This is a genomic window from Undibacterium sp. SXout20W (assembly GCF_049340285.1).
GTDB lineage: Bacteria > Pseudomonadota > Gammaproteobacteria > Burkholderiales > Burkholderiaceae_D > Undibacterium.
Window position 1 is genome coordinate 1 of sequence record NZ_JBMPPH010000005.1, and the last position, 115,343, is coordinate 115,343.

Sequence of the window (115,343 nt, forward strand, 5' to 3'; positions counted from 1 at the left end):
GCGATTTGAAGCCATCAGTGAAGGAGATATTTTATGGGCGATGAACAGCTTAAATCATCGTCCCAGAAAATGTCTCGGCTTCAAAACGCCGCACCAAGTATTTATGAAGCAGTTACAATCGCATCAACATGTGGTTGCACTTCGAAATTGAATCCGCCATTGCTAAAAAATGCACAATAATGTATTTTGCAAACATCTTTTGCAATAAACGCAAAGCTAAATTAAAACCGAAGAACAGATTACTTCGATCGGTCCTCGGGAAACACCACCTAATTGAGAATAGTCTATGTTGGAAGATTTGCGGATTTTTTTAGAAGTCGCCCAAGCGGGCAATCTATCCAAAGTCGCACAGGCTCGCGCCATCGCGGTTTCTTCCGTCGCTCGCAAAATAGATGCATTAGAAATCAGTTTGACGACCAAGCTATTCCACCGGACATCACGTGCAATTATTCTGACGGATGCCGGCGAACGATTTCTTCCGCATGCCAAAAGCATGATCGCAGAATTGGATGATGCTAAGGATGAACTCTCCGCGTTACGTGCAGATCCGCGTGGTTTGCTCAGCGTCACGGCTCCAGCCGCGTTTGGACGACGATATCTGACACCCGCAATCACGAGTTTTTTAAAGCAGTACCCCCTGATGGAAATCGACTTAGAATTGAGTGACCAGGTCATTGATTTGTCCGCACAACGATTAGACGTTGCTATCCGAATAGGAACCTTACCAGACAGCGATTTAATCGCCACGAGGCTGGCACCCCTCAACCGCTTAGCTTGTGCCAGTCCTGACTACCTGGAGCGCTGCGGCGTGCCACGTTCTCCTCTGGAACTCATTGAACACAATTGTTTAAAGAAATTGAGCCGGCATCTACCCTATGAATGGAACTTTCCGGGAACACACCAAAACAAAGCAATTCCAGTAAAAGGCAGTTTCCGCTCTGATGATGTTGAAGCCTTATTGCAAGCCGCAGTTGCCGGTATGGGTGTCATTCATTTGGCAAGTTTTATCGTCAGCGACATGGTCGCTGACGGCAAACTGCGTATTCTGTTTGAGTCTGAATGTGCAAACATCCAAAAAGCATCCCAAAAATCGAACGCTGGGATTCACGCAGTTCGTCTGCCTGGTCGCTCACACGCTGCCAAAGCACAAATGTTTATCAATCATCTACGGCAGGAATTTGGTAGCCCACCTATTTGGGATCGCGCGCTGGGACTTGCTTAGTTTTTTTATGCGGGTACGCATTTGCAGAGTGCTTGCTCAATGTCTTAGATTTACAAAGTCACTGAAGCAATCACAAAGACAATTTCGCTTAATTCACACCTCATACTGGCCGTGATACGCTATCCACGCTCGTTTGAATGTCATGAGGTCGAGGCACTTCAAAGATCAACAACAGCGAAAATAAAATTCCGCCCCAATTTACCGAGTGTGTTACTGCAAAATAGTCACTCGTTGGCTAACGCAACGGACCATATTTATTATTGCTTTGAGCTAGGTACAACGCCCCTGCAAACACCACTATTTAAGGGATGCCTCATCAGTTTGACACTGCGGCTTCTTTCCGTTCGCTGAGACCCTATATTGCCCTTCGTGCCTCAAATCAAAGAAGCTGGCGCGCTATAAATTTATCCAAATAGCACCGCTAAAAAATACTCCACATTAAGATCAGATTTCTGTCATCGCGCTATAAAAATTAATTACATTTAGTTACATCTGTTAGTTTAAGTTAATTTCCGCTGATTACATCGCTTTTTAACATCCAAAGTTAGATCAAATTCTTAATTGCAGGACTTTTCCCTCGCTATTCAAAGATTCGAATGTGAAATGCAAAGATACGATTATTCCATACCACTTTGCTTATACATAAAAGGGAATCCTGATGAATATGCCATACGACAAAACGATTTTGGAAGCATCGCAACGTGAAGCTTATGCGTCAGAGACGAATCATCGCGCAATCATTCGTGAGATGGCGAAATTTGTTAAAACCAATAACGCTCTTGGTGCAAGTCTATTCTTGATTGACATTACTTTGTACGGACTCGCAATTGTCGCAGTGCTCTTGGTACAGAACTTACCTCTAAAAATTTTAGCGTCAATTTTCGCAGGGATAAAACTCTCGAATCTGGCAGCATTGGCGCATGATGCAGCACACAATAGCCTGACGAATTCACGTCGTCTTAACTGGTTAATCGGCGTGCTATCTTTTACGACATGCCTGTTCAATTATCGTTTGTGGGTCTACGATCATCATTCCTTGCATCATCCACATACGAATGACAAGCATCCAGACTCATACAAACCGCTTTCAAAAGCGGAATACGATGCGCTAACCACCATCGGCAAATATTGGTATCGTTTTATTCGTTCGGCAAACCCATTCGCTTTTGGGACTTACTATATCGTCCAGCGTTGGTCGAGAGTGAAATTCATCCCAGGAGCGTTTTTACCTGCAAAGCTGCGCACATCAGCCTGGCAGCATTTCGCTTTCATGATGGTTTATTTGGTGAGTTTTATTACGCTACTCGCGATGGCACCGCAGTACAGTTCAACCAGTGTCATAACCGCGATATTACTTGGTCTGGTATTGCCATTTTTCATATTCCAATCATTGTTGGCTCTGGCGTTATATTTAAATCATACCCATCCTGCAATACCATGGTTCAACGACAAAACTGCATACTTAAACACTGCAGCGCCTGAATACATGACGGTGCACGTGCGTTTTCCTCAAATTATTTCCACTTTGGCGCATCATTTTTTTGAACATCCAGCACACCACGTTTATCCAGCCATTCCTTGCCATCAATTGCGTAATGCGCAAACGCGATTGAACCAAATGCTTGGAGAGAATGCTGTGATAGTCAATTTTTCGCTATCAAATCTCGTCGCGATTATGCGCGTATGCAAACTCTACGATTACGAGAATTTTCGTTGGTTAGATTTTGACGGCAAAGCAATAACACCTACTTGTAAGCTCGTTTCACAACTTCATCCTCAAATTAATTTCGCTAAGGAGCACGTATGGAACTGAAATATCACCCTGATTGCCGTCCATTTACCGAGGCCGGAGAATTATCGCAAGTGGAAGCATGGTACGAACAAGGGCGCCGCATATTGTGGGTAATGTTACATGGGAAACCACGCCCCTGCTTCAATCCAGAGTTACTGGCAGATATTAAACAATTGATTGCCGCGGCAAAATGCAGCAATTTGCCAATCGAATTTTGGATTACTGCATCGACAGTGCCAAATATTTTCAATGTTGGTGGTGACCTCGCTCTTTTTGCAAAACACATTCGCGCTGCTAACCATGAAGCATTGCGTCAATATGCACATTCATGCATAGAAGCCGTTCATGCGGCAGCAACTGGATTTGGTATCGATGCGATTACGATTGCAATGATCGAAGGAACAGCAATGGGTGGCGGCTACGAAGCAGCGCTGGCGCATGATTTCGTACTGGCGCAATCAGATGCCAAAATGGGATTCCCGGAAATTGCGTTTAATCTTTACCCGGGAATGGGGGCATATTCGTTGGTACAACGTAAAGCCGGACGATTGCTCGCTGAAGATCTGATTATTTCAGGCGCAAGTCACAGCGGCGCCTGGTATCACGATAAAGGCTTGGTTGATCGCACCTTCGTTCAGGGAGATGCATTCAGAGCAACCCGTGGTTTTGTTGACGAATTACGTCCTAAACTGAATGGTATCAAGGGAATGCTGAATGCTCGCCGTCGGGTTTTACCGCTAGATAAGGCTGAATTGATCGACATCACTGAGGATTGGGCACGCTCTGCACTCCATTTAAAAGACCATGATGTCGCCTATATGGAACGGCTCGTTATGTTGCAAAATCGCAGAGTTAGCAACACGACGTCAACCGCGGTGAATGTACCTAAAATGACTTTAAAAGTGCCTGAAATGGCTTAAGCATTATCACAATAGCCATCGCTGGCGTTTGTTACATCTACATCAGCCACAGTCTCGACTGTGGCTGATAAGAGTACTGCCAAAAGTGCTTAAGTGAAAGCCGATTCAGAGTCTGAAACTGATGCTAATGCTAATGCTAATGCTAATGCTGCTGGCGACGCCTCGGCACCGAGCTACAAATTTATTTACAGGCTCTAGATGTTAAAAATTCGCTTTTTCCTTTTGCGTACGCAAATACCATTTTTCAAATACGTCCGCCGACATTGGACGCCCAAACAAATAGCCCTGGCCGTAATCAACGCCTATGCTAGTCAGAAATTCGAATTGGCTCGGTGACTCGATTCCTTCCGCCACGACCTTCATGTGCAATTCCTGCGCGACGGCAACGATAGAACGTAATAAGCGCTGAGCCTTAATATCTGTATCTATGCAATGAATAAAACTTCGATCTAACTTCAATACATCGAGCGGCATTCTCGATAGTTGCGATAGTGACGAATAGCCAGTGCCAAAATCATCGAGATGCACTTCAGAACCTAAGGCTTTAAATTCAGCAATCAATTTGAGCGCAAATTCTTCATCATCAACCAAACAACTTTCGGTCAACTCAATATCAATCACGGACGGAAGAATATCCGCTTTCATCAATAATTCTTTAAAATCTCTCACTAATGTAGGCCGCTGTAATTGGCGGGCCGACACATTGATAGCGATCCTCAATGTAATACCCTTGCGCTTCCATTCAACAGCTTGCGCCACTGCCGCTTCCATTACCCAAAATCCTATTTCTTTAATCAGGCCGCAATCTTCCGCGTAGGGAATGAATTGATCAGGTCCAATAGCCCCACGCTCGGGAGAATTCCAGCGTACAAGTGCCTCGACGCTTTTCACCTCGCCAGAAGTGAGGCTTTGCTTTGGTTGATAGTGAAGCTCCAACTGATTTTCACTTAATGCCTTACGTAAATTGGTATCCAGCCATACATACTCACCAACCTTCCTATCCATATCCGAAGAAAAAAAACGATAGGTATTGCGGCCACCATCTTTCGCTGCATACATCGCTACGTCAGCACTACGAACCAACTGTTCAATATCTTTGCCATGTTCCGGGAACATCGAAATTCCAATAGAACAACTAGAATAAATTTCTGCGCGATCAAAGCTAAAGGGCAAATATAGTTTTTCGAGTATTCGTTGTGCTAACGATTCCGCGCCGCGCCGCGCTGGATCGGCACTATAGATGAGGAACTCGTCGCCGCCCAGGCGCGCCATCATATTACCTTCGCCAAGGCACGACTCAATGGTCTGCGCTGCTGCCTGAATCAGCTTGTCACCGACAATATGACCATAATGATCGTTCACTTTTTTGAAATTATCCAAATCCAGAAACAAAACACCAAATCCTTCCGTACTGCCGGATTCAATCGCCTCATTAATGAACTCTTGAATCGCATATCGGTTCAATAAGCCGGTCAAAACATCGCGCGTAGCAAGATCAACCAGCTTTTCTTTTGCGGTACGCTCTTCCGTAACATCTGTCCCTGAACACACCAAAAACCGTTCAGGCTCACCACTGCCGCTTTCAATTAATTTATTGCGCCACAATATACGACGTTGACCGTGTCGACTATTTACGGGCCTTTCAACTTGATAAGCATTTCCATTCTTAAAAAAGTCATTAATGTTTGAACGGGCGGCATTGTGTTCACCTTCAGGAATAAACAAGTCATGGGCATTTTTCCCCAATAGATCTTCTTCTTTGAGTCCCGTTAACTCTTCGCACAAATTATTAAAGCGCTTTATTTTTCCCTGGCTATCAATAATCACTACCAAAGAATTCACTTCTGAAACGACTTGCTCAGCAAAAATCAAGCCGTTTTCAAGATCGCGCGCGACCGTTTCTGTGTCTCCGTAGTCCGCTGCGGTACCGCTCCAAGTCGACTCGTCAATTTTACGTCCAACGAGATGAAACTTAATGACATCATCAAATAGACGCAAACTTAAGACTAAATGACCCGTCACGCCTTTCAGGCGCCTTATGGCCGCTATTTGTGTTTGATCCAAAACGACTACGCGAGTCGTTATCTCACCATCACCGGAAAGCTGCAAGGTATTGCTGTCGTCGCGAAAAAACCAGACTGGACTGCGGGTACCAAAATGCAAAAATAATGCATTCGTCGATCCCACATTATTCATTGCTTCGCTCACTTTTGTTTTTCCTAATCAGCATAGATTTACACTACCTCTCACAAAGAAGACAAAACTTCAGCGAAGAGACAACGACGAATGAGATTTCCATTACTAACATTTGCGTTGGAACGCACTTATATTGTTCAAGCGTTTAGTAATCCAGCATACAAGTTTGTTCCAAATTTGTCGACAAATTGTGGGCAAAGTTTTTACATTTGCTTCGCACAAAACTTGCAGGCTGAGAATTAAATATTTCGCGCGGTTCTACTGTCATTGCAGGCTAAAACACCTTTAAACCCGCACTATTCTCACTACACTCAATTCGATTTTTTCAGTCGCATTGTGGCGCCAAAAACGTTAAACATCGTTACTTTTTCTGTTAAATAGTTAGGAAGACAATGATTAGAAAAAATTGAGATTAACCAACTTCAACCATATCAAAATGACCCATCGCGTTTAGTGCGATCAGCTTTGTAGTGATATATGCTCTTCAATCAACCAATATGAGAGCTGAAATCTCTGATCGTAACGATTCACTTGCTGCAATTGCTCACTCGGAAAATTTTTCGGGCGACTATTGCCCCTCCTTTGAGGGATGAAATTTTTTTGCCGAACAATCGATATGGAATAAGAACCAGGATCGAACCTAGAATCAATGCGTTTAGAAATTAGAATTTAGAATTTAGAATTTAAACATATCAAACGGGTAGTGAGCTGCTTTTTAGATGTCAAGACGCCCTCGCCGTCGCGATTCGACCTAAGTCACTTGAAATTGATTATCGCTGGTTGTCCGCAATTAAATAATGATGGATTGCTGCGGACGCGGCATTATGGGCATCAACCAAGTCACCCATCAAACTCAAACATTGAGCGTTGTCATCGGCGACGCCTGCAGTCTCTATCTGCTGGCACAGATCTCCCAAAGCAAGGGCACCAACACTGTTGGCTGCCGATTTTAGTGTGTGAGCCACCTCATATAATTTTTTTGTATCTCCACTTGTTGAGGCGGCCAAAATCTCGCTTACTTGCTTTTCTGCATTGAGTAAAAACTTCTCTAACATTCGACGATGCAATGGTGGTTTATCGCCCAGCAATTCGCGTAACGTATCGGCGCTCCAGATAGGCAATGTCGAAAATTTATATTCTTTAAGATGTAGATACAGTGAAATTTGCTGACTCTGATCAAGTTCTTCAATTCGATCAAAGTTAATCTCAAAGTTAGGTTGAGAGTTAGGTTGAGAGTTAGGCTCAGAGTTGGATTCAGTTAGCAGGCCAGCTTCCTTACGTTCCTCAATGAGGGGTTTATCATTTAAGGGAAGCCATTTGTCTATAATTCTGCGCAACTCATTCATGCGCAGAGGCTTGGATAAATAATCATCCATCCCACGTTCATGGCATCTCTGAGTTATCCCATTCATAGCGTTAGCGGTGACGGCTATGACAGGAAGATGCGTCCCCTTTGGTTCGGCTCGTCGAATCGCTTCTGTCAATGCAAAACCGTCCAGATTAGGCATGTGGCAGTCGGTTAATAGTAAAGCGTAGCGCGTCGGATTTTTTTTCCACATTTGAAGCGCAATTTCACCATCTGCGGCGATTTCACATGTATGGCCAAGCATGCGTAATTGCTCTTCGATGACATCACGGTTGGTTTCATTGTCATCTGCCAGAAGGATCAGACGCTTTGCCAGCACGGCTTCTTCAATTGACATAGCCACAGTTCTGACGCGGGTGCGACGTTCTATTTTAATTTCAGGAAATGCTTTATTCAAACGCCCACCTGCCTGTGCTATGGCGACCATAAAATCATCTTTAAGTAGCGGACGGGTGAACAACTTGAGGTCCGAATCAAAACACTCATTTTCTCGCAGAACCATACGCACAACGGCCACCTTATGAGGTAAATTGAGTTCCTTGGTCGGGGTTTCGATCGACAATCCAATGAGCAAAACTGTATTATCCATTTGATCTGGTGATTGCATTAATAGTGAACCCGCCGCTGCGATATCCGCAACAATTTCGACCTGCGCACCTTCAAATTGACCATAGCTGCGTAATACCTCGATATCAAATGCGTCATCAGTAACAACAATAAGAAAGATCCCACTCAAACTTGGTTTTGAAGTAAGTTTGCGTCCAGGCTCACACCGCATCAAGGGCAATTCAACGATAAATTCAGAGCCTTTACTTAAGACACTACGTACTGACATACGACCATTCATAAGCTCAACCAAACGAGACGTTATTGACAGACCGAGGCCGGTGCCGCCAAATTGACGAGCGGTGCTTTCATCCGCTTGCATAAAGGGTTGAAACAACTTAGACACGACGGTATCGCTCATGCCAATCCCATTGTCCAGCACGGTGAAACGTACCCCCGATTTACCATCTGAAAACATGCATGGGGTAACTCTTAACGTTACTTGTGGATAATGCTTTGCATCAATCACAGAAAACTTAACAGCGTTCCCAAGCAAGTTAAGAAGTACTTGACGTACGCGGGTAGGATCGCATTCAAACCAGCTTGCTAATTCAGGTGCAATAAACAGACATAGTTTTACCGAGCTTGTTTTTGAAAGCGCTAGTACCAACAACATGGTGCTTTCTACCAAGTCTGGCAAATAAGTTGGAATGTTCTCGATGTTGAGCTTACAGGCTTCGATTTTTGAAAGATCGAGAATGTCATTCAAAATTTGTAACAATGCCAAGGAGGACTGTTGTATCGTCATCAGTATGCGTTTCTGTTCTGGCAACAGCGGCGTTTCTTGCAAGATATCGATCATGCCGATGACACCGTTCATTGGTGTGCGAATCTCGTGACTCATGTTTGCTAAAAAATCAGACTTTGCCCGATTGGCTGAATTCGCGGCATCCTCATTTTTTTTGCGCTCAGTGGTATCTGTACGAATACTGATATATTGTTCAGGTAGGCCATCTTTCCCCAGAACGGGCACAATGGTGGTCACGGTCCAATATAAACTACCGTATTTATTTCGATTTAAGATTTCTCCGTGCCAGACTCTTCCTTCACAAATGGTCTGCCACAGTTCATCAAACATTTCAGCTGGATGATGTCCTGAATTGAGAATACGATGATTTTGGCCTAAGAGTTCTGCGCTGGAATACTGGCTAATGACGCAAAATAAATCATTGACGTAAGTGATCGTTCCGGCGAGGTCAGTAATACTAACGATGGCATGTTGATCCAGTGCAAACTGTCTTCTTTCTAAGTCGAGCTGTTGAGACTTCAGTTTGATGGAAACCGTATTTAAAGCGTTTGCCAGCACTTCAAGTTCCAGGTTATTTTTGTACGGCGTGATGCGCGCACCCTTTTTTTCATCCAGATGTGCTGCAAATTCAGTGACGGTATCGAAAGCGCGCATCGGCGATCGCAATAAAAACAGTAACAGCGACACAAACATCACACAGGTCAAGCCTACGACCACCAATGACCGTCCTAAATGACTGTAAGCGACTTGCAAGAATGTCGGCGACTGATAACTTATGCGCACCCAACCCAGCACACGACCGTCATCGATAGGGTACCAAAGCATATTTTCGTTCGACAAGACAACGCCTCGACCGACGGGTAAAGGAACCGGTTTAGTGTCGCCATCAGGGTTCCATCGTCCATCTTTGTTTCGTAATCCTACGATGGTCTTACCGTTTTCATCAGTTACTAGCAGTGATCGAAGCTCAACCGGGGTAGCAAATTTATAGGCTGAGCTTTCCAACCTGGCAAAATCTTTCGCGATTAAAAATATAGGGCTCGCTGCAGCCAAATTTTGTGCGACGACCGTCATTTGGGCTCGCACCTTATCGTGAATCAAAGAGGTTTGTACTTTAGCAATGTAAAGTCCATCCGCTAAAATAGCGATTACCATGCACGTCGACGTGAACACCGCTAATTGCCAGCGTAAGGTACGCGGAATTAACCTGAGCCATCTGGAACGAATTGACATATCGCGTACCCTTTTACGAGGTATTTTTCTATACGATTTTTTAAAAATTCTAGATAGTCAGCGTAAGAGTTGGCAAATTCGCTGGCCGCTCAACTCATGCAACTGTTTGTATGCGCCATCCCTGAAGGCCACCCAATGCTCATTAATTTATGTTTGCTTTATGTATAAGAAATGTTCAATCAACATAAACCAATCCACTTTTAACGCGGCGCATGCAATTTTCCAATAGCAGCCTCTAACGCTGTTTTGGTAACAGGTTTTGCAATTGTTCCAAGAAACTTCATTGATGAAAGTTGTGCGACGAGCGAAGCAGAATAAAGAATATGAGCGCCCTGCCCTGACATCAAAACTAAGCTCCCCTTAAACCCGCGATCATTGATCGCTTTCATAAACTCAAAGCCATCAATATCTGGCATTTGAATATCACAAACAAGCAGGTCGGGTTTGGATTGACTGGCATCAAATTTAGCTAACGCGCTTCTTCCGCCATCCGCGGTTATAATTTTTATCACGCCGAGATTTTCTAGCTGAGCGGAAACCAATTCCAATTGAAGGTCATCATTATCAATGATCATGACACTGATTGCTTCATAAGTACTCATTCTGCGACCCTTAGAATTTGTTTAGCACAGCATAAGCGACCATCGATTTCGATCATCTATTTAAACAATACTAAGGTCAAGCAAAAGTTTTGCTTTGCAGAAAAGTCAGCACTTATGCGGTGTGATTGACACAGTAGGAGTTACGAATCAAGCCGATGATCTCCTGCACCTTCTTCTTAAGAGAAGTAAATTCCTCCACAATACATGTAGGCATCTCTTCAATTTAGAGTTTATTTGCAAGAGTAATATCGATTCCATCTCAGACGAATACATTTATGCATGATTGTAGGTTAGCATTATGTCTATTCTCTATTTGTTTAATTCCTATCCAGCCAAAGCTAGAAATAAACAGTTTGTTCAAGCTAACCTCGATACCACCGCCCACAAAGTGAGACAACCCCTTATGCGAAAATTCTTGAAACAAAGTTTTCTCAAAATATTCAGGAAAAGTCATCTTGTCCAAAACGACATGTATTACCCCATTCCACAAAAGTCCATCGATGGCATTTTCAGTTTTCTTATGGATGGCTGCGTTTATGACCGGGACTGGGAGGCCGTAGAAGGTTTTGAAGAAAACCAACGAAAGTTTATTGATTCCCTTAGCAAAATATCGGGAAATCCTGAGAACCGAGCGATGCACATCAACTGCGGAAAACATGGGTGCATTCACGTTCTTAGTGACGGGACTACTATCAACATGACCGACCTTCGATCTTGACGCGAAAAAAGTTCTCGGTTCGATCTGCCATCTCATATGACTCAGTAGAAATACTGTGCCCAGGTATTGATCACTCATGGATATCCACTCGTCATTATGATGCAACGAGTCTGCAAATTATCCAGCAACCCCCATGACCAAAAGATCATGGAGAAGGCTGCTAAGCACAACCTCAGAGAGATTGCTGCTGAGTTGGTGCAGCGACCTCTAGTGGGGTCATTGCTGAGATGAATCGCTTAATGGATGCAGCAAACGCTAAGGTGCGGAGAAAGGATGCAATTCGCGGCGTCGAACTTATCGTGTCGCTACCAAAGCGTAGTGGCATCAACCACCGTAACTGCTTTGAAGACTTCCTTAATTGGGTTGAGACCTTCTTTGCTGGCATCCCTACCTTACACCCAATCAGGTATTCTTCAAAAATACGCTTGCACTTCAAAATTGAACTCGCGAATTAAATTAATTCAGTTATTACCAATGAAAAGAAAATCACATCAAATCCTTCGAGTACTGATGACTTTTATCAACCGCTCGCATCAATGCAGGAAATACTTATCAACAACGTTTCACTCGAGGCACCAGATCCAAAAGTAACTCGTACGTCAATATTTATCAGCGGCCATCGAAGTTTTGTCACAGATGACCGGATCGCATGCTCAAGAGATATTCGACCATCAAAATCCCCCCCCATTAACAGTCATTCGTGAGCCGTTCGTTGCACATCCACCCTGACCGTGGCGTAATCCTGATCTAATCCTGAAGAGTTGGTCGGTGCGCGATGCGGTGCGAGAGAGAACGGGCGTTCAACTGCGAGGAACAATACTGCTGTTGGAATAAGCGTAAGACCGAACATTGCTGGCAATAATGCACAAGAGAACAAAAAACCATGGTTAGCAATGGGCAGTGCGACGGCAAGCGCTAAAAAGCCGGCTTTAAGCGCAAGACCATGTAAGAGGTAATAGGAATAGCTCATATTTCCGAGCCAACGCATAGGTGTCCATGAAAATGCAGATGGTAGCCATCCTGCCGGATCACGGAAACAAGTCAAGCAAAGCATGAAAAACGCAACGAAAAGAATGCTTATCTTAAGCGTAAAACCAATTGATCCAGCCAACGGCAACAGGTTCGCCAAGACGCCGAAAACAAGAGCCGTTAAACCGAGAATGCTATGCGGGGTCGGGATAGAGCGGCTGTTGAGTGCCTCGTAAAGTAAAATGCCTGAGACAAACATAAGCAGCCTGACATGGCCACCATATAAAGCACAATAGATCGCAGTTATGGCTGCCAAAATTGAAAAAAAGGAGACACGCCAGATGATGCTGCGGTCGCGCATCCTAAATAATGTGATGAGAAGTGGAATAGTCAAGTAGTAGAACATTTCATAGCTTAACGACCAAGCTACAGTAATCAATGGTTCAATGGGGAAAAGTCCGGGCAGAAGTAGAACGTTTTGGACAAGGTAGATAATTCCATCAAAGGCATGAATGGGAATCTTATTTTCAGCCGGAAAAGCAAACGACAGAGCAATGTAAGCGACAAACACGACAAGGAAAGCGGGATAAATTCGTTTAAGGCGCTTTGAAATGAAGCTGGTGAATCGCTGTGGGCGAGATATCAACGTACCGTAAATAAGATAGCCACTGAGAACAAAAAACAGATCTACACCTGAGTTTCCAATGTTGTGCAGCGCACTGGTAAGAGTGAGAAGTGCAGAATTCTCCACTATCCAGGGTTTCAGCAGGGTGACGAAATGAACAAGAAAAACGAGAAAAACAGCAAAGCCACGCAAGCCTTCCATCGGACGCACATTATACCCACCACCCCCACGAGACAACTCAAACTTCTGCGTCAGCCATTCCAAGGGAAGCTCCTAATTTGATATATATATGGAAGAATTGGGACGTACTCGGAAGACCGTCCATAGATGCGGCAACCGTCCAACTGCCGGGAACCCTCGATTTTATTACCTGGTAACAATTAGCCGTTTAGCTTCATCTATGAATGCCACTTTTGTGGCGCTTTGCATTCAGATAGCACATACAGCCATCGTTCGCATTGGCTGCGTCAGTGGTATACGTTCTGCCGCAACACATGTCGATTCTGCTCGAATGCTATCTTTTAGTCAACTATCGATTCTGCTCGAATGCTATCTTTTAGTCAACTATCGATTCTAGATCAATTGCTTAAGATCGAATAGCATTTCCTTCATTTCCTTCGCGGATGCCTTCATCCTTAGCATCAGCGACGCGATCTCTGATGGCTTCAAGCGAATTGATTTTGGAGATGTATCGTGCTTCTGATTCTGTAAGAGCGTCGAATCCGTATGATTACTTCGTGAATGTATTGCAGCGCGTGGGACAGCATCCGGCGTCAAAGGTGCATGAATTGACGCCGGGACTATGGAAGACGCTCTTTGCGGCGAATCCCTCGAAATCAGATTTGTACGCCATTCCTTGACCTTCAAATATTTGTGGTCGAAAATCGCTTACCTTCATCCTGTCCTTTTAACTTCAAGTCACGGGCCTTAGTGAGGCTTTCAATGACACCTTTTCGTAGATAATTAATTTTTTTAGCTGCGTCTTATCAGCATCGGTTAAAGGCATCGCCTCAAGCTTTGTATAAAGCGCGGAAAATTGCTTCACATACGCTTCCACGGCGGCTGAGAAAGCAGCATTTACATAATTATTTCCGCCTAAAATCAATGCTTTAGTCCGAATGTAATTAGTCTCGGTCAGTCCCGCCATCGCGCACTAGCCTTCACTAATTCTGATGAGGTTATGTTGCTTGCGTGGCCTTCTTCGAGGAATTTCGCACTACGTACGAGCCCGATTGCAGCAATAATTACTATCGAAAGAATCACTATACCAATAAAGAACCATAGCTTCGTCGCGACGCTTATCCTTTTGAAATTCATCACTTCTCTCCTGATTGCCTACATAGGAAAAATATAACGATCTTTGAGGAAACTATAGCGCAACTTTGCTTTGGTTGACTTCACAACTGCAACAGAACGCCTGGAAAAAGAACTTTCGACTCTGCAACAGTCTTACAACCTTTCAATTACCGGCAATCTCAACTTCTCAGAAAGCTGTGCAATCAAGATGGATGGCCTGAGAGTATTTTTTTATACAGGTCTGTCTTCATAAACTTTTCCAAGCCTTGATTAAAGCGCTCTATTACATTTTTACGCTTCATCGTTTTGGCGAACGCCAGATAAAGTTCGTCGTCAACAAGCGGTACGGATAAAAACACAAATTGCATTTTATGCTTTTGTAAATCTGCATCCTGACCTATAAGCTTATCAATGTCGTTATCGGCCCCCTCAACAATAGCGACATCAATACGATTAATAAGTAGCTTTCTTAACCTGCTTATAACGCCAGGATCGGTCTGTGTATGCACCAAATTAGATGCCAGATACGAATCAATATTCTGTCCAAAAGATGCGCCGAACTTTACACCAATTTGTTTGCCATTGAGGTCAGATAAGCCATTGAAAGGAAAAACATGATCTCTAAGTACAACTAGCTGAATTCGGTCTCCATAGACCACATTCGAATAGTCAAATTTATCTTCACGTTCTGTCGATTTTGAGAAATGTGCAATCCCCCCTTTACCTTCTTCTGCAAACGCTTGTGCGCGCTTCCATGGCAACAACTGTAATTCATAAGTGTCGCCTGAAAATTTGGAAACTCCGGAGAGGATCTGAGGAAAAATCCCTTGCGGCTTACCATTTTCCAAAAAACATATTACCGGATAATCTTCAGCGCCAAAAATTGGAATCGTATTGCACCAAGCACTACCAGACACAAAATAACAAACGAGGATGACCAATAGATTTTGTGTCATATCCATCTCCAGACAACATTCGCGACGTAGACAAAATATGTGATATTTATTACATTCAATAGCGATAGCACTGCACGCAAATCAGCATTGATATCCCGATTGCGGCGTACGCCGTAAATTAAGATACGATGAAAAATCCTTGATGGATTGAGGTTGCGCAAAGAAGTATCCTTGGCCAAATTCCACGCCCATATTTTTCAATAACATCTGCTGGCTTTCGTTTTCAATTCCTTCCGCAACGATCTTTGCCATGACCGCCCGCCCAATCCTAATAATTTCCGGAATGAGGGTTGACCTTAATGACTCGTCTTCCATATCAAGTACAAAACTACGATCAATTTTAAGAAAATTTGGCGCAATCACTTTGATACTTCCTTAATTAGAATAACCAGTACCCACCGACGCACCGTTCACCCCCTACGATTCTAACAGATTGGGATATGTGCTCTAGCCGCAACTCGGTGCGCCCTCATATCAAATGAATGCAAGTCTATATCAGGTGTGGGAATCAAACAACACATCAAAAACCGCATGAATAAAGGATTTCGTTAACAAATTAATTTCTCATGGGTGCATACATGGATGCAAAATTAATTGCTAACAGTTGGCAACCATAGGCAATACCCAGTTTTTGCAACTTACCTGTAATGCTGGTAGGAGGTTAATTATTAATACATGAAGGAATTATTTCGGCATCATCATTAAAAGTAATCGTCCAAGGCTCCAACTTATGACCCCCTCTTAATTTGATGCACTCTTCAAGCCTGATCACTTTGGAGAGTAAGCATGTCAAGAATCAATCCATCCTCAGCCGTATGCTATGGTTGCAGCATGTCACTGCCTTGCAAGGCTCAGGGCTATAGCAAGCGGCGTATTGTTGTGAGCATCAATTAAATCATTCCACATTTCATAGCTGGATTTCACGTGGTCAGGTACCTACTTCGGCGTCCACCACGCTGATGGCTGAACCAGCTGTTATTCAATCCAGCCTACCAACCCCTTTAAGTTTGTCGCCCATCGTGTCACGACATGACTCTGGATAGCAGCTCTCGCTAATGCCGATATGCAGACAACCTAGGTCAATCAATTAGTATGATGGCGTAACCTAGAACGTCACTCAGACTCGAGAACGCATCATACAACTCAACATCACTATCTCCAAAGAGGATTTATTTTCAATATCCCCATTCTCTGGTAGAGTTTCATTTCTGCTTTGGCTCGATTCCATCGTGGCTATCGTTCCGGCATTTGTCGGTAGTACAGCAAACGGGTGAGCGCCGGACGCAACGGTGGGAACGGGACCCCCACCCCAGAGCAGCTTCCATTCTGATTTTCTCTCCGCAGATTCTTTTCCTAATGGGAAAGCAGAATTCATAATAGTGTAAAAATCACCGCTATCGGAAAGCTTCAGCCGAATATAGACTATCTTAATTAGTTGAATTATACTCAGGTTACTCTGTGGAGTGATTGCCTTTAGTCGTTTCGGGCGTTAGCTGATCGGGCGAATTGTCGCGCATTTCGGCATTATTGAGCGTCTTCCATAGAGTTTTTGAAACTGACCCCATGCGCTTTTGGCGAATTTCCTCTACATGCAATACGGTTTCATCAAATCGTTTCTTGTATCGAATTAATAAATTACCGTTTGCATCCCCACAACCTGTTTGTATTTAGCATGCTGCCATGGGCTGCGGTACGCAGCATCTCGCCATCAGTAAGTAAATAATAGGTCGCAGCAAGGACTGCCACGCCAAACCAGGCAACACCAATCTTGCGTAAGCAACTGTTGATTGATATCAGCATCTATAAGACTACGTTGAATTGAAAGGCGCGCGCCGATCAGTAAATTTAAAAAAAAAGCGCCTATTCGGGCGTCATTTTCGAAAGTCATGTTAAACACAGCCATATGATAGTTTTCGGAGGGTGGCAATCAAATCAATGTGCGACTTCTTTCCGTACGTTGGAATGCCTTCCAATATCGCAAGCCAGTCACATAAAAACTGGCGATCAGTTTTTAAAATATTTCTATTCCTCGCCCAACGCTTTTGAAACTGCCTAGCCTTTTCGCGTAACGCATCAATCTGAAGCTGACAGTTAGCGCAAAGTATTTTTTTGTGCCAAATGAATCGCTGATTTTCCTCATACTCAATTTTCTGATCTTCAGCAGAAAAAACGCAATGGCATTTACACTTCACGCAAAAATATCCAAAATCCTCGTAGTGAGTATCTGTTGATTGACTATAAGCATATGATCGCTTGCTTGAATTTGGCCACTTCTCTTTATTCATTTCGACAGACAAATTTTTTACTCCGAAAGATGTTTACCGCTGAGCTGATCGGAACTGCGCACAACGCGCCGAAACTGAAGAGCAAGTGATTGAAAAAATACCGAACGTTGAAACGCCAATATGCGCAGTTTCCGAGTTGAGCGCCATGTTAAATGCGGTCTGTTTCAACTTTAGACTTCTATGGTTTAACATCGCCAAATCCAACCTCAACGTTTGATTCTTGTTTTACGAATTCATTTCTCGCAACTTGAATTGTGCCTCGCTGACTTCGTAAAAAAAGACGACAGCCCAACGCACCGAATATTGGAATTAACCAGATAATAAGCAGTTGAAATACACGCTGACTTCTCTCAAATTCTTCCGCTCGCCAAATAATAATCGATACCGTAATCTGATAAATAGCGACGACCATCAACAATACGTAACTGATATATGTAAGTCCATTCGTGAGCATTTAACTTTAATTAGGCGGACAGATGCCGTCGACCTAATTCAACTGGTTGCCACCTAATTCAACCAATTAAATCCTTGGAGAGGCTTGTCACACGGTCATTTGCGCAATTTACTGCATAAAAACACAGCATTAAATAACCATGAAAAACGTCACTCCCAATGTACAGGCTTCAGACGCGGTTTTAAAACCAAAATTGCTCGATCAGCGCTACGCTGCATACAAGATAAGCGTTATAGATTAAGCACCGAAGAGGTGCACCTCTATTGGGCACGTTGGTTCATTCATTTTCTCAATTACTGGTGGCGCTGAGCAGCGGCTTTGTACCTATAGCACCCAGACGAAGACAAACAGCGATTGTCCGAATTGGCAGCATCACATGGCATACGTTTTTGTGCAACCTGGGTCGATTCTGCTCGAATGCTATTTTTTAGTCAACTATTGGTTCTAGATCATTTGCTTAAGGTCGAATAGCATCTCCTTCATTTGCTTCGCTGAGGCCTTCATCCTCAGCCTCAGCGATGCGATCTCTGAAGGCTTCAAGCGAATTGATTTTGGAGATGTACCGTGCTTCTGATTCTGTAAGAGCGTCGAATCCGTATCCGGTTGTGGATTTGAATTCAGACTCGATGGTTCCATATTTTTCACGTAAGGCCTCCAGTGTATGAATGCTCAGCGATAATTGCGCACTGTACTGTTTGCCGGACAAAACGGCACAGCCGACGACATTCGCCCCATGTGACTCGATAAAATTAATGAGAGAAACAACCGTGCCACCCTGGCTAAGCGTGTCATCGACAATAAAATAGTTGCGCCCCGCTTCGACATCGCCGTCGAACGATGGACGCGTGAAGAGTCGGTCTATTCCATTGGCGGAAGATCGCTGCGAAACGGTCGATTGAACTATCTCCAAACCTTGATCGACGCCAAGAGTGCTTGAGATTTTAACTGACAGCGCCAGCGGTATTTTATTATCGCAGCCCTCCTCCGTCCCAAGGACAGGTTGAATGATGACATCCATGCCCGCAATTACGCGCTGAATTTCATCAATGAATGACTGCTCAAGCACCTCTTGAATAAGGCAAACCGCTGCAAGATCGTCACCCGTCTTGGCTGCACGAAAATGCGAATTGTTTGCAAGCCCTCCTATCCTGCTACCGATCAGGACTAGCGGCCTTTCTTTGTGCTGAAAATAGGAATGGTTGTTCACAAAGGCTGCATTAATTTAAGGACTGTCATCGCCCCTGACCGGAGCCAATTGGAATCAATATTCCCACCAAATCATGTTCTTGAGCACTTATTTGATATTAATAATAGTAAAATTGCCAATTAGTATATATTAAAAATAAATTCTACTATGAAGCTTACGCAATGACACGATTCGCACAACCAATGGTTATCCGCTGCCCCTCATGAAACTGGCACTTACTGCAATGCCAACTATCCTCATATAGTTTTCGTGAAAGTGACCTGAGAGTATGGACAGATGGCGTGACAAATGCTGGATACGAAAACGTCAAATCACCACTACTACAATGCCCTTTATGCAACAATCCGTTTTGGAAAAAGGATGCCGAAAAGTCTTGGAATTCGCACCTGAAAAAAAAGAAAAAGTCAGTCGCTTTTCGCATGCGATGGATGTGCTTTCAGGTAGAAAGAAAAAGGAACAGAAAAAAGAAATAGAAACTAATTGGCTTGGTATTCCTAACAATGTAGAAAACGCAGTTGAATGCGATACGCCGACCATTGGAGATTGGTTGACTATATTGAACGGTTCCGTGACCTTAACAACGGGACAGGAATCGATCGTCAGACGAAAAATTTGGCGAAACGGAAACGATCACCTACGCTTACGCTCGGATGGATCTACGTGCCGTAAAACCCCTCTGTTTTCTGATGCGTTTTCAAAGCAGAACTTGCTGGCGCTATTAGATTTGCATGATCGCTGCATGATCGAAGATCCTGCTGAGAGAGCAGAAATACTGCGGCAACTAGGCAGATTCGAAGAGGCCAAGCAAGTTTTAGACGGAATCAAGGAAGAGGACTCGACCATCATTACAGCGAAAATTCGTCAACTCTCTGATGAACGAATCGACACCTTGCAATCAGTTAAATAGAGACATACCTCCGATGCGCGCAAGTGCACGAAAATGACCATCCCAGAATGTTTTGCGAGGCATCCTAAAGTCTTAGGCGAATAGAAGTTGAGCATTTTACAAATTCGAATTCTGAAGTCTCGCTTTACTTTTCTCTCAGACCAACAACAAAGCAAAAGGCCGCATATAGCGGCCTCTTCATTTGGTGCATCTTTCAGCTTGTTAGCGTCTAGAGCACATATCCCAATCTGATATGACTTGAATAATATACATGACTTATTGTAAAGTCAATATATTATAAATATTACAGGTTGATTATGAGCACTAATATGCCCTATCGCTTAGCTCTCGACATTGGATCTACTTCAATTGGATGGGCGCTGCTTCGTTTGAATGAAGCAAACGACCCCTATGTAATCATCAGAGCTGGTGTTCGTATATTCCCAGATGGACGCAACCCCAAGGATGGATCGTCTCTTGCAGTAACCAGGAGAGATGCGAGAGCAATGAGACGCCGACGCGACCGCCTACTTAAGAGAAAAGTCCGAATGATGGATGCGTTGGTGCGCCTGGGCTTCTTCCCCGCTGACAGTGAAGAGCGCAGAGCATTAACCGACCTCAATCCATATGAACTTCGTGCAAAAGGTCTTGACCACCAATTAACGGGTGAAGAGTTCGCAAGAGCCCACTTTCATATCAATCAACGGCGGGGCTTCCTTAGCAATAGAAAGACGGATAAGGCTGATACAGACAGCGGCGCATTAAAAATGGCAATAAGCGAACTACGCCAAAAGCTAATGAAAGAAGAATGTCGCACGTTGGGCGAATGGCTTGCAAAAAGACATCATCAAGGTGAGAGTGTGCGTGCACGTCTACATGGAAAGACGCAGAAAGATAAGCAGTACGACTTTTATGCTGATCGCGCAATGATCGAACATGAATTCGATACTCTCTGGGAAAAGCAAGCAAGCTTTGACTCGACATTATTTTCAGAATCGGCGAGATTGGAGCTAAAAGACATTCTGCTTCATCAACGTCCACTTAAGCCAGTTATCCCTGGACGCTGCACATTAATTCCCGACGTTCCTCGTGCGCCGCTCGCTTTGCCGAGCACCCAACGCTTCAGAATATTGCAGGAGTTAAACAACCTACGGATAGAGCTACCGGACTTACAGCAACAAACTCTTACGATTGAACAGCGTAACCTGATTGCTGATTTAATGGAGAGAAAAGCATCGATAACTTTCAATGCAATTTTAAAAGCACTCAAACTACCAGGCACTACACGCTTCAACCTCCAAGACGTTAAGCGCGACCAATTGAAGGGAAATTTAACTAGCTTGAATTTATCAAAACCTGAGCATTTCGGAGATGATTGGCACAAGTTACCATTAAATGTGCAGGATGAAATTGTCGTTAGGCTATTAGAGGATGCAAGTCTTTCGCACCTTGTTTTATGGCTACAGAATCGTTTTAACCTCGATGAATCAATAGCTGAACGTATTGCAGATACGAATCTACCCGAAGGCTATGGCAATCTTAGTTTGCAAGCCTTGCAGCGTATCGTTCCCGCATTGCAAGGTGAGGTCATTACTTACGACAAGGCAGTTTTAGTTGCGGGTTTTGATAGCCACAGTGCCTTATCACATTCTCAGCAAACTGGCGAAATAATGCCTGAACTCCCCTACTACGGCATCCCTTTACGACGCCATGTTGCGTTCGAGAAGCCCAATCCTCGCAACGACGAAGAACGCTATGGCAAGATTGCCAATCCCACTGTGCATATTGGATTAAATCAGTTGAGAGTCGTTGTTAATGACTTAATAAAGCAATATGGACATCCACGTCAAATAATCGTAGAAGTTGCCCGCGATCTCAAAATGAGTCGTGAGAAGAAATTAGAAATTCAGCGCGAACAAAAGCAAAGACAAGATTTAAACGATCAACACGTCCGTACAGCATGCGATATATTAGGCTTGAACCCCGATCATCTTGATAAATCAAAACGACGTGATTTATCTCAAAAAATGCAGTTATGGGTAGAGCTCAATCCTAAAGATGCTGCTGATCGACGCTGCCCATATACAGGAGAAAAGATCAATATAGAGCGCTTATTGAACGGAGATGTGGAAATTGAGCACATACTCCCTTTCAAGCGAACGCTTGATGACAGCATGAATAACAAGACCATTTCATTAACCCGCGCTAATCGAGCCAAAGGCAATCAGACGCCGTTTGAAGCCTTTGGACTCAATCAACAGGATGGATACGATTACGATGCAATTCTGCAACGTGCATTGCTCATGCCATCCAGTAAAAAGAAACGCTTTGCCAAAGATGGCATGGAGCAATGGCTACAAGGAGAAGCAGATTTCTTGCCCCGAGCGTTGAACGATACTGCCTATCTGTCACGGATTGCTAAAGAATACCTAAGCTGCATCTGCCCACATACGCATGTCTGGGCTATACCTGGACGGTTGACAGGCATGTTAAGAGGCAAGTTTGGGCTCAATCAACTTTTATCTGGCAATGAGACGAAGAACCGCGACGATCATCGCCACCACGCGCTTGATGCCTGTGTTATCGGAATCACTGACCGCTCTACTCTCAATGCGTTTTCAAGAGCTAGCCAGCGTGCTTGGGAGTCTGGAACCAGACGCTTACTCGATGACATTGAATCACCATGGCCAAATTTCCGTGCGCACGTCGAACGAGCACTAACCAATATCATTGTTAGTCAGAAACCAGAGCACGGATATCAAGGCGCTATGCATGAGGCCAGTGCTTGGGGACTGCGCAAAGATGGACAAGTACAGCGTCGTAAATTATCAAAGGATGGTTTAAGTAACGTCAAGGAAATATGTAAGAAGGATCTTATACAACTTAGCGCAGCCGATGCAAGACACCGCCATGGATTAAATGAGGACGGCTCAGACAAAGCATACAAAGGATACCTTGGCGGTAGTAATTACTGTATGGAAATTTGGATTGATGAAAAAGGTCGCTGGAATAGCGAAGTTGTCTCAACTTTTGATGCATATCAAATTATCAATATCTACGGAGAGGAAAATGGCTGGAAGAAATTAAGGAATAAGCAATTCACGCAAACCGGAAAACCCTTGATTATGCGGCTAATGAACAAGGACTACTTGCGCTTAGAAGTAAATGGAAATTTGCGTACGATGGTTATTGCAACGATTGGTACAAATGGACAAGTATTCATGGCGGATCAAAATGAAGCAAACGTTGATGCTCGCAATAGAGATAAGAACAATCCATTCGGTTATGTCTCAAAAATGGCGGGCTCACTACAAAAAGCAAAAGGACGCTTATGCACTGTGTCGCCATCCGGAAAAATTTATGTAATTAGCAAATAGGGTAATTAAATGATAGGCCGCATTGTAGAAATTGCAGACAATAAAAGACACCTTTTCCTACTACGCGGCTTCATGGTTGTCCAACAGCACGGCACTGAACGGCAAGAGTTAGGGAGAATTCCCATTGATGACGTCGTCGCAGTGATTGCAAACGCACATGGAATAACTTATACAAATAACCTACTGGTTGCTCTTGCCGAGCGTGGGATACCATTTGTGCTATGTGGCGCTAATCACAATACAGCTGGCATGTTAGTACCAATTGGAGGGCATCACCTTCAGGCTAAGCGCTTCGACGCTCAAATAGCTGCGTCTCAGCCAACAATTAAGAGAATCTGGGCTGAGATCGTTAAAGCGAAACTTCAGCAGCAGTCTGCTGTACTTACCACCTTAGGTAAACCCGACATACCGCTTTCAGCACTAGTCAAGAAGGTTAAATCTGGAGATCCAGATAACATTGAGGCACAGGGTGCAAGAAGATATTGGACTTTATTATTCGGAACTACATTTCGACGTAACCAAAATGATGATGGCATTAACGCGCTACTCAATTACGGTTACACAGTACTACGTGCAACAACTGCACGTTCAGTTATCGCCGCCGGACTACACCCAACCATTGGCCTACATCACTGCAATGAGGGTAATCCTATGCGACTTGTTGATGATCTAATGGAGCCGTTCCGCCCGATGATCGATTACAGAGTTTGGCAGTTAGCATCTCAAGGAAAATTTGAAATTAATGCAGAAACAAAACGGGTGCTAGTCAACACGATGTATGACGATATGCAAACAAGCAGCGGGATCAGTCCTGTGATGGTATGCACACAGAAGTTAGCAACCTCCCTCGCCAGAATATTTTTAGGCGAAGAAAAGAAACTGTTTATCCCAAATCCGAAAATCTCCACAGAAATAGGCGTACTTGTTGAAAATGAGGTGGATTAACTATGTTATCGAGATATAGAATTATGTGGATGATAGTCATGTTTGATCTTCCCGTTATTGAGAAAGCGGAACGCTTAGCGGCAACTCAATTTCGAAATGCCTTGCTCGATATGGGATTTGAAATGGCACAATTTTCTGTGTATATGCGATTTTGCTCTAGTCAGACTCAAGTCGACACGTATTGCAAATATGTCGAACGTAGTTTGCCGGGCGGAGGGAAAGTCAACATCCTTCAATTCACCGACAAACAGTACGAAAGAATCATTACCTTTCGAGGAAAAGTGAACCAAGGTCTGCCAAAACTACCAGATCAGTTCAACTTATTTTAATGATGGAATATTTTTTCACTAGAGAAAATGCAATAAATCCTATGAAATTCAAGGACTTATTGCATTTGCATTCTAACAGATTGGGATATGTGCTCTAGCCGGAACGAGTTTGCGATTGCCCTTGAGGAAATTTTATTCTAACAGATTGGGATATGTGCTCTAGCCGGAACAGCCATCGCGTAATTAATAAACTCGCTGGCATTCTAACAGATTGGGATATGTGCTCTAGCCGGAACCTGGTAGCCCATATCCTGCCGCTGGTGGTGATTCTAACAGATTGGGATATGTGCTCTAGCCGGAACTCATTCGCGGCAATCAACAAGGCAAGCGAAATTCTAACAGATTGGGATATGTGCTCTAGCCGGAACGTTATGTCTGGCATGGGCAAAGCTTCCGAAATTCTAACAGATTGGGATATGTGCTCTAGCCGGAACTCAAGCACTGATGGAACGCGCCGGGGTCCAATTCTAACAGATTGGGATATGTGCTCTAGCCGGAACTCCGTGCGTCCCAATATCAAATGAACGCAAGTCTATATCTACTTTAGCTTTCAAGCTAGAGCCTATTTTATATATCAGCCTACCAGTCAGTATTTAACGTTTTAAGTAACGTGAACTCAAGCTGCACGCGTAAAGTCTCCTATTACGACACTCCCACGTTCAATCTGCTCCAAATAATCCGCAAAATGCTGCATCATCTTTTTACGTTCATCCAAAAAATCCTCGCGGTCATAGGAGCCGCCATAGGCTTAACCAGACGCATGGGATAGCTGGCGCTCAATACGGTCGATTGGGTAGCCGAGGGTTTTCAATGTGCCCTTTGCAAGTGCCCTGAAGCCGTGCCCAGTCATTTCGCCGCCGTAACCCATACGTTTTAATGCCTGCAAGATCATTCCATTGCTGAGGGGCTTATCGTGATCCCGACGATTAGGAAAGAGGTATTTGCTACCGCCAGTATATTGATGCAACTCACGCAGAAGCTCCCAGCCTTGACGCGGCAAGAAAGGATGATGATCAACCATGCGCGGGGACAAACGTTTCTTACCCATCTTCATACGCTGCCAAGGGATGACCCATTTTGACTTTGATGTCATTGAGTGGTGTAGCGAGTTTAGGCATTTTGTTGGTATCTATTTTGTTGGTATTTAATGGTCCAACAAGATTACCAACAAAAAGTTTGGATGCCAATGGACACTAAAAAGCATTAGGAAACAAAAAACCCGCGTATTCACTGAGAAATCGCGGGTTCTTTGTACAAACTTGGACAACTTTAAACATGTTCTTGGCGGAAGGTGTGAGATTCGAACTCACGAAGGCTATAACACCTCGCCAGTTTTCAAGACTGGTGCATTCAACCGCTCTGCCAACCTTCCAAGCCTGCTATTATAGCTGGACTTGGTGGTGTGGACAAGTGTCGAGGTGCAATTCAGAGTAAAAATGGTGTATTTAACAGCTTTGGAATCGCTGTTGCATCCACAGGACGAGAAAACAAGTAGCCTTGGATTTCATCGCAACCAGCATTTTTTAGGAAGTTCAGCTGCTCGTGGGTCTCAACACCTTCTGCTACGACATTCAGATTTAATTGGCGGGCCATCATGATGATGGCGCTGGCGATCGCGCAATCATTGGCATCAACCGGGATACCCTGCACGAACGAGCGGTCAATTTTTAACGATGAAATCGGGAATCGTTTGAGATACGACAAGCTGGAAAAACCTGTTCCAAAGTCATCCAGTGCGAGGCTGACATCGAGTGCGACGATTCTATTCATAATAGAGATCACGCATTCAACATTTTGCATCAACATGCTTTCAGTGATTTCCAGCTCTAACCAATCGGGCGAAATCTGGTATTTCTTAAGTACATGTTCGATTTGCTTCGGTAGCGATTCAGTAAAATCACGTGCTGACAAATTGACCGCCACTTTAAATGTAGGCAAACCTTGTTCCTGCCATAATTTTGCTTGTTGACATGCTGCGTGCAAGACCCAACTATCGAGTTCCTGAATTAAGCCGGATTCTTCCGCGACACCAATAAATTCTGCCGGTGGGATAAAACCCCGCTCCGGATGATTCCAACGGAGCAACGCTTCGACGCTGATGAGTCGATTTGAATGGACATCAATTTTTGGTTGATAGTACAGAAAAAATTCTTCGTTTTTCAATGCTTTTCGAATTGCAGATTCAAAAAATAGTTTTTCTGCAATATGGACGTTAATGGCCTGATCGTAGAACGCATAATTACCAGACAAAGTATGGCCGGTCTTCTTCGCTTGAAACATAGCAATATCAGCGACTTGCAATAAAGCATCCGCATCGGCGCCGTCAGCCGGGAAAACACTAATACCGATACTCGCGGAGACGCGAAGTTCGTGCCCTTCGACACTAAACATCGTTTCCAGACTATCAAGAATTTTTTGCGCAACCATGCTTGCATCAGAGTGATTCGCCATTTCAGGCAGTGTCACGGCAAATTCGTCGCTACCAAGCCGGGCGATAATATCCTGGTCACGCAATACCGATGCCAGCCGTTGTGCTACCTTCGCCAATAAAGCATCGCCTACTCTATGCCCTAACATGTCATTAATCGGTTTAAAACGATTAAGATCGATAAACAATAACGCTGCGCTGGTTTGTTTTCGTTGAGCTAATTGCAAAGCTTTATCAACTAACTGGATAAACAAACTGCGATTTGGCAGATTTGTGAGTGTGTCAAAATAAGCTAATTGATTGATTTTTTTTTCGGCTTCTTTGCGGTGCGTAATATCGCTTAAATATCCAACAATCCCGACTGGTTGTGTATCCACCCCTGCGATCGTCGACAGCGTCAAACTTGCCCAAAATACCTCGCCATTTTTTTTTCGGCGACGAACTTCCATTTCATTGGCACCATTGCAAAGAAAAGCGTCGAGAATATCACTATCGTCTGCACCTGAAGCGTCCTCGTCTTCATACAAAAATAGAATATTCTTGCCCAGTACTTCTTCCGAAGTGTAGCCAAACATTTTTTCTGCACCGCGATTCCAACTCAAAATAAAACCAGCAAGATCCATGATCACCACCGACTCGTGAATCTGATCGATAATTTGAGTGTGCAGCATATGTTCACGCAAACTCATTGCATGTCGTTGATCGACATCATTGCGAAGCTTAAAGAGCCTCGCCGTCATGCTGGCCAGATAATTTAATTGCTGTAAATCAGACGCAGAATAGCGACCATTTTTACCAGAAAGCACATAAAACGTCTCGGCGGATACAGGACATAGCAATTCATCGTCACTTGGCATACCTGGCAGCTGTGAGCGCTGATAGCTAAGATTTGAATCCTTAAAAAAGTTTCTGATTATGCGATTAATTTCGACATCGAGTTCTTCCCCGTCAAAGCTTAAAATAGCCTCACTAAGCGACACACCGATATCAAAATCGCTCAATGCAGAAACAGTATGCATCATTAAGCTTCCCGGCAGACCAGGTTTACCCAAACGTAGGCCTGGAGCAGGCAATCTTCGAATATCTCAGCAGTAACTTCAGTCGCTGCCAGAGCTTTGTCGATATCGGCAGTTCGAGGCCGATCTGCAAGTTCAACCAAACGCAATGCATTACCCAGCTTGCCTGTACGCTGTAGAAGCGCGGAAAGGACATCTTCTTGCAAACTCAATGGATTGAGCACATCGTTTAAATCACTGCCAAAAAGCTTATCCAGCAATGAGAACATGCCTACCATAAAGGCAGCATCCTGCTCATCTTTGCTACCGCCATTTTTTTTGCAAATAGCTTCCATCATACTTGCGCGAAATGCAGCGCGTGCCATTAATGGATTTAATGCACCAGCAACTTCTTGAGGACGAGCATATAACAACAATTGCAGCCAGCGTTGCAGTTGCCTGCGACCTAACAAGTTAATCGCCTGGCCAAAACTCGATACCCTGACTGTTTGCGCAAAAGCGGCCGAGCTGACAAGTTTGAAAAGCATGAACGACAAGCTCGGATCTTGCTTGAATAGTTCTTCCAATTCACAAGAGTCAGCATCCCGCGAAACCAATCCCAGCAGCTTTAACAAGCGCGTACGGGCTGTGCTATCTGCAGCCTTGTTATTAATCGGAGGGTTGAATGCATATTCACCAGACAACAACTTAAATCCTGCTTGCAAAGCTTGGTCGAGCAAAGCACGTGTTGCGATATTTTTAGCCCATTGTGGCGCCGTACCTAAACGTGATGTCCACGATTTGGCAAAGAATGGTATACCTGCACTGGCATCCAATGCGAAATATTTGGTTTCACTCCACGCTAATTCTAACGACGAAGCGAATTGATCCGTAACGATACGAAAACCATTGCTTGCAAAGTGTTTGAGTTTTGTTTGATTTGCCTTGTCGGCACATACTGACTCGGGAATGCAAAGGAATATTTTATTGGAGGGTAATCGTGTATGAATATCCGCAGGAATTTCCTGTATGTCGGCAAATGAAACAAGCCAGACCACCGAGCCCAATTCGTCAAAAAATTCTTTTTCATTCCAAGACTGCAAAGCAGCAACGACGTCAATGGTTGGCGTGCTTCCAAAATCGGGATGTATTGCTGTTAATTTTTGCAATACATTCATGACGGGTATAAAAGTTGGAACCCCAAAATCTCGAATCATAAATTATTTATGTTATCTATTACAATTGACATCAAGATGACGTTTTTACATTATTGTTATACTGAGCCAGCCTGAAATTTTCGATTCAATTCCAATCAATAGTTTCCGACGAACAAAATTTCAATTAATTTAACTGTACACCTTTTAGTAAGAAAAAAGCATTTCAATTTAACATTTTTTCTTTTATTCAGAATCTTTTAAAAATAATTGTTGTAAGTCATTCAAAAATAGCTTGCCCATCGTCGTTGGAGTTATGATCTGATGATCACGTGTTAATAAGCCTTTCCACTCAGCCTCGGCCAACTCTTTTTCTATTGAGTTAATCAATAAGCCGGTACGCTCTTGAAACAAGTTCACTGGAAATCCTTGGTTCAAACGCAATGCGTTCAACATGAATTCAAATGGCAAATCCTGCGCTGAAATTTCCACCGATTCCTGAACGGCGTTTCCAGACATACTAGCCTCAATGAAGGCCTTAGGTTGCTTATAGCGAGCCTGCCGCACGATCCTGTGTGGAAACGACAGCTTAGAATGTGCGCCAGCACCAATTCCAAGATAATCGCCAAAATTCCAGTAATTTTGATTATGTTTTGATTCGCGGCCAAGTTGTGCGTACGCAGAGACTTCGTAATTACGGTAGCCTGCCATTTCCATTCGTTCATGAATCAAATCTTGCATTTCTGCGCTCAGATCATCATCAGGAATCGTCGGTGGAAATTTGGCAAAATAGGTATTGGGCTCCAAGGTCAAATGATATAAAGACAGATGAGGAGGCGAAAATGAAAGCGCAGTTTCCACATCATCGCGCACTTGTTCCAATGTTTGCGCTGGCAATGCAAACATCAGATCAAGATTGAAATTATCAAAATGCGTGCGTGCAATATCGATTGCACGGCGAGCTTCGTCTCCATTGTGTATCCGCCCCAAAGCAGCCAAATGTTGCGAATTAAAGCTCTGGATGCCGATCGATAGACGATTGATCCCGCTTTGCTTATACGATCTGAATTTCTCCATCTCGAAGGTACCGGGATTGGCTTCCATCGTGATTTCAGCAGCGCCATCGATAGGGAGCAGCGTTCTGATATCGGACAACAACCGATCTAAACCTGCTGCCGACATGAGACTCGGCGTGCCTCCACCAATAAAAACAGAGTAAATTTTTCTACCCCAAATTAGTGGCAATGAGGATTCCAAGTCAGCGCGCAAAGCGGTTAAATAGGCTTCTTCATCAAAACTTCCTTTGACTTCATGCGAATTAAAATCGCAATACGGACATTTTTTTACGCACCATGGAAAATGAATATACAAAGCCAAGGGCGGTAGCACGCTCAGATTCAATTTTCCTGGTGCCAAAAATTTGCTAGCCACATCAAGCGGAATATGGGACAAATCAGGCGCCGTTTTATTTACGGTGGCAGCGTTGCGATGGATTGAAATCGGCTTGATTGGTATCATTGCAACTTCTCAAACAAAGCGCGCAAAGCTTGCCCCCGGTGGGACAGCTGATTTTTTTGGCTTGACTCTAATTCTGCAACCGTTTTTTGCAGGTCAGGTATCCAAAAATGCGGGTCATATCCAAAACCATGTTCACCACGGGGCTCAGCGACAATCTCCCCTTTCCACATGCCATCTGCGATCACAGGCTGCGGATCATCCGCAGAACGAACCAGCACTAAAACACAATAATAATAGGCAGACTTATCGTCTTTATTAGCAAGATCTGCAATGAGCTTTTCATTATTACGCTGGTCAGATTTAGGTTCACCCGCAAATCGTGCAGAAAGAACACCCGGAGCGCCGCCCAAGGCATTTACGCAGATTCCAGAATCATCGGCCAGTGCAGGAAGGCCTGTTAATTTTGCTGCGTGGCGCGCTTTGGCAAGTGCGTTCTCTACAAAACTATGGAATGGCTCCTCTGCTTCCGGAACTTGAAACTCTGATTGTGTATGCAGACTAATATTTAACGGCGACAATATTTGTCGAAATTCTTTGAGTTTGCCTTGGTTATTCGATGCCAAAACGATTTTTTTTGTCATGGTCAATTTACTCAAACGTCCAACAAACCCAGTACTTGTTTTTGCAATGCGATCAAATCGCTGATGCCATCCTCTGCCAAATCAAGCAAACGGTTCATGGTTTGACGATCAAATGCGACACCTTCTGCGGTTCCTTGCACTTCAACAAAATTCCCATCCTCTGTCATAACGACATTCATATCTGTATCACAGGCTGAATCTTCCGGATAATCCAGATCGAGGACTGGTGCGCCCTGATAGACACCGACCGAAATCGCCGCCACAAAATGTTTTACCGGAACACGTGCAATGGCGCCTTTATTGACTAACTGTGTAAATGCATCATAAGCTGCCACCATCGCACCTGAAATAGCAGCCGTGCGCGTGCCACCATCGGCTTGAATAACATCGCAATCTAAATGCAAAGTACGTTCGCCAAACGCCTCAAGATCGAATGCAGCACGCAGGGAACGTCCTATTAAACGCTGGATTTCTTGAGTACGCCCAGATTGCTTCCCTTTTGCTGCTTCCCTATCCATCCGCGTTTGCGTAGAACGGGGCAACATGCCATATTCGGCCGTGAGCCAGCCCTGTCCCTTGCCTTTCAAAAATCCCGGGACTTTATCTTCAATGCTGGCGGTGCATATAACACGGGTATCACCAAACTCTATCAATACTGAGCCTTCAGCATGTTTAGTAAAATGGCGGCTAATAATCACCGGCCGCAGTGCATCCACTGCGCGACCGCTAGGGCGTAAAGTATTTGACATAAATTTAATTTTTGGATGTGATGCGTGACGATTTGTGAATAGCATTACGGATTTCTGCAATCGCTTTCTCTATTTCTGCATCGTTAAAAATATCTTGCTCGCCACCTTCTGCAATCATATCAGCGTCCAGAGGCGCTTGTATTGTCGTCGTGATCGAACCGATAGGGATGGTCGTCGTTGATATAACTGAAGCGTCTTCGAGATGATCATCACCCTCCCACATCATTGCCAACGCCGTGGTGTTATCACTGGTTTTACCTGCAATATTGACAGCAGAACGAATGAGTTCAGGTATCGCACGCACGATCGTGTGTTCATGTAATCGTTGCGCTAACATATGATCTGGCAACATCGACCAAAAACCATCTGAACACAATAGAAGAATATCGCCAGGCTGCAAAGCAGCACGCCGGGAAAGTTCAACGATAGGAGAATTTGGTGCACCAAGGCAGTTAAAAAGTTTATTTCTATCGGGATGGGTATGTCTTTCGGCGGGATCGACTTTACCCTGAGCAATGAGGGTTTCCAAGCGCGAGTGATCTTTGGTGCGTAAAAGAATTTGCCCCTGGCGTATCCAATAAAGACGAGAATCACCACAATGGGCCCAATAGGCGTAACCGTTTTGAATTAAGCAAGCAACAATCGTTGTTCGCGGTGTTTCAGGCAAATTATTAATCGTACGATATCGATGAATTTCTTGGTGCGCGGCCAAAAAACTGTCTTCTAGAAAACGCTCTGGCCGACCAACCAAAGGATGCGCTTGCTGTTGAAATAACGAACCTATCGTTTGCATCGCAATCGCAGCCGCCATCTCACCCATGATATGTCCGCCCATGCCGTCAGCCAACAGCAACAAAATCGCATCGCGGGTAAAGCTATACCCCATGCGATCTTGATTGACCTTCCGGCCGCCAATATGACTTTCTTGATAAACGGAAAAACGCATGAACAATTCAACTTCAATAGATTAATAAATAAACGAGCTAATTCTAGTGATTAAGGTGGTATCAGCCGGATTATGACCTAAAGTTGAAATCCCAGCCAACGTTACCTCATCACACTCATGCCACTTTTCACTTGAACGCGACCCTTCGAACTTACTCTAATGGCTGTCAGTATGCTCTTGTATTGTTGTATCATCGCCAACACCAACAACATTTTTCTTCGCAAAGAAATTAGATATTTTCAATTTGGCTTTTTCCAACACACTAAGTTCGGGCTGTACTTGTGCTTTGGTGACCAACGCTTTCTGCAGAGCAAAAACGCTTTGCGGCCTTTCTAGTGGATCTAACTTTAAACACCATCTGACGACTTCGACAAGCTCAGGGGAATACAATCCTTCAAGCTTTCTATAATGCGACTCCATTTTGTCGTTAATTTTACGCTGATCAGAAGGTTGCGGTGGAGCACCAATCATACACGCAAAAATTGACGCACCGATGCTATATATATCGGTCCAGGGGCCAAGATTTCCATTCTTTTGATATAACTCAGGTGCAGCGAAGCCAGGGGTATACATCGGATACAATTTAGGTATGTCTGTCTTTAAGGTTTGACGTGCGGCACCAAAATCGAGAAGAATCGGTGTCCCATCCAAGCGCAAGTAAATATTGGCTGGCTTCAGATCAAGATGCAGCAACTTATTAGTATGCACCTCGCGCAAACCATTCATTACCTGGTTAAACATGCGACGAACAAAGCGTTCTGAGACCAATGGTTTTTCACCTTTGTCACGCCGCCTCAAAATATGCTCTTGCAAAGATCGGCCAGATTCGTACGCCATGACCATATACACGGTCTCATTCGCCCGAAAGAAGTTCACAACACTCACGACATTGGGGTGCGATATACGTGCCAATGCACGCCCTTCTTCAAAAAAGCATTTCAAACCAATTCTGTAAATTGGCAAATTTTCACTTGAAATTGCAGGCACCAACTCACCCTGCTGCCGCAACGCCAAAGAACTGGGTAAATATTCCTTAATTGCGACAGCATTTCCATCTTCGTCAGACGCCAAATAGACGATACTAAAGCCACCAGACGCAATTTTCTTTACAATGCGATATCCGGCAATCTCCAGTCCGTCTGGCAAAGGAGCATTATTTTGTGCGGCCATTAATCTTCCAATCCTTTATACAGAAGTGATTGTGTTGATAATTGTGGTATTTGTAAAGAATATCCTGCTCTGCATCAATTTTTTAAACTTTTTTGCACCTGAGACAACAACTAGTAGCACATTAAAAGGATCTACCTTGAGTATTTACAGCATGACTGGCTACGCGACCAGCACCCTCGAAACAGAATCGGGAACGATAACAATAGAAATAAAAAGCGTTAATTCGCGGTTTCTTGATTTGCAATTTCGCATTAATGACGATTTTCGTGCAATTGAATCACTGTTTCGCGATGCCATCTCACGTCGCATCGTTCGAGGAAAAGTAGAGTGTCGTTTTAGCTTTGGAAAAAAGACGAGTGAAAACAGCAGCAAAGCGCTGAATTCCTCATTGCTGGAACAGCTGGCTGGATTTCAGGTGCAGTTGCTCCAACAGTTTCCCAATGCAAGCCCACTCAGCACCAATGACTTATTGCGTTGGCCCGGCGTCATTGAAGAAGCAGAAATCAATGCAGACAGTCTTCAAAACAGCGTCGTAACAACGATCAATAACACCCTTGAAGCTTTTATAACGAGCCGCGAACGCGAGGGCGCCGCATTAGCACAAGTACTCATCACTTGCGTCACTGCAATGGAAGCCATTGTAGAAAAAATCAAACCTTTGTTGCCGCAAGTTCTCCAGCAATTTCAACAAAAAGCAATACATCGCCTGGAAGAAGCACTTGGCTTAAGCGCGCCCAGCAATAATCCAGCCGGCCAAACGCTGACCCGCGAGGAAGCAATGGATCGCATTCGTCAGGAAGTCACCGTCTACGGCATCAGAATCGACGTCGCCGAAGAACTGGCTCGCTTATCAGCTCACTTGACAGAAACTCGCCACATCATTCAAAAAGGCGGACAAGTAGGCAAGCGCCTGGATTTTATGATGCAAGAACTGAATCGCGAAGCCAATACACTGGGCTCAAAAGCTGCCCTCAAAGAGTTAGCAGATGCGTCAATGGAGCTTAAATTACTCATCGAACAAATGAGAGAACAAGTACAAAACCTTGAATAAGGCGCGGCATTTGCTTATACTCCCGCGATATTTTTTCAAAAATGCCAATTTGCCTGACATCCATGCGTGTTAATCACATCCATTGAATTTCAAGTTGGCAAATCAGTAAATTAGTCAATTTTTGAGCTTAACATTAACAGACCAAACCATTCAGAGGGCAGCTAATGATACCCATTACGTCGACAGCAGGTAGTCTTTTCATTGTCGCTGCGCCATCGGGTGCAGGCAAATCAACCCTCGTCAATGCCTTATTAGCGCAAGAGCCCAAAATAAAGTTATCGATCTCTTACACAACGCGCCCTCCTCGTCCTGGCGAAGAAAATGGTCGCGAATATCATTTCACGACACCAGAGGACTTTTTACATCGAAAATCGCAAGGTGAATTTTTAGAATCTGCTGAAGTGCATGGAAATTACTACGGCACCTCAAGAATATTAATTGAGCAACAAATGCGGGCTGGCACCGACGTTTTGCTTGAAATTGACTGGCAAGGGGCTCAGCAAGTGAGAAAACAGTTCCCGGGCGCGGTCGGCATCTTTATTCTCCCCCCTTCGATTCCAGCACTAGAAGAACGCCTGAAAAAACGCGGACAAGACGAACCACATATTATTACACGTCGAATTTTAGCAGCGGGCGGTGAAATGGCGCACTCTCCAGAGTTCGAGTATGTTATCATTAACCAAGACTTTGCAAATGCGCTATCAGAACTCAACGCCATCGTCAAAGCGACACGCTGCCGATTTACGCAGCAGGCAACACGCAATAGCGAATTGTTCGCCCAACTTGGCATTCATGCCAACCCAAATTAAATCATCGTATTATTGTACTAAGGAAAAAACATGGCACGTATTACCATTGAAGATGCATTGAAGCAGATCCCTAACCGTTTCCAATTGACTTTGTGTGCAACTTATCGCGCGCGTCAATTGCTGCAAGGCCACACACCAAAAGTTGAGTCCAAGGACAAGCCAACAGTTACTGCTTTGCGTGAAATTGCCCAAGGTAAAATCGGTATTGAAATGCTGAAAAAAGTTCCAGTGTAGTTTGCATTGCGACCGAAGTATCACATTAATCGGCCGGGAGTAGCAGAATGAGCGCAACAGAATCTATTTCATCTCTGATTAAGACCCCGGCTGAATCATCGACTAGCCCCATCGCTGCTGCGCCAGACAAAGCCAGCAATGTCAGTCAAAAACCAGTTCAAAAAAAACACCCGCTGATTACAGGCGAGACCCCCACCGCACGTACCAAGCAAACCAATATTGGTGTTGCCTCAACTACAGGGCTCAGCGAACGTCTCGCGGAGTACATGTCTCCTAGCGACCTCAAATTAGTCAAAGAGGCCTATCGCTTCTCTGACGAAATGCATTTAGGTCAGGTTCGAAAATCAGGCGAGCCCTACATTTCGCATCCAATTGCAGTCGCCGAAATTTGCGCCGATTGGAAGCTGGACGTGCAAGCAATTATGGCCGCGCTTTTGCACGACGTGATGGAAGATCAGGACGTCAAAAAAGAAGAATTAATTGAACGCTTTGGTGCGCCGGTTGCATCGTTGGTTGATGGCCTGTCCAAATTAGAAAAGATCGAGTTCCAAAGTCAGATTGAAGCGCAGGCAGAAAATTTCCGTAAGATGTTGCTGGCCATGGCACGCGACGTCAGGGTTATTTTGGTAAAGCTGGCCGATCGCTTGCATAATATGCGCACGCTCGGTGTGATGGCTCCAGAGAAAAAGCGCCGGATTTCACGCGAAACGATGGATGTTTATGTCCCTATCGCACATCGACTTGGTCTCAATAACATTTACCGTGAATTACAAGATCTCGCCTTTTCGCATTTGTATCCAATGCGTTATCGCACCTTGTCTAAAGCGGTGAAGGCGGCGCGCGGCAATCGTCGCGAAGTCGTTAATAAAATCCTAGAATCCGTCAAAGAGTCTCTGAAGGAAGCGGGCTTACAAGCCGAAGTCTATGGCCGCGAGAAAACGCTGTATGGCATTTATCGCAAAATGCAAGACAAGCACTTAAGCTTTTCGCAGGTATTAGATGTCTATGGATTCCGTGTCGTTGTCGAGAATTTTCGCGAAAGCTACTACGCTTTAGGCACCCTGCACGCCCTCTTCAAACCGATGCCGGGCAAATTTAAAGATTACATCGCCATTCCCAAAACGAATGGCTACCAGTCCTTACACACGACACTCATTGGTCCTTACGGAACACCCGTTGAATTTCAGATTCGCACGCAAGACATGCATCATGTCGCAGAATCTGGCGTTGCCGCTCATTGGCTATACAAAAATGAAGAAGGCAGCCTGACTGACTTACAGCAACGTACCCATGCGTGGCTGCAGTCATTGCTTGACATACAAAAGCAAACAGGCGACTCCGCGGAGTTCCTTGAGCATGTTAAAGTGGATTTATTCCCTGATTCAGTTTATGTCTTTACACCTAAATCCAAAATCATCGCGCTTCCGCGAGGGGCTACGGCTTTGGATTTTGCCTATAATATTCACACAGATATCGGTGACCAGGCGATTGCGACGCGCATTAACCACGAGCCGGTACCTTTACGTTCTGAATTAAAAAATGGTGATATCGTTGAGATTGTTACGTCACCTAATTCAAGGCCAACACCAAATTGGTTGACGTATGTCCGCACTGGCAAAGCACGTTCAGCAATCCGGCACTACCTGCGAACTATTAACTTGAACGAATCAACTGAGTTAGGCAAGCAACTATTGGCGCAAGCCTTGGTTGCAGTCAATCTCAATCCAGAATTACCATCATCACTCATCGATAAGCTGCTCAATGAATCCACCGCAAAAACGATGGATGAAATCTACACCGATATTGGAATTGGCAAGAGAATGGCGGCTCTGGTTGCACGGCACATTCTTGATTTGGTTGAGGACGACTCATCGTCGATTCCTTTTCAACAGTTTGGCGATAAACATCAATACAAACCGGATCCCGTCATTATTTATGGCAGCGAAGGTCTCTCAGTACAATTAGCCCCTTGCTGCCTCCCTATTCCAGGGGATGGCATTGTTGGCCAACTTAAACGAGATCAGGGCTTGGTCGTTCATACTGATGACTGCGAGCACGCCAAGCGACTACATATCAAAGAACCCGACCGTTGGATCGATGTTACCTGGGGTGATGAAGTCAACCGTAGTTTCGATACCCGCATTGCGGTCACAGTGACCAATGAACGCGGGGCATTAGCGCGGATTGCTGCCGAAATCGGCGAGTCAGAAGCCAATATCAGCCATGTTAATATGGAAGATGGCGATGCCAATGACATGACTCATATCCATTTCACCATTCAGGTAGAAGATCGGGCACATCTTGCGAGGATTATGCGCAACATCAAGCACTTGAATGGCGTAAATCGTATTGCACGAGAACGTGGATAACACAGCTTTGACTTGCTTAAATGCATAAAAAAGGAGAGCTAAGCTCTCCTTTTTTTCTCAGTTGCAGAGAGGGAGCGACCCGCAATCCGCAACCCGTAACCCGCACAAAGCAAAAAGCAGCACGTTATTCACCAAACCGCGAATCCCTTACCCTTAAACCGCTTCACCCCATAAATCATGAGCATCCGCGGCGGTAATACGAACATCAACGAATTCACCAACTTTCAACTTGCGATGTGGCTCAAATGGCGGCTTGACATACACGACACCATCGATCTCAGGCGCATCAGCAGAACTACGTCCTACGCCACCACTTCTATCCAAGCTATCAATCAATACGCGCAATGTCTTGCCGATCTTAGCTTGTAATCGCTGCTTAGAAATACCTTCTTGCAATTCCATTACACGACGACGGCGATCTTCACGCACTTCATCTGGAAGTTGCCCTTCGATTTCATTGGCCGTTGCCCCTTCTACCGGAGAATACGCAAAGCAACCAAGGCGGTCGATTTGTGCTTCTTTCAAGAAATCAAGCATGTATTCAAACTCTTCTTCGGTCTCACCAGGGAAACCTGCGATAAATGTAGAGCGAATCGTAATTTCTGGGCACATTTCGCGCCATGCTTTGATTCGTTCAATATTTTTTTCACCACTGGCAGGTCGCTTCATACGCTTAAGCACATCGGGGTGCGCATGTTGCAGAGGCACGTCCAGATAAGGCAAAACGTGGCCATTATTCATAAAAGGGATAATTTGATCGACGTGTGGATACGGATAAACATAATGCAAACGTACCCATGCATCATATTGCTTTGCCAGCTCTCCCAATGACTCAACCAATTGAGTCATATGCGTCTTAACTGGTTTACCGTTCCAAAAACCCATACGGAATTTCACATCCACGCCATAGGCACTGGTGTCTTGAGAAATCACCAGCAACTCTTTTACGCCAGCTTTAAATAAGTTTTCTGCTTCCAGCATGACATCCGCAATGGGGCGCGAAACAAGATCGCCGCGCATTGAAGGAATAATGCAAAAGCTACAGCGATGATTGCAGCCTTCGGAAATTTTTAGGTAAGCATAATGTTTTGGCGTGAGCTTTACGCCCTGTGCAGGCACCAGATCGATGAACGGCTCATGAGGCTTCGGCAAGTGTTTGTGAACCGCTGCCATCACTTCACCAACAGCATGCGGCCCAGTCACCTCAAGCACTTTAGGGTGAATGGATTGAATCATATCCTTACCATCCGCATCTTTTTTCGCACCAAGACAGCCGGTGACGATGACTTTGCCATTTTCGGCAAGCGCCTCACCGATGGCATCTAAAGACTCTTGTACTGCAGCATCGATAAAACCGCATGTATTAACAATGACCAGATCAGCGCCATCATAGGATTTGGCGGTATCGTAGCCTTCAGCTCGTAATTGCGTCAGAATTTGTTCGGAATCAACCAAAGCTTTAGGGCAGCCGAGACTCACGAATCCGACCTTAGGTGCAGTGGCAGTATCTTGACGGCGTATTTCAGTAATAGACATAGAGGGTGCGTAAAAAACAAAAAGGGTACAAAAGCGAATCCGCTATTGTACCCTTTGCTCTGCATGCTTGCCGCTGCTTCAGTTAATTTTCCTGAAAAATCAGGAGCTTAAGCAAAAAAAACACTTAAAACAGTGGTGAAATTAATTTATTTTTTGTTCACGTCTTCTGGATTAAATGGAAATACATTGAAAATATTTTTCGCTTGGCTCTGCATTTGTTCTTGCATTTGCACAAACAGATTTTTACTTTGCTCAATGTAATTACCCATCATACCTTGCATCATTGGGCCTTGGACATTCATAAACTGCGTCCACATTTCTGGACTAAATGGCTTACCTTCGTAGATACCTTTAGAATTTTCTGCGAGTTTATTTTGAATATCGATAAACGCCTGGACGTTTTTCTCAAGATAATTACCCATCATTCCTTGCATTGCATGGCCGTAATAGCGAATAATTTGCGACAAGACGACACTTGAGAACATTGGCGAACCACCCGCCTCTTCTTCTAAGATAATTTGCAGCAAAATGCTGCGAGTCAAATCTTCGCCACTTTTTGCATCAATGACGGCAAAATCATCATTGTCGAGCACAAATTGTTTCACATCGACAAGCGTAATGTAGCTACTTGTCTGCGTGTCGTACAAACGACGATTAGGATATTTTTTGATCAAATGCTGCGTGGATTTTTTTGCGCTATTCATTGAATTCTCAATTGATAACTTCTACATCCTGTTTTTCTCATGGGGTTCCCAATGATTAAACACGGACTCACTCAAGCAAACCGGGTCTTAAAATGACTTTAAAACGCCTGGATTTGGTTGTCCCCTTTTTGCATTGCGTTTCTTTTTTTTTCACCGCAATTTAATTGTCCATCGAAATATTTTTCATTCCGATGGACTCATTTTACTGCATTGCGGCAAAAAATCACTATAACAATGTGCTTAAAATTACTTAAAAGCAATATATTGCTGCAAAATTTTGCTTCAGGAGAACTAGTCAACAACAGCTCATCGCCGTGTTAACATTAACCCATATGCAAACCACCGTTAATAGAAAAATCTGAACCAGTTGCGTAACCACCTTCGTCGGAAGCAATCCAGGCAACGATCGAGGCAATTTCTTCAGGCTCGGCAAGACGCTTCACAGGAATGCCGCTTACAATTTTTTCCAAGACGTCCGGGCGAATAGCTTTGACCATATCAGTACCAACATAGCCTGGCGAAACCGTGTTAACCGTAACGCCTTTCGTTGCCACTTCTTGTGCCAATGCCATAGAGAAACCATGGATACCAGCTTTTGCTGTGGAATAGTTTGTCTGGCCAAACTGACCTTTCTGACCGTTAACCGAAGAGATATTAATGATACGACCCCAGCCGCGATCAACCATTCCTTCGATAACTTGCTTTGTCACGTTGAACAAGGAGTTCAAATTGGTATCCATCACCGCATCCCAATCGGCTTTACTCATCTTACGGAATTGACCGTCACGAGTAATGCCAGCGTTATTCACCAAAACGTCAATCTCGCCAATTTCAGCCTTTACTTTATCAAAAGCGGCTTTGGTTGATTCCCAGTCAGATACATTTCCTTCGGAAGCATGAATATCCAAACCTTCCGCACGCATGTCTGCCAGCCATTTATCTTTACGAGAAGAATTCGGACCGCAACCTGCCACCACTGTGTATCCATCTCTGCACAAACGTCTGCAAATTGGAGTCCCGATTCCACCCATACCGCCAGTTACATACGCAACACGCTTTGCCATACTGATTCTCCTGTTTTAATATAAATTCCAACACAACAAAAATTAATCTGCCCTTACTTTTACGTAACTTCCTGGTGCAACTTCTAATGCCGTGTACTCTTTATTTCCAGCACTTGCAGGCGCCTTCACCATTTTCCCACCATGCTTGGCCAAAAATTCTGACCATACAGGCCACCAGCTGCCCGGATTTTCGGTTGCACCAGCCAACCAACTATCGGCATCGTTAGTAACACCGTTTTGGTTGATCCAATAACTTCTTTTTTTCTTTGCCGGCGGATTAACCACGCCAGCGATATGGCCGGATGCGCCCATCACAAAAGTATTTTTATCTTTATGCTTGGGATTCAATATCTGCGTCGATGCGAATGCAGCTTGCCATGGGACGATATGGTCTTCGCGCGAACCGTAGATAAATACCGGTGCATCGATTTTTCCTAAATCAACCTTATTACCCGCCACCGTCAAAACACCAGGTTGCTTCAGTTTATTTTCAAGATACGTGTTTCTCAAATACCAGCAAAACATCGGTCCAGGTAAGTTGGTGCTATCGGCATTCCAATACAGAAGGTCAAACGGCGGTGGCGCTTCGCCTTTTAAATAATTGGATTGAACGTAATTCCAGACCAAATCATTCGCACGCAAGCTTGAGAAGGTACTCGCCAGATCTCGACCTGGCAACAAGCCACCGCTACCAATGGTCTGTTCGCGCATTGCGACCTGCATCTCGTCAACAAAGACATCCAAGACGCCTGTATTTGAAAAATCGAGTAATGCCGTCAGGAGTGTCAGACTACTCACTGGGTTTTCACCACGGTCAGCTAATACAGCAAGTGCGGTAGAGATAATGGTGCCGCCAACACAGAAACCAAAGGCATTTACTTTGTCTTGCTTACTGATCGCACAAGCAACTTCAAGCGCTTTGATTGCACCTTGTTCGACATAATCGTCCCAAGTCACATCGCCCATACTAGCGTCTGGATTTGCCCATGACACCAGAAACACCGTATGTCCTTGCTCAACGGCAAAACGCACAACTGAATTTTCAGGCTGCAGATCAAGAATATAGAATTTGTTGATGCAAGGTGGCACCATCAACAACGGTCTTTGGTGCACTGTTTTGGTCAGCGGTGTGTATTGAATTAACTGAAATAGGCGATTTTCGAAAACCACAACACCTTCCGTTGTCGCCACATTTTTGCCAACTTCAAAAGCGGACTCATCCGTCTGACTGATACGCCCTTTTTGCATATCAGCAAGCATCTGGGTAATGCCTTTAGCCAGACTTTCACCCTTAGTTTCGATGAGTTTCGATTGCGCCTCGGGATTGGTCACCAAAAAATTGGCTGGCGACATGGCATCGATCATTTGCTGCACTGCAAAACCAATTTTTTGTTTTATTTTCGCAGGGGCTTCAACAGACTCCGCCAATGCCATTAAAAATCGTGCGTTTAACAAATAACTCGCAGCACTATACGCATGCATTGCATGGTTATGCCAATCTGTTGAAGAAAAGCGCCGGTCATTTAATTCGGGTAATTTTGACACTGCGAAATTTTGCCAAAGCTGGCCAAATTCTCGCATATAGTCGGCTTGCATCTTCGCAAGTACTGGTGGGCTTATCTTTGCACCAGCCTCTTTAAGCATATCGAGGACAGGCAAATCTGCCACGGATGCGGCAGGCTTCATCCATTCCTGCCAAGGGGTTTGATTCACTAGCTGTGACATCCATTCGGAGTACATAGCTTGAGGATCGAAAGTCTTCATGCGTGCCTCCTGATTTTCGCGTATCGTTGCGGATTAATTTTTAGTTTCTATGTTTTCAGTTGATTGAAATTGAACTCAATGACTGCTAACTATCACTACCAAAGTCTCCTATGTACATTGTCGCTATTGCCTGGGTTTACGTCGTTTTATTAATGGCCATCACTGAGCCATCGGTCATAGCCGGAATTATGACGTTCGTCTTCTACTGCCTTTTTCCTTTGACGATACTTTTATACCTGATGCGTACACCACAACGCAAGCGTGAACGTGCGGAAAATTCAGCTGCACTGCAACAAACTCAAAATAGCAGCAATTCCGAGGAGCAACAATCAAAGGATTAATAGCTTATTTAGCCGGATCGATCCAGATCAAACTCGCCATTCGTCCAGTAACACCATCACGACGATACGAATAGAATTTGTCCGCTTCCGAGACTGTACAAAAATCCCCCCCATAAACACGCGAAACACCAACTCTGTCCAATGCCAGTCGTGCTAATTGGTAGATATCTGCAAGATATTTCTGCCCCTTAGAATCCGAATTTTCAGATGCTATTTTAACAAAAAATTTTGCTGCTATTTCACTTTGTCGGGTGAATACGTCATATACATCTTGACCTACCTCAAACTTATTCGCACCGATTGCCGGCCCCATCCAAGCGACGATTTCTCCGGCCCCTTTTTGTCGCATTTCTTTCACAGTATTTTCTAATATGCCACCCGCCAAGCCACGCCAACCAGCATGTGCAGCTGCAACTATTGTCCCCAGTTCATCCGTAAACAGAACTGGCAAACAGTCTGCCGTCAGGACAGCACAAACCAATCCAGGGGTAACAGAAACCACCGCATCCGCATTCGTACCTCTTTGGAGCGTTTCAGCTTCAGTGACAATATTGCCATGGACTTGTGATAAGAATATGACATCAGATGGCAAAGTTGCATTTAACAGACGTCGGTTGGTTTGCACTAATTCCAGATCATCAGAGACGTGGTCGCCAAGATTGAGTCCTTTTTGACCCTGTGCGTTCCCATATACCCCTGCGCTCACGCCACCAGAACGCAAGGTTGAGAACGCACGGACATGTTTCGGCAGCTCGGTCCAATTGGGCGTCAACACCTTGAAAGCGAAGTCCTGTCCAGCGCCGATCATGGCAATGAAATTCCTGCCGCTTTAATCAAGGCCTGAAAATCCTCAGCGACCGGAACTTCCCATTCGACGTGCTCACCAGTTTCAGGGTGAATTAAGCCCAATTTGCGTGCTTGCAAGGCTTGGCGTGGAAAAAAGCGAGCCAGATGTTGCTTTCCGTATAAAGGATCACCGACCAAAGGGAAACCCAGAGAGAGCATATGGACACGAATTTGGTGAGTACGACCGGTTTCCAGTTGACATGCAACCAGGCTGTTTGGAAATTTTTCCAGCATCCCCGTCGCAACACGTTGAAAATGTGTAACCGCTGGTTTAGCCAAAACGCTTCTCGAAACCGCCATTTTGATTCGATCTCGTGGATGTCTCGCCATAGGTGCATCAATTGTTCCAGAAACATTCGGCGTACCCCAGACCAATGCGTAATATTCACGTTTCACGCTACGATCCTGTAGCTGGCGCACCAAATCAGTATGAGCAATGAGTGTTTTCGCAACGACCATCAAACCAGACGTATCTTTATCAAGTCGATGCACGATCCCTGCCCTCGGGACACCTAATAATCCAGGCCAGCGAAACAACAAGGCATTCAGCAATGTACCCGACCAGTTGCCCGCAGCAGGATGCACGACCATACCCGCCGCTTTATTGATCACAATTAAGGAGTCATCTTCATAAACGACGTCCAGCGGAATATCCTCAGGCTCGTACGCACCTTCGTCTGGAGCGGCTTGCGGGACAATCACTATCGTCTCGTCGCCAAGGACTGTCATTTTGCCTCGTCCACGCACACCATCGACGGTCACAAATCCGTCTTCTATCCATTGTTGGATACGACTTCTTGAATATTGGGGAACAAGTTTCGAGATTGTCTTGTCCAAGCGTTCGCCACAGACAGAAGAATTCAACTTTAACTCGATATTTTCAACATCAGAAACAAATTCTTCATCTGCTTCAAAAACTTCATTCACTACTTCTGTCTCTGTGTCAAGGTCAGAATCTGACAAAATCACTGTTGTAGTTGGTTTCACATTTTTTGTCATCGGCTATAATCCGTAAATTGTTTTCATGCTTACGCACAAATTTATGCACATTAAATCTTTGAAATTGCTGGTCTTGGCTTTAACCGCGTCGCTTACTTTAAGCGGATGCGGATTTTTTGGTGACAAATCTGATGAGACCAAGACCTGGTCAGCATCAAAATTATACGCTGAAGCAAAAGACGAGTTATCTAACGGCGGATATGAAAAAGCAATTCATTACTATGAAAAATTAGAATCGCGCTTTCCATTTGGTACTTATGCACAACAAGCGCAAATGGATACTGCTTATGCCTACTATAAACAAGGTGATCAGGCACAAGCTCTGGCAGCAGTTGAGCGATTTATAAAACTGCACCCAAATCACCCCAACGTAGACTACATGTACTACTTGCGTGGATTAATTAATTTTAATGATCAGCTTGGCATCCTTAATTTTATTGCCCGCCAAGACATTACTGAGCGGGATCCGAAGGCTTCTCGAGATTCCTTTGATGCGTTTAAACAGCTCGCCACACAGTTTCCAGATAGCAAATACACGCCCGACGCCATTTCTCGCATGAAATACCTGGTTAATGCGCTTGCTCAGTACGACGTGCATGTTGCTCGCTATTATATGCGCCGCGGTGCGTATCTGGCAGCAGCAAATCGTGCGCAGTCGTCAATTAAAGAATATCCTGATGCACCGGCCAATGAAGAAGCCTTATTTATTTTGGTGAAAGCATACAATGCGATGGGCATGAATGATTTACGCGACGATGCAAACCGGGTGTTTGTAAAAAATTTCCCGCAAAGCAGCTTTATTACTGGCATCGATAAAAATAAATCCTCTTGGTGGAAATTTTGGTAATTTTTATCAAAATAGAAATTTTAGTTTCATGAGTGAGAACAAATTAAATTAATGATTGAATCAATGATTTATATGAACTTCTACTCACTTATTAACTCAGCGAACAAAAAACCGATCCGATGATCGGTTTTTTTATTTTCGTCTGTATTTCCGACCGGCAGTAATCACTTAAATCAACCAGGCTTCAATATCCAAAGGCATTAAAAGAATTTCAATCCACATCGATACGGCGCCGAAAAACCCATGTCGCTTCAGCAGACTCTTCTTCGCAATAGACATACTGATCTACATTGAAGTTTTTTACATCCTCAATATCCACGATATTACGCTCGGCACAATATCGCGCCATCAAACCTCGGGCCCTTTTTGCATAAAAAGAGATGATTTTGAATTTACCATTCTTCCAATCCTGGAAAACAGGCGTGATAATTGTGCCATTAAACAACACTGGCTTCACCACTTTGAAATATTCTTCTGACGCCAGATTCAGTAAAGTCGAAGACTTATTTTGAAGAAGTAACTGGTTTAATGACGCCGTAACCCGCCCACCCCAGAAAGCATATAAATTTTTTCCGTATTGATTAGGCAATGAAGTTCCCATTTCCAGCCGATACGGTTGCAACAAATCGAGAGGTCGTAAAACGCCATACAGACCAGATAAAATTCTTAAATTTGATTGCAAATAATCCAATTGTTTTGCATTCAGACTTTTTACTTGCAAACCCTCATAAACGTCGCCATTAAAAGCAAAAATTGCTTGCTTCAGAGGGCCACCCTTTGGCTTTTTCTTCCACGCTTTGAACCGATTCACATTCAATCGCGCTAAATCCGGAGAGATATTCATGAGCAAACTCAACTGCTCAGCGGATAACTGTTTTGCTATCTTGATCAACTGCTCAGCTTCGTTAAGGAAATCTGCCTGGGTAAAAATAGTTGAACTAACTGGACTTTCATAATCCAGACTTTTGGCTGGAGATAATACAATAAGCATAATTAAAGACATTTTTTAACACAATGAACTCCATCATACCCAAGCGCATCGTAATTGACACCAATGTTTGCCTCGATTTATTTGTTTTCCATGACCCACGCTGGACGGCAATTCTCGATGCACTTCTAAATGGCAGGCTAAAAGCCTATACCAGACCCGAATGTCGCGACGAATGGCTGGCAGTCCTTAAATACCCTCACTTACCGGTGAACGCTGAAAATATAGAAGAAATCAAAACACGGTACGATCAGCTGATTGAATCCGTCACGCCGGAGGCTCTCGCGCACCTTCGACTTCCTGTTTGCAGCGATAAAGACGATCAAAAATTCCTGGAGATAGCGCGGGATACCGACGCACAGTTTTTAATCACAAAAGATAAAGCGCTACTAAAACTCGCCAAAAGAATCCGCAAACTTGGCTTATTCTCCGTCCTCACGCCAGAGAATTTTCTCGCTAGCGACGAAGAAGTTTCTATGAAAACTGTATTTAATCTAACAAAAGAATGACAATATTTAAAACCATAGGTTACTCTTTGGCAAACTCCTGCTAGTATAGAGCGAGATCAAAATTGCGCATTCTTCGAAAGAGAATGGCCTAGGTTGATAAGAATAAGATTTCAAAAATTCAGTTACTAAAAAAGATTAATGAGAATTTATTTCTCATTTTTTGCCAAGAAGTAACGACAGACCATGATATTTGTGGAAAAATTGCACAAAAGTCACAGCGATTATGGAGAATGAAGAACTATGACCGATTCAGCAGATGATCTGGATGCATTGTTTGAAGAAATGGCAAATCAACGCCAGGAAACAAATCCAGCCCCCGCCCCGATTGAAGAGCCTGCTCCTGAAGCAGTCATCGATACTTCAGCAACTGTTGGCGAACAAGTTGCAAAACTGAACCCCCATAACACTGACGAAGATGCCAATAAGCCTATGTTTGATCGGCTCGGCAATGTCGTCCGCATGTTGCATGACTCGATGCGCCAGCTTGGATATGACCGCTCACTGTCAGATGTTGCGATTCAAGTAGCCGATGCCAAAGATCGTCTTGAATATGTAGCTACACTTACCGAACAGGCCGCAAACAAAGTTTTGAACGCGACCGATTTAGGTATGCCAGAACAAGACGAGTTAGCTAAAAAAGCCAAGAAAATGGACGCCCGCTGGGATGATTTATTTGCAGGCAAACTCAGTATTGACGAATTTAAAGAACTGGCTAGTGATTCCAAAACGTTTGCTAATGCAGTACTAACCGCCACCGACGCCGAAAAAGCGCGCCTGCTTGACATCATGATGGCGCAGGATTTCCAGGATTTGACTGGTCAGTTAATCAAAAAAGTAGTTGCCATCAACAAAACTGTTGAACGCGAATTAGCGCAAATTCTGCTTGATAATGCACCTTCAGACTTAAAAGAAAAGGCAGTTGAATTGATGGAGGGTCCATCCGTCCCGAATGCCGCACTGGAACAGGATGACGTAGATAATCTTCTTGATAGCTTGGGTTTCTAATGGATGACATGCTCAAAGAATTTGTCGTCGAAGCGCTCGATCTGGCGACAAATGTAGAAGAACATCTGCTTTCACTTGAGCGCAACCCCGGCGACATGAACACACTTAATGCCGTGTTCAGGTCATTTCATACTATTAAAGGCGGTGCGGGTTTTATGAACCTGACCGCAATGGTTTCTGCCTGCCATCTGACTGAAAATTTGTTTGATGCGCTGAGGACTGGACAAGTTGCAGTTACACCTGAAGCCATCGAAGCAGCATTAGAAGCCAGTGGGTTTGTTGCCGATCAGTTAACAGCGCTAAACAATGGTGTTGCGCCGGAACAGCTTTCGACCATGCCGAAGTCACTCGAAGCAATGTTGACGGACGCAATTGAAAGCAAAGGCGTTAGCAAAAAGGCCGCAGCTCCATCTGCTGCCACGCAGAAAGCAGCCGCCCCCATCGTTAGTCCTGTCGCAACCACGAGTGCACCGTCAACACAAGCACAAGATGGCAATATAGACTGGGAAGCGTATTATCGCGCGGTCACGCCTGCGGGCACTTTGCCTGAAACGGTCACGGAGACCTACGAAGCGCCGCAGCCAGCGAACATCAGAGAAGAAAATGAAGCAGTTAAGACTTCCCTCTCTAGCGCCGATATCAAACAAAACGCTCCCGCTAAAGAAGAAAGCATCCGAATTGATGCCGTAAAACTTAACGTGCTTTTAGAAGTTGCTGGCGAATCGGTCCAGGCTGCCAATCAAGCCGCGGTTTTGCTAGAAAAATTGGGGCAATACAAGTTTGATGGCCAGGCGGCCCCACTGATGGCCGCACTGACAGAAACATTGACACGTGCTTCAAGATACTCGACTGAGTTACAACGGGCGACCTTAGCAACCCGGATGCAGCCTGTTGGGCGCTTATTCCAAAAGTTTCCGCGATTAGTTCGCGAATTAGCACGCGACTTAGGTAAAGATGTTGATTTAAACATTTCGGGTGCCGAAACTGAAGTGGATCGTGTGGTTGTTGACAGCTTATATGACCCATTGGTGCATATGCTGCGCAATGCGCTTGATCACGGGATTGAAACATCTGAGGACCGTCTGGTAACCAATAAATCTCCGCGTGCAACGATATCGTTGAAGGCATGGCAAGAAGCCAGCAGCGTCATGATCGAAGTTTCTGACGATGGCAAAGGGATGGATGCACAGCGTCTGAGAGATAAAGCGATTTCCAAAGGACTCATCAATTCACACGATGCACGTACCGACGACGAAGCATTTCAGTTGGTATTTTTACCAGGCTTTTCAACAAAAGAAGTGGCGTCGAGCGTCTCGGGGCGCGGCGTTGGCATGGACGTTGTAAAAACGGCGGTAGAACGCCATCGTGGCGCCATTCGAATTGCTTCCGAACTTGGCAAGGGAACTACCTTCCTGATCCGCTTGCCTATTGAACTTTCGATTGTCCCTACAATGGTAGTGCGCACCGATGGCGCGTCACTGGCGTTACCAATGGCAACCGTCCAGCGAGTCGTCGAATTACCTGAAACATTTGAAAGTGTCGGCGGCCAACCTGTACTGCGTGATTTAGGTCGACCTTTGCCCGTGAAATCTCTTGGCAAAACTTTAGGCTACTCGCCTTCGTCTGAACGCGTTGGTATCGTTATTGCAGCACCAAATCCATATATTTTGTCTGTAGACTCTGTTGATGGTACCGCCGACCTGGTCATTAAGCCCCTGACTTGCATCAGCACCCCCGGCATCACCGGTACAGCGCGATCAGCAGAAGGTGAATTGGTATTGGTGATCAGCTTGTCATTCCTCATTGATGGCTGCAAGGTCCGCGAAATGATGACAACCTAAGCCAAAATATAAAAGCAATCCTAAATAAGGGTTTATTTTAAGGGTTTATTTTAAGGGTTTATTTTAAGGGTTTATTTTAAGGGTTTATTTTAAGGGTTTATTTCTCAGGAAATAAACCCTTATTTTTTGCAGCAGTCGTGCAGGCACAGATTTACAATCAAATAAAATTTAAAAAAATAATAATATCCTCCAGAGTCCCTTCTTGTGGCGCAAAAAAACATGAAGCTTCATACTCTGGCAGAATGAACGTCATTCTTAATAAGCCATTATTTCCATGTCAGCTCCCAGCGATTCACTATCAAACCAGATCTCACATATCGACCGCTTCTTAACGACGAGCCGATTTGCAAATCTTCCGCCAACTTTTTTTACTCATCTGCGTCCAACTCCTCTGACCAACCCTTATCTGGTTGCGGTGAGCCAATCCCAAGCCCAAGCGCTAACTATCCCACCAAGCCAATATGATCAGCGCGATGTGGTCGAATTCTTTACTGGCAATCGGTTACCCAATGAGACCGCGCCATTAGCCAGCGTTTATTCTGGTCATCAATTTGGCGTATGGGCTGGACAGCTCGGTGATGGCCGTGCCATCTTATTAGGTGACACGCTCACCAAGGATCAACAGCATCTGGAGGTCCAACTTAAAGGAGCGGGGCCAACACCCTACTCCAGGTCTGGTGACGGCCGCGCCGTTCTCAGGTCATCAATCCGCGAATTTTTGTGTTCAGAAGCTATGCATGCGCTCGGAATTCCTTCCTCAAGAGCCCTCTGTATCACAGGATCAGATCAATACGTGTTCCGTGAGGAACCAGAAACCACCGCAGTGGTAACGCGTCTGGCTCCGAGTTTTATTCGCTTTGGGTCGTTTGAACACTGGTATTACAACCGGCGCCATGATGAATTGAGAGTACTAGCTGATTTTGTGATCGATCACTACTATCCAGAATGCAGGGAGCACCCAAATCCTTACCGGAGCTTTCTGACAACTGTCACCCACAAGACCGCAGAATTAATGGCATTATGGCAATCAGTTGGGTTCATGCATGGCGTAATGAACACAGACAATATGTCGATACTTGGCCTAACTCTGGACTATGGACCATTTGGATTCATGGAAGCATTCGACGAGGGTCATATTTGCAACCACACGGATCAGCAAGGTCGTTATTCCTACAAAATGCAGCCAAGTATAGGTAACTGGAACATGCACGCGCTGGGACAGGCATTACTTCCCCTGATCGGCTCCGTCGAGGACACGCAAGCAGCGCTGTCGGTCTACGCTGGTAGTTTCACGGACAAATGGTCAACCCTGATGCGGGCAAAACTTGGATTCACCACTCGTCAAGAAACAGATAAGCAGCTATCGGACGATTTTTTTACCTTGTTACAAGAAAATCATGCCGACTTTACGTTAAGCTTCCGCAAACTCAGCGCTCTGGATAACGCGATCAGCGCAAAAGATGCGGACTTACTAGATCTTTTTATTGACAGAGAAGGCCTAAAAGCCTGGCTAGAACGCTACAGAACACGGCTGCAGCTTGAATCTAGCGACGAAGTTCAACGCCAGACATCAATGCTTGCGACAAATCCAAAGTATATTTTGCGGAACTATTTAGCTCAAAATGCGATCGAAAAGGCAAAAAATAAGGATTTTTCTGAAATAACTAAATTATTATCACTTTTAGAAAGACCTTTTGACGAACAACCAGAAAACGAGGTCTATGCAGCACTTCCACCGGATTGGGCTAAAGGTCTTGAGGTGAGTTGCTCCTCATAAGACATTGAAAGAGCATGCAGAAATTCATCAAATGACTTGCCCTGCAATATTGTGTACCATCTGCGACGCTCGACAATGCAAACCAATGTGCCACTTAGCACACGAAACAAGAGAACCAGGCCACGACAGTACTCAGAATGCCTGGTATTTAACACTATGACTATGTCTGCATTTAATGAAATTCCTTTTTGATCTATTTCCCGTTATTTTGTTTTTCGTCACCTTTAAATGGGGCGAGAGCCACGTGCCGGCAGCACAATCACTGGTTGAAAATTATCTTTCACGTTTTGTCGCTGGTGGCATCAGCGACCCCGAAATTGCACCCATTCTGCTCGCAACGGCCGTAACATTAGTCGCATCTATCGCACAAATCAGCTCGATGTTAGTGCGGAGAATAAAAGTCGATCCAATGCTTTGGATTTCATTCATCATCATTATGGTCTTTGGTGGCGCCACAATTTACTTTCATAGCGCTACCTTTATCAAGTGGAAGCCTACCGTTTTATATTGGTGCTACTGTGGCGCATTTTTGCTTGCGCAATTTGTTTTCAGAAAAAATCTGATCCGTACGGTCATGGAAGCGCAAGTCAAATTACCAGAACAAGTGTGGTCATACTTAAGTTTGGCATGGGCAGCCTACTTCTTCGTAATGGGTTTGCTTAATATTTGGGTGGCGTTCAATTTTTCCACGGATACATGGGCAAATTTCAAATTGATTTCCATGGTAGCAATCACCCCGGCATTCATTGTTGTACAAAGCTTATTTTTATCAAAATATATGGAGGAAACAGAGTAATGTCACGTTTTGATCAACTGCAATCCCGCCTGACCTCCGCTCTCAAACCCGTTGTTTGCGAGCTTGAGGACGACTCTGCAGCACACGCCGGGCATGCAGGCGCTGCTTCAGGTGGCAGTCATTACAATTTGAAAATAATTTCTCATCATTTTGAAGGGCTAAATCGCATTTCTCGCCATCGTCTGGTGTATGATGCCATTGGCGATATGATGCATACGGAGGTTCACGCGCTAGCTATAGTAGCGATGGCACCGTCAGAGATACCGACCTAAGCAGTTTATTTATAATCCGTTTTTTTTATTTTGTTATTTAGGAACAGACAATGACTTTTAAACCTGCTCTTTTGCTGGTAGCACTTCTTGCAACTGCTTTGCCAGTAATGGCTCAAAATCTCGCTGTCGTGAATGGCAAAGCCATTCCATCCTCGCGCGTTGATGCTTTAGTAAAACAATTGACGTCCCAAGGCCAGCAAGACACTCCTGATTTACGCGCAAAAGTAAAACAAGAACTCATCAATCGCGAAGTATTGATGCAAGAAGCTGAAAAATCAGGCCTGGCGTCAAATCCAGACGTTAAAAATCAATTAGAAATCGCCCGTCAATCCCTGTTGATTCGCGCCTTGATGATTGAGTATATTAAAAAGAATCCGGTCACTGACGCCGATATCCAAGCTGAATACGACAAAGCAAAAGCGCAAGCTGGCGACAAGGAATACCACGCTTATCATATCCTCGTCGACAAAGAAGATGATGCAAAAGCGATCATTTCAAAATTGAAAGCTGGCGCTAAATTCGAAGAATTAGCTAAACAATCTAAAGATACGGGTTCTGCCTCCAAAGGTGGCGATCTGGATTGGGCATCGCCAGCAACGTTCGTACCAGAGTTCTCTAGTGCGATGGTTGCATTGCAAAAAGGTCAATTTACAGAAATACCTGTAAAATCCCAATTTGGCTTCCACGTCATCAAACTGGAAGACGTTCGCAGCTTAAAATTCCCAAGCCTGGAAGAAGTAAAACCTCAAATTATCGATGGTTTGCAACAGCAAAAAATTCAAGCTTACCAACAAGCATTACTTAAAAAAGCAACAATTAAGTAAAAGCAATCTAAGCTAGAAATACAAAAGGCGCCGTTTTATACGGCGCCTTTTTTTGTCCCTAATTCGCAGAATCTGCATGATCGCAGCGATGACTAATCGCTTGTTGGTGTTGGTGTTGGTGTTGGTGTTGGTGCCAATAATTGGTTACGGTCGTCAATTACCTCAGAACAAGGGTGCACAAATAAGTACCTTACAAATGCCCACCTGTTCAAACATAGAGTGAGTACGCAAATCTAATTTTGTGCATATAAATCCCTTCTAGCAAACCAACTTAGTGGGAGTATATTAAAAATAGCTTAATATATCATTGCAAATACAATGATTATTTTTAATACTCCCACCCAGTATATCATTTGATTACCATCCTGATTTTACAAGCCCAATTGCGGCCAAAGCTCGTCTACTCGCCCCTTTATGTCCGCGCTCATTACGATCGTGCTACCCCACTCCCGATCGGTCTCGCCTAGCCATTTATTGGTCGCATCAATGCCCATTTTGCTACCTAAGCCACTCACAGGCGACGCAAAATCCAAGTAATCAATCGGCGTATTATCGACCAAGGTCGTATCTCTACTAGGGTCTACACGTGTCGTTATCGCCCAGATGACTTCTTTCCAATCTCGAATATTGACATCCTCGTCGACAACAATAATAAACTTGGTATACATAAATTGGCGCAAAAAGCTCCAAACACCAAACATCACGCGTTTGGCGTGACCAGCATATGATTTTTTCATTTGAACTACAGCCATTCGATAGCTACAACCTTCTGGAGGCAAATAAAAATCAGTAATTTCACTAAACTGTTTTTGAAGCAAAGGAATAAATACTTCATTCAATGCCACACCCAAGACAGCTGGTTCATCTGGGGGTTTTCCGGTGTAGGTTGAATGATAAATTGGGTCGCGACGCATGGTGATGCGATCAATCGTAAAAACCGGAAACCAATCCTGTTCATTGTAATATCCAGTGTGGTCACCGTAGGGGCCTTCTAACGCGTGCTCATATCCCGAGGCGTGTGAATCATCAGGATAAATATGACCTTCAAGTACGATCTCTGCAGACGCTGGAACTCTTAATTCACTACCTATCGCCTTTACCAATTCCGTCCGACTACCACGTAATAAGCCTGCAAACTGGTATTCAGACAAACTGTCGGGAACAGGTGTCACCGCCCCAAGAATTGTTGCCGGATCAGCCCCCAAAGCAACGGCTATTGGATACGGCTTTCCTTTATTGACAATGCTGTGCTCACGAAAATCTAATGCACCTCCACGGTGTGCCAACCAACGCATAATGACCTTGTTTGGGCCCAAAACCTGCTGGCGATAAATACCTAAATTTTGCCGTTTTTTATTGGGTCCCTTGGTAATGACCAATCCCCACGTAATCAAGGGCGCAACGTCGCCTGGCCAGCAATGTTGTATCGGCAAACGAGACAAATCGACGTCATTTCCCTCCCATACGATTTCTTGACACTTCGCCCCACGCAATTCCTTCGGAGCCATATCCCATACGGCTTTCACCAGACTCCCCATGCCTAAAATGTCTTTAAAGCCCTTGGGTGGTTCTGGTTCTTTTAAGGCGGAAAGCAGATGTCCAATCTGCCGCAATTCGCTGACATTATCAGCCCCCATCCCCAAGGCAACGCGACGCGGGGTTCCGAACAAATTTGCCAATACCGGAATCGTATGTCCCGTTGGATGATTGAATAAAAGTGCGGGACCTTCTGCACGCAACGTACGATCACAAATCTCCGTCATCTCCAAATGCGGAGAAATTTGGATGTCGACTTGTTTTAATTCATTCATTTCTTGCAATTGAGAAATAAAATCTCTCAAATCGGAATATTTAATCATTTTTCGCTTATTTGGATGTCTGAACTAGTTAGTCAAGTTTAATTGCCTAAGTGATTGATTTTATTGGTTTTTGCTGCAACGCAGCGAAATTCATTATATTTAAAAGTAATTGAAATTCATTTTGATAGTATTGACTTGATATAAAACCACCCCTACAATTCGCCCAACTTGATGAAGAGATGAACAGTTCTGCCGCTGTAATGCGAAGACGGTCTCACCAAAAACGGTAACATCATTCACGGGGGTCGGGTCCCACATGACATTGTAAGGATTGTTTTCAAAAGGCGTCTGCCTTAACCCGAAAAAAAGTTATTTATCGCTGGATGCTCCAGTACCAAGTGTGACGAACTTAAACAGATAAATAACTCCGGCGCCTTTGGATCGCATTATGCGACGAAGGCGATGTTTCTGATTCGTGAAGTAGTTTTATGCACCTTGCTCGATATTGAGCTTTTGCAACGCGATGATTCAGGAGGTTACATGATTCAACGTTTTATTTTAGCTGTACAACAAAGCGCTCTTTCAGCCGCACAAAAACGCACGGCGCCAAATTCGATGGCGCAAGCAAACACAATTGGCCTCATTACCATTGCTCGCCACTTGGTTACGATTTCAGGCATTACCGCCATCGTCCTATTAGCTACGATGTTCATCAAACCTGAACTGGCTGATAAATTTAAAAACTTATCGCCATTTGCAGAACCAGAACAACAAGCGGAAGTAGAAGTACCGCCACCTAGTCTGGCAATGTTAATGCAAGCACCGGGACAAACCGACGCATCAAGTGCAGTTCATAACGCCAGGTACAATGAAGAAGATGCTAAATTATTAGGCAATCAACGTCAGCAGCAATGGGTGACAAATTGGTTATCGAAACGCTATCGTGTAGCAACGGACGCGACAAATATGCTTGTATCTGCTGCATATTTAACTGCCAAAGACATTAAATTAGATCCGTTGTTGATTTTGTCGGTGATGGCAATTGAATCAGGACTTAATCCCTTCGCGGAAAGCCCTGTAGGCGCCCAAGGATTAATGCAAGTCATGTCCAAGGTTCATCAGGAAAAGTTTGAGGACATGGGTGGCGTGAAGGCCGCTTTAAATCCTGTTGCAAATATCAAAGTTGGCGCGTTGATTTTAAAAGACTACGTGTCCCGTGCAGGTTCAATTGAAGCTGGCTTAAAATTATATGTTGGTGCAGGTGCATTCGATAATGACTCTGGCTATGGCTCCAGAGTAATGACCGAATACAAGCGATTAAAGGATGTCTCGGCAGGCAAAAATGTCCCTACCGTATTCGCAAATCCAGTACAACCGGCGCCGGTAGCGCGTCAAGCGGCGCCAGCACCGGTCATCAAAAATGATACCAATGAAGCTAAGCTCAAATCTGACGCTAAAGATCAGGTAGCGGCACTTTAATTAACGCGACTCCAAAGAACTGTCAGAAGGAGCTGTCATTACGTAAAGTAGTGACAGCTCTTTTTACTTTACGGACGTGCCGGTAAGAAAGTTTTTAACCGCGCCACCGCTTCTTGTAAGTTCTCCATAGAATTAGCGTACGATAAACGTACATAAGACGTCGCAGTGAATGGACCAAAATCCTGACCAGGAACGATAACGACCCCTGCCTCGCGCAATACTTGTTTAGCGAACGCATCGGCATCATCTGTAAAGCTCGAACAATCAGCGTAGACATAAAAAGCGCCATCTGGCATCACGGGAATACCAAAACCTAATTCTCTCAATGCAGGCACAATAAAATCGCGGCGACGCTTAAATTCAAGCTTTCTAGCCTCATAAATTGTTAACGCTTCGTTTGAAAAGCATGCCAATGCCGCGTGTTGAGCAACGGATGAAGCGCATATAAATAAATTCTGCGCCAGTTTTTCCAGCGAAGGGACCAGACGTTCAGGCACGACTATCCAGCCCAAGCGCCACCCCGTCATATTGAAATACTTACTAAAGCTATTAATAATAACCACATCATCGTCCAGTGACAGTGCAGAAAATGGTGTCGCATCATAGGACAAGCCCTGATATATCTCATCAACGATAGTAAATCCGCCACGCGCTTTCACATTAGCGATAATCTTCGCTAATTCGCCAGCCTCTATCGAGGTTCCAGTTGGATTTGATGGCGAAGCAAGCAGTACGCCTGACGTCTTGTGTGTCCAATGTTCGTTGACCATTTGATCGGTAAGCTGAAACCGATGTTCTGGGCCACTTGCCACCAAACTCGCCCTACCTTCGAACGCCGCGACAAAATGCCGATTACACGGATAACACGGATCCGGCATTAATACTTCTTTTCCCGGTTCAACCAATGCGGCACAAGCCAGCAAAAGTGCCGCCGATGCTCCCGCAGTCACCACAATCCGAGATGCGGGCACATACACACCAAATTTTTCGGCGTAATGCGCAGAAATCGCCTCACGGAGTGCTGGCAAACCTAATGCCGACGTATATTGCAATCGACCATCCGCCATTGCCTTCGCTGCAGCATCAATCACTATTTGCGGCGCAGTAAAATCTGGCTCGCCGATTCCCATGTGTATTAAATGCCGCCCTTCATGCTCTAATTCGGCGGCCATTTTCATTAATTCCATAACATGAAATGGCGCGATATTTTCTAAGCGTGAAGCAAGTTTGTTTTCCATCATGAATACCCGAGAGCAAGACCAAATAAAAATTTTGACATAAAAAAACCGTCTGATTTCTTATACAGAAAAAAGACGGCATGATTGCGTTGAGTAGCAGCGATTATTTTGCAGCAACCTCGTTGGGGCGCAATTTCACCGCTAATTTGTCCAATACGCCATTCACATATTTATGACCATCGATACCACCAAATGATTTAGTCAGTTCAACTGCTTCATTAATCACCACACGATAAGGAATTTCGATATGATTTTTCAACTCGAAAGTGCCAATCAACAATGCTGCGTGTTCGATTGGGGACAATTCTTTGATCCCACGATCAATTAAAAGAGCGAACTCTTCGCGCAATGCGATCGAATGATTAATCGCACCATGCAATAAGGCATCGAAATGTTCGCGATCAGCCTTGTCAAAACCATGCGCTTGACGGATATGCGCATCAATCACGCCGGAATCTTCATTGTTGAGTAGCCATTGATAAAGGCCTTGCAACGCAAACTCACGTGCGCGGTGGCGTGGTGAACGGCTTTTACTCGGATTGGCGTGTTGTGTTTTATTATTCATATTCTTCTCTTACTAAATATTGCTAGCTGAACAATCTTGCACAGCCTTCTTATATATATACTCAATTGTGATAGCGCGGAGGCGTTCACTCTTATTCCAGATAACGCGATACGCACTTACTGCCCGGAATCAACGAACATCATGATTCCAACAGAGAATCACGCATCGTAATCGATATCATCCGTTGCTTCAGCCAACTCTTCCAATGCAAGTGTCAAATTGGCCATTTCAACCGCAACACGAGCTGCATCCGCACCTTTTTCTTGCATACGGACTTCAGCTTGCTCATCATTTTCTGTCGTCAAAATTGCATTCGCGATTGGAATTCCTGCATCCAAACCAACGCGGGTGATACCAGCGCCAGATTCATTAGAAACCAGTTCAAAGTGATAGGTTTCTCCACGAATCACCGCACCGAGCGCAATTAAAGCATCAAATTGGTTGGTTTCCGCCATTTTTTGCAACGCCAAAGGCACTTCCAATGCGCCAGGAACAGTAACGTGCAAGATGTCTTCATTCAACACCCCTAGACGAGTAAGTTCAGCGAGGCAAGATGATAACAAGCCATTGCCGACTTTTTCGTTGAAGCGGGCTTGCACAATGCCAACGCGTACGCCTGCGCCATCGAGATTTGATTCATAGTGTCCAACTGTCATAACGTTCTTTCCTGCGCCAAAGCGCTTAATCATATTTATTCAAATTGAGGGGGGATTTTCAGCGACATCTCGCAACCGCCTCCAACGTAACCAGCAAATTAACTGTTTTAGTTCGCGCCAGGCTTATCAAGATAGCCCACTACTTCCAAGTTAAAACCGACCATTGACGGCATTTTGCGAGGATTCGCCAGCAATTTCATTTTTCCAACGCCCACGTCTTTTAAAATCTGAGCACCTATGCCGTAATTACGCAAATCCATGCTGGCTGCACGACCTACCGGCTTCGTCTCTGGTGCGTTTAACGCTTTAAACTGATCAAACATCTGTTCGGCAGTTTCTTCGCAATTTAACAACACGATAACACCCGACTCCGCAGCTTGCACTGCTTGCATAGCGGCAGCAATATTCCAAGAGTGCGTTGTCGCTTTGCTTTCTAACAAATCGAGAATCGAGACCGGTTGATGCACACGCACCAACGCTTCCTTTTCGGCGCTGATCGTTCCATGTACTAAGGCTAAGTGCGCCGACCCGCTCGGTTTATCGCGGTACACCACCGCTTTAAAACTACCATGCACCGTATGCATTTCACGTTCGGCGACACGATCAACAATACTCTCGGTTTGGCTGCGGTAGTGAATTAAATCAGCAATTGTGCCAATTTTTAGATTGTGTTCTTTTGCGAACTCAATCAAATCAGGCAGACGCGCCATGGTGCCATCGTCCTTCATGATTTCACAAATCACCGAAGCTGGGGTCAAACCGGCGAGCTCCGCGAGATCGCAACCTGCTTCAGTGTGACCAGCACGCATCAGCACACCACCTTTTTGCGCTTTTAACGGAAATACGTGACCTGGCTGAACAATATCAATAGCGGTTGATTTTTTATCTACGGCTACTTGTACTGTTCGCGCGCGATCCGCTGCGGAGATTCCTGTTGTCACCCCTTCAGCCGCCTCAATTGAGACCGTAAAATTGGTGCCGAACGAGGTTCCGTTTCGTGTGGTCATCATCGCCAAATTAAGCTCGTCGCAACGTTCTTCAGTCAGCGTCAGGCAAATGAGCCCGCGTCCAAATTTTGCCATAAAGTTAATTGCTTCCGGCGTAACGAACTCAGCGGCCATAATCAGGTCGCCTTCGTTTTCTCGGTCTTCTTCGTCAACCAGAATGACCATGCGGCCAGCTCGCAACTCGGCGACGATTTCTAGGGTATTAGACATGCTCATAGGGGATATCCTGAAGGGCTAGATCTGACGCCAGGCGCAAGATCAACCAACTGCATTTGAATGAAGCCGTTATTTTAAAGGATTTCGCCCTACTCTTCCCGTGCTTTCTGAGCATTTAAAGCGTTTTTCCTAGATTTGGATCACACCTCGACCAATTTCTTGCACTTTACCGCCGACTTGTATACTTTCATCATTCATTATATGCAGATAAAGCTGGCTTGGTCTGAGCATTTGCGTACCTTGCGAAACCGTGAACGCCATAGGAATTTTGCGCAAGCTGTGCAACCACCAACCACCTAAATTAGCGCACGCGGATCCAGTTGCAGGATCTTCGCCAACGCCACCGCCACGCCGGGCAAAAAAATAACGGGCGGTCACAGAAATATTATTTTGGTGATCAGTATCATCAGTATCATTATTGTCAAAAGCAAAAACGTAGGCGGTTTGGCGTCCTATACTGCTTTTCGGCCATCTCGCCAACATTGCGCCATTCAGTTGTGCGCGACGAACTGCAGCCTCATTGACCAAAGGAACAAGTATCTGATCAGAACCCGTATTGACCCAAACCGGATCACCAAGTAAATCATGGTCTTGCAAGCCCAGCATGCGGGCGATTTCTTCTCGTGCAACGTCGCAGGGGGTGATTTTTGGCGTTTGTGGCGCGGTGAACGTCCAAATTTCATCGTCGAGTTGCAAAGGCACCAGGCCGGCCTTACATTCTAAATTCAAAATAGAGCCCGACTGACGCAATTCCTTCACTACGTGGGCAGTACCAATACTGGGATGGCCTGCAAACCCCATCTCGGCATCGGGTGTAAAAATTCGCATTTTCGCTGTCGCCTTGTCAGATGGCAATATGAAGCACGTTTCCGATAAATTAAATTGCAAAGCCAGCGCCTGCATTTCCGCATCCGACATCCCTTCCGCATGTTCGAACACGCATAAAGGATTGCCGCCAAATGTAGATTCGGCGAAGACATTGAGAATGCGAAACGGATAAGATCTTTTTGATAGCATTGAAGTTCACTTGTAGTAATTGCATTGATAATTCAAATTGCCAAGCCATTGGCATATTGCTCGATATCATTCTTGCTGTTCGCAAGTTTCACGTAATAATCCTCAGTGATAATCCTCAGTGATAATCCTCACAGAAAATCCTTACTAATAAAACAAATCTTTCAAATCATTTAAAACAGATTTACAAGTCAGATCTTTTCGCGGATATCTACGTGCACAAATTAAATTATCTTTCAAGATACAACATCCGGCTACACAAACTGGTAAGCTAAGGCTAACAAAATTGAACAATACCACTTTAAGGAACGGTAGCCTCATGTCCGATCAGACTCTTACCCCGCGTCATATTTTTACTGCGCTAGCTGTGGTTATCTTGTGGGGAATGAACTTTGTTGTTATTAAAATCGGGCTTAAAGGTATTCCGCCCTTCTTAATGGGCACATTGCGATTCACCGTGGTTGCGTTTCCGGCGATTTTTTTCATTCCCCGTCCTAAGGTGCCATTCAAGTTATTGGCTGCCTATGCGCTAACCATTAGTTTCGGACAATTTGCCTTTCTATTTTCAGCGATGGCGCTCGGTATGCCCGCTGGACTTGCATCGTTGGTTCTGCAGGCACAGGCTTTTTTTACGGTTGGCTTATCAGCCATTGTCTTTGGAGACAAACTCAAATTAAGCAATCTTCTCGGCATGTTGGTCGCCAGCATGGGCCTGATTTTATTAGGCAGCACGAGCATCAGCCAAACCGGAAGCAAGGTGACGTTCATCGGATTTGTCTTAACGATTTGCGCTGCGCTTTCTTGGGCAACTGGCAATGTGATGAATAAGAAAATCGGTCCAACGGCAGTCTTAAGCCTGGTTTCATGGAGTGCATTGGTCCCTATTATCCCTTTTTTCTTATTGTCACTTTATTTTGAAGGTGCTGACACTATTGGACATAGTTTAAGCAATATGAGCCTCCCCTCGGCATTCTCGATCGCTTATCTTGCCTTTGCTGCGACATTAATTGGCTACACCTTATGGGGGAAATTGCTATCAACATTACCAACCCATACCGTTGCACCTTTAACATTATTAGTACCCGTTATCGGCCTGAGTACAGCTTGGCTGATTCTTGGCGAAGCATTGACACCACTACAAATTCTTGGTGCATTGATTGTAATGGGTGGATTATTGATCAATGTTTTTGGACAGAAAATAGTGCACTCAATTCGCGCAAAATTCGCCTGAACAAGAAAAATACGTTAGTAAGATCTTTACATTGATACAGCGCAGACCACGCATTATACGAAATGTCAAAATAAAAAATTATTATTCCAACAATTGCAAAGGAGACTTGCATGACAAGCAGAGGTTTGAGTCACGACACAGGTAGCACAGATCAATCACTCATCGAACAAACAATCGGTCATTTTTTTGATGACATCGTCGAACGTTTCCCAAATCGACCTGCGCTGGTGTCATGTCATGAAAATGTTCGCTGGAGTTATCGGGAGCTGCAGGAAGCATCGAACCGCGTTGCCAGTGGCCTATTGGAGTTAGGTTTGCAAGCTGGCGATCGACTGGGGATCTGGTCGAACAATAATTCGCAATGGTTACTCACGCAGCTGGCCACCGCCAAAATTGGCGTCATTTTGGTCAATATCAATCCTGCGTATCGTGTTTCCGAGCTTGAATATGCACTCAACAAAGTCGGTTGCAAGGCAATCATCAGTATGTGCGAGTTTAAAGGCAGTGACTATCTCGCAATGATTACTGAACTCGCGCCAGAACTAAATCACTGTTCACCAGGACAACTAAAGGCCACCAGATTACCAGCGTTGCAAATAGCGATCCATTTAGGCGAGCATGACGTTCCTGGAATGTTGCGTTTCTCAGAATTGATGGCTCGTGGAAAATCAAAGGATGAGCGCATCGCAAACATCGCAAAAACGCTCAACAACACCGATGCCATTAACATTCAATTCACTAGCGGCACAACGGGCTTCCCAAAAGGGGCGACACTCACACATCGGAATATATTGAATAACGGCTATTTTGTTGGTGAGGCGATGCATCTTACCGAGGATGACCGCTTATGCGTCCCTGTACCTTTGTATCATTGCTTCGGCATGGTGATGGGTAATCTTGCATGTATTACGCATGGCGCATGCGTTGTCTACCCCAACGCATCATTTGATCCATTGACTGTGCTTGAAGCCGTGCAAAATGAGAAATGTACCGGCGTACATGGCGTTCCAACGATGTTCATTGCAGAACTTGATCATCCGCGCTTTCCAGAATTCGACTTATCGAGTTTGCGCACTGGCATTATGGCTGGTTCGCCTTGCCCGATTGAGGTCATGAAGCGTGTGGTGCGAGACATGCACATCAGTGAAATCACGATCGCCTATGGCATGACCGAAACCAGCCCCGTCAGCTGCCAAAGTAACGTCGAAACCTCGTTAGAAAAGCGGGTATCCACTGTGGGTCAAGTGCAACCACATCTACAAGTAAAAATCGTAGATTCGAACTCAGGTGAAACGGTTGCGCGCGGCGAAACAGGTGAATTTTGCACCTTAGGTTATTCGGTGATGAAAGGCTACTGGGGCGATCTGGAAAAAACCGCCGAAGCCATTGACGAACAAGGATGGATGCACACTGGCGATCTGGCAACCATGGATGATGAAGGTTATGTGAATATTGTTGGCCGCATTAAGGACATGGTAATACGCGGCGGCGAAAATGTGTACCCGCGTGAAATCGAAGAATTCTTATACCGCCATCCAAAAATTCAAGATGTCCAGGTCATCGGCGTTCCCGATCAAAAATACGGTGAAGAATTATGCGCACTCATTATTCTTCGTCCCGGCGAGCAAGTCACGGAACAAGAATTACGAGATTTTTGTAAAGGACAGATCGCACATTATAAAATTCCTCGTTATTTGCGCTTTGTGAATGAATTTCCGATGACGATTACCGGTAAGATTCAAAAATTCAAAATGCGGGAAATGATGCGCGAATTATTTGATCTGCAAGAGAATAAAACAGCGTAGCATTGTAACACGCCAGCATGTCAGGGCGACCCAAGCTGGGATTGACTCTCAGCTAACTTGCTTCAGCTAACTTGCTTCAGCTAACTTGCCTCAGCTAACTTGCGGGTCATAGCGCCCGATGTACTTATGGTCAATCAACGCCATCATCCCTGCCCTTCTCCCAGTTGCGGGAGAAGGGTTCAAACGTAGTGCAATATCGATCGTCAGATAGTTCGCGTAGGACAGTAAAAACCCGCAGTGCGATTACTGCTTATTGCTTAGCCATTAGAGTTCGCGAGATTTAGCGAGAGAAATAAGGACACCGAGCACCTTCTTTACTGTTCAATGGAACAAGGAACCAAATTCCCCCAAGGCATTGAGAGTGCACCAGGATGTATCGATGCACAAACGTGCTCACCAATGTGCGTCTTGCCGTACATTTCGGCGGAAACTTTAAAGGTACTCTCGCCTCGATAATCCGCCCGTGGACTGCTCACTTCCAGATAATTGACAACAGAGCGACCGGTGGTGAGATGCTTTCCAACAACGGTGAGGCGGTAGGTCATCGAAGCCCGAGCATCAAATTCCGTATTGATTAAAATCAAGGCACCACCGACATACACAACGAATGGCGGCACTATCGCAAATAGTCCTGTCCATGTTAGCTTTGCTCCTCTTGATAGCCTCAGTACCAATAAAGTCATCAAAAAGCTACCCATGAGAGCCATCAATAAGGGTTTCTGCCAATCTATTGGGAATACCAAAATTCCCGGACGAATGCCGATCAACAAAACACAAAAACTCGCAGCCGAAAACATCAATAATGGCTGTAAATTGAGTTTTTTTAACAAACTCGCTTTATCAAGCTCTATCAACGTAAAGTGTTTCGAATAGGCCAATAAGCCGATACAAATCCAAGGCCCTGATAATAGGTAAGCGACAACGATACTACGCTGGATAGGCGTAAAAAAGATGCCGATGGACATTGCCAGATAAACATATATCGCGATTGTTAACCGTCTGCGCCAGCGCTTAATTCTCGCACTTCGCTCTGATGGCGTTGCGCCCAAACTCGGATCGTTTTCAATTTCTTGCGCTACCACCAATTCGTCAATCTGATCCAAATTAGGAATACTCTGGAGCCAATTAACGAATTGCGCATCTTCCGCGAATTGTCTTGTTACCGTAATTTTCTTTTGCTCTGGACGTAACGGCAATAGATCAATCATCGTCGCATTCTTCACTACCCGACGTCGATAGCCTTGCAGTTCATGCAGCGATAGTTCGCGACTGGTAAATAAATTTGATTGTTTAATTTTATCTTCAAACAAAACCAGCTTGGACGTTAGTACGATTATCGGCAACAATACGCCGATAACTAAAAATAAGAGACCAAACGGAAGTAACTCGACCGCACCATTATTTGCAAGCGATATCAACACCGCACTTCCAAAGCAGGCGACGATGCCAATACTTACCACCAGCAACTGCAGCAAGAGTGGTGCGCGATATAACTTAGGATAAGAGAAAAGATTCATAGGCACTGGGGTTTAAAAAGGTGATTCATTTTGCGTCAGACAGCAATAACGAAATACTGGAATACCGGAATACCGGAATACCGGAATAAATAAAAAGGCGACCGTAGTCGCCATTTTTGTATACCAGGAGCGCAAATCTTTGTCTTCAATCACGGTATAAACCCCAATTATCAGGACTTAGTCTCACTTTGAAAACGGCGCGGGTGACGGCTACGCTACCAATTCTCCTGAACAAATAGGATCAATCAGATAAAGTTCATAGCCCCGTTTTTGCGGCTATAAAAGATTTCATTTTCACGATATCCGTTGTCATCACTTCAAACCGTTGTGGCAATGATTCGATGTTTTCAAACCCAGCTGGACGTTCTGCATCTCGTCCCAATGCTTCTTTAATTGTCTCGTTAAATTTTGCTGGCAACGCGGTTTCAAGAACGATCATCGGAATACCGGGCTCAATCTGCTCGAATGCGACTTTTATGCCGTCTGCAGTGTGTGTATCAACGGTAATACCGTAATTTTTTTCAACAGCGCGAATTGTTTGCAAACGATCTGCATGTACTGATTTTCCTGAAACAAACCCAAATTGCGCGATTTTTTGGAATTCATTCCCGTCGCTACCGGGCTTGCCCGATAAATCAAAACCGCCTTCCGTTTCGACCTTATGGAATAAGGCTTTTACGCGTGCGGCATTGCCGTCCAATAAATCAAATATAAAACGCTCAAAATTGGAGGCTTTAGAAATATCCATCGATGGGCTGGTGGTATGCCAAGTTTCTGCCGATTTGCGAACCCGATAAATACCGGTTCGGAAGAACTCGTCGAGTACGTCATTTTCATTGGTTGCGACGACCAACTTGGCAATTGGCAGCCCCATCATACGGGCAATATGGCCAGCGCAGATGTTGCCAAAATTTCCCGACGGCACCGTAAACGATACGCGCTGTTGGTTGGATATGGTGGCGCTCAGATAACCACGGAAGTAGTACACCACTTGTGCCACTACGCGTGCCCAATTAATCGAATTCACGGTACCAATTTTTTGCCGTTGTTTGTATTCGAGATCATTCGACACGGCTTTAACCATATCCTGACAATCGTCAAATACACCATCAACCGCAATGTTGAAAATATTAGGATCTTGCAAACTAAACATTTGCGCGGTCTGAAACGCGCTCATTTTTTTGTGCGGTGAAAGCATGAAAACACGGATACCCTGCTTGCCGCGCATTGCATACTCAGCAGCACTTCCTGTATCTCCGGAAGTTGCGCCGAAAATATTTAACTCCGCTTTGTTCTTCGCTAAAGTATACTCAAATAGATTTCCCAGCAATTGCATCGCCATATCTTTAAATGCCAACGTTGGGCCATTGGACAAGGCTTGCAGCAATAACGTCCGTTGATGCCCTGACTCCAGCGTTCTTAACGGGGTAATTTTTGCTGCATCGTCACCCGCACGAGCGTTACGGTAAACTTCCGCCGTGTAGGTCTTATCGGTAATGGCTTTTAAATCGGCAGCCGGAATATCCGTTGCAAATTTACTTAAGACTGAAAATGCAAGGTCAGCATAGGATAAATGACGCCAGGCGTTGAGCTCTTCGTCAGTGACTTGAGGATATTCTTCAGGCAAATATAAGCCACCATCTGGTGCCAAGCCGCCTAACAATATTTCAGAAAAATTTTGAGCTGCGGTGTGTCCGCGGGTAGAAGCGTATTGCATAGATGAAAGAAAAGTATTGAGATAGGAGTCGAATATTCTTTCCATTATATCGCTCTTAGCACCTCAAAACCAACGCAAATTCGGTGTAAACCCAGCGAATTCAGAGTTTCATTCGGCAATCAAACGTTCTGGGTGGGTGTAAATGACAAAACCTGACTTGCGGACAAAGCCAATCAAACAAATACCGGCACGTCGGGCAATATCAATAGCGAGACTGGTTGGGGCGGAGATGGTCGCGAGAATCTGAATTTGGGCACGGGCAGATTTCTGCACCAATTCATAACTCGCCCGACTGCTCATGATGGCAAAGCCAGACCGCTTTTCAAATTTTGTATCTTTGGACAATCTGCCAATTAATTTATCCAAAGCGTTATGCCGGCCAACATCTTCGCGCAACAACTCTATTTCACCGTCGAGGTTGACCCATGCCGCTGCGTGCATCGAACCCGTCAGCGCATTTAAGGTTTGTTGCTCGGACAAAGAAGCAAACGCTTTTTGTAATACAGACTGTTTGACAGAGATAACATCATTGACCGGAGGTGAATAGTCCGCTGCCAAGTCCAAAGCTTGCAAACTTTCCAATCCACACAAACCACAACCAGTTGCACCGGATAAGTTACGGCGTTTTTGCTTTAAGCGTGCAAAACAGGCTTGGGCGATATGCATATGTACTTCAATGCCAAGTTGATCAATTCCCGAATGCGCATTAACGACTTCAAGGTCATAGATTTGTGATGCCTGGTCAACTATTTTTTCCGATAAGGCAAAGCCAACAGCAAAATCTTCAAGATCAAGCGGTGTCGCCATCATCACGGCATGGGAAATACCGTTAAACACCAAGGCAACCGGAACTTCTTCGGCCACGAGATCTGGTTGGGCAACAGTCGTTGGGGAAGTGAACGAATGCCGTACTACGTCGACCGATAAAACGCCAAACTTTTTCTCTTCCACCGATGACATTATTCAAATTCCCTTTACCTGTTCAGGCCACACGGCGCTCGCCAATGAATCAGAGAATTCACATCCTCCATCACGTTGCAAGTCGCCCTAATTTGGTGCGCTTCAGTTTAGTAACAGCCATCACAAAACAACCATCGCAAAACAAGCACCACAAAACAAACCACGACATAGTCATCATTCTAATATGAAGTGGATAAAATCACCTGACATGACAAAATTTAGCGGTGAATCACCACCAGCAATGCCTTTGCTTCCGTTTTACCTACATTGCGGATTGCATGATTTTTATCGGCATCATAGCGTGCGGTTGCTCCCACTTTCACTTTTTTACGACTGGCTTCAACCTCGACTTCAACACTACCATGCACAACAGTTAAGTGTTCAGTAGCCCCAGGATCATGTGAATTTGACACTAAGGCCCCACCCGGCGCGAGGGTTAACTCATACCATTCATATTTTCCGGCTAATTCCATCGGCCCGAGAATCCGCAACGTATAGCCAGCATGCTCGCCCGGCAAGGTTGGCGTTTCATGCGCCTCTAATAGGCGTATGTCATCGACTTTGGGGCCTTCAGACGATAACAATTCTGCAATTGAAACGCCCAAGGCATTCGCTAAACGCCAGGTGACTGCGATCGTTGGATTCGCTTTTTCTCTTTCTATTTGCGACAACATCGACTTAGATACACCGGCTGTTCTGGACAAATCCTCGAGAGTAAGACCCCGTTCCAGCCGCATTTTTTGCAAAGTAGCACCGACTTCCGGAGGCGTATTTGACAAAACTTTTTTCATAAAGACTATTGCACCATTAAAAAAGTACGATTAATATTCGATATATCGAACTTAAGTTCTAAATATCGAATATTTTAGATGTTTTGAAATATTTTGACATTAGTGTAACAGCAGATAGTGCAGATACCTATATCCCGGAGATAAACATGAGCGCAACAACATCCAGACAAAACTTCATCAGCAACTTGGCTGGCAAACTTGACAACCTGCGTGAACAGGGCTTGTTTAAGAATGAACGCATTATTGCTTCACGCCAAGGAGCAGAAGTGACCTGTGATGATGGACGTAAGCTAATCAACTTATGTGCCAACAATTATCTGGGATTATCCGGTGATGAATCGATGGTTCAAGCCTCTATCGATGCCACTGAGAAATTTGGATACGGACTGTCCTCTGTTCGCTTTATATGCGGCACCCAAACTGTGCACAAGCAATTGGAACAAGCCATTGCGCGCTTTTTAGGTACCGAAGACTGCATCTTGTATGCGGCTGCTTTTGATGCCAATGGCGGCGTTTTTGAACCACTTTTTGATGAGAATGATGCGATTATCTCAGATGCATTAAATCACGCCTCTATCATTGATGGTATCCGTTTGTGTAAAGCAGCGCGTTATCGATATGCCCATAACGATATGGCTGACCTGGAAGTGCAATTACAAGCCGCAGCAGATAAGCGCCATCGCATCATCGTCACAGATGGCGTTTTTTCGATGGATGGCACCATTGCGCAGCTTGATAAGATATGCGAACTGGCTGATAAATACGATGCATTGGTCATGATTGACGAGTGCCATGCATCCGGCTTCATGGGTGCGACTGGTCGCGGCACCCATGAGCATCACAACGTTGTTGGCCGCATTGACATTATTACCGGCACGCTCGGTAAAGCCTTGGGCGGCGCTATGGGCGGCTTTACTGCTGGTCGCAAAGAAGTCATTGACACTTTGCGTCAAAAATCACGCCCGTACCTCTTCTCTAATACCTTAGCACCATCGATTGCTGGCGCATCTTTATCGGTGTTCCAACGCTTATCTAGTTCTACCGAACTGCGTGATCGCCTGCATGCGAACACTGAGCACTTCCGCCGTGAAATTGTCGTGCTTGGATTTACGATCAAACCGGGCACGCATCCAGTCGTTCCTGTGATGCTATTTGATGCACCGATTGCACAAAAATTTGCGGCACGCCTTTATGAACTCGGTGTATTCGTGACTGGCTTCTTTTATCCGGTAGTGCCGATGGGTCAAGCTCGCGTGCGTGTTCAAATGTCCGCAGCCCACAGCATAGAACAACTCAACACAGCCCTGGCCGCCTTTGCACAAGCCGGGCGTGAGCTTGGCTTAATTAAGTAAATAAAACTAAATAAATAAATCAGTAATTAAAGATAATCAGGAATGAACATGGAAAAGATATTAGTCATCGGTGCCAACGGTCAAATTGGTAGTGAGCTGGTTGAGGCCTTGGTGAATCAACATGGTGTCAATAACGTCATTGCGGCTGACATTACGCCGCATAGCTTGTATGGTGCAGCCATCTACGAAGTCATTGACGTTCTTAACGCTGAACGTATTACAGAAATCGTCGAGAAATACGCTATTACCCAAGTCTATCAACTGGCAGCATTGTTATCCGCAACAGGCGAAAAAGCACCATTAAAAGCCTGGGAACTGAACATGGATGGCCTGCTCAATATCCTTGAACTGGCACGTATCCGCGGCGAAGCGGGCAAACCTTTAAAAATATTCTGGCCTTCGTCAATTGCTGCTTTTGGCCCCAATACGCCCGCCGTGAACACGCCGCAATATACTGTCATGGATCCAAGTACGATCTACGGTATTAGCAAATTAGCCGGCGAACGTTTGTGTGAATACTATTTTGAAAAATATGGCGTTGATGTACGAAGCATCCGCTACCCTGGTATCATCAGTTTCAAATCGCCTCCTGGCGGTGGCACCACGGACTATGCGATTGCAATTTTCCATTCTGCATTACGTGGTGAAGCTTACAGCTGCTTCCTGGAATCAGAAACAACATTGCCGATGATTTACATGCCGGACGCAATACGTGCAACGATTTCTTTAATGGATGCGCCAGCAACCAAACTTTCTATACGTTCTTCTTACAATGTCGCAGGATTAAGTTTTAATCCACGTGAATTAGCTGCTGCAATCAAACAAAATTTGCCCGATTTTGAAATACACTACGCTCCGGACAGTCGCCAGGCCATTGCAGCTTCATGGCCACAGAGTCTGGATGATAGCCAAGCCCGCCATGATTGGGACTGGCAAGCACAAGTAGGGTTAAAGCACTTAGTTGACGACATGTTGAAAAACGTGCGCATCGAAACTAAGGAGTTAAACAAGGCGGCCTGAATCACACAAACAGCTGCTGCATAATAATTTTTAAATTTGAGACGACAAGGAACAAACGATGGACATGCGTGTATTCGATTTATTTAAAATAGGCGTGGGCCCATCGAGCTCCCATACGGTCGGCCCTATGCTCGCAGCGAGGCGCTTTTTATTGGAATCGAAGCATCTTTTTCAGGCTAAAAAAGTCCAGGTTGCCTTGTATGGCTCATTAGCGTTGACTGGCACCGGGCACGCAACCGATAAAGCAGTGATCTTAGGATTAATGGGAGAGACGCCACAAGAAGTTGCTCCTGAGAGTGTTGAAGAAAAACTAGCCCAGCTTCATAGCACACATAAAATGCGCTTACTCGGCGAGTATCCGGTCAATTTTGATCCGAATACCGACATCCTCTGGCACAAAAAAGAGGTTTTGCCCGGCCATCCTAATGGGATGAAATTCATCCTGACCCACAACGATGGCAGTACCGAGGAAAAAGCATATTACTCCACTGGTGGCGGTTTCATTTATTCGGCGGATGAATTAGAGCATCCGGAAACGAATCAAGAAAACGATAACAAACCCGTGCCATTTCCATTTTCAACGATGGCAGATCTGTTGGCGCATGGTCAGCGCACGGGGCTCTCCATCACAACGATGTTACGTGCGAACGAAATTACCCATTGCACTGATGATGAATTAAATGCTGGCCTGGATAAAATTTGGGCCGTCATGAAAAACTGCATTACTCGTGGATTGCAATTAACCGGCGAATTACCGGGCGGTTTGCATGTGCAACGCCGTGCTGCCAAACTCTGGCGAACTGCGAATGAAACGGCGGACGTCTTACCGCACGATGGCATGCATCGCGTCAGTCTGTATGCGATGGCGGTAAATGAAGAAAATGCCGCTGGCGGCCGAGTCGTTACCGCACCAACCAACGGCGCCGCCGGGATCATACCCGCTGTATTGCGCTACTACGCAGAGGACTGCAAACCAAGCAATCCTGAACAAGGAATCCGGAATTTCCTTTTAGCCGCATCTGCCATCGGCATGCTATGCAAAAAGAACGCCTCAATATCTGGCGCAGAAATTGGTTGTCAAGGTGAAGTCGGCGTGGCTTGCGCCATGGCGGCTGCTGGATTAACGGCCGCTTTAGGTGGCACCAACGAGCAAATCGAATCAGCCGCTGAAATTGGCATAGAACATCATTTGGGAATGACGTGCGACCCTATTGGGGGTCTCGTACAAATTCCATGCATAGAACGCAACGGCATGGGCGCAGTGAAAGCAATTACCGCAGCGTCCTTATCATTACGCAGCGACGGTACACACAAAGTGACTTTGGATGATGCAATCGAAACAATGCGTCAGACAGGTTATGACATGCAGGCAAAGTACAAAGAAACCTCGTTGGGTGGCCTCGCTATTCATGTTGTGACTGTCAACTATGCGGCTTGCTGATCATATTTCACGTTAAAAAATGCGCAGAATAATCTGCGCATTTTTTTCACATTATCATCAGCATAGTTTATGTTGACTTAAATTTAATGCAACATCATTTAAATTAATTCAATGCTTTCATTGGCGTTTGAATAGAAAATTTCTTCTCACCAATCTGCCATAAAAAAAATGCCCATCGTTCTGCTGTCTGAGCTGCATTATCGATTTCTGCAGCAGACTGCGTTGTTGTTTGCAACAACACTGGTTTATTTTTATTCGTACTTAAAATTTGCAACCCCGCCGCCAATTTTGCGGACATCCACATTGGCGTGAGTGGTCGATTGGCATCCGCTACAAGAAACACTGCCGGATAAGCGACGCCTGCCCGAAGATTATCGTATGGGAAATTTTTTGTACTCTTTCTTTCTTTTAATTGTGGCAAAGTCGCTGAATCACTCTCACTGGCTATGTTACGCACTGATACCGCGGCAAATAGCTCTGGCTGCTGTAACACGGCACTGATTAACGTCGTATTTGCGGTCGCCAATTCCTCTGCTGCCAAGGTTTTAGGGGATGCATACCTTTCTTTCATCAAATAGCGCACCACAGCAACAATGTCCCCTGCCCCATCAGATCGTTTATCCGGTTTACTTGTCGCTGAATTGTGTAAATTCATATCAACAACCATGCCATTTTGCTCAATCCAGGCTGGCAAGATAGAAACATCCGGACTGACACCGGGCTCAGCCACCCGTAGCAACACAGGATGTTGCGCATCTTGTTCAAAGCTTTTTGAATAACTCACATTGACGGATATCGTTTCGCCATGAATAACCGGAATCAGTAAGGTCTTTTTTAAGATTAAGTTTGCCACGTCATTTTGCTTAGTTTCCTGGTTGTCCGTCGATAGGCGATTGCGTTCTTTTTCTGATTCTTCCGTCTTTAACGGCAAGCTTGCGAGCAATACGTCGACTTTTCCACGCGGCGTGAGCGAATAGACGCCAGGTGTCGCATTCGGCGGAATAATGGTAAAACTGATGAATTCAGCATTCGTATCTGCACGCAACTGAGTTAATTTTCCAACGACAGGCAACGTCAGTTCTTCACGCACATTGGTGAGCAAATCGAGCTTAAATAATTTACTGCTGCCATCCATATCAGCAGACCAGTACAAGTTATTCTTGATTGTTGCGATTTCTTTGATCAGCATTTTCCCGCTCTTAACGAATTCTTTACACTGATTTAATTGCAGCTGCGCGGTCGATGCACTGAGATCACATTTTAAAATTTCGCCAGCAGGTGCTTTTTTTGTGGAAAGCAAAAAGAGCTGACCACCCTCCTGTGATAACGATAGAATTTTATCTGAAGAGCTTACGAAATTTTTCCAAGGCGTATCTGCCCCTTTGACATCAGTTTGACTTACATAGAAATAACTCTTTGCCTCACCAGATTGAGAGGCAATCGTAAGCAAGACCAATGGCGTACCGTTCAGTTTCATCAACACCGGGCGATCGTTAGATATCAATTTGAGTCGCTTACTAGTCGCATTTTTACTGTCTGCAGAAATGACCACATCGTCAAACTTGTCCGGACGGTCAATATGATGCTGCCATATTTCAAGTTTTTTAAGACTATTTGTTTGAACGCCTCTGCTGTAAAGTAGTGAATTATTATTGGCAGTCCAAAGCAAAGAAAAATCGACTGGGTCAATGTCAGGTATTTTATTGATCGCGTCTTTAAAGACCTCACCGTCAGGAACGCTAATTATTTGAATTTTTGTCCCTGCTTCGGCCGCCGCCAGGACAATAGCAATTTTTTTCACATCAGGCGCGGGCAATATTTGACGGATTTCTTCACCGACACCACTCAGATACAACACACGTTCATTGCCGACGCCGGTCTGCCGCATAATCAACCTGGCACGTTGATCAGAACCAACGATGGCATAAAACAAATAATCATTGGTGGCGAATTCAATGCGTTGAGCTTTTGCCTTCGCTAAGAGCCGTGGCGATGATAACGGTGACCCTGACGCTAACGACGCCGAAGAATTTTCCGATACATTCCCAAGGTCGTTCTTGATGAGATTTTGCTTTATTGACTGTTTCAGTTCAGCATTTTTCAAATCGCGTATGCGCAACAACAATTCATCTTTGCCAGAAATGCGTTCCAGAAGTTGGGAACTTAAGACATTTTGCTTCTTCAGCCACAACCGTACCTGAGGATCATCCAAGCGTTGCAAGCCACGCAAAGGATCAATTTGACTTACTTCATGGCGATCAGAAGTAGGCACATCTGACTCAAAACGCGGTATGGCCGGATAGCTTCCCCATATTTGTACTTGCGCAGTGGCAGGCAGGCATAAGGCAAAAATGGGCGCGCACAAAAGCACGCGGTAGGCTAGTCGCATTCGCGTCCCAGGTTGCATTTTAGAAAAGAATGTTGGCAACAATTTTTTTGACAAGATAAAACCTACAAAAAGACAGCATTTTTTAACCAATGGCAGAAACGAATTTAGTCTGAATTGAATAAGTTCCACGCCAGATAAAATATCTAATCATGTTTGCCTCAACAACGTCAGACATCGCGACCTTCATCATCGGCACCTTCATTTCAGTGCCGTTTAAATTGAACTCATCCCGACAAATGTGCATTTCATCGCACAGTACTAGCCACTCATAAGCATTATATCTACAGTGAGAACATCAAAAGTAGATTTAGGATCAACGTTGTATGGCGATAAATGGCTTTAGCGAAGCAATTTACCGCAACAAATTCGTGATCTTCTTTAAATGCGTCAAATAAGGAAAAAACATGATTACCAAACGAAATTTTAATGCAAGTCTATTAACTTTTTTAGCAATTACTGCTACCATTATTGGCGGTTATCACTTTAATCGAGGTTCAAGTACACAAACTTCTGCCATACCGAGTGTATTCATTACGGCAGAAAGAATGACTCAAGAACAAAAAGTTGCCTATGACTTAGCGCAAAACGCAGCAGCAATACAAACTGTCGTTATTGAAGGAAAACGCCTCAATACTATGAATAACGAACAAAACCTTGCAAACAATCAGGTTGATAGTAAAATCTTACATCACGAAACTAAAAATAATAAAAAATTATCATTAATAATTTGATAATTTGATAATTTAAAAAAACATCTCGAAGTAGAAAATTTGAGTCAATTCAATATTTACTTCCCCATTCCTTCTAGGTTTTTAGTCGAATACTTAAAAAGCAGGTAGTCATGTTCAACAAGAAAATACGTTTCAGCCTCATCTCTATTGCTGTGTTGATGTTACCTGCACTGTTCCTGGGCAATGCCTACGCAATGGCATCGCTATCCATTCCTCAGGCACAACAAGAACATACACAGACAGAACCTGTAGTTGCGACTGCGGTTGATGCACCACCAACAGCAAATACGTGGGACAGAAGCGGCGTCGATCGGGCTTCGGTGCATCTGCAAATTTTGATGCAGTCAAACAATCTGTTCACTGACAGTACAACATCGAGTGCAACGCAGAAAAAACCAAGTGTTGTCGCCAAGAAGAATCAAACAAAGCCAGCTAATAATTCTTAGTTTTAGGTCGTGAGCACCGAATCCGTAATCCCATACGGTCAGCAAAAAAAACAGCAAAGAATTGCATAGAAATACGATGGTGAGCAATGGGATTCTGAAGATACTTACCCAACGTGTCTTCTCTTGTTATTAAATTGCTCTGGTATTTTCCGCGAGTTAAAGTCTATATCGCACTGCGGTCGATTCTCTTACTCAAAATGATGGACGTTGACGTTTGTCGCACGCCATCCATAGCCCCTATCTGATCAAGCAAACGATCCAACGTATCAGTCGTATCACAGCGCAAAGTCAGCATGTAATCAATTGCGCCACTTACAGCGCATAAAGTTTCAGTCTCTGGTAAGTATTGCAGATACTTAATCAATGCCGTCGCGTAACGTGCTTCAACAGATAAGCCGACATAGGCACGGACAGAGGGCTGCACCATTTTTTGATTGAGTTTAACGCCGTAACCTGCAATCACACCCCGCTTTTCCAATGCTGCAATCCGCGCAATCACTGTTGTCCTCGCAACACCGATATGCTTAGCGATCGTTGTCACCGGCAAACGTGCGTCATCCATCAACAATGCTAAGACTTGGTTGTCTACTTCATCAAGTTCAGGCTTCATATAGTCATTTTGTATTAATAGTTGGTCAAAATGTATTAAAGAATAGCATTTTGACGATAATTTAAGCACTATTATCTGACAAAACTTCCGTCTAGACTTACCTCAGGAACAAATTAAACAACACTCTGGGATGAGAAAAGTACCTGCGCAAGTTCGTGACGATTTTGGAGCATTTCTATGCAGCGTCTTACGTCACTTTTTGCCAAAACATCTTTCCCAGTAACGCTAAATAACAATTTCCGGAGACAAATCATGGCAACGAAACTCATACTTCTCGGCGCGGGCAAAATTGGCGATGCGATTCTCAATTTGCTGTCACATACGGGCGATTACGAAATCACCGTTGCAGACCGAGATCCTGAACGGCTCAAATATGTTGAACAAGCAGCGTTTCCACATACGCGCGTCGTCCTCGCCGATCTTGGCGACAAAGCAATCGTAACGGAACTGATTCGCGGCCACAAAGTGACGTTGTCGGCCTGTCCCTATTTTCTGACGCCGATCATTGCAGGTGCCGCGCTCGAAGCAAATTCGCACTACTTCGATTTAACGGAAGACGTTGAAAGTACTCGCATCGTAAAATTGCTCGCTGAGGGTGCGGATTGCGCGTTTGTTCCGCAGTGCGGTCTGGCACCAGGTTTTATCTCCATCGTTGCTAACGATGTAGCAAAAAAATTTGATTCACTCCGCGATGTAAGCATGCGCGTTGGCGCTTTACCTACGTTTCCAAACAACGCTCTTAAGTACAATCTGACCTGGAGCACCGACGGCCTCATTAACGAATACTGCAATCCCTGCGAAGCGATCGTGGATGGCCATTTACGTGAAACAGCGGCACTCGAAGAAATCGAACACTTTTCGCTCGATGGCATTGACTATGAAGCATTCAACACATCCGGCGGCCTCGGCACTTTATGTGAAAGTCTGCAAGGCAAAGTACAGAATCTGAACTATAAAACAGTTCGCTACCCCGGCCATCGCGACATTGTAAAAATGCTGATTCGCGATCTTGAGCTAGGCAAACTAGAGCGTCGCCCTATTCTGAAGGACGTATTAGAAACTTCCATCCCTATGACCAAACAAGACGTTGTATTGGTTTTTGTGAGTGTGGTTGGTATGCGTGCAGGTCGCCTGGAACAAGAATCCTATGCAAAAAAAATCTACGCTCAAAATGTGAATGGGCAGTTGTTATCTGCAATCCAGCTCACTACCGCCTCAGGTATTTGCGCCATGGTCGATCTGGTTGTCACTGGCAAGCTGCCACAGCACGGTTTGGTGCGCCAGGAACAAACGAATCTATCGGATTTTCTGGCTAATCGCTTCGGCAAATATTACGCCGTATAATCGAAGCATCTGGCAATACAATCAAAGAACTGGGGTAAACAGACCAGTTCTTGATTGATACAAACTTTTTCATCCCAGCATGGCGCTTGCTTCATCAGATTGAAAACTAACGCCATCTCACACTCTGAACCGATGATCATGGATAACTCCACACTGCACACATTACTTACTAGCCTGGGTGTTCAATTAAGCGACTATCAAGGCTCTGACATCGCTAGCATTTCACCTATTGATGGTAAAACCTTGGCGACTTTACGGTCAGACTCAGCAGACGACGTTAAGGCACGCATCAACCGAGCACACAATGCATTCCAGCAATGGCGTCAAGTGCCCGCACCACGCCGAGGAGAACTGGTGCGTTTATTTGGTGAAGAGTTACGTACCCACAAAGAAGTACTAGGTAAAATTGTCACACTCGAAGCTGGCAAAATTTTGCAAGAAGGACTCGGCGAAGTTCAAGAAATGATCGACATTTGCGATTTCGCTGTGGGTCTTTCGCGCCAGTTATACGGCTTGACAATCGCCTCAGAACGTCCAGGTCATCGCATGATGGAGCAATGGCATCCAATTGGCGTTGTTGGCGTCATTTCCGCGTTTAACTTCCCTGTCGCAGTGTGGGCATGGAATGCTGCGTTAGCATTCGTTTGCGGTAATAGCGTAACCTGGAAACCATCCGAAAAAACACCGCTCACCGCAATTGCTACCCATGCCTTGTTCATGAAAGCCGTTGCCAAATTTGGTGATGACGCACCACAAGGTCTGGCAGAACTAATTATCGGCGACCGCGAAACGGGCGCACAAATGGTTAATGATAAACGCATCGTCTTGGTCAGTGCCACGGGCAGTACGCGCATGGGCCGCCAAGTCGCCGAGGTCTGTGCAAAACGTTTAACCCGAACAATCCTGGAACTGGGCGGCAATAATGCGATGATCGTTGCCCCCAGCGCCGATCTCGAGATGGCTGTACGGGGCATCACCTTTTCAGCCGTAGGTACTGCTGGACAGCGCTGCACGACATTGCGCCGTCTATTTGTACATGACAGTATTTATGATGCTCTGGTACCTCGATTGAAGAAAATTTACGCTGGCTTACCAATTGGTAACCCCCTCGACAAGTCCACGCTTGTTGGACCGCTGATTGATAGCGCAGCGTTTGACGCCATGCAAAGCGCATTAGCGGTAGCAAAAAATGAGCAAGGTCAGATCTTCGGTGGAAATCGCGAAAACGTTTCGGGTTGCGAAAGAGGTTTTTACGCTCAACCAGCTTTAGTTGAAATGCCAACGCAAACTGCGTCGATGCATCACGAAACCTTTGCGCCAATCATGTACATCGTTCGCTACACTGATCTGCAACAGGCGATCGATTGGAACAACGAAGTGCCACAAGGCTTATCATCGTCGATCTTTACTACAGACATGCGTGAAGCAGAAAAATTTGTCTCTGCAGTTGGTAGTGATTGCGGCATCGCCAATGTCAACATTGGACCATCTGGCGCAGAAATTGGCGGTGCATTTGGCGGCGAAAAAGAAACGGGTGGAGGAAGAGAATCTGGTTCAGATGCGTGGAAAGCCTACATGCGTCGCACGACCAACACTTTCAATTACAGTAATGCTTTACCGCTCGCACAAGGAATTAGCTTTGATATTTGAAGTGATCAGGTAATCACCATGTAATCACCAGGTAATGACAGATTAGCTGCCAGATTTAATCTGGCAGTTTTTTATTTATCGCTCAATTAGACTATTTGTAGCAATTTCAGATAAAATCCATTTAACATTTTCCTGAAAATTGCAGACCTGTCGCTAATGTCCAAACATTCCCTGTCGCAGTTCTTGCTCATCTTTACGTTTTTCATTGCGCTAATGAGCAACGACGCCAGTAGCAGCGAGACTATCTACTACCCCCGCTCGACAGCAAAAATTGATCCGCATATTGACTTTATTCTTGAGATTTTAAACACCGCATTACGCGAATTTCCGGGAAAATATCAGCCAGTGCCTAGCGCAGCGGCATATCCTCAGACACGCTCCATCAATGAAGCGATATCCCCCTATGGCCAAATCGATCTTGTTTGGACAATGTCGACGAATGAGCGAGAAACAAAATTAATACCTATTCGCATACCTTTAGACAAAGGACTACTGGGCTGGCGGATCGCCTTTGTTAATGACAAAAATAAAGATATTTTAAGCCAGGTAAAATCGTTGAACGATTTGAAAAAATTTGACGCCGGACAAGTTCATGATTGGCCCGACACGGAAATTTTACAAAACAATATGCTTAATGTCGTTTCTTCTTCCACCTATGAAGCGATGTTTAAAATGTTAGCAGCCAATCGTTTTGATTATTCGCCCCGAGCAATATTTGAAATTTGGGGAGAATTGGCAAGCCATTCGAGCATGCCCATTTTTATCGATACTCACATCGTTTTACATTATCCGACAGCTTTTTATTTCTTCGTTTCCCCCCGCAAGCCGGTATTTGCCAACGACTTGAAATTAGGTATTGAGCGCATTATCACCAATGGACAATTTGAAAAAATTTTTCAAAAATATCAACGTGATGCAATCCAAAAAGCCGACATCAAACACCGCACTGTCATAGAATTGAGAAATCCACTGTTGGACAGTCGAAGATTGCCATTAAATCGACCCGAACTCTGGTTCAAACCATAAACGAACAGCAAAAATAGCAAAATGCAAAAAAAATCGTTAGAAGGCTTTACTCTGGAAAACATTCTTCTGCAACTGGTAGCGGACTACGGATGGGATGGACTCGCTGAAAAAATTCAGATCCGCTGCTTCATGATCGATCCCAGTGTAAAATCCAGCCTTAAATTTTTGCGTAAGACACCTTGGGCGAGAGAAAAAGTCGAACAATTGTTTTTGCAAGTCAAATAAATAATAAAATACCATGATTAATTCGGCACCCGGCTGCCGGATTACATTGCCGTCACATCATAAAAACACCAAAAAACCCAGTACCTGACAAAATCACTCAAGTTTGCTATACTTGATCAAAATGCTCAACAACTCAGGGCATACGATTTTTGCCATAGGCACCGGAGCAACAACATGCGCCTTACCACCAAAGGACGATTCGCGGTTACCGCTATGATAGACCTGGCATTACGCCAGGACAAAGGGCCAGTCACGCTCGCTGGGATCAGTCAGCGCCAAGACATCTCCTTATCTTATCTTGAGCAATTGTTTGGCAAGTTACGCCGCCATGAAATCGTTGAATCAGTGCGCGGCCCGGGCGGCGGCTACAATCTCGCAAGGAAGGCACAAAACGTGACCGTGGCTGACATTATTATCGCTGTCGACGAACCTCTTGATGCAACACAATGCGGCGGCAAGGGAAATTGTCATGGTAGTGATATCAGCAATGGCCTGCACTGTATGACCCACGATCTATGGGCAACATTGAACGCAAAAATGGTCGATTATCTCGATTCAGTTTCATTACAGGATCTGGTCAATCAACAAAAACAGAAAATCTCGGAAAACCAAGTCGTTGTCATGCATCAAGTGCATGTCAATCACACTGCTTCTTGAATATTTGGAGTCTTGAATGAACGCACCACTGGAACAAAGTCTGCTGGACACACTAAAGTCCCCACACTTCCCTATTTACATGGATTACTCCGCGACAACACCGGTTGACCCGCGTGTGGCCGACAAAATGATTCCGTTTTTACGTGCGCAATTTGGTAATCCGGCATCGCGTAGCCATATGTATGGCTGGGATGCAGAAGCAGCTGTTGAAGAAGCACGCGGCAATGTTGCTGCGTTAGTGAATGCCGATCCACGCGAAATTATCTGGACTTCTGGCGCTACTGAAAGTAACAATTTGGCACTTAAAGGTGCGGCCAACTTCTACAAAGCCAAAGGTAAACATATTATCACCGTAAAAACGGAGCACAAAGCGGTGCTCGATACGGTACGTGAATTGGAACGCCAAGGCTTTGAAGCAACCTATCTGCAGCCACAAGACAATGGTCTGATCACGATTGAACAATTAAAAGAGGCAATCCGCCCTGACACTATTTTGATTTCTGTGATGTGGGTCAACAATGAAATTGGCGTCATTCAACCTATCGCTGAAATTGGTGAATTGTGTCGTGAACGTGGAATTGTTTTCCATTCCGACGCAGCACAAGCAACAGGTAAAGTAGAAATCGATCTGGAAAAAGTAAAGGTTGATTTGGTTTCTTTCTCTGCGCACAAATCTTACGGCCCTAAAGGTATTGGCGCTCTGTACATTCGCCGCAAGCCGCGCGTACGCCTCGAAGCGCAAATGCACGGTGGTGGCCATGAACGCGGCTTCCGCTCTGGTACGTTAGCACCTCACCAATGTGTAGGTATGGGTGAGGCCTTCCGACTGGCAAAAGAAGAAATGGAAAGCGAATTGCGCCACATCCGCGCGATGCGTGATCGTCTGGCGAATGGCCTCAAAGAAATTGAAGAGACCTATGTCAATGGCGACATGGAGCACCGCGTTCCGCATAATCTGAACGTCAGTTTCAATTATGTCGAAGGTGAATCGCTCATCATGGCAATTAAAGATATCGCTGTTTCCTCAGGCTCTGCCTGCACATCGGCTAGTCTGGAGCCGTCGTATGTGTTACGTGCGCTGGGTCGTAGCGACGAGTTGGCGCATAGCTCCATTCGCTTCACGATTGGTCGCTTTACGACCGAAGAAGACATCGATTTCTCTATCAACTTACTGAAGACTAAAGTCGAGAAACTGCGCGCCTTATCACCACTGTGGGATATGTATAAAGACGGTATCGATATTTCCACTATTCAGTGGGCGGCACATTAATTAATTTCTGATTGAAAATTCATTCATCAGACTGCACAGCGTACAAATATTCAGGAGCATCAAAATGGCATATTCAGACAAAGTATTAGATCACTACGAAAATCCACGCAACGTTGGCGCCTTCGAAAAAGGTGATGACAGCGTTGGTACTGGCATGGTTGGCGCTCCCGCCTGCGGCGATGTCATGAAACTGCAAATTAAGGTTGGCGCAGATGGCGTGATCGAAGACGCAAAATTCAAGACCTACGGCTGTGGTTCAGCAATTGCATCTTCCTCGTTGGTGACTGAGTGGGTCAAGGGCAAAACTTTAGACCAGGCACTGGAAATTAAAAACACAGCAATCGCTGAAGAATTAGCATTGCCGCCAGTAAAAATCCACTGTTCCATCCTGGCAGAAGACGCGATTAAAGCAGCAGTACTCGATTACAAAAACAAGCATAGCGCAGCGTAAAAAGCATAGCGAAGATTTGACGCAGTAAAGATGGGGAGCAACATGGCAATTACACTCACAGAAAAAGCAGCAAAACACGTGACTCGCTACATGGAACGTCGCGGCAAAGGCATAGGCCTGCGCTTTGGCGTACGCACCACCGGCTGCTCTGGCATGGCCTATAAACTCGAATATGTGGACGAAGTCGGATCTGATGATTCCGTATTTGAATCGCACGGCGTAAGAGTATTCGTTGATCCAAAAAGTTTGCCGTATATTGATGGTACAGAGCTCGACTTCGCCCGCGAAGGATTAAACGAAGGCTTTAAATTTTACAATCCAAACGTTAAAGATGAATGCGGCTGCGGTGAAAGCTTCCGCATTTAGTCTACAAGTAAACAGTCATGCAAAATCATTTTGAGCTATTCCAGTTACCGCAGCAATTTTTACTGGACATGGGTGAGCTCGATCGGGCATATCACGAAGTACAAAACCAAGTTCATCCAGATAAATTTGTACAAGCCAGCGAGGCTGAAAAACGGGTTGCTATGCAATGGGCAACGCGTGCCAACGAGGCCTATCAAACGCTCAAAAAGCCGCTCAAGCGCGCAACATATCTGTGTGAATTGCATGGTGTGGATTTGCAGACTGAATCCAATACGAGTATGCCCGCGAGTTTCCTGATGCAGCAAATGGAGTGGCGCGAAGCCTTTGATGATGCGCGTCACACAAATGACTTGCAGTCACTTATAGCTCTGGAAAAAGAATTACACCAAGCTTTAAAATCACAATTGTCACTGGTCGCCTCAACACTGAGCGAATCTGACTATATCACTGCGGCACAACAAATACGTACATGCATGTTCTTGGAAAAATTCATTGCTGACATTGCAGCTTTGGAAGAATAATTTCGACTAACCTCGCGCAAAATTTTAGCGCCAATTTGATGGCTTGCCATCTACTTCAGATACCATGGCTTTATTGCAGATTTCAGAACCAGGCATGTCCACCGCACCCCATCAACATCGACTGGCTGTTGGCATCGATTTGGGTACGACAAACTCATTAGTGGCGACTGTTCGCAACAGCATTCCTGAAGTACTCAATGACGAAGAAGGCCGGCCGCTACTGCCCTCCGTTGTTCGTTATCTGCCGAATGGTCACGCGCATATTGGGTTCAAAGCACAGGCAGAGCAAAGCAATGACCCAAAGAACACGATTGTTTCCGTTAAACGCTTTATGGGGCGCGGGTTAAAAGACATCGCTTATGCTGAAAATCTTCCTTATGATTTTCATGATGAGCCCGGTATGGTGCAACTTAAAACCATTGCAGGCATTAAAAGTCCGGTTGAAATTTCGGCACAAATTTTAGCAACGTTACGTCAGCAAGCTGAAGACGCACTGGGTGACGATTTGGTTGGTGCAGTCATTACCGTTCCAGCTTATTTTGACGATGCTCAGCGTCAGGCAACCAAGGATGCAGCAAAACTTGCCGGACTCAACGTCCTGCGTTTACTGAATGAACCAACCGCTGCCGCCATTGCGTATGGGCTCGATAATGCCTCCGAGGGAACTTATGCGGTGTACGACTTAGGCGGCGGTACCTTTGACATTTCTATTTTAAAAATGAGTAAAGGTGTTTTTGAAGTGCTCTCTACGGGCGGCGACTCGGCCCTCGGCGGGGATGACTTTGACCATCGCTTATTTTGCTGGATTTTACAGGAATCGAAATTAGCACCGCTATCTGATGAAGATACCAGCACATTGATGGTAAAAGCGCGCGAAGCCAAAGAAATTCTCTCGAGCAAACCTAGCACTTATATCGACGCAAAGCTAAACTCGGGCGAAAGCGTACATCTGCAAATCAGTGCGAGTGTTTTTGCTGAAATGACTCAAAACCTCGTGGTAAAAACGATGACGCCTTGCCGCAAAGCATTACGCGACGCTGGCCTATCAAGCGATGATATTGACGGTGTGGTCTTAGTTGGCGGCGCCACCCGCATGCCGCATGTCAGAAAAGCCGTAGGTGAATTTTTCGAAACGACGCCTTTGGCCAATATCGATCCCGATAAGGTTGTTGCTCTGGGTGCAGCGATTCAGGCAAATCTTCTGGCTGGTAATCGTGCGCCGGGGGATGATTGGCTTCTTCTGGACGTAATTCCTTTGTCGCTTGGTGTAGAGACGATGGGAGGCTTAGTTGAAAAAGTCATACCCCGTAACTCCACTATTCCATGCGCGCGCGCGCAGGAATTTACCACATTCAAAGATGGTCAAACGGCATTGGCTATCCATATCGTGCAAGGTGAACGTGAACTCGTCAGCGACTGTCGTTCATTGGCACGCTTTGAATTGCGCGGCATTCCGGCAATGGCTGCAGGTGCGGCACGTATTCGCATTACCTATCAAGTCGATGCAGACGGCTTATTATCCGTATCCGCACGCGAATTACGCTCCGGCGTGGAAGCCACCATCAGCGTTAAACCTTCGTATGGTTTAGGCGATGATGATATTACTCGCATGTTGCAAGACTCATTCAGCGCCGCAGACGCGGACATGCAACTACGCGCACTGAGAGAAGAACAAGTCGAAGCGGAGAGAATCTTACTGGCAACCCAATCTGCATTGGATGCAGATCGCTATTTGATTTCCGCAGAGGAGTTCGATGCAATAACAGGCTTAATGGAAGCAGTGAGAACACAAATGGCGCAGAATGATCACAACGTATTACATACGGCCATTACTAATCTTGCCAGCGGTACCGAAGAATTTGCCGCACGGAGAATGGATCAAAGTGTCCGTAGTGCACTAGCTGGTAAAAAATTGAATGATATTGCCTGATCTTGGGTTTTAAAAAACACTGTTACCTCTCAGGATCGACGCATTTTTTTGCCGATCTTGAGTTTTAAGAACTAAATTTAAAGCTAGTTTAAAAGCCACCAATATTGAATTAAATCGAGAATCAAATGCCTAAAATTATCGTCCTACCCCACCCTCAATTGTGCCCAGAAGGTACAGTCATCGAAGCAGATGAAGGGAAATCTTTGTGCGAAGCACTGGTCGAGAACGACGTTGAGATCGAACACGCATGCGAGATGTCCTGTGCTTGCACGACTTGTCACGTTGTCATACGAGAAGGTTTTCGCTCGCTAAATACCTCTACCGATGACGAAGAGGACCTACTCGACGCAGCGTGGGGTTTAGAAGCGACATCCAGACTCTCATGCCAGGTTAAATTGGGACAACAAGATATTACGATCGAAATTCCGAAGTACACTATTAACCATGCTAGGGAACACCATTAAAACTCTTGGTGCGATGGGAATCATGTATTAAATATTTTTTTTGATAACATCCATATTTATATTCGTTGAAATCCTCATAAAATGCCAACAACGATCTAGATTTATATCGGTTATTGCTCACAACACGACGCAACACCCATCAACAAATTGTAGCCACTTAGCAAGTGGTTGCAATATAATTAATCCCGTAACCCAAAAAAAGGGTCAAATGAGGCTTTATTGCTGAATGAGTGCAGAAAGGCAATCCTGTTCTTGCTCTAAGCAAAAAAAACTCTTAGTATTTCTCCATTGTCTATATATTTCCATATTTCAGTCGCTTGCAAACAGCAGTAATTAGTCTAGGGATCCGCGCGAGCAACATGCTAAATTTACGTTTAAGCAGCCCACAAAACAGCGACGCACAAGGATATTGCAATGCGGTTTAGATCTCTTTTCTCTGCTCTTCGCAGCCGTATTACGCTCAGACTCGCCATTATCTTGGCGGTTGTATTTGGCCTGACCGTCCCTGCTATTTTCCTGATACCGTATCATCTCAATAGCATTGAAATCGCCGCTCGTGCACGTAATGCAGAAGATCACAATCGACTGGTTGAAATTTTATCGGTTATCTTGAGTGAGCCACTTTGGCAAATTACACCAGAAATCGCCAATACTTCAAGTGAAGTCGTCTACTCTGATCCACGTGTCGCTACGATAGAAGTTATTACCCTGCCCGACAAAAAAGAATTCATTAAAAACAGCATACGCCGGCAAACGCAAAAGGGGCCATTCACCACCATCTCGCGAGAAATCAAACATGGTGGACAAGTCATTGGCGAAGTACGTTTAACGTTAGCGGAAGATCTGCTTCAAGAAAGTCTGCGCTCCGATTTCCGTCGTTACGTCACGACAGCGGTATTGTCGCTGTTCATGGCGATTTTTTTTATTTTGCTGGTATTGCAATGGCGCCTGGTTCAACCAGTCAGACTATTAATGGATGAATCTGATCGACTGGCCAATGGTGAGTTAAATGATCCGATCGCACTAAATCGCGAGGATGAGTTAGGCCACCTGGCAAATAGCTTAGAAGCGACAAGACAGGCATTAAAAAGATCTTTTGGTGAACTAGAAATTAAAAATCATCAGTTGCTTGAATATTCAGGCACTTTAGAGTCCAAAGTACGTCAACGAACTCAAGAACTTGAAAGTGTTAACCAAAACCTTGAAGCCGCATTAACCAATGTCAACTCCGCTCAAGCAGAACTGGCACGGGTTGAACGTATGGCAGCATTGGGCTCTATGGTCGCGGGCGTTGCGCACGAGCTTAATACACCGCTTGGTAATTGCCTGCTAGTTGCGAGCACACTTGAAGAAGAGACAAGGCACCTTTTGCAAATGGTAGAAGGCGGTCAAATCCGGCGCTCAGACTTAACCAGATACGCTGTTACGGCATTGGACTCGACAAAACTGCTGCTGCGCGGCTTGCAACAATCTGCCCACCTGGTTGGTGACTTTAAGCAAGTGGCCGTGGATCAATCTAGTGCCCAGAGACGGAAATTTGGCCTTTTGGTGATGTTACAAGAGCTCAGCGCCCTGCTTCATTCTAGCCTTCGTAAAACACCATTTACCCTAGAGCTGGATATTCCCGATGACATTCAGCTCGATAGCTACCCAGGCCTGCTTGGTCAAGTATTCACCAATTTAGTGAATAACTCAGTAATTCATGGATTGGACGGACGCGCTGAGGGGCATATGCTTTGTTCGGCTGAAAAAATGGGTGAGTATGTTATGGTGACATTTCGCGATGATGGTAAAGGAATTCCGCCGGAAATTATTAATCGTATTTTTGAACCATTTTTCACGACTAAATTTGGCCAGGGTGGCAGCGGACTTGGCCTTAGTATCACCTTCAACATTATCACTAATGTTCTTGGTGGAACCATTCATGTTTCCAGTGCCCCAGATCAAGGCTCCATATTTGAAATTAAATTACCGCTCATCGCACCCGGTGATCGCGATAGCAAAGATCCATTGTTCAACAATCGATAAAGTGCCATTCTTTATCGGAAATCACTCCAATATTCATTGCTAATCAACCAAGTTTTTTGCGATAATAGGAACGAAATCAGTAAGTGAGTTCGGAGCAGCAAGAAAAAATTGCTGCTCTCAAATATTGCATCGCAAAAAAAAGTATCTAAAGCGAACGTTTTTACTCCTAATACAACAGGTGACGCCCTCCGCATACGATATACTATCGCCTCATTTCATTGTGGGCAAAATCCCTCATAGCAACTTATCATGCGCCAATACCTCGATTTCATGCGTCACGTCAAAGATCACGGGACAAAAAAAACTGACCGTACCGGCACCGGCACGGTTTCAGTATTTGGCTACCAAATGCGGTTTGACCTCAACGAAGGTTTTCCTTTAGTAACGACCAAAAAATTGCATCTAAAGTCCATCGTCCATGAGTTAATTTGGTTTCTTGCAGGCTCCACCAACATTAAATACCTAAAAGATAACGGTGTATCTATTTGGGATGATTGGGCCGACAGTAATGGTGATCTGGGTCCTGTATATGGATCACAATGGCGTAATTGGCCAACGCCAGACGGCCAACATATTGACCAAATATCACAACTGATTGAACAGATTAAAAGCAATCCAGATTCTCGGCGCCTGATCGTATCTGCGTGGAATGTCGCCGATATCCCACAAATGAAGTTACCACCTTGTCACGCTTTGTTTCAATTTTATGTTGCCGATGGTAAACTTTCGTGTCAACTTTATCAGCGCAGTGCCGATATCTTTTTAGGTGTGCCGTTCAACATTGCTTCCTATGCTTTGCTCACCCATATGGTCGCCCAGCAGTGCGGACTTGGCGTTGGAGAGTTTATTTGGACCGGTGGTGATTGTCATTTGTATTCCAACCACATGGAACAAGTTGCGGAACAGCTTTCACGGACGCCACTACCCTTACCAAAATTGAACATAAAACGGCAACCGCCAAGTATCTTTGACTACCAATTTGATGACTTTGAATTCAATAATTATGAATTCCATCCACATATCAAAGCACCTGTTGCAGTTTGATACAAGAGATTATTTATTATGTCATCAATAAGTATTATCGTTGCCTTTGATCTGCAACGCGGCATCGGAATCAATAACAAACTCCCTTGGCATCTGCCCGAGGATCTTGGTCATTTTAAAAAAATGACTAGTGGGCACCCTATTATCATGGGAAGAAACACCTTTGAATCGATCGGCAGAGCACTGCCAAATCGACGCAACATAGTCGTTACAAGAAACTCAAATTGGCACCATGATGGCGTCGAAACAGTGAACTCTTTGCAGCAAGCGAGGTCTTTGGTGAACGAGCAAGACGCGTTCATTATTGGCGGTGCGCAGATTTATCAACAATCGTTAGCATTCGCCGATCGCTTGGTGATTACAGAAATACAAGAACAATTCGCTTGTGATGCATTTTTTCCACCAATTGATTTCACGGCCTGGAAAGAAATTGCGAGAGAGGATCGTTCCTCTGCGACACAGAATTTACGTTATTCATTTGTAACTTACGAAAAATTATAGGATCTTACATGTCAAGCGATGAATTTCACGTGCACGGCCCGCACGACCACGAAGTAGAACATGCAGCAGCGCATGGCAATGATGAATTTGCAAGCCGCATTGCGGTTATGACAGCGATATTAGCTACGATAGGCGCTTTGTTTGGTTATGAAGGTGGTGCAACCCAAAACAATGCGGCAATGTATAAAAATGAAGCCGCAATTAAAAAAACAGAAGCTTCCAATCAATGGAATTTTTACCAATCCAAATCGAATAAGCAAAACTTGGCGGAGTTAGCAATCAGCCTGCCGGGCGTCGATGCGGAAAAATATAAGTCAGAAGTAACTCGTTACAAGTCAGAAAAAGAAGAAATCAAGAAAAAAGCAGACGAACTTGAGGCAGAAGCCACTAAATGGGAAGAAGCTTCAGAACTTGAATTACACCAGCACCATCGCTGGGCACAAGCAATGACTGCTGTGCAAATTGCTATTTCATTAGCAGCAATGACCTTGCTCACTAAAAAGAAATGGTTGCAATACACTTCTTACGGTGTTGCAGGAATTGGCGCTATACTGGCAGGACTTGCTTGGCTTCATATTTAATTAAAATAAAGAAAAAACAAAATGAAAAAGCTCCTTGGCATTTTACTACTCGCAGCTAGTTGCGCAGCACAAGCGCAAACGTCCGAGTTCGTTCAAACCATTCCCGAATATTATTTACCAAAAGATATCAATTTTTCATTGGGCGGTGTGGTTCTATTTACCCCTAAATACACTGGATCAAACGAACGAAAGGCACGAGTCTACCCTCTGTTTGATACGCAATGGAAAAATGGTGCTTTTTTTAGCTCAGTAAATGGCTTAGGCTATAACTTTTCAAAAGATCCATCCATTCAGTATGGCTTACGGATAACAGTAGAAGCAGCGCGTGACGAATCCTCTTCGCCTAAACTTCAAGGATTAGGTGATGTAGACACCGCAATTGAGCCTGGTGCGTTCCTCAATTACAACGTCAATCAAAACTATTCATTACTGTCATCAATCCGGTATGGATCGGGAGTCGGTCACAACGGTATGCAGACCACTGTCGGTGCGCGTTTCACGACAGCGCTGAATGATCAACATCGGATTACTGCAACGCTAAGAGCCAATTGGGTAAATGCGGCGTATATGCAGTCCTATTTTGGCGTTAATGAACAACAATCCATCAATAGCGGTTACACGCCATACACACCTAGTTCAGGTCTCACTGATATCAAGTTAAGTACTAGTTGGCACTGGACCATCGACGCTAACTGGTCGTTAACGACCGGCGCTTCAGTCAGTCGCTATACGTCCGAAGTGACTAAGAGTCCATTTGTATTTGAAAAAACACCGATTAGCGTATTTTCTGCAGCAAGCTATCGCTTCTAATTGGTCTTGATGAATTGATCGATTTTGTTTAGTTAATATTAAAAAAAATGAGCGCACCAAGCGCTCATTTTTTTTGCCTCACCCAAATAGACCGCGCTTGCGCAGCTAAATTAAATTCGTTAAATTTCATTTTACTTAACGCTATAGATAGTTTAATAGCAAGTAAATGACAATCACATGAAATTATCAATTGAATGTGAAAAAATGAGCTTTTTTTTCACATAAACCACCGCATATCTGAGAGAATTCGGTTCGTTTAAGAATGACGTAAATGTGATTGTCTATCGCACTTACGTGCTCCTCTTTTTGAATTTTTTCGGCGCGCAAGCGGTTGATTTAACTTGCCCAGGCGTCTCCCATGTACTAAGTCTTTTGGAGACCACCATGAAATTCCGCTTCCCCATCGTCATTATTGACGAAGATTTCCGTTCAGAAAATACTTCCGGCCTAGGCATCCGTGCACTCGCTGATGCCATTGAAACAGAAGGCATGGAAGTGTTAGGCGTCACCAGCTATGGTGACCTTTCTCAGTTTGCCCAACAGCAATCACGAGCGTCCGCATTTATTCTATCTATCGATGATGAAGAATTCGGTGCTGGTACGTCTGAAGAAACAGATTACGCGCTGAAATCTTTGCGCGCCTTCGTAGAAGAAATTCGCTACAAAAATGCGGATATTCCTATTTATCTGTACGGTGAAACCCGCACTTCGCGCCATATTCCTAACGATATCTTGCGCGAACTGCATGGCTTTATTCACATGTTTGAAGATACGCCAGAATTCGTGGCTCGCCACATCATTCGCGAGGCGCGTTCATACCTGGACAGCCTGGCACCACCATTCTTCAGAGCCTTGGTACATTATGCCAACGATGGCTCTTACTCTTGGCACTGCCCAGGCCACTCAGGTGGCGTCGCGTTTTTGAAGTCACCAATCGGCCAGATGTTTCATCAATTTTTTGGCGAAAATATGCTGCGTGCGGACGTTTGTAACGCCGTCGAAGAGCTCGGTCAGTTACTAGATCACACTGGCCCAGTCGCCGCCTCAGAACGTAATGCTGCCCGCATTTTCAATGCTGATCATTGTTACTTCGTGACAAACGGCACCTCGACCTCAAACAAAATGGTATGGCACTCGACCGTAGCGCCAGGTGACATTGTGGTCGTTGATCGCAACTGCCACAAATCAATTTTGCACTCGATTATCATGTGCGGCGCTATCCCTGTATTCCTGATGCCGACACGTAATCATCTCGGCATTATCGGCCCTATCCCGCTGGAAGAATTCAGCATGGAAAGCATACAGAAAAAAATTGAAGCCAATCCGTTTGCACGTGAAGCAAAGAATAAAAAGCCACGTATTCTTACTATCACCCAATCAACGTACGACGGTGTGTTATACAACGTTGAAGTGTTAAAAGATTTGCTCGATGGACAGATCGACACATTGCATTTCGATGAAGCGTGGTTGCCGCATGCAACGTTCCATGACTTTTACAAAGACATGCACGCAATCGGCAAAGATCGTCCACGCGCAAAAGAATCGATGATTTTCTCCACCCAATCGACCCACAAATTATTGGCTGGTATTTCACAAGCATCGCAAATTCTGGTGCGCGAATCAGAAACACGCAAGCTCGATAAAGATAGCTTCAATGAAGCTTATCTGATGCATACATCAACTTCACCACAATATTCGATCATCGCTTCCTGCGACGTCGCTGCAGCGATGATGGAAGCACCTGGTGGTACTGCGCTGGTGGAAGAGTCGATTCTGGAAGCACTGGATTTCCGTCGTGCGATGCGTAAAGTGGATCAGGAATGGGGTAAAGACTGGTGGTTCCAGGTTTGGGGACCGGAGGAATTCGCTGAAGATGGCATCGGTTCACGCGAAGATTGGATTATTCGTGCGGAAGACGACTGGCATGGTTTTGGCAAGTTAGCCGCTGGATTTAACATGCTCGACCCGATCAAAGCAACCATCGTCACCCCTGGCTTATCTCTCGAAGGTAAATTTGGTGAGACCGGTATTCCGGCATCTATCGTCACCAAATATCTGGCAGAACATGGCGTTATTGTTGAAAAATGTGGTCTGTACTCTTTCTTTATTATGTTTACCATCGGCATTACAAAAGGCCGTTGGAATACTTTACTAACCGCATTGCAGCAATTCAAAGATGACTACGATAAGAACCAGCCAATCTGGCGCATTTTGCCAGAGTTTGCCGCTGCCAATCCGCGTTATGAGGGTGCTGGACTCAAAGACTTGTGCCAAGGCATCCATGAAGCGTATAAAGGGCATGACGTCGCACGTCTGACGACAGAAATGTATCTATCGGACATGCAGCCTGCAATGAAACCATCAGACGCGTTTGCTATGATGGCGCATCGTGAAATCCAGCGCGTGTCGATCGATGAATTGGAAGGTCGTGTCACTGCAATTTTGCTGACACCGTATCCACCAGGTATCCCACTGTTGATTCCAGGCGAACGCTTCAACCGCACCATCGTTGACTATCTCCGTTTTGTGCGTGATTTCAACGAACGCTTCCCTGGCTTTGAAACAGATTGCCATGGCTTAGTGAAAGCAGAAGTTGATGGTAAACGTGGTTATTTTGTCGATTGCGTCAAGTCAGCTGCTGAAACTAATAAATAACGACGAACGAAGAACGACGAACGAAGAACAAAGAACGACCCATTTTCACCCTTCTTTTGTTGCAAAAATGGCCTGAAATATTACATTTTCAGGCCATTTTTTCATTTCTCAAGCACAACAATTGCACTTCAATTATGATTCATTAATCGAACTCCTTTAGCCATGCTAATTTTGCTCAGCAATGAAGTGGTATTCACGCAAAGCATGAAGTTCTCACATAGAGATTACGGATATAACAGATGGGTGAAGTACAAGGTTTAATGCCGCTAAAGCATTCTGAAATAAGCGTCGGCCAAACCATCAACTGGGCGATCTACAATCAGGATGGTCAGGTATTATTTGAAGCAGGATTACATATAGAAGACCAACAGCAACTTAATCACTTGCTAGAGGTAGGCTATTGTGAAGCCGATATGCTCTGGGATAGTATTCCTTCAAAAATTGACTTAGCCGAAAAACCAGCAACGGAAACGTCCTCTCAAAAGCCTGCTGAAGAACTCAATAAAGAATCGATCATTGAACTCGATAGCGTTCGTTGGACGGTCGGCGAAGTGTTTTATCTACAGACACACGATCAAGTAGCAACCCGTTATACCGTCCGTTTAATTGGCTTTGTCAAAAATAAATCCTTGCTAGTGACTGCACCGACTGTAAACGGAAAATCGGTGATGATACGGGAAGGTCAGACCTTTATCATTCGGGCGTTTCCTGGCAAAAAAGCGTATGCATTCACTGCATCGTTAATAAAATACGTGTTTTCCCCACACGACTATTTACACCTCAGTTACCCGAAGCAAGTCCGCTCAACAACCATACGTCAAGGTGCCCGCGCGAACGTGAAAATTATCGCTTCCGTGACAATTGGCGATCCCGAACAAACTGCTGCCGCCACATTAGGTGATTTGAGCATGGGAGGGACATCGGGCATCATTAAGAGACAACTCGGCCAAAAAGGCGACACTGGCGTGATCAAATTCAAAGTCAATGCTGCCGGCAACGATGAATTTTTGACACTAAAAACTATATTGCGCTCGATTGCGCCAACTGACAACAGCACAGAATTTCGCCATGGGTTTGAATTTACTGACGTGTCACCGCAAGCAACATTAATTCTATCAGCATTCGTCCATCAAACTTTGGCGGAGATGGATTAGCCAAACATCAGGCAACCAGACTGATGGTCGGTCGACCATTTAGTCCTCAATCTCTTTTTTTAAAGAATTTTGCTGGGCAGCGATTGCTCTGAGTTTATCCTTCTTACTTGGTCGATGGCCTTTGATCCCGCCGTGAACATCGAGCACTGTGGGCGGTTGTTGCATTGATTCCTGAGCTTCAAATCCCGGAATGCTTTCTAAGGTCAGATGTAACTGCTGTTTGCGCGAGATAGTATGAAAATGGGCCTGCGACTCTGCGCTCACAAAGCTCAGGGCCACACCGCTCGCGCCTGCACGACCAGTGCGACCTATTCGATGGGTGTAGTCATCAACAGAACGCGGCAGATCATAATTTACAACTACCTTTAGATCTGCAATATCAATACCGCGCCCTGCAAGGTCTGTTGCCACAACCACTTTCACGCGGGCGGCTTTAAAGTCGGCTAGCACCTGCTCCCTCTTACCTTGACTTAGTTCGCCGTGAAACGGCTCTGCCGCTATATCGAGTCGACGTAATTTGGTCGAAATGAGATCCGCTGAATATTTTGTCGCCACAAAGACCAATACCCGTTTCCAGCCTTCGCTTTTAATCAGGTGGCGCAGTAGCTGCGTGCGACGCGAAGCATCGACAGAAATTGCTCGTTGCAAAATATCTGGCTTGACATCGATTGCATCATCGACACGAATCCGTGCTGGCGACACGCACAATTCAAACGCCAGTGTCTCAACATTTGGGGCAAACGTCGCTGAGAACAGGAGATTTTGACGCGATTTTGGCAATAAGTCCAAAATGCGCTGCAACTCATCGGCAAAACCCAATTCCAGCAATCGATCCGCCTCATCCAGCACCAAGGTGGCAACCTGCGATAAGGACAAAGCATTCTGGTTAATCAGATCAAGCAGGCGACCAGGCGTCGCAATTACAATATCTGCACCACCACGCAAATGCATCATCTGGGGATTAACAGATACCCCCCCAAAGAGCACCGCCAACTTAACTTCTTGCGCAATGTGTTTGGCTAAGTCTTCGAGGGTCGCAGCTACCTGCGTCGCTAATTCGCGCGTCGGTACAAGAATCAAAGCCTGAATTTGTCGAGGGCGCGCTGATGGGCGCAAGGTTTGAAGCAACGGTGCACAAAATGCCAACGTTTTACCAGAACCGGTTTGCGCTTGGGCAATGATGTCTTTGTTTTCTAAAATGGCAGGAATAGCAGCCGATTGCACTGGCGTCGGCTCGACGTAATTTAAATGAGCGATCGAAGATAACAGTGCTGGCGACAAACCAAGGTGTGAAAATGACATATGGATATACTTTACCGGTGAGCGATCAAAGCTGACGCTCACTCAAAGAGAACGATTATTTACCAACGTGGCAAATAAAATTTAAAACTGACATATTTTTGAAAAAGGCGGGGAGTATATTCAAAAACACCTTAATTTAACCAGAAAAATTAAGGATCATTTATTTTACTCCCCTCCAGTATCAAACGATGATAACGCGATCGAGAGTACTTTTAAGAACGATTTTACAGAAACGATTCAGGTGACCATAAGGACAAGCACTTCACTTAGATTGTTTCTGCGCTGTTTCGCGATCGCGCTCCATGACTTTAATCTGGCGCAGCAGTGTTTTTCCCTCAAGCGATATTCTTTGCAAGACGGGCAAATATTGACGACGCTCGACCTTAATTTCCTTAAGACAATCATTCACAAAAAAAGTGTTGTAACAATGGTGTTCAGCAACCACATACCAATTCTGTAGTCGCTCTTGTGCCTTAGAACTTTCCTCTATGGCGCGATTAGCGGCCTCGCTGCTTTGAATTCCACCGATGGGAAAGCGCTCATCTAAAGCATGTACAAGCTGTGAAATTTCGACTAACTCATGCTTGCCATCGTCAGCGAGGGCACAGTCATGGAAACTCAAAAAACTTGCGAGCAGCAAGCAAACAGCGAAAGACGAGGAAAAAAAACGAGAAAATTTTGTCATCAAGTTAATGAGTCTGCAAGTTGGCGTTGGTCGGCATCCATGTATTCTTTAGATTGCATTTCGATGATACGGGATACTGTTCTGTGAAATTCATTCGACAAAGTACCTTGAGTATAAAGCAACTCAGGTGCCACTTCTGCCGACATAATGAGTTTTACTTTGTTGTCGTAAAAGACGTCGATTAACCACGTAAAACGACGTGCTTCTGAAGACATTGATGCCGACATCGACGGAATCGAAGACAATATAACGGTATGAAACCTGCTGGCAATTTCAAGATAATCATTTTGCGATCTTGGACCACCGCACAAGGTATTAAAATCAAACCAGATAACGCCCCCTGCCCTTCGTAAAGACTTCAGATTGCGCCCTTCGATGTCCACATGCGGGTCCTCATCTTTCGTATCGGCAATACGGGCAAAGCTATCGCGCAAAGCCTTATCTGTGGTGGCATTGAGCGGCGTCAAATACGCTTGCACTTGCTCCAAAGCCCGCTTACGATAATCATTACCGGAATCGACATTCATCACATCGAGGCGTTCCTTTAAGAGCGCAATCGTTGGCAACATCCGATCTCGATGCAAGCCATCTGGATAGAGCGTGTCAGGTTGATAATTAGAGGTCATCACAAAAGACACACCATTGTCAAACAAGGCTTTCAGCAGATTGTAAAGCAGCATTGCGTCGGCGACATCAGACACATGGAATTCATCAAAACAGATCAGACGGTATTTTTTTGCGATTTGACGTGCGACTTCGTCAAGCGGATTTGCCACACCTTTGAGTTCATCTAACTGACGATGCACAGAGCGCATGAATTCATGAAAATGCAACCGTGTTTTGCGCACTACTGGCACAACGGAATAAAAACTATCCATTAAAAAGGATTTGCCGCGCCCTACACCGCCCCACATGTAAACACCACGCGGCACTTCTGGCCGGGTGATCATGCGTGTCAACTTATTGGCGCGTTTTCCCTTGTAAAACACCCACTCTTCATAGGCGGTTTGCAGACGATCGACCGCACGCTTCTGCGCCTCATCCGCTGTGAATCCACGTTGCGTTAATGCATCCTGATAGAACTCTTGAACATCCATGATCTGTTTTCTCAAGCTGATTCCAGGACGCAAAACAATTGACGCGCCGGGAACAGCATTACTAAGTAGCGCAATGCGCTGCATTTACCTGCTTTCACCGCACAATAATTAAATTATTGGCGACACATACAAAACATTCGAAACATACAAAACATTCGAAACATTCGAGGGTGACGATTGAGTCAGCCCAATTACTCACCTGATCGGGTTCTCTGAAACAAAAATGGACGAGTACCTGACTCGTCCATTTTACTGAGCCACATTAAGGCAAACTCAGCATATTTTCAAACTACGTTCAATTAGAAATTCAATGAACGTTTATCAACTGCCAAAGCCGCTTCCTTCGTTGCTTCTGACAATGACGGATGCGCGTGGCAAATGCGTGCGATATCTTCGGAAGAAGCGCGGAATTCCATCGCCACTACCGCTTCAGAAATCAATTCAGACGCCATTGGGCCAACAATATGTACGCCCAGAATTTCATCGGTTGTCGCATCGGCCAGGAATTTCACCATACCGGATGTATCGCCTAAAGCACGTGCGCGACCATTCGCCATAAATGGGAAAGTGCCTGCTTTGTATGCAACGCCGTCAGCTTTCAATTGCTGTTCAGTACGACCAACCCAGGCGATTTCCGGGGAAGTGTAAATAACCCAAGGAATCGTATTGAAATTGACGTGACCATGTTGACCAGCGATACGCTCAGCGACCGCAACACCTTCTTCTTCAGCTTTGTGTGCCAGCATTGGGCCACGCACCACGTCACCAACTGCCCACACGTTTGGCAAGTTAGTTTTGCAATCACCATCAACAGCGATGAAACCACGCTCATCCAGAGCCAGGCCAACGCCTTCAGCATTTAAGCCATTTGTATTTGGTGTGCGACCAATGGAGATAATCAACTTATCGAATACCGCTTTATGCTCCGCGCCTTTGTCATCCGTGTAATTGACAGTAACGTCTTTGCCGCTATTGACGATTTCACCGATCTTCACGCCGAGGTTAATTGACAAACCTTGCTTAAGGAACAGCTTGTGAGCTTCTTTTGCGATCTGCTCATCAACTGCACCCAAGAAGGTTGGCAATGCTTCGAGCACTGTCACTTCTGCACCCAGACGACGCCATACGCTACCCATTTCCAGGCCAATAACACCCGCGCCAATCACGCCGAGCTTTTTCGGTGTCTCAGCAATATTCAGCGCGCCTTCGTTGGACAACACGTTGACTTCATCAAACGGTGTACCTGGCAATGCACGTGCGTTGGAACCAGTCGCAACGATGATGTGCTTACCAGTAACTGTTTCTTCGGTTTTGCCGGAAACTTTGATTTCGTAACCAGCAGCATCCGCTTTCACGAAAGATCCAAGGCCGTGGAAGAAAGTCACTTTATTCTTTTTGAACAAAAATAAAATGCCGTCATTATTTTGCTTAACGATCGTGTTTTTGCGACCCAACATTTTCGCCACGTCCATACCCAAACCAGAAACCTGGATACCATGATCCGCAAATGCGTGACCAGCGTGCTCAAAATGTTCGGAAGACTGCAACAATGCTTTAGATGGAATGCAACCCACGTTAGTGCAAGTACCACCAGGTGCAGGGCCACCTTTTTCGTTACTCCACGCATCGATACATGCGGTCGAGAAACCCAGTTGTGCAGCGCGAATTGCTGCAATATAGCCACCAGGGCCGCCGCCGATAACGACGACATCAAATTGTTTACTCATGAAATTATCCTGAATTTTATTTATAGCCGACTATCTTTTCATCGTCCGTAATTCAAACTGAGGTCTGAACAAACGGACGAAAGAACATCACTCTTCTTCCGGAACAAAAATCCACGCCAGCAAATAGGCAAGCATTCCCGTCCCTACGCATAGTGCGAAGAACACGAAAATCAATCGCCAGATCCACGACTCCAAACCAGTGAATTTCCCCAGACCACCACAAATACCACCCAACCATTTGTCGTCCTTTGAACGACGGAAACGATTGATTTGATTGAGTGCGTCATCGTCACCTGAAAACGAAGAAGACGCAGACTGATTGGTAGAGGCTCCCGCCCCGACTTGGTCGAGGAGCTTGGCTTTTGCTTGCGCGAACTCTGCATCAGACAGAGCGCCTGACCGATGCAGTTCGTGCAAACGTTGAATATCGTCAGCGATGTTCACGTTGATAGCCTTTGATCAATGATTACAGATCTAACAACAGACGTGATGGATCTTCGAGCGCGTCTTTCATTGCGACCAGAGCCAACACTGCTTCACGACCATCAATGATACGGTGATCGTAGGACATGGCGAGGTAGTTCATTGGACGGATGACGATCTGACCATTTTCAACTACAGCGCGATCTTTGGTCGCATGCACACCCAAAATTGCAGATTGTGGTGGGTTGATGATCGGTGTCGACAACATAGAACCGAAAGTACCGCCATTCGAAATCGAGAATGTACCGCCTGACAAATCGTCCAGAGTCAATTTACCGTCTTTCGCTTTCGCACCAAATTCGCCGATTTTCTTTTCAATATCAGCGATCGACATTTGGTCAGCATTGCGCAAAATAGGAACGACCAGGCCACGTGGTGAACCAACTGCAATACCAATATCAAAGTAACCGTGGTAGACGATATCATTACCATCAACGGAAGCATTCACGATTGGGTATTTTTTCAGCGCAGCAACTGCCGCTTTAACAAAGAAGGACATGAAGCCGAGCTTAACGCCGTGCTCTTTTTCAAATTTATCTTTGTACTTATTGCGCAAATCCATCACTGGCGCCATGTTGACTTCATTGAATGTCGTCAGAATTGCGTTAGTGGACTGCGACTGAACTAAACGCTCAGCAATACGTGCACGCAAACGGCTCATTGGAACGCGTTCTTCAGGACGATCACCAAGGCTTGCCAATGTTGGCGCTGCAACTTGTTGCAATGCTGGCTTCGTCGCCACCGGAGCAGCCAAAGGCGCAACAACAGGTGCTGCTTTCCCAGCTACTGCTGCCAATGCGTCACCTTTTGTAACACGGCCATCTTTGCCCGAACCATCAACCTGACCTGCGGACAAGCCGTTTTCAGCCAGAATTTTTGCGGCGGCTGGCATAGCAATCCCTGCTGATGACTTTGCATCAGCTGCTACAACAGAAGCAGGAGCAGCTGCAACTGCAGCAGGAGCTGCCTGGGTGGCGCTAGCGGCAGCAGAAGCGTCTGTATCGATGATAGCGATAATTTCGCCAGCAACAACCGTGCTACCGTCGCCTTTAATGATTTGTGTGACCACACCAGCATCAGGTGCTGGTAATTCCAAAACCACTTTATCCGTCTCGACATCGATCAGATTTTCGTCACGAGTGACTGCCTGACCAACCTTTTTATGCCACGTCAATAAAGTTGCTTCTGCAACAGACTCAGATAACTGAGGAACTTTTACTTCGATAATTGCCATTTTTTACTCTCCGATTCGGGTAGCCAAACGCTGCCACAACATCTGCAGCAGCGTCGCTTCATTTATTTAGTGAGGACAAAGCCTTTGAGCTTGGAAAATGCGGTTTCCAACAATGCTTTTTGTTGCGCATAGTGCTTGTCGTAATAACCGACAGCTGGCGATGCACTTGCTGGACGACCTGCGTAGGCCAATTTTTGACCCTCTTCCAGACTTTCAAAAATATTGTGCTGGATCTGGAACCAAGGTCCCTGATTTTGCGGCTCATCTTGCGCCCAAACCAATTCAACCATATTAGGGAACTTTTTCAGTTCTGCCACAAAGCTCTTGTGTGGGAATGGATAGAGCTGTTCCACACGGATAATGGCAGTATCAGCCTGAGCACGTTCTTTACGTGCATTCACTAAATCGTAATAAACTTTACCGGAGCAAGCGATGACGCGTTTGACTTTCTTCGCATCGATTTTTTCATCCACTTCACCGATGACAGTATGGAAACTGCCTTTCGACAATTCCGACAATGGTGAACCAGCATCTTTATTACGCAGCAAGGATTTTGGTGTCATGATGACCAAAGGCTTGCGGAACTGACGGATCATTTGACGACGCAACAGATGGAAAATCTGTGCTGCAGTCGTTGGCTGAACCACTTGCATGTTGTTGTCAGCGCACAGTTGCAAAAAGCGTTCTGGACGAGCAGATGAATGCTCCGGACCTTGGCCTTCGTAACCGTGTGGCAACATCATCACCAAACCAGAAGCACGACCCCACTTCACTTCGCCGGAGCTAATGAACTGATCGATCACGACTTGCGCGCCGTTAGCGAAATCGCCGAACTGTGCTTCCCAGATTGTCAGTGTATTTGGTTCTGCCGTCGAGTAACCGTATTCAAAGCCCAATACCGCTTCTTCCGACAATACAGAGTCGATCACTGTGAATGGTGCCTGGTTGTCCGAGATGTTTTGCAGTGGGATGTAAGTACCTGAATCCCAGCGTTCACGATTTTGGTCATGCAATACTGCATGACGGTGAACGAAAGTACCACGACCCGCATCTTGACCAGTCAGACGAATTGGATAGCCAGAAGACACCAGAGATGCATAGGCAAGATGTTCACCCATACCCCAATCCAGATTCATCTCGCCGCGACCCATTGTTGCGCGGTCGCCCAATACTTTTTCTACCAGACTATGTGGCTTGAATCCTGCAGGAACCGTAGTAATACGCTCTGCCAAACGCTTCAATTCTGTCGTTGGGACAGCCGTATCAGCAGCGTCAGTCCATTTACGATTGAGGAAAGGAATCCAATCCACAGCGTATTTGTTTTTGAAGTTAGAAATCACCGGATCGTGCGTATGCTTACCAGCATCCATCGCGTCACGGAATTCTTTCACCATCGCGTCGCCGCCGTCGGCTGGGATCGTGCCTTGTGCAGATAATTTATCTGCATACAATTTACGAGTGCCTGGATGTTGACCGATTTTTTTGTACATCAGTGGCTGCGTCAGTGCTGGTGTATCTTGTTCGTTGTGACCCAATTTACGGTAGCAAATAATGTCAACAACAACATCTTTCTTGAATTCCATACGGTAATCAAGAGCGATTTGAGTTGCCAGAACGACTGCTTCCGGATCATCAGCATTCACATGCAATACAGGCGCTTCGATCATTTTTACAACGTCGGAGCAATACAAGGTAGAACGTGAATCACGCGGATCAGATGTTGTGAAACCGATCTGGTTGTTAATCACGATGTGCATCGTACCGCCAGTACCGTAGCCGCGCGTCTGTGCCAGATTCAGTGTTTCCATGACCACGCCCTGCCCCGCGAAAGCGGCATCACCGTGCACGAGGATAGGTAATACTTGCGCGCCTTCTTTGTCGCCACGACGATCCATACGGGCTTTAACAGATCCCTCAACCACTGGATTAACGATTTCCAGATGGGATGGATTAAATGCCAGAGACAAATGGACTGGTCCACCAGGCGTCGACACGTCAGAAGAGAAGCCTTGGTGGTACTTCACGTCACCCGCTGGCAAATCGTCACCGTGTTTACCTTCAAATTCAGCAAACAAATCTTGTGGCATTTTGCCCAAGGTATTAACCAGGACATTCAGACGGCCGCGATGCGCCATACCAATAACAATTTCTTGCACGCCGCGTTCACCAGCGCGCTGGATGGTTTCATCCATCGATGCGATAAAGCTTTCACCACCCTCCAAAGAGAAGCGCTTTTGACCGACATAACGTGTATGCAAGTAACGCTCCAAGCCTTCTGCCGCTGTCAAGCGGTCAAGAATGTGCTTTTTCTTTTCTGCAGTAAAGTTTGGTGTGGAACGGATAGATTCGAGCTTTTGTTGCAACCAACGCTTTTCTGTCGGATCACTGATGTACATGAACTCAGCGCCGATCGAACGACAATAAGTATCACGCAAAGAATTAATCAAATCGCGCAGGGAAGCTGTTTCGCTACCAAAATAGGTATTGCTGATATTGAACTGAATATCCATATCAGCATCGGTAAAGCCATAAAAGCTTGGCTCTAACTCTGGTAAATTTGGACGTTCCTGACGTTGCAATGGATCCAGATTGGCCCAATGACTGCCCAAGAAGCGATATGCTGCGATCAATTGCTGAGCGGCAACGCGTTTGCGTCCCATTTCAGCATCAGCAGTGGCGCTTACAGTACGGATCGGACCTTGCTTAGCGCGTTCAGCGAAAGAGGCAATCACTGGAGCATGGGCGACGTCTGGTTTAGACGAACCGTCAACTGCAGGAACATGCTGCATCGCGTCGAAATAGGCGCGCCAGTTTTCAGGTACAGAACCAGGATTATTGAGGTAGGCTTCGTAAAGTTCTTCAACGTACGGCGCATTGCCGCCGAACAAGTACGAGTTAGCGTTATATTGTTGCATCATCTTGCTCACCTTTCTTCGCGTTTCGCGAGATTAGCGGGTTAATCTAACCTTCCGCGACACGGCCTGACCGGTTAGCGGATTGCACATCAAGTTGTGGGGAAGGGCTTGTTTCAAACTATTCTCGATTCAGAATCAAAATCCACATTCAAAACAAATATACTTTTTGAATCTAAAACGAAAAACACATCTAAAATTTACTTTCGAGCCGAAGCATAGCATATTTAACGCAGAAAAAAAAAGCGAGTCGCCATGACTCGCCCTTTTTCAATGCTGCACTGCGCACATAAATATGGATAAATATGCCATCGGCAGCATTTTTTTCTTAACGCTTATCAATAGCAACAACATCACGTTTCGCTGCACCAACAAATAATTGACGTGGACGGCCAATTTTTTGTTCTGGGTCAGAGATCATTTCTTTCCATTGAGCAATCCAGCCAACCGTCCGTGCCAGTGCAAAAATGCCAGTGAACAGTGCTGTTGGAATGCCTAATGCACGTTGCACGATGCCTGAGTAGAAATCGACATTTGGATACAACTTACGGCTAACGAAGTATTCGTCTTCCAGAGCGATTTTCTCCAACGCCATCGCCAATTTGAACAATGGATCATCTTGCAGGCCCAGTTCTTGCAGAACTTCGTAGCAAGTTTCACGCATCAATTTAGCGCGTGGATCGTAGTTTTTGTACACACGATGACCAAAACCCATCAGCTTAACGCCAGAGTTTTTGTCTTTAACTTGAGAAATAAAGTGAGTAATGTTGTCTACGCTACCAATTTCTTCCAGCATGCTCAGTGCTGCTTCATTCGCACCACCGTGCGCAGGTCCCCAGAGACATGCGATACCAGCAGCAATACATGCGAATGGGTTCGCGCCTGAAGAACCAGCCAGACGAACGGTCGATGTAGATGCATTTTGCTCGTGATCTGCGTGCAAAATCAAAATGCGATCCAACGCGCGCACTAATACTTCATTCACTTTGTACTCTTCGCATGGCGTCGAGAACATCATATGCATGAAATTTGCGCTGTAGGACAAGTCATTACGTGGATACACAAAAGGCTGACCGATAGAATACTTGTACGCCATCGCCACCAACGTTGGCATCTTTGCGATCAAACGAATCGCAGATACTTCACGGTGATGTGGATCGTTGATGTCCAGCGAATCGTGGTAGAACGACGACAACGCGCCTACTGTACCAACCAGCACTGACATCGGATGGGCGTCACGACGGAAACCACGGAAGAAAAATTGCATCTGTTCGTGAACCATCGTGTGTTTAGTCACTGTCGAAACAAATTCTTCTTTTTGTGCTGCATTTGGCAATTCACCATTCAACAGCAAATAGCATGTTTCAAGGAAATCGCCGCCATTGACAGCCAATTGTTCGATAGGATAACCACGATACAGCAACTCGCCTTTATCGCCGTCAATGTAAGTAATTGAAGAATTACATGCCGCAGTCGACATAAAACCCGGGTCATAAGTGAACTTGCCAGTCGCACCGTATAACTTACGAATATCAATTACATCAGGACCGATAGATCCTTTGTAAATTGGCATCTCCAACGATGGTGAACCATCGGAGAATGACAGGGTTGCTTTTGTTTCAGAATTAGTCATGGCTCTTCCTTCAGATAAGAGGTGAGTCGTTAATCAAAAAAACACAAAAAAAACTTTTATTGTCAGGCTACGCGCAGACGTGCAAGCAAAGCATGCACATGAGGCAAATCAACCTCATCCTGAGGCTCCTTCTTCGCCATAATCAAATCCATCAGGACGTTGTCAGACAACTCCATCAGGCGACTAAAAGCATCTACTTCATCGTCATTTAGACTCTCTTCATTTTCATCCAGGAACCGCGTCAATATCAGATCATTTTCCAACAAGCCACGACGGGCACGCCAGCGCAAACGAGCACGCTTTACCGGATCACTTTGATGGGAATCTTCCACAAGCTTAGACATATTAATTTCTCTTTTAATGCTTTCTATTTCATGCAACTCTTCAAATAGCCTCAAGAGTTGCATGAAATAGAAGCGGCACAACTGTGCGCCGCCTCCTTCGTCAATTAAACGGCGCGGCGAACCATTAACTCTTTGATTTTGCCAATTGCGCGGGTCGGATTCAGACCTTTTGGACAAACGTCAACACAGTTCATGATTGTGTGGCAGCGGAACAAACGGTACGGATCTTCCAGGTTATCCAGACGAGCACTCGTTGCCTCGTCGCGGGAATCGGCAATAAAGCGATACGCTTGCAACAAACCAGCAGGACCCACAAACTTGTCGGGATTCCACCAGAAAGATGGGCATGATGTCGAGCAGCATGCACACAAGATACACTCATAGAGGCCATCAAGCTCTTCACGTTCTGCTGGTGACTGCAAGCGTTCTTTTTCCGGAGGAATGGAATCATTCACCAAATAAGGCTTGATTGAGTTGTATTGCTTAAAGAATTGCGTCATATCGACGATCAGATCGCGAATAACTGGCAAACCCGGCAATGGGCGCAAAACGATAGGCTCGACTAACTCGTTTAAGTTCGTCGTGCAAGCCAGACCATTCTTACCATTAATGTTCATTGCGTCTGAACCACAAACGCCTTCACGGCAAGAACGACGCAACGCCAACGAGTCATCAACGTCAGACTTAATGCGCTGCAATGCATCCAACAACATTTTGTCTGTGTCTTGCAACTCAACCGTCAAGTCTTGCATGTAAGGCTTTGCATCCTTGTCCGGATCATATCGATAAATTTTAAATTTCAGTGTACGTGCCATGATATCTTCCTTGTGAGCCCTTATGGGCGCACGATAAATAGACTGCCTGACTTTGCCAGACAGTACATCTTCTCAATTTAGAATGTGCGAGCTTTAGGCTTGAACGTCTCAACTGTCAGCGGTTTAGTGACGACAGGTTTGTAATCAAGTCGATTGCCTTCGGAATACCACAGGGTGTGCTTCATCCAGTTTTCATCATCACGTTTTTCATAGTCACGGTGTGCATGTGCACCACGAGACTCTTTACGCGCTGCAGCAGAAGTAATCGTTGCTTTAGCTGTCTCGATCAAGTTATCCAATTCCAGTGCTTCTACACGTGCTGTGTTGAATACTTTGGATTTATCTTTGAAGGAAACATGCTTGCGACGTTCGTCGAGCACCATGATTTCTTTATAGCCTTCTTGCAGCAATTCGTCAGTACGGAAAACGCCGCAGTGGTGTTGCATAGTCTTGCGAATTGCGTTTGCAACGTCCTGAACACGTTCAGAACCAGTGCTATTTTCCAGCTTGGACAAACGGGACAAGGCCAAATCAGCTGCATCAGCAGGCAAATCTTTGTTGCTACGCGCTTTGAGATTACTTGCAACGATATGATTACCAGCAGCACGACCAAACACCAACAGATCGAGCAACGAGTTCGTGCCCAAACGGTTTGCACCATGGACAGAAACGCAAGCGCACTCACCGATCGCGTACAAGCCATTGACAACTTCACTACTGCCATTTTTAGGAGCAACTACCTGACCATAGATATTGGTCGGGATACCACCCATTTGGTAGTGAATTGTTGGAACGACTGGAATTGGTTCTTTCGTTGCATCGACGTTAGCGAATTTGTGCGCGATTTCCAGAATCGATGGCAAACGTTTTTGAATCGTATCAGCACCAATATGACGAAGATCAAGCATAACGTGGTCTTTATTCGGACCACAACCACGACCTTCTTTAATTTCCTGATCCATAGAACGGGAAACGAAGTCACGAGGTGCCAAATCTTTCAATGTCGGCGCATAGCGCTCCATGAAACGCTCACCCTGACTGTTAACCAGAATACCACCCTCACCGCGCACACCTTCGGTAATCAGCACGCCAGCACCAGCGACGCCGGTTGGGTGAAACTGCCAGAATTCCATATCTTCCAATGGCAAACCAGCACGCGCTGCCATACCCATACCGTCACCAGTATTGATAAATGCATTTGTGGAAGCTGCCCAGATACGACCAGCACCGCCGGTCGCGAAAATAGTCTGCTTCGCTTCCAGCATCATCACTTCGCCGGTTTCCATTTCCAGAGCAACCACACCCAAAACGTCGCCTTCGGCATCACGAATCAAATCGATTGCCATCCACTCAACGAAAAAGTGTGTGCGAGCACGAACGTTACGCTGATACAGGGTATGCAACAGAGCATGACCAGTGCGATCGGCAGCAGCACAAGCGCGCTGAACTGGTTTTTCACCAAAGTTAGCAGTGTGGCCACCGAATGGGCGTTGATAAATTGTACCGTCAGCGTTGCGGTCAAATGGCATACCAAAGTGTTCTAGTTCATAAACAACTTTTGGTGCTTCGCGACACATAAATTCAATGGCATCCTGATCACCGAGGTAATCCGAGCCCTTGACTGTGTCAAACATATGCCAGTACCAGTTATCTTCAGACATATTACCCAAAGAAGCACCAATACCACCTTGCGCAGCCACTGTATGTGAGCGCGTAGGAAACACTTTAGAAAGCACAGCAACGTTCAAGCCAGCTTCAGCCAATTGCAGCGAAGCACGCATACCTGAACCACCTGCACCGACGATTACCGCATCAAAACGACGGGTAGGAATTGTGGATTTAATTGCGGCCACTTTTATACTCTCCACAAAATCTGTGCGGCATAGCCCGCACTAGCAACCAGCCACAAAATGGTGGCAACCTGAAAGACCAAACGTAAAAATACGTTGTGCGTTACATAATCCATCCAGACGTCACGCATACCAACCCAAGCGTGATACAGCAGGCAAACCACAACAGCAAAAGTCGCCAATTTAAACCATTGATGCGCAAAAATTCCAGCCCAACCTACATAACTAAAATTACTACCAGTTAAAAATAACACCAGCAACAAAACAGTATAGATCGCCATTACGATCGCAGTTACACGCTGCGCCAACCAGTCACGCAACCCATAATGCGCGCCGACGACCAGGCGATTGGGTCCAATATTGTTATTTGCCATTTAAAATACTCCAAACAATTTCAAGGCTACCAGCGCTGCCAAAGCGAGGCTGACAGTCAAAACACTGGCTGCAGATTTACGTGCGGTATGCTTATCGAGACCGTAGTGAAGATCCATAAACAGATGGCGAACACCAGCGCAGAAATGATGCAAAAACGCCCATACCAATGCGAGAATCACCAACTTAACAAAAACACCTGATGTGAACGCTTGCAATTCTGCAAACGAAACTTCTGAAGTTAAGCTCTTGTCCAGCAAAAACAAAATGAAGGGCAACAACAAAAACATCAACATCCCGCTTATACGGTGCAAAATAGATACGAAGCCAGCCAACGGCAATCGGTACCCAGTTGCATCAATCAGGCGCATCACACCATAGCGTGGCCTGTTTTTCACTACTTCAGACATAAATAATCTCCCCATTAACTAGTCTGTACACAAAATCATGCAATTTTCGCTCATTTTGGTGCAATGCACCAACAAAAATTCACCCTGTTTATTCAGAATACCGTCATCTTAATACCAAAACTGACTATGTGCTGAGCGTCAATATATAAAACCGCACCAAAAACCATCAAAATTGATTCTCACGACAAACAAACTTGCCGTAACGATGTGCTAATGCACAAATACGACTACCGCAAACTGCCAAATTCGACTGCATTAACGATGGCGACGACGGCGTCAATTCGACTTGACGCAACTCAACTCAACTCAACTCATTTCGATAATGATGGTGAGAGGTCAAATAGAGTCCGCGCCTCAACTCTACTGGCTTATCTCCATACGTGAACGATACCCGCTCTACATTTAACAATGGCGTACCCAGAGGAATTGCCAGCAATTCAGAAACAACTTCATCCGCACACAACGCCCTGATCTGCTCTGACGCACGAATCATGTGCGTACCAAATTCGGACTCAAACAAGCCGTACATCGGCCCCTTGTATTCATTCAGACGCTCAGCAGTGAGGCCCTTAAAAATCGCGCCCGGCAACCAAAGATCATCCAAAATCGTTGGAACACCGGAAAATGATTGCACCCGACGAATAAAAACTACCGAATCACCTGATTTAATCTCAAGCAACCGTGCCACTTCAGCGGGTGCACGTAAGCGGCGAACCTCAATAATTTTATTTTCAGGATAATGTGGCACGCCTTCGTCCGGTGCCAGACGCAAAAAGCGAAATTGTGAACGTGCCTCATGGTGGGTTGCGACAAAAGTCCCCTTCCCCTGACGCCGCACAACCAAGTTTTCCGCTGAAAGCTCATCAATCGCCTTGCGCACCGTGCCTTGACTCACTTTAAAACGTGCAGCCAATTCAATTTCGCTAGGAATTAACTCGCCAGGCTTCCATTCGCCAGATTGCAAACTTTGCGTGATCAACGATTTTATCTGCTGATATAAAGGACTAAACGTCGGGGACAAACTTGCCGCAGATGCGGCAACGCCGGAACCGGAACTCGTTAAGTTCGTAGGTGAAATGTTTGCATTTGGCGTATTTGAAGTCATAGTTCGCAATTTCACCACAAAAACACCCGTGCCGTCTACAACTAAAGCTAAGTAATATGTCTTATATAAGACATAAGATAGTCATTGACACATAGCACCACAACACCTAAACTTCCGAAAAATTATGAAAAGCACGTTGGGTTTGTGATTGCGATCTCATTAACCTACTTCAGCAATATAGTGCGAACTTGAGCAATGTAAAGTTGAAAACGCTACTCAACGCAAATTATCGGGAAATTTAAGCAAAAATTCACCGCGAATTTGGCTGACGAGTATTGCGTTAGGCGGTATCATTAAATATTTACAAGCTGGGGCGTTCCTCGCTCAGCAAAGTTTGAACATCGTTTTTTACCTCACCTCGGAGATGCATCATGGCGAAATCCCCTATGCGCGTAGCTGTAACTGGCGCCGCTGGCCAAATCGGTTATTCACTGTTGTTCCGCATTGCTAATGGCGACATGCTTGGCAAAGATCAACCAGTAATTTTGCAATTGCTTGAAATCCCTGACGAAAAAGCGCAAAAAGCGCTCAAAGGCGTCATGATGGAAATCGATGATTGCGCATTCCCATTGCTGGCTGGCATGACTGCACACAGCGATCCAATGACAGCATTTAAAGATATCGATGTGGCTTTGTTGGTTGGCGCGCGTCCTCGCGGCCCAGGCATGGAACGTAAAGACCTGCTCGAAGCCAACGCACAGATTTTCACTGTACAAGGTAAAGCATTAGATGCAGTTGCATCACGCAATGTTAAAGTTTTGGTCGTTGGCAATCCAGCCAACACGAACGCATACATCGCGATGAAATCAGCACCATCTCTGCCAGCTAAGAACTTTACTGCGATGCTGCGCTTGGATCACAATCGTGCGTTGTCACAAGTTTCTGCAAAAATTGGCAAACCAGTTTCCGCAATCGAAAAACTGTGTGTCTGGGGTAACCACTCTCCTACAATGTACGCTGACTATCGTTTTGCGACAGCTGACGGCGCAGCGGTAAAAGATCTGATCAATGATCAAGTCTGGAACAAAGACGTATTCTTGCCAACCGTCGGCAAACGCGGTGCAGCGATCATTGAAGCACGTGGCTTGTCATCAGCCGCTTCTGCAGCGAATGCAGCAATTGATCATGTGCGTGACTGGGTTCTCGGCACAAATGGCAAGTGGACAACGATGGGTATTCCATCGGATGGCTCTTATGGCATCCCAGAAGGCACAATGTTCGGCTTCCCTGTGACAACAGAAAACGGCGAATACACGATTGTTCAAGGTTTGGAAATCGATGAATTTTCACGTGAACGTATCAACATCACTCTCAAAGAATTGCAAGAAGAGCGTGATGGCGTTAAACACTTGGTAGGCTAATCGACATAAGGTCAGGGCGGAATGGACATCTTCCAAACCGCCCTCCTTCACTGCAATTTTTAAAGACTGATGCATCCATCCCGCGCCTTATTTCAGGATCAGTTAACACCGGCATTCTTACCGGTTTGCGATCACTATGCGGGCTCGGAAAAATTAATGCGCAAGTCAATGGCACTGCAACAAGAGCTTGGGCCAGTATTTGATATTACTTTTGACTGTGAAGATGGCGCCGCGACCGGCAATGAAGTAAATCATGCCAGGTTGGTGAGCGAATTACTCAACAGCGACCAAAATCATCACAATCGCATCGGCGTGCGTGTACATGATATCCAACATGATGCTTTTGATCAGGATTTATCGATCATCATACCGGCTACCGCTAAGAAACTTGCCTATATAGTTTTGCCAAAGGTCGACTCTGCCGACCAGGTAGAAAAAGCAATTGAACAAATTAATCACTATGCTTCTTCTGCAGGCAGAAGTAGATTACCTGTTCACGTTTT

At 45.2% G+C, this 115,343-nt stretch carries 102 protein-coding genes, 1 tRNA gene, 1 pseudogene and 1 CRISPR repeat array (1 of these 105 running past the window's edge); of the genes and pseudogenes, 52 read left to right on the forward strand and 52 right to left on the reverse strand.

Features of this window, described 5'->3' with window-relative positions:
• From ACO0K1_RS04395 to ACO0K1_RS04410, 4 genes and pseudogenes are all read left to right on the forward strand, one after another.
• A pseudogene (locus ACO0K1_RS04395) lies at positions 1-151 on the forward strand (IS30 family transposase); the annotation flags it as partial.
• Between the two features lie 135 nt (positions 152-286).
• Complete coding sequence (locus tag ACO0K1_RS04400; RefSeq protein WP_423023094.1) at positions 287-1,222, forward strand: LysR family transcriptional regulator; 936 nt, start codon at positions 287-289, stop codon at positions 1,220-1,222.
• 658 nt (positions 1,223-1,880) lie between these two features.
• Positions 1,881-3,035, forward strand: a complete 1,155-nt coding sequence (locus ACO0K1_RS04405; RefSeq protein ID WP_423023096.1) for a fatty acid desaturase family protein — start codon at positions 1,881-1,883, stop codon at positions 3,033-3,035.
• Positions 3,026-3,934 carry a crotonase/enoyl-CoA hydratase family protein gene (locus tag ACO0K1_RS04410; protein WP_423023098.1) on the forward strand — a complete coding sequence of 303 codons (909 nt, stop codon included), beginning with the start codon at positions 3,026-3,028 and terminating at the stop codon, positions 3,932-3,934. The genes ACO0K1_RS04405 and ACO0K1_RS04410 overlap by 10 nt, the downstream gene beginning before the upstream one ends.
• 201 nt (positions 3,935-4,135) lie before the next feature.
• Here the strand turns inward: ACO0K1_RS04410 and pdeR are convergent, their stop codons facing one another.
• The 4 genes from pdeR to ACO0K1_RS04430 form a co-directional block, all read right to left on the reverse strand.
• Entirely contained in the window at positions 4,136-6,130 is a 1,995-nt protein-coding gene (pdeR, locus tag ACO0K1_RS04415) for a cyclic di-GMP phosphodiesterase (protein ID WP_423023350.1), read from the reverse strand.
• Positions 6,131-6,900: 770 nt separating this feature from the next.
• Positions 6,901-10,083 carry an ATP-binding protein gene (locus ACO0K1_RS04420; protein ID WP_423023100.1) on the reverse strand — a complete coding sequence of 1,061 codons (3,183 nt, stop codon included), beginning with the start codon at positions 10,081-10,083 and terminating at the stop codon, positions 6,901-6,903.
• Between the two features lie 200 nt (positions 10,084-10,283).
• The gene (locus ACO0K1_RS04425) at positions 10,284-10,685 is read right to left on the reverse strand and encodes a response regulator (protein ID WP_423023102.1); all 402 of its coding nucleotides are present in this window, start codon (positions 10,683-10,685) and stop codon (positions 10,284-10,286) included.
• A 259-nt stretch (positions 10,686-10,944) separates the two neighbouring features.
• Complete coding sequence (locus ACO0K1_RS04430) at positions 10,945-11,481, reverse strand: hypothetical protein (protein WP_423023104.1); 537 nt, start codon at positions 11,479-11,481, stop codon at positions 10,945-10,947.
• A gap of 161 nt (positions 11,482-11,642) precedes the next feature.
• Here ACO0K1_RS04430 and ACO0K1_RS04435 point away from each other — a divergent pair, with 161 nt between their 5' ends.
• Positions 11,643-11,858, forward strand: a complete 216-nt coding sequence (locus ACO0K1_RS04435) for a hypothetical protein (protein WP_423023106.1) — start codon at positions 11,643-11,645, stop codon at positions 11,856-11,858.
• 239 nt (positions 11,859-12,097) lie between these two features.
• On the opposite strand, the gene ACO0K1_RS04440 is transcribed toward ACO0K1_RS04435, so the two are convergent.
• Positions 12,098-13,261, reverse strand: a complete 1,164-nt coding sequence (locus ACO0K1_RS04440) for an acyltransferase family protein (protein WP_423023108.1) — start codon at positions 13,259-13,261, stop codon at positions 12,098-12,100.
• Positions 13,262-13,656: 395 nt separating this feature from the next.
• On the opposite strand from ACO0K1_RS04440, the gene ACO0K1_RS04445 reads away from it, so the two are divergent.
• The gene (locus ACO0K1_RS04445) at positions 13,657-13,857 is read left to right on the forward strand and encodes a hypothetical protein (protein WP_423023370.1); all 201 of its coding nucleotides are present in this window, start codon (positions 13,657-13,659) and stop codon (positions 13,855-13,857) included.
• A 53-nt stretch (positions 13,858-13,910) separates the two neighbouring features.
• On the opposite strand, the gene ACO0K1_RS04450 is transcribed toward ACO0K1_RS04445, so the two are convergent.
• The 5 genes from ACO0K1_RS04450 to ACO0K1_RS04470 form a co-directional block, all read right to left on the reverse strand.
• Positions 13,911-14,144, reverse strand: coding sequence for a hypothetical protein (locus tag ACO0K1_RS04450; protein WP_423023110.1), 234 nt, complete (start codon positions 14,142-14,144; stop codon positions 13,911-13,913).
• 352 nt (positions 14,145-14,496) lie between these two features.
• Entirely contained in the window at positions 14,497-15,249 is a 753-nt protein-coding gene (locus ACO0K1_RS04455; RefSeq protein WP_423023112.1) for a substrate-binding periplasmic protein, read from the reverse strand.
• 81 nt (positions 15,250-15,330) lie between these two features.
• Positions 15,331-15,612 (reverse strand): EAL domain-containing protein, encoded by a 282-nt coding sequence (locus ACO0K1_RS04460; RefSeq protein WP_423023114.1) that lies wholly within the window; start codon positions 15,610-15,612, stop codon positions 15,331-15,333.
• A 1,526-nt stretch (positions 15,613-17,138) separates the two neighbouring features.
• A complete protein-coding gene (locus ACO0K1_RS04465) occupies positions 17,139-17,546 on the reverse strand; it encodes a hypothetical protein (protein WP_423023116.1) in 408 nt (135 codons plus the stop codon).
• Positions 17,547-18,445: 899 nt separating this feature from the next.
• Positions 18,446-19,195: a phosphoribosyltransferase gene (locus ACO0K1_RS04470; protein ID WP_423023118.1), complete on the reverse strand. Its 750-nt coding sequence runs from the start codon at positions 19,193-19,195 to the stop codon at positions 18,446-18,448.
• A gap of 334 nt (positions 19,196-19,529) precedes the next feature.
• On the opposite strand from ACO0K1_RS04470, the gene ACO0K1_RS04475 reads away from it, so the two are divergent.
• The 4 genes from ACO0K1_RS04475 (at position 19,530) to cas2 (ending at position 24,732) form a co-directional block, all read left to right on the forward strand.
• Positions 19,530-20,102, forward strand: coding sequence for a hypothetical protein (locus tag ACO0K1_RS04475; RefSeq protein WP_423023120.1), 573 nt, complete (start codon positions 19,530-19,532; stop codon positions 20,100-20,102).
• Between the two features lie 308 nt (positions 20,103-20,410).
• Positions 20,411-23,458, forward strand: coding sequence for a type II CRISPR RNA-guided endonuclease Cas9 (cas9, locus tag ACO0K1_RS04480; RefSeq protein WP_423023352.1), 3,048 nt, complete (start codon positions 20,411-20,413; stop codon positions 23,456-23,458).
• 9 nt (positions 23,459-23,467) lie between these two features.
• Positions 23,468-24,403 carry a type II CRISPR-associated endonuclease Cas1 gene (gene cas1 / locus ACO0K1_RS04485; protein WP_423023122.1) on the forward strand — a complete coding sequence of 312 codons (936 nt, stop codon included), beginning with the start codon at positions 23,468-23,470 and terminating at the stop codon, positions 24,401-24,403.
• 23 nt (positions 24,404-24,426) lie between these two features.
• Positions 24,427-24,732, forward strand: coding sequence for a CRISPR-associated endonuclease Cas2 (cas2, locus tag ACO0K1_RS04490; protein ID WP_423023354.1), 306 nt, complete (start codon positions 24,427-24,429; stop codon positions 24,730-24,732).
• Positions 24,733-24,801: 69 nt separating this feature from the next.
• A CRISPR array of direct repeats spans positions 24,802-25,232; the repeat unit is 36 nt; unit sequence ATTCTAACAGATTGGGATATGTGCTCTAGCCGGAAC.
• Positions 25,233-25,480: 248 nt separating this feature from the next.
• Here cas2 and ACO0K1_RS04495 read toward each other — a convergent pair.
• From ACO0K1_RS04495 to ACO0K1_RS04535, 9 genes are all read right to left on the reverse strand, one after another.
• The gene (locus ACO0K1_RS04495; RefSeq protein WP_423023124.1) at positions 25,481-25,825 is read right to left on the reverse strand and encodes a tyrosine-type recombinase/integrase; all 345 of its coding nucleotides are present in this window, start codon (positions 25,823-25,825) and stop codon (positions 25,481-25,483) included.
• Between the two features lie 189 nt (positions 25,826-26,014).
• Positions 26,015-26,104, reverse strand: a tRNA-Ser gene (locus tag ACO0K1_RS04500).
• A gap of 53 nt (positions 26,105-26,157) precedes the next feature.
• Positions 26,158-28,182: a putative bifunctional diguanylate cyclase/phosphodiesterase gene (locus tag ACO0K1_RS04505; protein ID WP_423023126.1), complete on the reverse strand. Its 2,025-nt coding sequence runs from the start codon at positions 28,180-28,182 to the stop codon at positions 26,158-26,160.
• Entirely contained in the window at positions 28,182-29,372 is a 1,191-nt protein-coding gene (locus ACO0K1_RS04510; RefSeq protein ID WP_423023128.1) for an EAL and HDOD domain-containing protein, read from the reverse strand. The genes ACO0K1_RS04505 and ACO0K1_RS04510 overlap by 1 nt, the downstream gene beginning before the upstream one ends.
• 183 nt (positions 29,373-29,555) lie before the next feature.
• Positions 29,556-30,827, reverse strand: a complete 1,272-nt coding sequence (gene hemW, locus ACO0K1_RS04515) for a radical SAM family heme chaperone HemW (protein ID WP_423023130.1) — start codon at positions 30,825-30,827, stop codon at positions 29,556-29,558.
• A complete protein-coding gene (gene rdgB, locus ACO0K1_RS04520; RefSeq protein WP_423023132.1) occupies positions 30,824-31,408 on the reverse strand; it encodes an RdgB/HAM1 family non-canonical purine NTP pyrophosphatase in 585 nt (194 codons plus the stop codon). Before rdgB ends, hemW begins: the two co-directional genes overlap by 4 nt.
• Before the next feature lie 11 nt (positions 31,409-31,419).
• Positions 31,420-32,157 (reverse strand): ribonuclease PH, encoded by a 738-nt coding sequence (gene rph, locus ACO0K1_RS04525; RefSeq protein WP_423023134.1) that lies wholly within the window; start codon positions 32,155-32,157, stop codon positions 31,420-31,422.
• A gap of 4 nt (positions 32,158-32,161) precedes the next feature.
• Positions 32,162-33,103 carry a PP2C family protein-serine/threonine phosphatase gene (locus ACO0K1_RS04530; RefSeq protein ID WP_423023136.1) on the reverse strand — a complete coding sequence of 314 codons (942 nt, stop codon included), beginning with the start codon at positions 33,101-33,103 and terminating at the stop codon, positions 32,162-32,164.
• 156 nt (positions 33,104-33,259) lie between these two features.
• Positions 33,260-34,273: a serine/threonine protein kinase gene (locus ACO0K1_RS04535; RefSeq protein ID WP_423023138.1), complete on the reverse strand. Its 1,014-nt coding sequence runs from the start codon at positions 34,271-34,273 to the stop codon at positions 33,260-33,262.
• A gap of 151 nt (positions 34,274-34,424) precedes the next feature.
• On the opposite strand from ACO0K1_RS04535, the gene ACO0K1_RS04540 reads away from it, so the two are divergent.
• The 4 genes from ACO0K1_RS04540 (at position 34,425) to ACO0K1_RS04555 (ending at position 38,736) form a co-directional block, all read left to right on the forward strand.
• Complete coding sequence (locus tag ACO0K1_RS04540) at positions 34,425-35,324, forward strand: YicC/YloC family endoribonuclease (protein WP_423023356.1); 900 nt, start codon at positions 34,425-34,427, stop codon at positions 35,322-35,324.
• A gap of 164 nt (positions 35,325-35,488) precedes the next feature.
• Entirely contained in the window at positions 35,489-36,133 is a 645-nt protein-coding gene (gene gmk, locus ACO0K1_RS04545) for a guanylate kinase (protein ID WP_423023140.1), read from the forward strand.
• Positions 36,134-36,163: 30 nt separating this feature from the next.
• Entirely contained in the window at positions 36,164-36,367 is a 204-nt protein-coding gene (gene rpoZ, locus ACO0K1_RS04550) for a DNA-directed RNA polymerase subunit omega (protein ID WP_186910781.1), read from the forward strand.
• Between the two features lie 47 nt (positions 36,368-36,414).
• Positions 36,415-38,736 (forward strand): RelA/SpoT family protein, encoded by a 2,322-nt coding sequence (locus ACO0K1_RS04555; RefSeq protein WP_423023143.1) that lies wholly within the window; start codon positions 36,415-36,417, stop codon positions 38,734-38,736.
• A gap of 153 nt (positions 38,737-38,889) precedes the next feature.
• Here ACO0K1_RS04555 and rimO read toward each other — a convergent pair whose 3' ends face one another.
• The 4 genes from rimO to phaC all read right to left on the reverse strand — a co-directional run bounded on the left by rimO (position 38,890) and on the right by phaC (position 43,804).
• Complete coding sequence (gene rimO / locus ACO0K1_RS04560; RefSeq protein ID WP_423023145.1) at positions 38,890-40,272, reverse strand: 30S ribosomal protein S12 methylthiotransferase RimO; 1,383 nt, start codon at positions 40,270-40,272, stop codon at positions 38,890-38,892.
• 146 nt (positions 40,273-40,418) lie between these two features.
• On the reverse strand, positions 40,419-40,976 hold the full coding sequence (phaR, locus tag ACO0K1_RS04565; RefSeq protein WP_423023147.1) for a polyhydroxyalkanoate synthesis repressor PhaR: 558 nt from the start codon (positions 40,974-40,976) through the stop codon (positions 40,419-40,421).
• Positions 40,977-41,299: 323 nt separating this feature from the next.
• Positions 41,300-42,040: a 3-ketoacyl-ACP reductase gene (locus ACO0K1_RS04570; RefSeq protein WP_423023149.1), complete on the reverse strand. Its 741-nt coding sequence runs from the start codon at positions 42,038-42,040 to the stop codon at positions 41,300-41,302.
• 42 nt (positions 42,041-42,082) lie between these two features.
• Positions 42,083-43,804, reverse strand: coding sequence for a class I poly(R)-hydroxyalkanoic acid synthase (phaC, locus tag ACO0K1_RS04575; RefSeq protein ID WP_423023151.1), 1,722 nt, complete (start codon positions 43,802-43,804; stop codon positions 42,083-42,085).
• Between the two features lie 110 nt (positions 43,805-43,914).
• Between phaC and ACO0K1_RS04580 the strand changes: the two genes are divergently transcribed.
• Positions 43,915-44,145, forward strand: coding sequence for a hypothetical protein (locus tag ACO0K1_RS04580; protein WP_423023153.1), 231 nt, complete (start codon positions 43,915-43,917; stop codon positions 44,143-44,145).
• Positions 44,146-44,149: 4 nt separating this feature from the next.
• Here ACO0K1_RS04580 and pgeF read toward each other — a convergent pair whose 3' ends face one another.
• The gene (gene pgeF / locus ACO0K1_RS04585; protein ID WP_423023155.1) at positions 44,150-44,953 is read right to left on the reverse strand and encodes a peptidoglycan editing factor PgeF; all 804 of its coding nucleotides are present in this window, start codon (positions 44,951-44,953) and stop codon (positions 44,150-44,152) included.
• On the reverse strand, positions 44,950-45,990 hold the full coding sequence (locus tag ACO0K1_RS04590) for an RluA family pseudouridine synthase (RefSeq protein WP_423023157.1): 1,041 nt from the start codon (positions 45,988-45,990) through the stop codon (positions 44,950-44,952). The genes pgeF and ACO0K1_RS04590 overlap by 4 nt, the downstream gene beginning before the upstream one ends.
• 43 nt (positions 45,991-46,033) lie before the next feature.
• Between ACO0K1_RS04590 and ACO0K1_RS04595 the strand changes: the two genes are divergently transcribed.
• Positions 46,034-46,837 (forward strand): outer membrane protein assembly factor BamD, encoded by an 804-nt coding sequence (locus ACO0K1_RS04595; protein WP_423023159.1) that lies wholly within the window; start codon positions 46,034-46,036, stop codon positions 46,835-46,837.
• Positions 46,838-47,048: 211 nt separating this feature from the next.
• Here the strand turns inward: ACO0K1_RS04595 and yaaA are convergent, their stop codons facing one another.
• Positions 47,049-47,840, reverse strand: coding sequence for a peroxide stress protein YaaA (gene yaaA, locus ACO0K1_RS04600; protein ID WP_423023161.1), 792 nt, complete (start codon positions 47,838-47,840; stop codon positions 47,049-47,051).
• An 11-nt stretch (positions 47,841-47,851) separates the two neighbouring features.
• Between yaaA and ACO0K1_RS04605 the strand changes: the two genes are divergently transcribed.
• From ACO0K1_RS04605 to ACO0K1_RS04640, 8 genes are all read left to right on the forward strand, one after another.
• A complete protein-coding gene (locus ACO0K1_RS04605; RefSeq protein ID WP_423023163.1) occupies positions 47,852-48,334 on the forward strand; it encodes a putative toxin-antitoxin system toxin component, PIN family in 483 nt (160 codons plus the stop codon).
• A 240-nt stretch (positions 48,335-48,574) separates the two neighbouring features.
• Positions 48,575-49,339: a protein phosphatase CheZ gene (locus tag ACO0K1_RS04610; RefSeq protein ID WP_423023165.1), complete on the forward strand. Its 765-nt coding sequence runs from the start codon at positions 48,575-48,577 to the stop codon at positions 49,337-49,339.
• A complete protein-coding gene (locus tag ACO0K1_RS04615; RefSeq protein ID WP_423023167.1) occupies positions 49,339-51,180 on the forward strand; it encodes a chemotaxis protein CheA in 1,842 nt (613 codons plus the stop codon). The genes ACO0K1_RS04610 and ACO0K1_RS04615 overlap by 1 nt, the downstream gene beginning before the upstream one ends.
• Positions 51,181-51,454: 274 nt before the next feature.
• Positions 51,455-52,957 (forward strand): protein adenylyltransferase SelO, encoded by a 1,503-nt coding sequence (locus ACO0K1_RS04620; RefSeq protein ID WP_423023169.1) that lies wholly within the window; start codon positions 51,455-51,457, stop codon positions 52,955-52,957.
• 175 nt (positions 52,958-53,132) lie between these two features.
• A complete protein-coding gene (locus ACO0K1_RS04625) occupies positions 53,133-53,753 on the forward strand; it encodes a septation protein A (RefSeq protein ID WP_423023171.1) in 621 nt (206 codons plus the stop codon).
• A complete protein-coding gene (locus tag ACO0K1_RS04630; RefSeq protein ID WP_423023173.1) occupies positions 53,753-54,025 on the forward strand; it encodes a BolA family protein in 273 nt (90 codons plus the stop codon). The genes ACO0K1_RS04625 and ACO0K1_RS04630 overlap by 1 nt, the downstream gene beginning before the upstream one ends.
• Before the next feature lie 50 nt (positions 54,026-54,075).
• Positions 54,076-54,849, forward strand: coding sequence for a peptidylprolyl isomerase (locus tag ACO0K1_RS04635; RefSeq protein WP_423023175.1), 774 nt, complete (start codon positions 54,076-54,078; stop codon positions 54,847-54,849).
• A gap of 76 nt (positions 54,850-54,925) precedes the next feature.
• Positions 54,926-55,072 carry a hypothetical protein gene (locus ACO0K1_RS04640; protein WP_423023177.1) on the forward strand — a complete coding sequence of 49 codons (147 nt, stop codon included), beginning with the start codon at positions 54,926-54,928 and terminating at the stop codon, positions 55,070-55,072.
• 148 nt (positions 55,073-55,220) lie between these two features.
• Here the strand turns inward: ACO0K1_RS04640 and ubiD are convergent, their stop codons facing one another.
• The gene (gene ubiD / locus ACO0K1_RS04645) at positions 55,221-56,705 is read right to left on the reverse strand and encodes a 4-hydroxy-3-polyprenylbenzoate decarboxylase (RefSeq protein WP_423023358.1); all 1,485 of its coding nucleotides are present in this window, start codon (positions 56,703-56,705) and stop codon (positions 55,221-55,223) included.
• A 405-nt stretch (positions 56,706-57,110) separates the two neighbouring features.
• Between ubiD and ACO0K1_RS04650 the strand changes: the two genes are divergently transcribed.
• Positions 57,111-58,127: a transglycosylase SLT domain-containing protein gene (locus tag ACO0K1_RS04650; RefSeq protein WP_423023179.1), complete on the forward strand. Its 1,017-nt coding sequence runs from the start codon at positions 57,111-57,113 to the stop codon at positions 58,125-58,127.
• A 68-nt stretch (positions 58,128-58,195) separates the two neighbouring features.
• Here ACO0K1_RS04650 and ACO0K1_RS04655 read toward each other — a convergent pair whose 3' ends face one another.
• The 5 genes from ACO0K1_RS04655 to ACO0K1_RS04675 form a co-directional block, all read right to left on the reverse strand.
• The gene (locus ACO0K1_RS04655) at positions 58,196-59,368 is read right to left on the reverse strand and encodes a pyridoxal phosphate-dependent aminotransferase (protein ID WP_423023181.1); all 1,173 of its coding nucleotides are present in this window, start codon (positions 59,366-59,368) and stop codon (positions 58,196-58,198) included.
• Between the two features lie 100 nt (positions 59,369-59,468).
• Positions 59,469-59,930 carry a transcription antitermination factor NusB gene (gene nusB, locus ACO0K1_RS04660; protein ID WP_423023183.1) on the reverse strand — a complete coding sequence of 154 codons (462 nt, stop codon included), beginning with the start codon at positions 59,928-59,930 and terminating at the stop codon, positions 59,469-59,471.
• 158 nt (positions 59,931-60,088) lie between these two features.
• The gene (ribH, locus tag ACO0K1_RS04665; protein ID WP_423023360.1) at positions 60,089-60,586 is read right to left on the reverse strand and encodes a 6,7-dimethyl-8-ribityllumazine synthase; all 498 of its coding nucleotides are present in this window, start codon (positions 60,584-60,586) and stop codon (positions 60,089-60,091) included.
• A gap of 107 nt (positions 60,587-60,693) precedes the next feature.
• On the reverse strand, positions 60,694-61,809 hold the full coding sequence (gene ribBA, locus ACO0K1_RS04670) for a bifunctional 3,4-dihydroxy-2-butanone-4-phosphate synthase/GTP cyclohydrolase II (RefSeq protein ID WP_423023185.1): 1,116 nt from the start codon (positions 61,807-61,809) through the stop codon (positions 60,694-60,696).
• Between the two features lie 129 nt (positions 61,810-61,938).
• Entirely contained in the window at positions 61,939-62,826 is an 888-nt protein-coding gene (locus ACO0K1_RS04675; protein WP_423023187.1) for a PhzF family phenazine biosynthesis protein, read from the reverse strand.
• Positions 62,827-63,142: 316 nt separating this feature from the next.
• On the opposite strand from ACO0K1_RS04675, the gene ACO0K1_RS04680 reads away from it, so the two are divergent.
• Both ACO0K1_RS04680 and ACO0K1_RS04685 read left to right on the forward strand, forming a co-directional pair.
• Positions 63,143-64,054: an EamA family transporter gene (locus ACO0K1_RS04680; RefSeq protein ID WP_423023189.1), complete on the forward strand. Its 912-nt coding sequence runs from the start codon at positions 63,143-63,145 to the stop codon at positions 64,052-64,054.
• A 110-nt stretch (positions 64,055-64,164) separates the two neighbouring features.
• Positions 64,165-65,859 carry an AMP-binding protein gene (locus tag ACO0K1_RS04685; RefSeq protein ID WP_423023191.1) on the forward strand — a complete coding sequence of 565 codons (1,695 nt, stop codon included), beginning with the start codon at positions 64,165-64,167 and terminating at the stop codon, positions 65,857-65,859.
• A 314-nt stretch (positions 65,860-66,173) separates the two neighbouring features.
• Here the strand turns inward: ACO0K1_RS04685 and ACO0K1_RS04690 are convergent, their stop codons facing one another.
• From ACO0K1_RS04690 to ACO0K1_RS04705, 4 genes are all read right to left on the reverse strand, one after another.
• A complete protein-coding gene (locus ACO0K1_RS04690; RefSeq protein ID WP_423023193.1) occupies positions 66,174-67,376 on the reverse strand; it encodes a hypothetical protein in 1,203 nt (400 codons plus the stop codon).
• Positions 67,377-67,632: 256 nt separating this feature from the next.
• On the reverse strand, positions 67,633-69,093 hold the full coding sequence (thrC, locus tag ACO0K1_RS04695) for a threonine synthase (RefSeq protein ID WP_423023362.1): 1,461 nt from the start codon (positions 69,091-69,093) through the stop codon (positions 67,633-67,635).
• Positions 69,094-69,201: 108 nt separating this feature from the next.
• Positions 69,202-70,053, reverse strand: a complete 852-nt coding sequence (fdhD, locus tag ACO0K1_RS04700; RefSeq protein ID WP_423023195.1) for a formate dehydrogenase accessory sulfurtransferase FdhD — start codon at positions 70,051-70,053, stop codon at positions 69,202-69,204.
• 218 nt (positions 70,054-70,271) lie between these two features.
• Positions 70,272-70,844, reverse strand: coding sequence for a helix-turn-helix domain-containing protein (locus ACO0K1_RS04705; protein ID WP_423023197.1), 573 nt, complete (start codon positions 70,842-70,844; stop codon positions 70,272-70,274).
• 146 nt (positions 70,845-70,990) lie between these two features.
• Here ACO0K1_RS04705 and kbl point away from each other — a divergent pair, with 146 nt between their 5' ends.
• Genes kbl through ACO0K1_RS04720 form a run of 3 tightly spaced genes read left to right on the forward strand, consistent with a single transcriptional unit; the run spans position 70,991 to position 74,657 of the window.
• A complete protein-coding gene (kbl, locus tag ACO0K1_RS04710) occupies positions 70,991-72,196 on the forward strand; it encodes a glycine C-acetyltransferase (RefSeq protein ID WP_423023199.1) in 1,206 nt (401 codons plus the stop codon).
• A 48-nt stretch (positions 72,197-72,244) separates the two neighbouring features.
• On the forward strand, positions 72,245-73,216 hold the full coding sequence (locus tag ACO0K1_RS04715; protein WP_423023201.1) for an NAD-dependent epimerase/dehydratase family protein: 972 nt from the start codon (positions 72,245-72,247) through the stop codon (positions 73,214-73,216).
• 58 nt (positions 73,217-73,274) lie between these two features.
• Entirely contained in the window at positions 73,275-74,657 is a 1,383-nt protein-coding gene (locus tag ACO0K1_RS04720) for an L-serine ammonia-lyase (protein ID WP_423023203.1), read from the forward strand.
• A gap of 103 nt (positions 74,658-74,760) precedes the next feature.
• On the opposite strand, the gene ACO0K1_RS04725 is transcribed toward ACO0K1_RS04720, so the two are convergent.
• Positions 74,761-77,046 (reverse strand): hypothetical protein, encoded by a 2,286-nt coding sequence (locus tag ACO0K1_RS04725; RefSeq protein WP_423023205.1) that lies wholly within the window; start codon positions 77,044-77,046, stop codon positions 74,761-74,763.
• 404 nt (positions 77,047-77,450) lie between these two features.
• On the opposite strand from ACO0K1_RS04725, the gene ACO0K1_RS04730 reads away from it, so the two are divergent.
• Together ACO0K1_RS04730 and ACO0K1_RS04735 are read left to right on the forward strand one after the other, a co-directional pair.
• Entirely contained in the window at positions 77,451-77,777 is a 327-nt protein-coding gene (locus ACO0K1_RS04730; RefSeq protein ID WP_423023207.1) for a hypothetical protein, read from the forward strand.
• Between the two features lie 110 nt (positions 77,778-77,887).
• Positions 77,888-78,223, forward strand: a complete 336-nt coding sequence (locus ACO0K1_RS04735) for a hypothetical protein (RefSeq protein ID WP_423023209.1) — start codon at positions 77,888-77,890, stop codon at positions 78,221-78,223.
• A gap of 163 nt (positions 78,224-78,386) precedes the next feature.
• On the opposite strand, the gene ACO0K1_RS04740 is transcribed toward ACO0K1_RS04735, so the two are convergent.
• On the reverse strand, positions 78,387-78,833 hold the full coding sequence (locus ACO0K1_RS04740; protein WP_423023211.1) for an Lrp/AsnC family transcriptional regulator: 447 nt from the start codon (positions 78,831-78,833) through the stop codon (positions 78,387-78,389).
• A 252-nt stretch (positions 78,834-79,085) separates the two neighbouring features.
• Here ACO0K1_RS04740 and ACO0K1_RS04745 point away from each other — a divergent pair, with 252 nt between their 5' ends.
• The 18 genes from ACO0K1_RS04745 to ACO0K1_RS04830 all read left to right on the forward strand — a co-directional run bounded on the left by ACO0K1_RS04745 (position 79,086) and on the right by ACO0K1_RS04830 (position 97,510).
• Positions 79,086-80,177, forward strand: a complete 1,092-nt coding sequence (locus tag ACO0K1_RS04745; protein ID WP_423023213.1) for a saccharopine dehydrogenase C-terminal domain-containing protein — start codon at positions 79,086-79,088, stop codon at positions 80,175-80,177.
• A 132-nt stretch (positions 80,178-80,309) separates the two neighbouring features.
• Positions 80,310-81,827 carry an aldehyde dehydrogenase family protein gene (locus tag ACO0K1_RS04750; RefSeq protein WP_423023364.1) on the forward strand — a complete coding sequence of 506 codons (1,518 nt, stop codon included), beginning with the start codon at positions 80,310-80,312 and terminating at the stop codon, positions 81,825-81,827.
• Between the two features lie 156 nt (positions 81,828-81,983).
• Positions 81,984-82,853: a substrate-binding periplasmic protein gene (locus ACO0K1_RS04755; RefSeq protein WP_423023215.1), complete on the forward strand. Its 870-nt coding sequence runs from the start codon at positions 81,984-81,986 to the stop codon at positions 82,851-82,853.
• A 21-nt stretch (positions 82,854-82,874) separates the two neighbouring features.
• Complete coding sequence (locus ACO0K1_RS04760; protein WP_423023217.1) at positions 82,875-83,078, forward strand: VF530 family DNA-binding protein; 204 nt, start codon at positions 82,875-82,877, stop codon at positions 83,076-83,078.
• A gap of 174 nt (positions 83,079-83,252) precedes the next feature.
• The gene (gene iscR / locus ACO0K1_RS04765) at positions 83,253-83,735 is read left to right on the forward strand and encodes a Fe-S cluster assembly transcriptional regulator IscR (protein WP_423023219.1); all 483 of its coding nucleotides are present in this window, start codon (positions 83,253-83,255) and stop codon (positions 83,733-83,735) included.
• Between the two features lie 16 nt (positions 83,736-83,751).
• Entirely contained in the window at positions 83,752-85,005 is a 1,254-nt protein-coding gene (locus ACO0K1_RS04770) for an IscS subfamily cysteine desulfurase (RefSeq protein WP_423023221.1), read from the forward strand.
• 64 nt (positions 85,006-85,069) lie between these two features.
• Positions 85,070-85,456 (forward strand): Fe-S cluster assembly scaffold IscU, encoded by a 387-nt coding sequence (gene iscU / locus ACO0K1_RS04775; RefSeq protein WP_186910731.1) that lies wholly within the window; start codon positions 85,070-85,072, stop codon positions 85,454-85,456.
• Positions 85,457-85,498: 42 nt separating this feature from the next.
• The gene (iscA, locus tag ACO0K1_RS04780; RefSeq protein WP_423023223.1) at positions 85,499-85,822 is read left to right on the forward strand and encodes an iron-sulfur cluster assembly protein IscA; all 324 of its coding nucleotides are present in this window, start codon (positions 85,499-85,501) and stop codon (positions 85,820-85,822) included.
• Between the two features lie 17 nt (positions 85,823-85,839).
• On the forward strand, positions 85,840-86,343 hold the full coding sequence (gene hscB, locus ACO0K1_RS04785) for a Fe-S protein assembly co-chaperone HscB (protein WP_423023225.1): 504 nt from the start codon (positions 85,840-85,842) through the stop codon (positions 86,341-86,343).
• Positions 86,344-86,407: 64 nt separating this feature from the next.
• Positions 86,408-88,273: a Fe-S protein assembly chaperone HscA gene (gene hscA, locus ACO0K1_RS04790; protein WP_423023227.1), complete on the forward strand. Its 1,866-nt coding sequence runs from the start codon at positions 86,408-86,410 to the stop codon at positions 88,271-88,273.
• A 125-nt stretch (positions 88,274-88,398) separates the two neighbouring features.
• The gene (gene fdx, locus ACO0K1_RS04795) at positions 88,399-88,737 is read left to right on the forward strand and encodes an ISC system 2Fe-2S type ferredoxin (protein WP_423023229.1); all 339 of its coding nucleotides are present in this window, start codon (positions 88,399-88,401) and stop codon (positions 88,735-88,737) included.
• A gap of 414 nt (positions 88,738-89,151) precedes the next feature.
• Positions 89,152-90,765, forward strand: coding sequence for a sensor histidine kinase (locus ACO0K1_RS04800; protein ID WP_423023231.1), 1,614 nt, complete (start codon positions 89,152-89,154; stop codon positions 90,763-90,765).
• A gap of 249 nt (positions 90,766-91,014) precedes the next feature.
• Positions 91,015-91,809, forward strand: coding sequence for a thymidylate synthase (locus tag ACO0K1_RS04805; RefSeq protein WP_423023233.1), 795 nt, complete (start codon positions 91,015-91,017; stop codon positions 91,807-91,809).
• A gap of 18 nt (positions 91,810-91,827) precedes the next feature.
• On the forward strand, positions 91,828-92,310 hold the full coding sequence (locus tag ACO0K1_RS04810) for a dihydrofolate reductase (RefSeq protein WP_423023235.1): 483 nt from the start codon (positions 91,828-91,830) through the stop codon (positions 92,308-92,310).
• A gap of 8 nt (positions 92,311-92,318) precedes the next feature.
• Entirely contained in the window at positions 92,319-92,891 is a 573-nt protein-coding gene (locus ACO0K1_RS04815; protein WP_423023237.1) for a DUF4337 domain-containing protein, read from the forward strand.
• A gap of 21 nt (positions 92,892-92,912) precedes the next feature.
• Positions 92,913-93,701 carry a MipA/OmpV family protein gene (locus tag ACO0K1_RS04820; protein ID WP_423023239.1) on the forward strand — a complete coding sequence of 263 codons (789 nt, stop codon included), beginning with the start codon at positions 92,913-92,915 and terminating at the stop codon, positions 93,699-93,701.
• Between the two features lie 384 nt (positions 93,702-94,085).
• Positions 94,086-96,356: an Orn/Lys/Arg decarboxylase N-terminal domain-containing protein gene (locus tag ACO0K1_RS04825; RefSeq protein WP_423023241.1), complete on the forward strand. Its 2,271-nt coding sequence runs from the start codon at positions 94,086-94,088 to the stop codon at positions 96,354-96,356.
• 239 nt (positions 96,357-96,595) lie between these two features.
• Positions 96,596-97,510, forward strand: coding sequence for a flagellar brake protein (locus ACO0K1_RS04830; protein ID WP_423023243.1), 915 nt, complete (start codon positions 96,596-96,598; stop codon positions 97,508-97,510).
• Between the two features lie 39 nt (positions 97,511-97,549).
• On the opposite strand, the gene ACO0K1_RS04835 is transcribed toward ACO0K1_RS04830, so the two are convergent.
• The 14 genes from ACO0K1_RS04835 to ACO0K1_RS04900 form a co-directional block, all read right to left on the reverse strand.
• Positions 97,550-98,812: a DEAD/DEAH box helicase gene (locus tag ACO0K1_RS04835; protein ID WP_423023245.1), complete on the reverse strand. Its 1,263-nt coding sequence runs from the start codon at positions 98,810-98,812 to the stop codon at positions 97,550-97,552.
• Between the two features lie 262 nt (positions 98,813-99,074).
• Positions 99,075-99,434, reverse strand: a complete 360-nt coding sequence (locus ACO0K1_RS04840; RefSeq protein ID WP_423023247.1) for a hypothetical protein — start codon at positions 99,432-99,434, stop codon at positions 99,075-99,077.
• Positions 99,435-99,496: 62 nt separating this feature from the next.
• The gene (gene zapE / locus ACO0K1_RS04845) at positions 99,497-100,594 is read right to left on the reverse strand and encodes a cell division protein ZapE (RefSeq protein ID WP_423023366.1); all 1,098 of its coding nucleotides are present in this window, start codon (positions 100,592-100,594) and stop codon (positions 99,497-99,499) included.
• A 299-nt stretch (positions 100,595-100,893) separates the two neighbouring features.
• Positions 100,894-102,321 carry a dihydrolipoyl dehydrogenase gene (gene lpdA, locus ACO0K1_RS04850; protein WP_423023249.1) on the reverse strand — a complete coding sequence of 476 codons (1,428 nt, stop codon included), beginning with the start codon at positions 102,319-102,321 and terminating at the stop codon, positions 100,894-100,896.
• Between the two features lie 87 nt (positions 102,322-102,408).
• A complete protein-coding gene (locus tag ACO0K1_RS04855) occupies positions 102,409-102,765 on the reverse strand; it encodes a PspC domain-containing protein (RefSeq protein ID WP_423023251.1) in 357 nt (118 codons plus the stop codon).
• Between the two features lie 22 nt (positions 102,766-102,787).
• Entirely contained in the window at positions 102,788-104,038 is a 1,251-nt protein-coding gene (gene odhB, locus ACO0K1_RS04860; RefSeq protein WP_423023253.1) for a 2-oxoglutarate dehydrogenase complex dihydrolipoyllysine-residue succinyltransferase, read from the reverse strand.
• Between the two features lie 62 nt (positions 104,039-104,100).
• Positions 104,101-106,956 carry a 2-oxoglutarate dehydrogenase E1 component gene (locus ACO0K1_RS04865; RefSeq protein WP_423023255.1) on the reverse strand — a complete coding sequence of 952 codons (2,856 nt, stop codon included), beginning with the start codon at positions 106,954-106,956 and terminating at the stop codon, positions 104,101-104,103.
• A gap of 322 nt (positions 106,957-107,278) precedes the next feature.
• A complete protein-coding gene (gene gltA, locus ACO0K1_RS04870; RefSeq protein WP_423023257.1) occupies positions 107,279-108,583 on the reverse strand; it encodes a citrate synthase in 1,305 nt (434 codons plus the stop codon).
• Between the two features lie 62 nt (positions 108,584-108,645).
• A complete protein-coding gene (locus ACO0K1_RS04875; protein WP_423023259.1) occupies positions 108,646-108,927 on the reverse strand; it encodes a succinate dehydrogenase assembly factor 2 in 282 nt (93 codons plus the stop codon).
• 104 nt (positions 108,928-109,031) lie between these two features.
• Positions 109,032-109,742, reverse strand: coding sequence for a succinate dehydrogenase iron-sulfur subunit (locus tag ACO0K1_RS04880; RefSeq protein WP_423023261.1), 711 nt, complete (start codon positions 109,740-109,742; stop codon positions 109,032-109,034).
• Between the two features lie 77 nt (positions 109,743-109,819).
• Positions 109,820-111,595, reverse strand: coding sequence for a succinate dehydrogenase flavoprotein subunit (sdhA, locus tag ACO0K1_RS04885; protein ID WP_423023263.1), 1,776 nt, complete (start codon positions 111,593-111,595; stop codon positions 109,820-109,822).
• A gap of 2 nt (positions 111,596-111,597) precedes the next feature.
• The gene (gene sdhD, locus ACO0K1_RS04890; protein WP_423023265.1) at positions 111,598-111,966 is read right to left on the reverse strand and encodes a succinate dehydrogenase, hydrophobic membrane anchor protein; all 369 of its coding nucleotides are present in this window, start codon (positions 111,964-111,966) and stop codon (positions 111,598-111,600) included.
• A complete protein-coding gene (gene sdhC, locus ACO0K1_RS04895; protein ID WP_423023267.1) occupies positions 111,967-112,374 on the reverse strand; it encodes a succinate dehydrogenase, cytochrome b556 subunit in 408 nt (135 codons plus the stop codon).
• 301 nt (positions 112,375-112,675) lie between these two features.
• Positions 112,676-113,479 carry a GntR family transcriptional regulator gene (locus ACO0K1_RS04900; protein WP_423023269.1) on the reverse strand — a complete coding sequence of 268 codons (804 nt, stop codon included), beginning with the start codon at positions 113,477-113,479 and terminating at the stop codon, positions 112,676-112,678.
• 371 nt (positions 113,480-113,850) lie between these two features.
• Between ACO0K1_RS04900 and ACO0K1_RS04905 the strand changes: the two genes are divergently transcribed.
• On the forward strand, positions 113,851-114,840 hold the full coding sequence (locus ACO0K1_RS04905) for a malate dehydrogenase (protein ID WP_423023271.1): 990 nt from the start codon (positions 113,851-113,853) through the stop codon (positions 114,838-114,840).
• A gap of 69 nt (positions 114,841-114,909) precedes the next feature.
• A protein-coding gene (locus tag ACO0K1_RS04910; RefSeq protein WP_423023273.1) for an HpcH/HpaI aldolase/citrate lyase family protein crosses the window boundary here: on the forward strand, positions 114,910-115,343 show its beginning. Its footprint extends 553 nt past the window's final position; the window shows 434 of its 987 coding nt (coding positions 1-434); the start codon lies at positions 114,910-114,912; the stop codon falls past the right edge of the window.

Bases quoted from the DNA above. Each gene is read 5' to 3' on its own strand.
- rpoZ (WP_186910781.1), top strand. From the start codon at position 36,164: ATGGCACGTATTACCATTGAAGATGCATTGAAGCAGATCCCTAACCGT.
- hemW (WP_423023130.1), bottom strand. From the start codon at position 30,827: ATGATACCAATCAAGCCGATTTCAATCCATCGCAACGCTGCCACCGTA.
- ACO0K1_RS04875 (WP_423023259.1), bottom strand. From the start codon at position 108,927: ATGTCTAAGCTTGTGGAAGATTCCCATCAAAGTGATCCGGTAAAGCGT.
- ACO0K1_RS04835 (WP_423023245.1), bottom strand. From the start codon at position 98,812: ATGTCATTTTCACACCTTGGTTTGTCGCCAGCACTGTTATCTTCGATC.
- ACO0K1_RS04425 (WP_423023102.1), bottom strand. From the start codon at position 10,685: ATGAGTACTTATGAAGCAATCAGTGTCATGATCATTGATAATGATGAC.
- ACO0K1_RS04865 (WP_423023255.1), bottom strand. From the start codon at position 106,956: ATGATGCAACAATATAACGCTAACTCGTACTTGTTCGGCGGCAATGCG.
- ACO0K1_RS04650 (WP_423023179.1), top strand. From the start codon at position 57,111: ATGTTTCTGATTCGTGAAGTAGTTTTATGCACCTTGCTCGATATTGAG.
- rph (WP_423023134.1), bottom strand. From the start codon at position 32,157: ATGTCAAATACTTTACGCCCTAGCGGTCGCGCAGTGGATGCACTGCGG.
- iscU (WP_186910731.1), top strand. From the start codon at position 85,070: ATGGCATATTCAGACAAAGTATTAGATCACTACGAAAATCCACGCAAC.
- sdhC (WP_423023267.1), bottom strand. From the start codon at position 112,374: ATGTCTGAAGTAGTGAAAAACAGGCCACGCTATGGTGTGATGCGCCTG.
- ACO0K1_RS04815 (WP_423023237.1), top strand. From the start codon at position 92,319: ATGTCAAGCGATGAATTTCACGTGCACGGCCCGCACGACCACGAAGTA.
- ACO0K1_RS04610 (WP_423023165.1), top strand. From the start codon at position 48,575: ATGACCGATTCAGCAGATGATCTGGATGCATTGTTTGAAGAAATGGCA.
- ACO0K1_RS04580 (WP_423023153.1), top strand. From the start codon at position 43,915: ATGTACATTGTCGCTATTGCCTGGGTTTACGTCGTTTTATTAATGGCC.
- ACO0K1_RS04625 (WP_423023171.1), top strand. From the start codon at position 53,133: ATGAAATTCCTTTTTGATCTATTTCCCGTTATTTTGTTTTTCGTCACC.
- pdeR (WP_423023350.1), bottom strand. From the start codon at position 6,130: ATGAATAATGTGGGATCGACGAATGCATTATTTTTGCATTTTGGTACC.
- ACO0K1_RS04400 (WP_423023094.1), top strand. From the start codon at position 287: ATGTTGGAAGATTTGCGGATTTTTTTAGAAGTCGCCCAAGCGGGCAAT.
- ACO0K1_RS04730 (WP_423023207.1), top strand. From the start codon at position 77,451: ATGATTACCAAACGAAATTTTAATGCAAGTCTATTAACTTTTTTAGCA.
- lpdA (WP_423023249.1), bottom strand. From the start codon at position 102,321: ATGAGTAAACAATTTGATGTCGTCGTTATCGGCGGCGGCCCTGGTGGC.
- ACO0K1_RS04880 (WP_423023261.1), bottom strand. From the start codon at position 109,742: ATGGCACGTACACTGAAATTTAAAATTTATCGATATGATCCGGACAAG.
- ACO0K1_RS04905 (WP_423023271.1), top strand. From the start codon at position 113,851: ATGGCGAAATCCCCTATGCGCGTAGCTGTAACTGGCGCCGCTGGCCAA.
- ACO0K1_RS04475 (WP_423023120.1), top strand. From the start codon at position 19,530: ATGCAACAATCCGTTTTGGAAAAAGGATGCCGAAAAGTCTTGGAATTC.
- ACO0K1_RS04405 (WP_423023096.1), top strand. From the start codon at position 1,881: ATGAATATGCCATACGACAAAACGATTTTGGAAGCATCGCAACGTGAA.
- ACO0K1_RS04555 (WP_423023143.1), top strand. From the start codon at position 36,415: ATGAGCGCAACAGAATCTATTTCATCTCTGATTAAGACCCCGGCTGAA.
- ACO0K1_RS04570 (WP_423023149.1), bottom strand. From the start codon at position 42,040: ATGGCAAAGCGTGTTGCGTATGTAACTGGCGGTATGGGTGGAATCGGG.
- ACO0K1_RS04810 (WP_423023235.1), top strand. From the start codon at position 91,828: ATGTCATCAATAAGTATTATCGTTGCCTTTGATCTGCAACGCGGCATC.
- ACO0K1_RS04635 (WP_423023175.1), top strand. From the start codon at position 54,076: ATGACTTTTAAACCTGCTCTTTTGCTGGTAGCACTTCTTGCAACTGCT.
- ACO0K1_RS04750 (WP_423023364.1), top strand. From the start codon at position 80,310: ATGATCATGGATAACTCCACACTGCACACATTACTTACTAGCCTGGGT.
- ACO0K1_RS04640 (WP_423023177.1), top strand. From the start codon at position 54,926: ATGATCGCAGCGATGACTAATCGCTTGTTGGTGTTGGTGTTGGTGTTG.
- ACO0K1_RS04540 (WP_423023356.1), top strand. From the start codon at position 34,425: ATGACTGGCTACGCGACCAGCACCCTCGAAACAGAATCGGGAACGATA.
- ACO0K1_RS04725 (WP_423023205.1), bottom strand. From the start codon at position 77,046: ATGCGACTAGCCTACCGCGTGCTTTTGTGCGCGCCCATTTTTGCCTTA.
- ACO0K1_RS04510 (WP_423023128.1), bottom strand. From the start codon at position 29,372: ATGATTCGAGATTTTGGGGTTCCAACTTTTATACCCGTCATGAATGTA.
- ACO0K1_RS04595 (WP_423023159.1), top strand. From the start codon at position 46,034: ATGCACATTAAATCTTTGAAATTGCTGGTCTTGGCTTTAACCGCGTCG.
- nusB (WP_423023183.1), bottom strand. From the start codon at position 59,930: ATGAATAATAAAACACAACACGCCAATCCGAGTAAAAGCCGTTCACCA.
- ACO0K1_RS04740 (WP_423023211.1), bottom strand. From the start codon at position 78,833: ATGAAGCCTGAACTTGATGAAGTAGACAACCAAGTCTTAGCATTGTTG.
- ACO0K1_RS04410 (WP_423023098.1), top strand. From the start codon at position 3,026: ATGGAACTGAAATATCACCCTGATTGCCGTCCATTTACCGAGGCCGGA.
- kbl (WP_423023199.1), top strand. From the start codon at position 70,991: ATGAGCGCAACAACATCCAGACAAAACTTCATCAGCAACTTGGCTGGC.
- ACO0K1_RS04530 (WP_423023136.1), bottom strand. From the start codon at position 33,103: ATGCGTTTTTCCGTTTATCAAGAAAGTCATATTGGCGGCCGGAAGGTC.
- ACO0K1_RS04680 (WP_423023189.1), top strand. From the start codon at position 63,143: ATGTCCGATCAGACTCTTACCCCGCGTCATATTTTTACTGCGCTAGCT.
- ACO0K1_RS04685 (WP_423023191.1), top strand. From the start codon at position 64,165: ATGACAAGCAGAGGTTTGAGTCACGACACAGGTAGCACAGATCAATCA.
- ACO0K1_RS04675 (WP_423023187.1), bottom strand. From the start codon at position 62,826: ATGCTATCAAAAAGATCTTATCCGTTTCGCATTCTCAATGTCTTCGCC.
- ACO0K1_RS04805 (WP_423023233.1), top strand. From the start codon at position 91,015: ATGCGCCAATACCTCGATTTCATGCGTCACGTCAAAGATCACGGGACA.
- gltA (WP_423023257.1), bottom strand. From the start codon at position 108,583: ATGACTAATTCTGAAACAAAAGCAACCCTGTCATTCTCCGATGGTTCA.
- ACO0K1_RS04450 (WP_423023110.1), bottom strand. From the start codon at position 14,144: ATGGCGGGACTGACCGAGACTAATTACATTCGGACTAAAGCATTGATT.
- thrC (WP_423023362.1), bottom strand. From the start codon at position 69,093: ATGCAATACGCTTCTACCCGCGGACACACCGCAGCTCAAAATTTTTCT.
- ACO0K1_RS04620 (WP_423023169.1), top strand. From the start codon at position 51,455: ATGTCAGCTCCCAGCGATTCACTATCAAACCAGATCTCACATATCGAC.
- iscR (WP_423023219.1), top strand. From the start codon at position 83,253: ATGCGCCTTACCACCAAAGGACGATTCGCGGTTACCGCTATGATAGAC.
- ACO0K1_RS04535 (WP_423023138.1), bottom strand. From the start codon at position 34,273: ATGGCCGCACAAAATAATGCTCCTTTGCCAGACGGACTGGAGATTGCC.
- fdhD (WP_423023195.1), bottom strand. From the start codon at position 70,053: ATGTCATCGGTGGAAGAGAAAAAGTTTGGCGTTTTATCGGTCGACGTA.
- ACO0K1_RS04590 (WP_423023157.1), bottom strand. From the start codon at position 45,990: ATGACAAAAAATGTGAAACCAACTACAACAGTGATTTTGTCAGATTCT.
- hscA (WP_423023227.1), top strand. From the start codon at position 86,408: ATGGCTTTATTGCAGATTTCAGAACCAGGCATGTCCACCGCACCCCAT.
- cas2 (WP_423023354.1), top strand. From the start codon at position 24,427: ATGTGGATGATAGTCATGTTTGATCTTCCCGTTATTGAGAAAGCGGAA.
- hscB (WP_423023225.1), top strand. From the start codon at position 85,840: ATGCAAAATCATTTTGAGCTATTCCAGTTACCGCAGCAATTTTTACTG.
- ACO0K1_RS04755 (WP_423023215.1), top strand. From the start codon at position 81,984: ATGTCCAAACATTCCCTGTCGCAGTTCTTGCTCATCTTTACGTTTTTC.
- yaaA (WP_423023161.1), bottom strand. From the start codon at position 47,840: ATGTCTTTAATTATGCTTATTGTATTATCTCCAGCCAAAAGTCTGGAT.
- ACO0K1_RS04615 (WP_423023167.1), top strand. From the start codon at position 49,339: ATGGATGACATGCTCAAAGAATTTGTCGTCGAAGCGCTCGATCTGGCG.
- phaC (WP_423023151.1), bottom strand. From the start codon at position 43,804: ATGAAGACTTTCGATCCTCAAGCTATGTACTCCGAATGGATGTCACAG.
- ACO0K1_RS04445 (WP_423023370.1), top strand. From the start codon at position 13,657: ATGGCTTCAAGCGAATTGATTTTGGAGATGTATCGTGCTTCTGATTCT.
- ACO0K1_RS04705 (WP_423023197.1), bottom strand. From the start codon at position 70,844: ATGAAAAAAGTTTTGTCAAATACGCCTCCGGAAGTCGGTGCTACTTTG.
- ACO0K1_RS04455 (WP_423023112.1), bottom strand. From the start codon at position 15,249: ATGACACAAAATCTATTGGTCATCCTCGTTTGTTATTTTGTGTCTGGT.
- ACO0K1_RS04825 (WP_423023241.1), top strand. From the start codon at position 94,086: ATGAAATTCCGCTTCCCCATCGTCATTATTGACGAAGATTTCCGTTCA.
- ACO0K1_RS04830 (WP_423023243.1), top strand. From the start codon at position 96,596: ATGGGTGAAGTACAAGGTTTAATGCCGCTAAAGCATTCTGAAATAAGC.
- rimO (WP_423023145.1), bottom strand. From the start codon at position 40,272: ATGTCTATTACTGAAATACGCCGTCAAGATACTGCCACTGCACCTAAG.
- ACO0K1_RS04630 (WP_423023173.1), top strand. From the start codon at position 53,753: ATGTCACGTTTTGATCAACTGCAATCCCGCCTGACCTCCGCTCTCAAA.
- ribH (WP_423023360.1), bottom strand. From the start codon at position 60,586: ATGACAGTTGGACACTATGAATCAAATCTCGATGGCGCAGGCGTACGC.
- ACO0K1_RS04820 (WP_423023239.1), top strand. From the start codon at position 92,913: ATGAAAAAGCTCCTTGGCATTTTACTACTCGCAGCTAGTTGCGCAGCA.
- zapE (WP_423023366.1), bottom strand. From the start codon at position 100,594: ATGGATGTTCAAGAGTTCTATCAGGATGCATTAACGCAACGTGGATTC.
- phaR (WP_423023147.1), bottom strand. From the start codon at position 40,976: ATGAATAGCGCAAAAAAATCCACGCAGCATTTGATCAAAAAATATCCT.
- ribBA (WP_423023185.1), bottom strand. From the start codon at position 61,809: ATGAGCATGTCTAATACCCTAGAAATCGTCGCCGAGTTGCGAGCTGGC.
- fdx (WP_423023229.1), top strand. From the start codon at position 88,399: ATGCCTAAAATTATCGTCCTACCCCACCCTCAATTGTGCCCAGAAGGT.
- ACO0K1_RS04420 (WP_423023100.1), bottom strand. From the start codon at position 10,083: ATGTCAATTCGTTCCAGATGGCTCAGGTTAATTCCGCGTACCTTACGC.
- rdgB (WP_423023132.1), bottom strand. From the start codon at position 31,408: ATGACAAAAAAAATCGTTTTGGCATCGAATAACCAAGGCAAACTCAAA.
- ACO0K1_RS04770 (WP_423023221.1), top strand. From the start codon at position 83,752: ATGAACGCACCACTGGAACAAAGTCTGCTGGACACACTAAAGTCCCCA.
- odhB (WP_423023253.1), bottom strand. From the start codon at position 104,038: ATGGCAATTATCGAAGTAAAAGTTCCTCAGTTATCTGAGTCTGTTGCA.
- ACO0K1_RS04720 (WP_423023203.1), top strand. From the start codon at position 73,275: ATGGACATGCGTGTATTCGATTTATTTAAAATAGGCGTGGGCCCATCG.
- ACO0K1_RS04505 (WP_423023126.1), bottom strand. From the start codon at position 28,182: ATGATGCATACTGTTTCTGCATTGAGCGATTTTGATATCGGTGTGTCG.
- ACO0K1_RS04715 (WP_423023201.1), top strand. From the start codon at position 72,245: ATGGAAAAGATATTAGTCATCGGTGCCAACGGTCAAATTGGTAGTGAG.
- gmk (WP_423023140.1), top strand. From the start codon at position 35,489: ATGATACCCATTACGTCGACAGCAGGTAGTCTTTTCATTGTCGCTGCG.
- pgeF (WP_423023155.1), bottom strand. From the start codon at position 44,953: ATGATCGGCGCTGGACAGGACTTCGCTTTCAAGGTGTTGACGCCCAAT.
- ACO0K1_RS04605 (WP_423023163.1), top strand. From the start codon at position 47,852: ATGAACTCCATCATACCCAAGCGCATCGTAATTGACACCAATGTTTGC.
- cas1 (WP_423023122.1), top strand. From the start codon at position 23,468: ATGATAGGCCGCATTGTAGAAATTGCAGACAATAAAAGACACCTTTTC.
- ACO0K1_RS04900 (WP_423023269.1), bottom strand. From the start codon at position 113,479: ATGACTTCAAATACGCCAAATGCAAACATTTCACCTACGAACTTAACG.
- iscA (WP_423023223.1), top strand. From the start codon at position 85,499: ATGGCAATTACACTCACAGAAAAAGCAGCAAAACACGTGACTCGCTAC.
- sdhD (WP_423023265.1), bottom strand. From the start codon at position 111,966: ATGGCAAATAACAATATTGGACCCAATCGCCTGGTCGTCGGCGCGCAT.
- ACO0K1_RS04735 (WP_423023209.1), top strand. From the start codon at position 77,888: ATGTTCAACAAGAAAATACGTTTCAGCCTCATCTCTATTGCTGTGTTG.
- ACO0K1_RS04800 (WP_423023231.1), top strand. From the start codon at position 89,152: ATGCGGTTTAGATCTCTTTTCTCTGCTCTTCGCAGCCGTATTACGCTC.
- ACO0K1_RS04655 (WP_423023181.1), bottom strand. From the start codon at position 59,368: ATGATGGAAAACAAACTTGCTTCACGCTTAGAAAATATCGCGCCATTT.
- ACO0K1_RS04430 (WP_423023104.1), bottom strand. From the start codon at position 11,481: ATGAGTGATCAATACCTGGGCACAGTATTTCTACTGAGTCATATGAGA.
- ACO0K1_RS04745 (WP_423023213.1), top strand. From the start codon at position 79,086: ATGGCAACGAAACTCATACTTCTCGGCGCGGGCAAAATTGGCGATGCG.
- ACO0K1_RS04495 (WP_423023124.1), bottom strand. From the start codon at position 25,825: ATGACATCAAAGTCAAAATGGGTCATCCCTTGGCAGCGTATGAAGATG.
- ACO0K1_RS04760 (WP_423023217.1), top strand. From the start codon at position 82,875: ATGCAAAAAAAATCGTTAGAAGGCTTTACTCTGGAAAACATTCTTCTG.
- cas9 (WP_423023352.1), top strand. From the start codon at position 20,411: ATGCCCTATCGCTTAGCTCTCGACATTGGATCTACTTCAATTGGATGG.
- ACO0K1_RS04435 (WP_423023106.1), top strand. From the start codon at position 11,643: ATGGATGCAGCAAACGCTAAGGTGCGGAGAAAGGATGCAATTCGCGGC.
- ACO0K1_RS04690 (WP_423023193.1), bottom strand. From the start codon at position 67,376: ATGAATCTTTTCTCTTATCCTAAGTTATATCGCGCACCACTCTTGCTG.